Origin of the sequence: Micromonospora thermarum, from assembly GCF_012034245.1 — a bacterium.
Lineage (GTDB): Bacteria > Actinomycetota > Actinomycetes > Mycobacteriales > Micromonosporaceae > Micromonospora > Micromonospora thermarum.
Window position 1 is genome coordinate 111,224 of the sequence record NZ_JAATEO010000001.1, and the last position, 114,048, is coordinate 225,271.

At 71.0% G+C, this 114,048-nt stretch carries 99 protein-coding genes, 2 tRNA genes and 3 pseudogenes; 56 read left to right on the plus strand and 48 right to left on the minus strand.

Going from position 1 to position 114,048, the window contains the following annotated elements; translation table 11 throughout:
• Nucleotides 1-16 precede the first annotated feature (16 nt).
• The 5 genes from HCJ94_RS00600 to HCJ94_RS00620 all read left to right on the plus strand — a co-directional run bounded on the left by HCJ94_RS00600 (nucleotide 17) and on the right by HCJ94_RS00620 (nucleotide 5,589).
• Nucleotides 17-2,530, plus strand: coding sequence for a putative bifunctional diguanylate cyclase/phosphodiesterase (locus HCJ94_RS00600; RefSeq protein ID WP_167998966.1), 2,514 nt, complete (start codon nucleotides 17-19; stop codon nucleotides 2,528-2,530).
• A 46-nt stretch (nucleotides 2,531-2,576) separates the two neighbouring features.
• Entirely contained in the window at nucleotides 2,577-3,953 is a 1,377-nt protein-coding gene (locus HCJ94_RS00605) for a glycosyltransferase 87 family protein (RefSeq protein WP_167998967.1), read from the plus strand.
• Nucleotides 3,954-3,956: 3 nt separating this feature from the next.
• A complete protein-coding gene (locus HCJ94_RS00610) occupies nucleotides 3,957-4,589 on the plus strand; it encodes a phosphoribosyltransferase (protein ID WP_167998968.1) in 633 nt (210 codons plus the stop codon).
• A 19-nt stretch (nucleotides 4,590-4,608) separates the two neighbouring features.
• Entirely contained in the window at nucleotides 4,609-5,025 is a 417-nt protein-coding gene (locus HCJ94_RS00615; protein ID WP_167998969.1) for a TFIIB-type zinc ribbon-containing protein, read from the plus strand.
• Between the two features lie 93 nt (nucleotides 5,026-5,118).
• A complete protein-coding gene (locus HCJ94_RS00620; RefSeq protein ID WP_167998970.1) occupies nucleotides 5,119-5,589 on the plus strand; it encodes a maleylpyruvate isomerase N-terminal domain-containing protein in 471 nt (156 codons plus the stop codon).
• Here HCJ94_RS00620 and HCJ94_RS00625 read toward each other — a convergent pair.
• Nucleotides 5,573-5,899 carry a hypothetical protein gene (locus HCJ94_RS00625; protein WP_167998971.1) on the minus strand — a complete coding sequence of 109 codons (327 nt, stop codon included), beginning with the start codon at nucleotides 5,897-5,899 and terminating at the stop codon, nucleotides 5,573-5,575. The two genes, HCJ94_RS00620 and HCJ94_RS00625, sit on opposite strands and share 17 nt — an antisense overlap.
• 162 nt (nucleotides 5,900-6,061) lie before the next feature.
• A complete protein-coding gene (gene dnaB / locus HCJ94_RS00630; RefSeq protein WP_373684174.1) occupies nucleotides 6,062-8,818 on the minus strand; it encodes a replicative DNA helicase in 2,757 nt (918 codons plus the stop codon).
• A gap of 397 nt (nucleotides 8,819-9,215) precedes the next feature.
• Between dnaB and HCJ94_RS00635 the strand changes: the two genes are divergently transcribed.
• A complete protein-coding gene (locus tag HCJ94_RS00635; protein ID WP_167998972.1) occupies nucleotides 9,216-10,742 on the plus strand; it encodes a hypothetical protein in 1,527 nt (508 codons plus the stop codon).
• 251 nt (nucleotides 10,743-10,993) lie between these two features.
• Here the strand turns inward: HCJ94_RS00635 and rplI are convergent, their stop codons facing one another.
• From rplI to rpsF, 4 genes are all read right to left on the minus strand, one after another.
• Nucleotides 10,994-11,440 (minus strand): 50S ribosomal protein L9, encoded by a 447-nt coding sequence (gene rplI / locus HCJ94_RS00640; protein ID WP_167998973.1) that lies wholly within the window; start codon nucleotides 11,438-11,440, stop codon nucleotides 10,994-10,996.
• Between the two features lie 14 nt (nucleotides 11,441-11,454).
• The gene (gene rpsR, locus HCJ94_RS00645) at nucleotides 11,455-11,694 is read right to left on the minus strand and encodes a 30S ribosomal protein S18 (RefSeq protein ID WP_007073789.1); all 240 of its coding nucleotides are present in this window, start codon (nucleotides 11,692-11,694) and stop codon (nucleotides 11,455-11,457) included.
• A gap of 41 nt (nucleotides 11,695-11,735) precedes the next feature.
• Entirely contained in the window at nucleotides 11,736-12,263 is a 528-nt protein-coding gene (locus HCJ94_RS00650) for a single-stranded DNA-binding protein (protein WP_176731587.1), read from the minus strand.
• A gap of 81 nt (nucleotides 12,264-12,344) precedes the next feature.
• Nucleotides 12,345-12,635 carry a 30S ribosomal protein S6 gene (rpsF, locus tag HCJ94_RS00655; protein WP_076468436.1) on the minus strand — a complete coding sequence of 97 codons (291 nt, stop codon included), beginning with the start codon at nucleotides 12,633-12,635 and terminating at the stop codon, nucleotides 12,345-12,347.
• A 616-nt stretch (nucleotides 12,636-13,251) separates the two neighbouring features.
• On the opposite strand from rpsF, the gene HCJ94_RS00660 reads away from it, so the two are divergent.
• Both HCJ94_RS00660 and HCJ94_RS00665 read left to right on the plus strand, forming a co-directional pair.
• Nucleotides 13,252-14,043, plus strand: a complete 792-nt coding sequence (locus HCJ94_RS00660) for a deoxyribonuclease IV (RefSeq protein WP_167998974.1) — start codon at nucleotides 13,252-13,254, stop codon at nucleotides 14,041-14,043.
• The gene (locus tag HCJ94_RS00665; protein WP_167998975.1) at nucleotides 14,040-16,232 is read left to right on the plus strand and encodes a hypothetical protein; all 2,193 of its coding nucleotides are present in this window, start codon (nucleotides 14,040-14,042) and stop codon (nucleotides 16,230-16,232) included. Before HCJ94_RS00660 ends, HCJ94_RS00665 begins: the two co-directional genes overlap by 4 nt.
• A gap of 18 nt (nucleotides 16,233-16,250) precedes the next feature.
• Here the strand turns inward: HCJ94_RS00665 and HCJ94_RS00670 are convergent, their stop codons facing one another.
• Entirely contained in the window at nucleotides 16,251-17,753 is a 1,503-nt protein-coding gene (locus HCJ94_RS00670) for a glycosyltransferase family 87 protein (protein ID WP_167998976.1), read from the minus strand.
• Nucleotides 17,754-17,877: 124 nt separating this feature from the next.
• On the minus strand, nucleotides 17,878-20,181 hold the full coding sequence (locus HCJ94_RS00675; RefSeq protein WP_240943762.1) for a transglycosylase domain-containing protein: 2,304 nt from the start codon (nucleotides 20,179-20,181) through the stop codon (nucleotides 17,878-17,880).
• On the opposite strand from HCJ94_RS00675, the gene HCJ94_RS29805 reads away from it, so the two are divergent.
• Complete coding sequence (locus tag HCJ94_RS29805; RefSeq protein WP_240943719.1) at nucleotides 20,150-20,851, plus strand: hypothetical protein; 702 nt, start codon at nucleotides 20,150-20,152, stop codon at nucleotides 20,849-20,851. The two genes, HCJ94_RS00675 and HCJ94_RS29805, sit on opposite strands and share 32 nt — an antisense overlap.
• Before the next feature lie 141 nt (nucleotides 20,852-20,992).
• Here HCJ94_RS29805 and HCJ94_RS00680 read toward each other — a convergent pair whose 3' ends face one another.
• Nucleotides 20,993-21,448, minus strand: coding sequence for a DUF5318 domain-containing protein (locus tag HCJ94_RS00680; protein WP_167998978.1), 456 nt, complete (start codon nucleotides 21,446-21,448; stop codon nucleotides 20,993-20,995).
• 174 nt (nucleotides 21,449-21,622) lie between these two features.
• Here HCJ94_RS00680 and HCJ94_RS00685 point away from each other — a divergent pair, with 174 nt between their 5' ends.
• Nucleotides 21,623-22,261 carry a PadR family transcriptional regulator gene (locus HCJ94_RS00685; protein WP_167998979.1) on the plus strand — a complete coding sequence of 213 codons (639 nt, stop codon included), beginning with the start codon at nucleotides 21,623-21,625 and terminating at the stop codon, nucleotides 22,259-22,261.
• A 23-nt stretch (nucleotides 22,262-22,284) separates the two neighbouring features.
• The gene (locus tag HCJ94_RS00690) at nucleotides 22,285-23,364 is read left to right on the plus strand and encodes an inositol-3-phosphate synthase (RefSeq protein ID WP_167998980.1); all 1,080 of its coding nucleotides are present in this window, start codon (nucleotides 22,285-22,287) and stop codon (nucleotides 23,362-23,364) included.
• A 70-nt stretch (nucleotides 23,365-23,434) separates the two neighbouring features.
• Here HCJ94_RS00690 and HCJ94_RS00695 read toward each other — a convergent pair whose 3' ends face one another.
• On the minus strand, nucleotides 23,435-23,917 hold the full coding sequence (locus tag HCJ94_RS00695; RefSeq protein WP_167998981.1) for a methylated-DNA--[protein]-cysteine S-methyltransferase: 483 nt from the start codon (nucleotides 23,915-23,917) through the stop codon (nucleotides 23,435-23,437).
• Between the two features lie 34 nt (nucleotides 23,918-23,951).
• Nucleotides 23,952-24,356 (minus strand): hypothetical protein, encoded by a 405-nt coding sequence (locus tag HCJ94_RS00700; protein ID WP_167998982.1) that lies wholly within the window; start codon nucleotides 24,354-24,356, stop codon nucleotides 23,952-23,954.
• A 280-nt stretch (nucleotides 24,357-24,636) separates the two neighbouring features.
• Here HCJ94_RS00700 and HCJ94_RS00705 point away from each other — a divergent pair, with 280 nt between their 5' ends.
• The 3 genes from HCJ94_RS00705 (at nucleotide 24,637) to HCJ94_RS00715 (ending at nucleotide 27,906) form a co-directional block, all read left to right on the plus strand.
• Nucleotides 24,637-25,767, plus strand: a complete 1,131-nt coding sequence (locus HCJ94_RS00705; RefSeq protein ID WP_167998983.1) for a TolB family protein — start codon at nucleotides 24,637-24,639, stop codon at nucleotides 25,765-25,767.
• A 13-nt stretch (nucleotides 25,768-25,780) separates the two neighbouring features.
• Nucleotides 25,781-26,323 carry an NfeD C-terminal domain-containing protein gene (locus tag HCJ94_RS00710; protein ID WP_167998984.1) on the plus strand — a complete coding sequence of 181 codons (543 nt, stop codon included), beginning with the start codon at nucleotides 25,781-25,783 and terminating at the stop codon, nucleotides 26,321-26,323.
• 71 nt (nucleotides 26,324-26,394) lie between these two features.
• Nucleotides 26,395-27,906, plus strand: a complete 1,512-nt coding sequence (locus HCJ94_RS00715; RefSeq protein ID WP_167998985.1) for a flotillin family protein — start codon at nucleotides 26,395-26,397, stop codon at nucleotides 27,904-27,906.
• Nucleotides 27,907-27,948: 42 nt separating this feature from the next.
• Here HCJ94_RS00715 and HCJ94_RS00720 read toward each other — a convergent pair whose 3' ends face one another.
• The gene (locus HCJ94_RS00720; protein ID WP_167998986.1) at nucleotides 27,949-29,412 is read right to left on the minus strand and encodes a CCA tRNA nucleotidyltransferase; all 1,464 of its coding nucleotides are present in this window, start codon (nucleotides 29,410-29,412) and stop codon (nucleotides 27,949-27,951) included.
• A 124-nt stretch (nucleotides 29,413-29,536) separates the two neighbouring features.
• Here HCJ94_RS00720 and murJ point away from each other — a divergent pair, with 124 nt between their 5' ends.
• The 7 genes from murJ (at nucleotide 29,537) to HCJ94_RS00755 (ending at nucleotide 38,062) form a co-directional block, all read left to right on the plus strand.
• Nucleotides 29,537-31,279, plus strand: a complete 1,743-nt coding sequence (murJ, locus tag HCJ94_RS00725; RefSeq protein WP_167998987.1) for a murein biosynthesis integral membrane protein MurJ — start codon at nucleotides 29,537-29,539, stop codon at nucleotides 31,277-31,279.
• Between the two features lie 470 nt (nucleotides 31,280-31,749).
• Nucleotides 31,750-33,363, plus strand: a complete 1,614-nt coding sequence (locus tag HCJ94_RS00730; protein WP_167998988.1) for a protein kinase family protein — start codon at nucleotides 31,750-31,752, stop codon at nucleotides 33,361-33,363.
• Between the two features lie 43 nt (nucleotides 33,364-33,406).
• Nucleotides 33,407-34,165, plus strand: a complete 759-nt coding sequence (sigM, locus tag HCJ94_RS00735) for an RNA polymerase sigma factor SigM (RefSeq protein ID WP_167998989.1) — start codon at nucleotides 33,407-33,409, stop codon at nucleotides 34,163-34,165.
• Entirely contained in the window at nucleotides 34,162-35,097 is a 936-nt protein-coding gene (locus tag HCJ94_RS00740; protein WP_167998990.1) for an RsmA family anti-sigma factor, read from the plus strand. The genes sigM and HCJ94_RS00740 overlap by 4 nt, the downstream gene beginning before the upstream one ends.
• A gap of 181 nt (nucleotides 35,098-35,278) precedes the next feature.
• Nucleotides 35,279-36,232, plus strand: a complete 954-nt coding sequence (gene trxB / locus HCJ94_RS00745) for a thioredoxin-disulfide reductase (protein WP_167998991.1) — start codon at nucleotides 35,279-35,281, stop codon at nucleotides 36,230-36,232.
• 30 nt (nucleotides 36,233-36,262) lie between these two features.
• On the plus strand, nucleotides 36,263-36,586 hold the full coding sequence (gene trxA / locus HCJ94_RS00750) for a thioredoxin (RefSeq protein WP_167998992.1): 324 nt from the start codon (nucleotides 36,263-36,265) through the stop codon (nucleotides 36,584-36,586).
• 312 nt (nucleotides 36,587-36,898) lie between these two features.
• Nucleotides 36,899-38,062, plus strand: coding sequence for an N-acetylmuramoyl-L-alanine amidase (locus HCJ94_RS00755; protein ID WP_167998993.1), 1,164 nt, complete (start codon nucleotides 36,899-36,901; stop codon nucleotides 38,060-38,062).
• A 106-nt stretch (nucleotides 38,063-38,168) separates the two neighbouring features.
• Here HCJ94_RS00755 and HCJ94_RS00760 read toward each other — a convergent pair whose 3' ends face one another.
• Complete coding sequence (locus HCJ94_RS00760; protein ID WP_167998994.1) at nucleotides 38,169-38,834, minus strand: GNAT family N-acetyltransferase; 666 nt, start codon at nucleotides 38,832-38,834, stop codon at nucleotides 38,169-38,171.
• A 294-nt stretch (nucleotides 38,835-39,128) separates the two neighbouring features.
• Here HCJ94_RS00760 and HCJ94_RS00765 point away from each other — a divergent pair, with 294 nt between their 5' ends.
• On the plus strand, nucleotides 39,129-40,442 hold the full coding sequence (locus HCJ94_RS00765) for an aminotransferase-like domain-containing protein (RefSeq protein WP_167998995.1): 1,314 nt from the start codon (nucleotides 39,129-39,131) through the stop codon (nucleotides 40,440-40,442).
• A 7-nt stretch (nucleotides 40,443-40,449) separates the two neighbouring features.
• A complete protein-coding gene (locus tag HCJ94_RS00770) occupies nucleotides 40,450-41,430 on the plus strand; it encodes a D-alanine--D-alanine ligase family protein (protein WP_167998996.1) in 981 nt (326 codons plus the stop codon).
• Nucleotides 41,431-41,520: 90 nt separating this feature from the next.
• Here the strand turns inward: HCJ94_RS00770 and HCJ94_RS29810 are convergent, their stop codons facing one another.
• From HCJ94_RS29810 to rpmH, 9 genes are all read right to left on the minus strand, one after another.
• Nucleotides 41,521-42,408: a hypothetical protein gene (locus HCJ94_RS29810; protein WP_240943763.1), complete on the minus strand. Its 888-nt coding sequence runs from the start codon at nucleotides 42,406-42,408 to the stop codon at nucleotides 41,521-41,523.
• An 838-nt stretch (nucleotides 42,409-43,246) separates the two neighbouring features.
• Nucleotides 43,247-44,239 (minus strand): ParB/RepB/Spo0J family partition protein, encoded by a 993-nt coding sequence (locus HCJ94_RS00780; RefSeq protein WP_167998997.1) that lies wholly within the window; start codon nucleotides 44,237-44,239, stop codon nucleotides 43,247-43,249.
• 27 nt (nucleotides 44,240-44,266) lie between these two features.
• Nucleotides 44,267-45,286 carry a ParA family protein gene (locus tag HCJ94_RS00785; protein ID WP_373684175.1) on the minus strand — a complete coding sequence of 340 codons (1,020 nt, stop codon included), beginning with the start codon at nucleotides 45,284-45,286 and terminating at the stop codon, nucleotides 44,267-44,269.
• A 768-nt stretch (nucleotides 45,287-46,054) separates the two neighbouring features.
• Entirely contained in the window at nucleotides 46,055-46,759 is a 705-nt protein-coding gene (gene rsmG / locus HCJ94_RS00790; RefSeq protein ID WP_205800478.1) for a 16S rRNA (guanine(527)-N(7))-methyltransferase RsmG, read from the minus strand.
• Between the two features lie 112 nt (nucleotides 46,760-46,871).
• Entirely contained in the window at nucleotides 46,872-47,462 is a 591-nt protein-coding gene (locus tag HCJ94_RS00795) for a Jag family protein (protein ID WP_167998999.1), read from the minus strand.
• 213 nt (nucleotides 47,463-47,675) lie between these two features.
• A complete protein-coding gene (gene yidC / locus HCJ94_RS00800) occupies nucleotides 47,676-48,662 on the minus strand; it encodes a membrane protein insertase YidC (RefSeq protein WP_167999000.1) in 987 nt (328 codons plus the stop codon).
• 4 nt (nucleotides 48,663-48,666) lie between these two features.
• Nucleotides 48,667-48,954 (minus strand): membrane protein insertion efficiency factor YidD, encoded by a 288-nt coding sequence (yidD, locus tag HCJ94_RS00805; RefSeq protein WP_155329603.1) that lies wholly within the window; start codon nucleotides 48,952-48,954, stop codon nucleotides 48,667-48,669.
• Nucleotides 48,951-49,358, minus strand: coding sequence for a ribonuclease P protein component (gene rnpA / locus HCJ94_RS00810; RefSeq protein ID WP_167999001.1), 408 nt, complete (start codon nucleotides 49,356-49,358; stop codon nucleotides 48,951-48,953). Before rnpA ends, yidD begins: the two co-directional genes overlap by 4 nt.
• 36 nt (nucleotides 49,359-49,394) lie before the next feature.
• Nucleotides 49,395-49,532, minus strand: a complete 138-nt coding sequence (gene rpmH / locus HCJ94_RS00815) for a 50S ribosomal protein L34 (RefSeq protein WP_155329601.1) — start codon at nucleotides 49,530-49,532, stop codon at nucleotides 49,395-49,397.
• Between the two features lie 798 nt (nucleotides 49,533-50,330).
• Here rpmH and dnaA point away from each other — a divergent pair.
• The 5 genes from dnaA to HCJ94_RS00840 all read left to right on the plus strand — a co-directional run bounded on the left by dnaA (nucleotide 50,331) and on the right by HCJ94_RS00840 (nucleotide 56,972).
• On the plus strand, nucleotides 50,331-52,130 hold the full coding sequence (dnaA, locus tag HCJ94_RS00820) for a chromosomal replication initiator protein DnaA (protein WP_167999002.1): 1,800 nt from the start codon (nucleotides 50,331-50,333) through the stop codon (nucleotides 52,128-52,130).
• Between the two features lie 764 nt (nucleotides 52,131-52,894).
• Nucleotides 52,895-54,028 (plus strand): DNA polymerase III subunit beta, encoded by a 1,134-nt coding sequence (gene dnaN / locus HCJ94_RS00825; protein ID WP_167999003.1) that lies wholly within the window; start codon nucleotides 52,895-52,897, stop codon nucleotides 54,026-54,028.
• 41 nt (nucleotides 54,029-54,069) lie between these two features.
• Nucleotides 54,070-54,942, plus strand: coding sequence for a phosphogluconate dehydrogenase (NAD(+)-dependent, decarboxylating) (gene gnd / locus HCJ94_RS00830; protein WP_167999004.1), 873 nt, complete (start codon nucleotides 54,070-54,072; stop codon nucleotides 54,940-54,942).
• A 16-nt stretch (nucleotides 54,943-54,958) separates the two neighbouring features.
• Nucleotides 54,959-56,092, plus strand: coding sequence for a DNA replication/repair protein RecF (gene recF, locus HCJ94_RS00835; protein ID WP_167999005.1), 1,134 nt, complete (start codon nucleotides 54,959-54,961; stop codon nucleotides 56,090-56,092).
• A 250-nt stretch (nucleotides 56,093-56,342) separates the two neighbouring features.
• The gene (locus HCJ94_RS00840; RefSeq protein WP_373684176.1) at nucleotides 56,343-56,972 is read left to right on the plus strand and encodes a DciA family protein; all 630 of its coding nucleotides are present in this window, start codon (nucleotides 56,343-56,345) and stop codon (nucleotides 56,970-56,972) included.
• A gap of 3 nt (nucleotides 56,973-56,975) precedes the next feature.
• On the opposite strand, the gene HCJ94_RS00845 is transcribed toward HCJ94_RS00840, so the two are convergent.
• Both HCJ94_RS00845 and HCJ94_RS00855 read right to left on the minus strand, forming a co-directional pair.
• Nucleotides 56,976-57,122, minus strand: coding sequence for a hypothetical protein (locus HCJ94_RS00845; RefSeq protein ID WP_167998867.1), 147 nt, complete (start codon nucleotides 57,120-57,122; stop codon nucleotides 56,976-56,978).
• Nucleotides 57,123-57,208: 86 nt separating this feature from the next.
• Complete coding sequence (locus HCJ94_RS00855) at nucleotides 57,209-57,763, minus strand: hypothetical protein (RefSeq protein WP_155329594.1); 555 nt, start codon at nucleotides 57,761-57,763, stop codon at nucleotides 57,209-57,211.
• Between the two features lie 502 nt (nucleotides 57,764-58,265).
• Here HCJ94_RS00855 and gyrB point away from each other — a divergent pair.
• From gyrB to HCJ94_RS29820, 7 genes are all read left to right on the plus strand, one after another.
• Entirely contained in the window at nucleotides 58,266-60,212 is a 1,947-nt protein-coding gene (gene gyrB / locus HCJ94_RS00860) for a DNA topoisomerase (ATP-hydrolyzing) subunit B (protein WP_167999006.1), read from the plus strand.
• Nucleotides 60,213-60,343: 131 nt separating this feature from the next.
• Nucleotides 60,344-64,123, plus strand: coding sequence for an intein-containing DNA gyrase subunit A (gyrA, locus tag HCJ94_RS00865; protein WP_167999007.1), 3,780 nt, complete (start codon nucleotides 60,344-60,346; stop codon nucleotides 64,121-64,123).
• A 4-nt stretch (nucleotides 64,124-64,127) separates the two neighbouring features.
• A complete protein-coding gene (locus HCJ94_RS00870) occupies nucleotides 64,128-65,060 on the plus strand; it encodes a DUF3566 domain-containing protein (protein ID WP_167999008.1) in 933 nt (310 codons plus the stop codon).
• Nucleotides 65,061-65,335: 275 nt separating this feature from the next.
• Nucleotides 65,336-65,412: transfer RNA gene (locus tag HCJ94_RS00875), tRNA-Ile, on the plus strand.
• Between the two features lie 42 nt (nucleotides 65,413-65,454).
• The gene (locus HCJ94_RS29815) at nucleotides 65,455-65,583 is read left to right on the plus strand and encodes a DLW-39 family protein (RefSeq protein WP_240943722.1); all 129 of its coding nucleotides are present in this window, start codon (nucleotides 65,455-65,457) and stop codon (nucleotides 65,581-65,583) included.
• Nucleotides 65,584-65,626: 43 nt separating this feature from the next.
• Nucleotides 65,627-65,699: transfer RNA gene (locus HCJ94_RS00880), tRNA-Ala, on the plus strand.
• A 118-nt stretch (nucleotides 65,700-65,817) separates the two neighbouring features.
• On the plus strand, nucleotides 65,818-66,255 hold the full coding sequence (locus HCJ94_RS29820; protein WP_240943723.1) for a hypothetical protein: 438 nt from the start codon (nucleotides 65,818-65,820) through the stop codon (nucleotides 66,253-66,255).
• An 18-nt stretch (nucleotides 66,256-66,273) separates the two neighbouring features.
• Here HCJ94_RS29820 and HCJ94_RS29825 read toward each other — a convergent pair.
• The 3 genes and pseudogenes from HCJ94_RS29825 to HCJ94_RS00895 form a co-directional block, all read right to left on the minus strand.
• A pseudogene (locus HCJ94_RS29825) lies at nucleotides 66,274-67,311 on the minus strand (recombinase family protein); the annotation flags it as partial.
• A 74-nt stretch (nucleotides 67,312-67,385) separates the two neighbouring features.
• The gene (locus HCJ94_RS00890) at nucleotides 67,386-67,634 is read right to left on the minus strand and encodes a hypothetical protein (RefSeq protein WP_167999009.1); all 249 of its coding nucleotides are present in this window, start codon (nucleotides 67,632-67,634) and stop codon (nucleotides 67,386-67,388) included.
• Nucleotides 67,635-68,053: 419 nt separating this feature from the next.
• Nucleotides 68,054-68,929 carry a replication-relaxation family protein gene (locus HCJ94_RS00895; protein WP_167999010.1) on the minus strand — a complete coding sequence of 292 codons (876 nt, stop codon included), beginning with the start codon at nucleotides 68,927-68,929 and terminating at the stop codon, nucleotides 68,054-68,056.
• Between the two features lie 405 nt (nucleotides 68,930-69,334).
• Between HCJ94_RS00895 and HCJ94_RS00900 the strand changes: the two genes are divergently transcribed.
• A complete protein-coding gene (locus HCJ94_RS00900) occupies nucleotides 69,335-70,948 on the plus strand; it encodes a hypothetical protein (RefSeq protein ID WP_167999011.1) in 1,614 nt (537 codons plus the stop codon).
• A 53-nt stretch (nucleotides 70,949-71,001) separates the two neighbouring features.
• Here the strand turns inward: HCJ94_RS00900 and HCJ94_RS00905 are convergent, their stop codons facing one another.
• The 6 genes from HCJ94_RS00905 to HCJ94_RS00930 are packed head-to-tail and all read right to left on the minus strand — an operon-like array spanning nucleotide 71,002 to nucleotide 75,805.
• The gene (locus HCJ94_RS00905; protein WP_167999012.1) at nucleotides 71,002-71,664 is read right to left on the minus strand and encodes a nucleoside/nucleotide kinase family protein; all 663 of its coding nucleotides are present in this window, start codon (nucleotides 71,662-71,664) and stop codon (nucleotides 71,002-71,004) included.
• Nucleotides 71,661-72,854 (minus strand): NUDIX domain-containing protein, encoded by a 1,194-nt coding sequence (locus tag HCJ94_RS00910; protein WP_167999013.1) that lies wholly within the window; start codon nucleotides 72,852-72,854, stop codon nucleotides 71,661-71,663. The genes HCJ94_RS00905 and HCJ94_RS00910 overlap by 4 nt, the downstream gene beginning before the upstream one ends.
• Nucleotides 72,851-73,414 (minus strand): hypothetical protein, encoded by a 564-nt coding sequence (locus HCJ94_RS00915; protein WP_205800414.1) that lies wholly within the window; start codon nucleotides 73,412-73,414, stop codon nucleotides 72,851-72,853. Before HCJ94_RS00915 ends, HCJ94_RS00910 begins: the two co-directional genes overlap by 4 nt.
• Complete coding sequence (locus tag HCJ94_RS29830) at nucleotides 73,414-74,337, minus strand: hypothetical protein (protein ID WP_240943725.1); 924 nt, start codon at nucleotides 74,335-74,337, stop codon at nucleotides 73,414-73,416. The genes HCJ94_RS00915 and HCJ94_RS29830 overlap by 1 nt, the downstream gene beginning before the upstream one ends.
• Nucleotides 74,337-75,137: a class I SAM-dependent methyltransferase gene (locus HCJ94_RS00925; protein ID WP_167999014.1), complete on the minus strand. Its 801-nt coding sequence runs from the start codon at nucleotides 75,135-75,137 to the stop codon at nucleotides 74,337-74,339. Before HCJ94_RS00925 ends, HCJ94_RS29830 begins: the two co-directional genes overlap by 1 nt.
• Nucleotides 75,134-75,805, minus strand: coding sequence for an SDR family NAD(P)-dependent oxidoreductase (locus HCJ94_RS00930; protein ID WP_309227096.1), 672 nt, complete (start codon nucleotides 75,803-75,805; stop codon nucleotides 75,134-75,136). Before HCJ94_RS00930 ends, HCJ94_RS00925 begins: the two co-directional genes overlap by 4 nt.
• Nucleotides 75,806-76,107: 302 nt before the next feature.
• On the opposite strand from HCJ94_RS00930, the gene HCJ94_RS00935 reads away from it, so the two are divergent.
• Nucleotides 76,108-77,493 carry a helix-turn-helix domain-containing protein gene (locus HCJ94_RS00935; protein ID WP_167999016.1) on the plus strand — a complete coding sequence of 462 codons (1,386 nt, stop codon included), beginning with the start codon at nucleotides 76,108-76,110 and terminating at the stop codon, nucleotides 77,491-77,493.
• Here HCJ94_RS00935 and HCJ94_RS31025 read toward each other — a convergent pair.
• Nucleotides 77,466-78,654: pseudogene (locus tag HCJ94_RS31025) on the minus strand (alpha/beta hydrolase family protein). The gene HCJ94_RS00935 and the pseudogene HCJ94_RS31025 overlap by 28 nt on opposite strands.
• Nucleotides 78,655-79,659: 1,005 nt before the next feature.
• Between HCJ94_RS31025 and HCJ94_RS00945 the strand changes: the two are divergent.
• From HCJ94_RS00945 to HCJ94_RS00980, 8 genes are all read left to right on the plus strand, one after another.
• Nucleotides 79,660-81,066 carry an APC family permease gene (locus HCJ94_RS00945; RefSeq protein ID WP_167999018.1) on the plus strand — a complete coding sequence of 469 codons (1,407 nt, stop codon included), beginning with the start codon at nucleotides 79,660-79,662 and terminating at the stop codon, nucleotides 81,064-81,066.
• A 5-nt stretch (nucleotides 81,067-81,071) separates the two neighbouring features.
• Nucleotides 81,072-82,076 carry an acetamidase/formamidase family protein gene (locus HCJ94_RS00950; RefSeq protein ID WP_205800487.1) on the plus strand — a complete coding sequence of 335 codons (1,005 nt, stop codon included), beginning with the start codon at nucleotides 81,072-81,074 and terminating at the stop codon, nucleotides 82,074-82,076.
• 12 nt (nucleotides 82,077-82,088) lie between these two features.
• Nucleotides 82,089-82,769, plus strand: a complete 681-nt coding sequence (locus HCJ94_RS00955) for a GOLPH3/VPS74 family protein (RefSeq protein ID WP_167999020.1) — start codon at nucleotides 82,089-82,091, stop codon at nucleotides 82,767-82,769.
• A gap of 26 nt (nucleotides 82,770-82,795) precedes the next feature.
• Nucleotides 82,796-83,464: a GNAT family N-acetyltransferase gene (locus HCJ94_RS00960; protein ID WP_167999021.1), complete on the plus strand. Its 669-nt coding sequence runs from the start codon at nucleotides 82,796-82,798 to the stop codon at nucleotides 83,462-83,464.
• Nucleotides 83,465-83,622: 158 nt separating this feature from the next.
• Entirely contained in the window at nucleotides 83,623-84,792 is a 1,170-nt protein-coding gene (locus HCJ94_RS00965) for a hypothetical protein (protein ID WP_167999022.1), read from the plus strand.
• 154 nt (nucleotides 84,793-84,946) lie between these two features.
• Nucleotides 84,947-85,675, plus strand: coding sequence for an AfsR/SARP family transcriptional regulator (locus HCJ94_RS00970; protein ID WP_240943727.1), 729 nt, complete (start codon nucleotides 84,947-84,949; stop codon nucleotides 85,673-85,675).
• A 490-nt stretch (nucleotides 85,676-86,165) separates the two neighbouring features.
• A complete protein-coding gene (locus HCJ94_RS00975; protein ID WP_167999023.1) occupies nucleotides 86,166-87,878 on the plus strand; it encodes a DUF262 domain-containing protein in 1,713 nt (570 codons plus the stop codon).
• A gap of 10 nt (nucleotides 87,879-87,888) precedes the next feature.
• Nucleotides 87,889-88,557 carry a JAB domain-containing protein gene (locus HCJ94_RS00980; protein ID WP_167999024.1) on the plus strand — a complete coding sequence of 223 codons (669 nt, stop codon included), beginning with the start codon at nucleotides 87,889-87,891 and terminating at the stop codon, nucleotides 88,555-88,557.
• A 7-nt stretch (nucleotides 88,558-88,564) separates the two neighbouring features.
• Here HCJ94_RS00980 and HCJ94_RS00985 read toward each other — a convergent pair whose 3' ends face one another.
• The 8 genes from HCJ94_RS00985 to HCJ94_RS01015 form a co-directional block, all read right to left on the minus strand.
• Complete coding sequence (locus HCJ94_RS00985; RefSeq protein WP_167999025.1) at nucleotides 88,565-89,710, minus strand: restriction endonuclease subunit S; 1,146 nt, start codon at nucleotides 89,708-89,710, stop codon at nucleotides 88,565-88,567.
• Nucleotides 89,707-91,206 (minus strand): class I SAM-dependent DNA methyltransferase, encoded by a 1,500-nt coding sequence (locus HCJ94_RS00990; RefSeq protein WP_167999026.1) that lies wholly within the window; start codon nucleotides 91,204-91,206, stop codon nucleotides 89,707-89,709. The genes HCJ94_RS00985 and HCJ94_RS00990 overlap by 4 nt, the downstream gene beginning before the upstream one ends.
• Nucleotides 91,184-91,600: a nucleotidyl transferase AbiEii/AbiGii toxin family protein gene (locus HCJ94_RS29485; protein ID WP_240943729.1), complete on the minus strand. Its 417-nt coding sequence runs from the start codon at nucleotides 91,598-91,600 to the stop codon at nucleotides 91,184-91,186. Before HCJ94_RS29485 ends, HCJ94_RS00990 begins: the two co-directional genes overlap by 23 nt.
• Nucleotides 91,519-92,103: a nucleotidyl transferase AbiEii/AbiGii toxin family protein gene (locus HCJ94_RS29490; RefSeq protein ID WP_205800415.1), complete on the minus strand. Its 585-nt coding sequence runs from the start codon at nucleotides 92,101-92,103 to the stop codon at nucleotides 91,519-91,521. Before HCJ94_RS29490 ends, HCJ94_RS29485 begins: the two co-directional genes overlap by 82 nt.
• A complete protein-coding gene (locus HCJ94_RS01000; RefSeq protein ID WP_167999027.1) occupies nucleotides 92,100-92,699 on the minus strand; it encodes a type IV toxin-antitoxin system AbiEi family antitoxin domain-containing protein in 600 nt (199 codons plus the stop codon). The genes HCJ94_RS29490 and HCJ94_RS01000 overlap by 4 nt, the downstream gene beginning before the upstream one ends.
• A gap of 79 nt (nucleotides 92,700-92,778) precedes the next feature.
• Nucleotides 92,779-95,244, minus strand: coding sequence for an EcoAI/FtnUII family type I restriction enzme subunit R (hsdR, locus tag HCJ94_RS01005; protein WP_167999028.1), 2,466 nt, complete (start codon nucleotides 95,242-95,244; stop codon nucleotides 92,779-92,781).
• Between the two features lie 226 nt (nucleotides 95,245-95,470).
• Nucleotides 95,471-96,256, minus strand: a complete 786-nt coding sequence (locus HCJ94_RS01010) for a DUF2637 domain-containing protein (protein WP_167999029.1) — start codon at nucleotides 96,254-96,256, stop codon at nucleotides 95,471-95,473.
• A complete protein-coding gene (locus HCJ94_RS01015) occupies nucleotides 96,253-96,645 on the minus strand; it encodes a hypothetical protein (RefSeq protein WP_167999030.1) in 393 nt (130 codons plus the stop codon). Before HCJ94_RS01015 ends, HCJ94_RS01010 begins: the two co-directional genes overlap by 4 nt.
• Nucleotides 96,646-97,074: 429 nt before the next feature.
• Here HCJ94_RS01015 and HCJ94_RS01020 point away from each other — a divergent pair, with 429 nt between their 5' ends.
• The 3 genes from HCJ94_RS01020 (at nucleotide 97,075) to HCJ94_RS01030 (ending at nucleotide 99,918) form a co-directional block, all read left to right on the plus strand.
• Nucleotides 97,075-98,298 carry a hypothetical protein gene (locus tag HCJ94_RS01020; RefSeq protein ID WP_167999031.1) on the plus strand — a complete coding sequence of 408 codons (1,224 nt, stop codon included), beginning with the start codon at nucleotides 97,075-97,077 and terminating at the stop codon, nucleotides 98,296-98,298.
• A gap of 154 nt (nucleotides 98,299-98,452) precedes the next feature.
• Entirely contained in the window at nucleotides 98,453-99,424 is a 972-nt protein-coding gene (locus HCJ94_RS01025; RefSeq protein ID WP_167999170.1) for an L-threonylcarbamoyladenylate synthase, read from the plus strand.
• 74 nt (nucleotides 99,425-99,498) lie between these two features.
• Complete coding sequence (locus HCJ94_RS01030) at nucleotides 99,499-99,918, plus strand: CBS domain-containing protein (RefSeq protein ID WP_167999032.1); 420 nt, start codon at nucleotides 99,499-99,501, stop codon at nucleotides 99,916-99,918.
• A 328-nt stretch (nucleotides 99,919-100,246) separates the two neighbouring features.
• Here the strand turns inward: HCJ94_RS01030 and HCJ94_RS01040 are convergent, their stop codons facing one another.
• Entirely contained in the window at nucleotides 100,247-104,845 is a 4,599-nt protein-coding gene (locus HCJ94_RS01040; RefSeq protein WP_240943730.1) for a cation-translocating P-type ATPase, read from the minus strand.
• Nucleotides 104,846-105,005: 160 nt separating this feature from the next.
• Here HCJ94_RS01040 and HCJ94_RS01045 point away from each other — a divergent pair.
• The 6 genes and pseudogenes from HCJ94_RS01045 (at nucleotide 105,006) to HCJ94_RS01075 (ending at nucleotide 109,488) form a co-directional block, all read left to right on the plus strand.
• Nucleotides 105,006-105,322: pseudogene (locus tag HCJ94_RS01045) on the plus strand (hypothetical protein).
• 222 nt (nucleotides 105,323-105,544) lie between these two features.
• Nucleotides 105,545-106,924: an MFS transporter gene (locus HCJ94_RS01050; protein WP_167999034.1), complete on the plus strand. Its 1,380-nt coding sequence runs from the start codon at nucleotides 105,545-105,547 to the stop codon at nucleotides 106,922-106,924.
• Nucleotides 106,925-107,045: 121 nt separating this feature from the next.
• Nucleotides 107,046-107,687: a GAP family protein gene (locus HCJ94_RS01055; protein ID WP_167999035.1), complete on the plus strand. Its 642-nt coding sequence runs from the start codon at nucleotides 107,046-107,048 to the stop codon at nucleotides 107,685-107,687.
• Between the two features lie 79 nt (nucleotides 107,688-107,766).
• Entirely contained in the window at nucleotides 107,767-108,549 is a 783-nt protein-coding gene (locus HCJ94_RS01060; protein ID WP_167999036.1) for an SDR family oxidoreductase, read from the plus strand.
• Between the two features lie 37 nt (nucleotides 108,550-108,586).
• Nucleotides 108,587-108,781 (plus strand): hypothetical protein, encoded by a 195-nt coding sequence (locus HCJ94_RS01065; RefSeq protein WP_167999037.1) that lies wholly within the window; start codon nucleotides 108,587-108,589, stop codon nucleotides 108,779-108,781.
• 158 nt (nucleotides 108,782-108,939) lie between these two features.
• On the plus strand, nucleotides 108,940-109,488 hold the full coding sequence (locus tag HCJ94_RS01075) for a YbaK/EbsC family protein (RefSeq protein ID WP_167999171.1): 549 nt from the start codon (nucleotides 108,940-108,942) through the stop codon (nucleotides 109,486-109,488).
• Between the two features lie 66 nt (nucleotides 109,489-109,554).
• On the opposite strand, the gene HCJ94_RS01080 is transcribed toward HCJ94_RS01075, so the two are convergent.
• The 5 genes from HCJ94_RS01080 to HCJ94_RS01100 all read right to left on the minus strand — a co-directional run bounded on the left by HCJ94_RS01080 (nucleotide 109,555) and on the right by HCJ94_RS01100 (nucleotide 113,472).
• Complete coding sequence (locus HCJ94_RS01080) at nucleotides 109,555-110,199, minus strand: DsbA family oxidoreductase (RefSeq protein ID WP_167999038.1); 645 nt, start codon at nucleotides 110,197-110,199, stop codon at nucleotides 109,555-109,557.
• 20 nt (nucleotides 110,200-110,219) lie between these two features.
• Entirely contained in the window at nucleotides 110,220-110,648 is a 429-nt protein-coding gene (locus tag HCJ94_RS01085) for a SufE family protein (RefSeq protein ID WP_167999039.1), read from the minus strand.
• A gap of 90 nt (nucleotides 110,649-110,738) precedes the next feature.
• Complete coding sequence (locus HCJ94_RS01090) at nucleotides 110,739-111,164, minus strand: CBS domain-containing protein (protein WP_167999040.1); 426 nt, start codon at nucleotides 111,162-111,164, stop codon at nucleotides 110,739-110,741.
• Between the two features lie 57 nt (nucleotides 111,165-111,221).
• Nucleotides 111,222-112,976, minus strand: coding sequence for a proline--tRNA ligase (locus HCJ94_RS01095; protein ID WP_167999041.1), 1,755 nt, complete (start codon nucleotides 112,974-112,976; stop codon nucleotides 111,222-111,224).
• Nucleotides 112,977-113,040: 64 nt separating this feature from the next.
• The gene (locus HCJ94_RS01100; protein ID WP_167999172.1) at nucleotides 113,041-113,472 is read right to left on the minus strand and encodes an RloB family protein; all 432 of its coding nucleotides are present in this window, start codon (nucleotides 113,470-113,472) and stop codon (nucleotides 113,041-113,043) included.
• 2 nt (nucleotides 113,473-113,474) lie between these two features.
• On the opposite strand from HCJ94_RS01100, the gene HCJ94_RS01105 reads away from it, so the two are divergent.
• Together HCJ94_RS01105 and HCJ94_RS01110 are read left to right on the plus strand one after the other, a co-directional pair.
• Nucleotides 113,475-113,825 (plus strand): hypothetical protein, encoded by a 351-nt coding sequence (locus tag HCJ94_RS01105; protein ID WP_167999042.1) that lies wholly within the window; start codon nucleotides 113,475-113,477, stop codon nucleotides 113,823-113,825.
• Nucleotides 113,826-113,858: 33 nt separating this feature from the next.
• Nucleotides 113,859-114,005 (plus strand): hypothetical protein, encoded by a 147-nt coding sequence (locus tag HCJ94_RS01110; RefSeq protein WP_167999043.1) that lies wholly within the window; start codon nucleotides 113,859-113,861, stop codon nucleotides 114,003-114,005.
• The last annotated feature ends 43 nt before the right edge of the window (nucleotides 114,006-114,048 follow it).

The following is a 114,048-nucleotide window of genomic DNA, read 5'->3' on the forward strand; positions in this document are numbered from 1 at the left end:
GAGACGTCGGAGCGCGGTGCACCCAGGTACGAGGGACCAGGCGGAGACCGGCAAGCGGCTTACAACGCTTGTCGGTCTCATCGTGACCGTGGCGGCCGCCATCGTCCTCGCCGCACTCGTGGACATCGTCCAGCGGCCGCCGCGGACCATCGCGACCGGAGCCACCACCGCAACGATCACCTTCATGATCGCTGTGGGCACGATGGTCAAGGCGCGAGTACGAATCCGATCGACGTTGCACTCCATCACATGGAACGACGTTGCCATCATCATCGGTGTCGCCGTGGCCCCGCTGTCATGGGTACTGATCGGCACGGTCGTGGGCGTGGCGACAGCATCGATCGCGATGCGCCTACCCACGATCAAGATCGCCTTCAGTGTCGGCAAGAACGTCCTTGTCGCCGCCTCTGCGGGGTGGACCCTCGGCCTCCTCGAATGGCAATGGGCCCCGGCCGGTCCGGCCGGATTCTTCGGGCCGATCGCGATCGCCTTCCTCGTTGCGACCCTGCTTGATGAAATCGTCACCATCCCGGTGATCGCGATCGCCTCTCGCACCCAGATCCGTCAACAATTCGTTAACAACTGGGACCTCCGGGTTTCAGGTGCAATTGTCCGTCTGGTAGTTGCGATAGGCACGCTTCTCACCTTGCAGGCCGACGCACGGTTCCTGCTCGCCGTGCCTCCCCTCGTGCTCAGCCTCCACCTCGCCTACTCCACGCGGATCAACACCCGCACCGAGCAGCAGGCGTGGCAGCGGCTCGCCCGCACCACCGACGCGCTCAACGTCGTCGACCTCGACCAGGTCCTCACCACCGCCGTCACGCAGGCCGCCGAGCTGTTCAGCGCCGACGAGGTGGAGATCGAGCTGCGCGAGGGCGACCGCACCGTACGCGGCGGGGCCGGCACGATCACGTACGACGGGCCGGCCGCCGAGCCGACGGCGGTCGACGGCACCGTGCTGACCACCTCGCTGGAGGGTCACGACCGGGCCGCCGACGTCGGGATCCTGCGGCTGCGGTTCCGCGGCCCGGTGCAGCTCTCCGAACGCGAGCAGTACACCCTGCGCACCTTCGCGTCGGCGCTGTGCACGGCGGTGCGCAACGCGCAGGCGTACGCGGAACTGGCCCGGGTCGCCGACGAGCACGCGTACGCCGCCACGCACGACGCGCTGACCGGCCTGGCGAACCGCCGGCACCTGCTCGACCAGGGCACCGAGCAGCTCAGCAGCCGGCACGCCGAAGGGGTGACCGCCCTCGTCCTGATCGATCTGAACCACTTCAAGGAGGTCAACGACACGCTCGGGCACGCCGCCGGGGACCAGGTGCTCGTGCAGGTCGCCGAACGCCTGAGCGGCGCCGCCCAGCCCACCGACCTGGTGGCGAGGCTGGGCGGCGACGAGTTCGCCGTACTCCTGCGGGGGCTGCCGGCTCCGGCGGTGGCCGCGCACCGCGCCGAGGCCCTGCTCGCCACGTTGCACGAGCCGTTCGACCTCGACGGCATGCGGATCAGCGTCGAGGCGAGCGGCGGCATCGCCGCCGCTCCCGCCACCGGCGGCATGGCCGAGCTGCTGCGCCGCGCGGACGTCGCGATGTATCAGGCGAAGCGGGCCGGCCAGCGGATCTCCACGTACGCGCCGAACCGGGACACGGCCGACGTCGCCCGGCTCACCCTCGGCGGGGACCTGCCCCGCGCCGTGGCCGACCAGGAGTTCACCGTCAACTTCCAGCCCATCGTCGACCTCGGCACCGGCGCGGTGACCGGCGCGGAGGCGCTGGCCCGGTGGCACCACCCGACCCACGGCATGATCGACCCGCTGCGCTTCCTCGAGGCCGTGGAGCGCTCCGGCCTGCTGCCCGCGTTCGCCGAGGCGATCCTCGACCAGGCGCTCGTCGCCGCGGCGACCTGGCGGGACGCCGGGTTCGACGTGCCGGTCGCGGTCAACGTGTCACCCCGCAGCCTCCTCGACGCCCGCTTCCCCGGCTCGGTGACGGCCCGCCTGCGCGCCCACGACCTGCCGCCCGACCGCCTGGTGCTGGAACTCACCGAGACGCTCACCCTCAGCCAGCTCGACGTCGTCGACCGCGTGCTCAGCCGCCTCCGCGACGAGGGCGTCCGGCTGGCCCTCGACGACTTCGGCACCGGTTACTCGTCCCTCTCGCTGCTCTCCCGCATCCCCGTCCACGAACTCAAGATCGACCGCAGCTTCGTGACCGAGATGGAGAGCTCCGTCGAAGCCGCCGCGGTCATCCGCTCCACGCTTGATCTCGGGCGCAGCCTCGACCTCACCGTGATCGCCGAGGGCGTGGAGAACGAACCGCAGCGCCGCGCCCTGTGGGAGCTGGGCTGCTCGGGTGGCCAGGGCCACCTCTTCGCCCGGCCGATGCCCGCCGGCACGCTGCTGGCCGCACTGCGGCGCGGCTCCGGCGGCCGCCCCGGCCTGCTCGCGCCGCCGCTGCACGACGCCGGTGCCGTCGTACGCCTCCCCGCCAGTCGCCGGTCCGCCACCCGCGGCCGCAACCAGCCGGCCTAGGACAGGCCCTAACCCACCGACCGCGCGGTCTGCCAGACTGGCCCGCGTGACCGTCGCCGCCCCGACCGTCCGCCGCCGCGGCTGGCGCGCCCTCGACACCGCCGGCGACGGCCTCGCCCTCGACCTGACCCTGTACGCCGCTTCGGCGGTGTTCGCCGCGGTCACCGCGCTGACCTCCACGCTGCTCCCGCACCGGGCCTGGGGCACGGTCGCCGCCGCCGGGTACCTGCTCGCCGGCCTCGCCGTCACCGCTCAGCTCCTGATCCGGCGCCGCCACCCCACCTCCCCGCTGACCGGCCTCTCCGCCCGCTCGGCGGTCACCGCGTTCGCCTGGGCCACCACCACCCTGCTCCCGGTGCTCCTCCAGAGCACCGAGCGGGCCGGCGGGCGTACCGACCGGGCACAGGAGGAGGTGATCGTCGTCGAGGAGTCCGGGCGCCGCCTAGTCGACACCGGCACCCCCTACCTCGGGCACGACGCCATCGCCGCCCTGCCGCCCGGTGAACAGTTGCTCGGCTACACCCCGTACCAGCCGGGCATGGCCCTCTTCGGCCTGCCACGCGCCGCCGTCGACGCGGCGTGGACCGACGCCCGGGTGTGGTTCGCGCTCGCCACCGCCGGGGCGCTCGCGCTCGCCGTGCGTGCCCTCCGGCGACGCGGCACCCCCGGTACGCCGGGCGGACGCGACGCGGCGGTGCTGCGCGCGGTCCAGGCCGCCACCGTGCTGCCGGTCTGCGCGCTCACCCTCGCCACCGGCGGTGACGACCTTCCCGTCCTCGCGCTCTGCCTGCTCGCCCTCGCGTTCGCCGCCGCCGACCGGCCGGGCCGAGCCGGCGTGGCCGTCGGTCTGGCCGGCGCGCTCAAGCTCTTCGCGTGGCCCGTCGCCCTGGTCCTGATCATCTGGGGGACGACCCGGCGGGCCGGGTGGCGCGTCACCGCCGGCGCCGTCGGCCTGCCGGTCGCCGCCCTCCTGCCCGTGCTGCTCGTCGACCGCGACGCGCTGGTGGAGAACGTCCTCCGCTTCCCACTCGGCCACGGTCTGGTCACGAGCCCCGCACAGTCGCCCTTCCCCGGCCACCTCGTCGCCACCGCACTGCCGGCCGGCCGGGCGATCGCCGTCGTGCTCCTGCTCGCGGCCGGGCTGGCGATCGCCGTCCGGCTCGGCCGCCGCCCGCCCCGCACGGCCACCGACGTCGCGCTCGTCTGCGGGTACGGGCTGCTCGCCGCGATCCTGCTCATGCCCTCCACCCGGTTCGGCTACCTGCTCTACCCGCTGGCCTTCCTGGTCTGGGCACCCGCGCTCGCCCCGCCCCGCCCGGTCGACGCGGCCGACGCGGCCGGTTCGGTCCCCGCTGTGGGCTCGGCGGGACCGGCGAGATCGGCCAACCAGCGGGCGGAGGACGCCGACACGGCGTACACCTGAGGAATGACCACCTACCGAGACCGGGCCGAGGCGGGACGGATGCTCGCCGACCGGCTCTCCGCCCTCGTCGGCGACCCGGACGTCATCGTCCTCGGCCTGGTACGCGGCGGCGTGCCCGTGGCCGAGGTGATCGCCCAGCGGCTCGGCGCCCCCCTCGACGTCCTCGTCGTCCGCAAGCTCGGCATGCCCTGGGCCCGGGAGGTCGCCTTCGGCGCCCTCGGCCCCGGTGGGGTGCAGGTGCTCAACGACATCGTCGCGAGCCGGCTCAGCCCCGAGGACATCGCCGAGGTCCGCCAGCGAGAGCAGGCCGAGCTGGAGCGGCGCGAGCGCCTCTACCGCGCCGGCCGTCCACCGCTGGACCTCACCGGCCGCACCGCCGTGATCGTCGACGACGGGCTCGCCACCGGGGCCACCGCCCGCGCCGCCGTCCAGGTCGTCCGCCACCTCGGCGGCCGCCGGGTCATCGTGGCCGTGCCGGTCGGCTCGCAGGAGGCGTACGAGATGCTCTCCGCCGAGGCCGACCAGATCGTCTGCCCGCAGCACCCGGCGGAGTTCATGGCGGTCAGCGCCTACTACGACGACTTCCACGAGGTCTCCGACGACGAGGTCATCGACGCGCTGAAGGCGACCGCGTGAGTCGACCAGGTACGGTCGGGTGATGAGCCTCACCTGTCCCAAGTGTCACGGAGAAATGCGCCAGTACGAGCGCAGCGGCGTCGTCATCGACCAGTGCGGCGAGTGCCGGGGAATCTTCCTCGACCGCGGCGAACTGGAGAAGCTGTTCGAGGCGGAGGCCAACTGGAACCGCCAGCACGGCGCGCCCGCCCCCGCCCAGCCCGGACAGCCCGCCCACCAGCAGGGCGGCTACCCGCCGCCGCCCCCGCCGCCGCCCGCCCCGGCTCCCCACCAGCCCGGCTACGGCGCGGTACCGCCACCGCCCCCGCCCGCCCACGGCTACCCGCCGGCCCCCGCTCCCGCGTACGGCGGCCACGGGCAGCAGCAGCACTACGGCTACCACGGTCACTACCGGCGGAAGAAGCACAAGAGCTTCCTCGACGAGATGTTCGGCTGAGCCGGACGAAGGGCTTCACACGGGTGTGAGGACGGGAAACCGCCCTTCCTCGCACCCGTGCGCGGCCGCGCGGCCCATGCGACGCTGCGTCCCATGACGTCCCACCGGCAGCAGCACATCGCGCTGGCGCAGGCGTACGACGCGATCACCCGGGTCGTCGCCGACCTCGACGACGCCGACCTGCAACTGCCCACCCGCTGCCGGGGATGGCTCGTCGCCGACCTGCTCCTGCACCTCGTCGGTGACGCCCAGCGCGCCCTCGTCGCGCTCGCCAGCCCCGTCGACGGCCCACCCGACGTGGACGACGTCAGCTACTGGCGCTCGTTCCCGCCGGCCGACGACGGCGCCCGGCACGCCTGGTGGATCCGCCGCTCCGCCGCCGCGTTCGACCGCCCCCGCGGCATCGTCCGGCTCTGGGCGGACACGGCACCCGCCGCCGTCCACGCCGCCGGAGCCGCCGCCCGCGTCGTCACATGTCCCACCCAGCTCCGGCCCGATCCGCCACTGCCGCCTTTGACTCCCGGAGCCGGGAGAACTCATCGCGGTGCTACTCACGCAACCTGACAGCAGTGATGATCCTTTCGGCGGTCTCGGCCTTACGCGAGAGAGCGACGGTGGCATCCGCGTACAGCAGCGCGACGATTCTCTCCGCCGGACCACATGTCGTCCCGACGGTGAATATCGACTTGTGTGGTCGTACCGAGAGACCCACGATCCCCCGGGTACGCAGGAAGCCGAGGAACGCCTCAAGGACACGGCGCTGGCCCACCAGCCGGAACTGAGGCATGGTGGCGGCGATTGACCGCGGTCTGCGGTAGATGCCGATTGAACCGTCCCCGTCGACCACACCTCGCCAGAAGTCACGCGACGCCACCAGTCGAGCGTCGATCGGCCCCTGATACCGGCCCAACGCGGCCCCGAACCGCTTCCCGGGAGATGCCATAGGACTGCGCGATGCTGCTGAGACTTTCGCCAGCCAGGGCCCGATCGACAGCCGCAGTTCGCTCTGCCGTCGACAACCGCCCACCTGTCTGCCTCACACGATCGCCATGTCGACGAAGCGCGACAGGTGAAGCTGGGCTGCGACCGTCACCGTGTCGGTCGGCCCATTCCGATGCTTGGCAATTATGAAATCCGCCTCCCCGGCGCGCGGCGACTCCTTGTCGTAGTAGTCGTCACGGTGGAGAAGAATGACAACGTCGGCATCTTGCTCAATTGATCCCGATTCGCGCAAATCGGACAATTGCGGGCGCTTGTCGGTGCGCTGCTCCGGGCCACGGTTCAGCTGGCTGACCGCGATGACCGGGCACTCGACCTCCTTGGCCAGCAGCTTGAGGCCACGCGACAGGTCGGCCACCTCCTGCTGCCGGCTCTCGGTGCGCTTCGGCGACGTCATCAGCTGGAGATAGTCGACGACGATGAGCTTCAGGTCGTGCTTCTGCTTGAGCCGGCGGGCCTTGGCCCGGATCTCCATCAGGTTCATGCTCGGCGTGTCGTCGACAAAGAGCGGCGCCTCGCTGATCTCGCCCATGCACCGGGCGAGCTTCGTCCAGTCGTCGTCGGAGAGCTGGCCACTGCGCAGCACGTGCAGTGGCACCCGGGCCTCGGCCGACAGGAGCCGCATGACGATCTCGACCTTGCTCATTTCCAGGGAGAAGATCGCCGACGCCTGGTTGGCACGGATCGCTGCGTTGCGGGCGAAGTCCATGCTCGCCGTGCTGTTGTGCGTGGGGATCATGGCTCGGCCAGCCAGGTACAGGTGGTCGGGGTTGTCGACCGTCACGCAGCGCACCGGCACGCTGGGCACTGGCCGAACATCGACGATGAACCGGCTGTCGGTGCGCGCCGTACTGCTGGCGCGGCGGCGGCTCGTGTGCAGGTCGCGCTTCCGGGTGAGCCGGAAGACCTCCTCGTGCGGCGTGAAGTTCAGGTTGTAGGCCGTCGATGTCTCGGAAGTACGCCCACGCACGGGCTTTCGCGAGATCGAACACCGGTACCCGAGGCTGACCACCAGCTCATGGACGTCCTCGGCCAACACGCGGGACGTCGTCGTGTACTCGACGTTGCCCGTCGAGGTGACCGTGCCGTCGGTGTCGAGCAGCCCGGCGAGCAGCGCGCGGCGCTGCTGCTCGCTGGCGCGCAGGTACTCCTGCGGGATGTGCTTGTTGTTGAGTGCCCCCAAGGCGCGCAGTGATCCGGACAGCGAACGGGGGCGGTGGTGGCAGACCGGGCAGCCGCCGCGCCCACCGCAACTGCCGCAGGGATTGGGCAGGATCGTGTAGAGCATGGGGTGACTCGTGGACCGGCGCGACACGAAGCCGTCGTCCCGGATGTGTTCGAGGATCTCCGGATCCGCCGTCGTGATGCGGCTTCCGGCGCTGTGGCCGTCGCCGAGCCAGGCGCCGAGGGTGTACGGCGGGACGGGCAGGTCGCGGCCGGGAAGCTGGAGGGGCTTGGCATTCCTCACGGCGTGGTTCAGCCGCCGGTCGGCGGTCGGGGTGCGCAAGGTGGCGCGGATCTGCTCGGTGGTCACGACGTCGGTCCGGTCGGCGGCGGCCATCGCCTCCCGCCAACGATCGACGCGATGGAGCAGCGCCCCGTACAACTCCCGGTCCGGGTAGGCGCGAGCGGACCGCCCCCGCCCGGCGCCAGGCCCACCGCGCCGTGTGCTGTGCCGGAGGTTCCTCGCCACGCGCTGTGCGGTGTGCGCGAACTCCGCGCCGACCGAGTCGACGAGCTCGGCGACGGTGAGAGTCTGGCCATCGCTGACCGCGTGATGCGCCTCGCGCAGGCCCTCGATGGCGCGCGGCGACCAGTGGAACTGGCGGGGAGCGGCGGCAGAGCGTCGACCAGCCCGGGTGGTCGTCTTCCAGAGGTGCTCGGCGTCGGCGACGATGACGCTGCCGTCGGAGAACTCCACCTCGTAGCACGGGCGGTCATGCCGAACCTCGAACGCGGCCGTCACCCTCGTCGGCCGCCCCTCGGCGTCCAGCAGGTGGTCGCCGACCTTGACCTCGCCCATGGTGGTCCAGCCGTCCGGCGTCGGCAGGGGGGTGTCGAGGGCGAGCGCCTTTCCGAGGCCCGGCCGGCCGGCCACGATGATGAGCTGCCCGGGATGCAGGCCGTTGAGGAGTCGGTCCAGATCGGTGAAGCCGGTGGGCACGCCGGTCATGACGCCGCCCTGGGCACCGACCGCCTCGATCTCGTCGAGGGTGGGCTGGAGCATGTCGGCGAGGACGGCGAAGTCCTCGCTGACCCGCCGCTCGGTGACGTCGTACACGGCCTGCTGGGCGAGGTCGACGATGTCGTCGACGTCGCGGCTGCCGCCGGCAGCGGTGCCGTAGCCGAGCTGGACGATGCGGGTGCCGGCCTCGACGAGCCGGCGGAGCACGGCGCGCTCGCTGACGATGCGCGCGTAGTACGCGGCGTTGGCGGCGGTGGGCACGCTGGCGATCAGGGTGTGCAGGTACGGCGCGCCGCCGATGCGGACCAGGTCGCCGGAGTCGGCGAGTGCCGCCGCCACGGTGATCGAGTCGGCGGGCTCGCCCCGGCCGTAGATCTCCAGGATGGTGTCGAAGATGGTGGCGTGGATCGGCCGGTAGAAGTCGTTGCTCTTGAGGATCTCGACGACGTCGGCGATGGCGTCCTTGGAGAGCAGCATGCCGCCCAGCACGCACTGCTCGGCGGCGATGTCCTGCGGTGGTGCCTTCTCGAACTGGCCGTCGCGCTGCGCCGGCGCGGGCGGCTGCCCTCCGGAGCGCGGGTCCGCCCGCATGTCGTCGGTGACCGACACGCTCCCCCCTCCACGCCGTCGAATCGTCGTCCCAGCTCTACCGCCGAGGTACGACAACTTGCCGGCCTGCCGTGCGATCGGGGGTCATCGTGCGGTGGGCCGGGTGGCAACCATACGGAACCCGGGGTGAGCCGCTCAACAAGGCCGGTGGACGAGTCTCGGGACAACCTGTGGACGCCGGTGGACGAGCATGTGCGCAGCGTGTGCACAGGCTGTGGACAACGTTTGGGGAATTCGATCCCGGTACGACTGTGAGCTGGGGAAACGCCGTCCCCACCCTGTGGAGGACAAAATCTCGGCCAGACTCCGGCCTCATTTGTCCCGTACTATCTCCACCATCGGCTACACCTGGACAACGACTATTGCGCTTTCGGTTGAGAAGGGTCACGCTCCGGCCGTGAGTTACCGGGACTGGGGACGCGGAGAGGATGTTCCGCGCGGGCGACGCCCGACCGCCCGCTGGGGCGATCCCGCCGACCCACCGGTCGCCCCCTACGCCTCCGGCTCCGGCGACTACCGCACCCCGAGCCGACGACGCGCGATCGAGCGCGGCCAGCAGGAGCCGGTCGACGCGTACCTGCCCCGCTGGGCCCTGGAGTCGGGCGTCCAACGTGCCGACGGCGGCGGGCGGCACGCGGCGCCGGACGACGACGATGACGGGTACGAGCTGGACGCTCCCCGCTCGTCGGGGGGTCGGCGGGCCACCGAGCCGACGAGCGGTTGGCGCCGCGTCGCCGAGACGAGCTGGCGGGAGACGCCGGCGATCGGCGCCGCGCCGGACTCCGACCACACCCGGGAGTGGACCTTCGACCGTCCGCAGGAGCAGGGGTACGTGGGGAGCCGGCGGGCGGAGGACGAGCCGGTGTCCGACGTGGGCCCGCAGACGCGGCCGAGGCGCGCGGCGTCCCGCCGCCCTCAGGTGGTGTGGTCGGGCATCGACGAGACGGAGGAGCCGGCCGAGGCGGGGCCGGCGTGGTCCGCGGAGCGGCCGGGCCGGCGGAGCCGCCGGTCGGCCACGCCGCCGGCGGTGGATCCCTGGGATCGGGAGGCGCGGCGCGCGCCGGAGCTGGAGGAATCGTCGTACCGGCCCGCCGTCGACCCGTGGGACGCGTCCGGCGTGCACGCGTGGCAGCCGGCCGACGAGGTCGACCGCTGGGGGCGCGCCGACGCCCCGGGCCGGTGGCAGCAGCCGGACGACACCGCCCAGTGGCAGCAGCCGGACAGCACCGGCCAGTGGGACCGGTACGCCGAGCCGCGATGGGACCGGACGGAGGTGCCCCGCTCGGACGGCGGCACCGGTGGTTGGTCGTGGGCGCGGGACGACCGGGAGGAGGGTTTCTGGTCGGGCACCCGGCTGGCCGGGGACGACCCCCGGTGGATGGACGCCCCGCCGTCGGCTCCCCGCTCGCCGGTCGTCTCGTACACGGCTCCCCGTCCGCGCACCGCACCACGGCGGCGGGTCGAGCCTCCGCCGGCCGCTCCCGCGTCCACGATGGCGGCGGTACGGCGCCGGATCGAGACGGTGGGCACGGGCCCGTGGCCCCGTCGTCTCGAGGACGACCTGCTCGACCCGGATCCGGGTGGGCCGCTTCGGCCGCTGCTCTACACGGCGGCGTGCTATCTCCTGCCAGCCCTGGTGATCTTCGTGTGGCTGTTGACGCTGGACGGCTCGGCCCCGCCGGGTTGTGTCACGGACATCAGCGGCAACGGGTGCGATTCGCCGCGGTCGCGGGCGCTCGGTTCGCTCGTGGAGGCCATGCCGCGGTTGGGGTTGGCGTTGGCCAGCAGTCTCGTCGTGGCGTTGCTGCTGCGCCGGGTCGGGACGACCTGGCGTGCGGCCACCGTGGCGTTGGCGGCCGCGGTCGTCGGCGGGGGTCTGTCGACCGTGATGATCAGCGCGATCACCGGCCAGCCGATCGGCTGACGGCGGCCGTCCGGCCCACACCATGCGTCTCGGCCCGCCCGGCCGCGGGGCACCGACACGTTCGGCCGACCGTCACGTGCAGCCAGCGGGCACGACGTTGTCCCGCTCGATCACCCGCCCGGCCGGGGGCAGGACGCGGTGACGCTCGATCTGCGCGGGGCACAGGCCGCCGGGCCCGGCCGGCTCAGGCCCGGGAACGGACAGGGCCCGCACCTTTCGGTGCGGGCCCTGTCGTGGTGCTGGTGAGGGTGTCAGCCCTGGACAACCGTGAGGTTGAACGTGGCGGTCACCTCGGGGTGCAGCTTGATCTTCACCGGGTAGGAGCCGGTCGACTTGATGTGACCGGGCAGCTCCAGCCGGCGGCGGTCGAGCGTCGGGCCACCGGCGGCCTTGACGGCGTCGACGACCTCGGTCGGGGTGACCGAGCCGAAGAGCCGACCGCCGTCGCCGGCGCGGGCCTTCAGGTTGACCTTCAGGCCCTCCAGCTGGCCCTTGACCTCGTTGGCGTGGCCGAGGTCGCGGATCTCACGGGCCGACCGGGCCCGCTTGATGAGCGTGACCTGCTTCTCCGCGCCCTTGGTCCAGGCGATCGCGAAGCCCTGCGGCAGCAGGTAGTTACGGCCGTAGCCGTCCTTGACCTCCACGATGTCGCCCGGGGTGCCGAGGCCGGACACCTCCTGAGTGAGGATGATCTTCATGTCCGTGCCTCCTCTCAGCGGGCCGTCGCCGTGTACGGCAGGAGCGCCATCTCACGGGCGTTCTTGACCGCACGGGCGATCTGTCGCTGCTGCTGCGAGGTCACGCCGGTCACCCGCCGAGCGCGGATCTTGCCGCGGTCGGAGATGAACTTGCGCAGCAGCGCGGTGTCCTTGTAATCGATGTACGTGATCCCGTCCTTGTCGAGCGGGTTCACCTTCTTCTTCGGCTTGCGAAGTGCAGCGGCCTTGGCCATTGCTCGTGCTCCTGGTTTGCGATCGCGGGCGCTCGGCGCCATCAGAACGGGGGCTCCTCGTCGAAGTTTCCGCCACCCGAACCACCGCGCGAGGGTGCCGGAGCGGCCGAGGCCCAGGGGTCGTCGAAGTTGCCTCCGCCGCCCTGGCCACCACCGCCACCGAAGCCGCCGCCACCGCCGCCGGAGCGGGACATCTTCTGCACCTTCGCCGTGGCGTAGCGCAGCGACGGGCCGATCTCATCGACCTCGAGCTCGATGACGGTGCGCTTCTCGCCCTCACGGGTCTCGTAGGACCGCTGGCGCAGCCGGCCGGACACGATCACGCGGGCGCCGCGCTGCAGCGACTCCGCGACGTGCTCGGCGGCCTGCCGCCAGACGGTGCACGAGAGGAACAACGGCTCGCCGTCCTTCCACTCACCGGACGCCTTGTCCATGAACCGGGGCGTCGAGGCGACCCGGAACTTGGCGACCGCCGCACCGGAGGGGGTGAATCGCAACTCGGGGTCATCGGTCAGGTTGCCGATGACCGTGATGGTGGTGTCTCCTGCCATGACCATCTCCTCGCGCACTCATCGTCTCGCCGTACAGGCTCTCAGAGCCGTCCGACAATGCCGACGAGGCTGATCCGGGGGTGCCGGGTAGGGATGCGACTAGCGCATCTCCGGCCGGATGACCTTGGTGCGCAGCACCGACTCGTTGAGTCGCAGCTGACGGTCCAGCTCAGCCACCGCGGCAGGCGTCGCCTGCAGGTCGATGACGGCGTAGATGCCCTCGGCCTTCTTGTTGATCTCGTACGCGAGGCGCCGGCGGCCCCACACGTCGGTCTTCTCCACCGAGCCACCCGCGGTCCGGATCACGTTCAGGTACGTGTCGAGCGACGGGGCGACGGTGCGCTCCTCGAGGCTGGGGTCGAGGATCACCATGATCTCGTAATGACGCAAGACGTGCTCACCTCCTGTGGGCTAAGCGGCCACGGTCCTTCCGTGGCAGGAGGTCGTGCGTCGTGGCCCGCGCCGGACCGGGGGAACCCGACCGGACGCGGACAACCGGACCAGGATACCCGGTCCCGACGATCATGCCCGGAGTGGTGGAACGGCACTCCCGGGCACGCGCCGACGGGGGGCCGACCCTGACGTCGATGTCGAGGTCGGCCCCCCGTGACGGAGGCCGCGGGGCGTCCCGTCCGCATTCCTTGGGTGGGACCTGGGGAGGAACGACCACACCGATGAGGTTGGACCGGAGACGCCCCGCGGAGCTTCATCATGTTGTTACCCGACGTTATACCGGGTCGCGCGCCTTGTCGGAAAAATCGGCAAATCACAGACAATTTTCTTGTGTCGCGATTTCGGGTTCCAGAGCGGTCCCCGCCGCGCCGGGCCGCGCGGCGGGGTGCCCCTGCATCGAGGTGGCCGCACGGCCCGCACAGCTCCGGCGTTCGCCGGCCCGCGACGGACCGTCCGTCCCACTCCCCTCAACGACTGCTCACCCGTCCGGTGACGCCCGGCGCCGGCACCGCCGGCACCCCGGCTGTCAGCGACTCGACGTAGGCTCCCCTCCATGCGTATCGGAGCCCACGTCGATTCGACCGATCCACTGGCGGAGGCGACCGCCAGAGGGGCCGAGGCCGTGCAGTTCTTCCTCTCCGACCCGCAGGGGTGGAAGGCACCGAAACCCCGGGAGGACGCGGAGCGGCTCCGGAGCGCCGAGGTCGACCTCTACGTGCACGCGCCGTACGTCGTCAACGTCGCGACGCTGAACAACCGCATCCGCATCCCCAGCCGCAAGCTGCTGCTCGCGCACGCCCAGTCGGCCGCGGCCATCGGCGCCCGGGGGCTCATCGTGCACGGCGGCCACGTCAACGCGGGCGACGACATCACCGTCGGCTTCGACAACTGGCGCAAGACCTTCGCGTACGCGGCCGACTCGGGCGGCTTCGGCGTGCCGGTGCTGATCGAGAACACGGCCGGGGGCGAGAACGCCTGCGCCCGACGGCTCGACGCGCTCGCCCGGCTCTGGGACGCAATCGGCGATCACGAGGTCGGCTTCTGCCTGGACACCTGCCACGCCCACGCGGGCGGCGAGGAGCTGCTCGGGCTGGTCGACCGGGTCAAGGCCATCACCGGGCGCATCGACCTGGTCCACGCCAACAACTCCAAGGGCGCCTTCAACTCCGGTCAGGACCGGCACGACAACCTGGACGGCGGCACGATCGACCCGGAGCTGGTGGTCGCGGTGATCCGCGCGGCCGGCGCCCCGGTGGTCGTGGAGACGCCGGGCGGTATCGACGGCCAGGCCGCCGACATCGCGTTCCTGCGGGACCGGCTCGGCGCGGAGGCTCCGGCCGCATGAGCCCCGAGAAGTCCGGCGGCTCGCGCCAGCCCCGCCCCGACGCGGTCAGCGAAGCCACCAGCTCGGGCGGCGACGCCCCGAACCCCACGGACGACCCGGCCGGCGCGACGACGCCCACGAGCCGGGCCGCTGACACGGTCAGCTCCACGAAGAGGCCGGTTGGCGCCGACAGGCCCACGGGCAAGCCGGGGGCCGGCGCCACCGGCACGGACAATCCGGGAGCCGGAACGGCAGGCACGGACGAGCCCACGGAAAAGCCGGGGACCGGCACGGACAAGGCCACCGACAAGTCGGCCGGTGGGAAGACCGGCACGGACGAGTCCGCCGGGACGGCCGGCAGCGACAAGCCGGCCAAGGGTGGCGCCGGAAACGCGGCGACCGGCAAGGACGCCGGGACCAGCGGCACGGACGAGCGGGATCCGTTCGCCTCCTTCGCGCCCGCGCCGGAGCCGGTGCCGACCCGCGCTCGACGCGTGGGCCGCGCCATCGGCCGGGTGCTGGTGCACGAGTGGACGCTCGCCGTCCTCGGCTCGCTCGTCCTGGCCGTGCTCATGACCTGGCCCACGCTGAAGTACCCGCGCTACACACTGCCGCAGGACACCTGGGACCCGAGCCTCCAGTCCTGGCAGATGGCGTGGTCCGGCCACGCGCTGCTGACCGACCCGGGCCGGTTGTGGCACTCCAACGCGTTCTTCCCGGAGCGGTGGAGCTTCGCCTTCTCCGACACGCTGCTGGGGTACGCGCCGGCCGGGATGATCGGCGTCGGCCCGGAGGCTGCCGTCCTCCGCTACAACCTCCTGTTCGTGCTGGCCCACGCGCTCGCCACGTCCGGGGCGTACGCGCTGGCCCGGCAGTTGGGGGCCGGTCGGATCGGTTCGGCGGTGGCCGGCGTGAGCTTCGCGTACGCGCCGTGGCTCCTGGCCCAGGCCGGGCACCTGCACGTCATCTCCAACGGCGGCATCCCGCTGGCGCTGGCCATGCTGGCACGGGGGCACGGGTGGTCGTTGCGCCACGGCTACCGCCCCGAGAAGCGCCGGGTGGGCTGGGTGTACGCGGGCTGGCTGGTCGCCGCGTGGCAGCTGAGCCTCGGCTTCGGCATCGGGCTGCCGTTCGGGTACGTCCTCGGCGGGATCGTGCTGGTCGCGGCCGTGACCTGGTTCCTGCGGCGCTGGGTGGTCCGCCCGGTGAAGCGTCCCTTCGGGCACCGGCTGCTCACCGCCGACGTGGTCGGCGGGCTGGCCTTCGCCGGTGTCGGCGTGCTGCTGGCCACCCCGTACTTCCAGGTGGCCGACCTGCACCCGCAGGCGGAACGGACCATCGGCGACATCGCCCTCTTCTCGCCGCCCGCGACCGGCTTCCTCACCGCGCCCGGCGAATCGCGGATCTGGGGCGACCTGCACGACGGGGCACGGGCGACGCTGCCGTGGCACCCGGAGATGACGCTGCTGCCGGGCTACGTGCTCTACGCGCTCGCCCTGGGCGGCCTCTTCTTCTCGGTCTGGCGCCTCCGGCACCGGCTCCTGCTGTTCGCGGGTGTGCTGGTCAGCATGGTGCTCGCGATGGGCACGGAGTTCTTCGGCGGCCGGTTCACGTACGTGCCGCTCTTCGAGCACCTGCCCGGGTGGAACGGGCTGCGTACGCCCGGGCGGCTGATGCTCTGGGCGACGTTGCTCCTCGGTCTGCTCGCCGCCGGCGCGGTCAGCGCCTTCGCCGCCCGCGTCCGCGACATCTCCGCCGAGCGGATCCCGTCCTGGCCGAGCCCGTGGTTGCGGATCGCCACGCTGCTCCCACTGCTGCTGGTGACCGTCGAAGGGTTGAACCGCACCCCGCACCCCGTGGTGCCGGTCCAGCCGGCGGCGATGCGCACGGTCGACGGTCCACTGCTGGTACTGCCCAGCAGCCAGAACCACGACCAGCCGGTGATGCTCTGGTCCACCACCCACTTCCAGGACATCGTCAACGGCGGGAGCGGGTTCACCCCGACCCTGCTGGACGACGTCCGGCGGGTGACGCTCTCGTTTCCCGACCAGACCAGCATCGAGTACCTGCGCACGCTCGGCGTCCGCAACGTGCTGATCGTGCGCGACCAGGTGGCCGGCACGCCGTGGGAGGTCAGCATCGACGCGCCCGTCGACGGCCTCGGCATCACCCGCGACGAGATCGGGGACGTCGTCGTGTACCGGCTGTGAGCCGCCCCCGTCCCCGGGTCAGGTCGTGGCCGGCGCGGGGGTCGGGTCGACGGTCGAACCCGGCGGGTGGTGTCTTCGGAGCCAGGGCGCGTCGGGTGCGCCGTCGATGACGCCGGCGTCCGGGTCGTCGGCGTACGTGCTGCGCACCGCGTCCTGCTCGGGTCGGAGGATCTCCCGCACGATCAGCACGCACAGGATCACCACGGTGGTCAGGCGCAGTGTCGCGGCCAGCACGAACACGCCCTCCGGGAAGACCGGCCGCCCGGTCGACGCGCCGAGCAGTTCACCGTAGAAGGCCGCGAAGTAGGCGACCTCGGCGAGCTGCCAGGCGAGGAACGCGCCCCACTTCGGCCGGGCGAGCACCGCGAGCGGCAGCAGCCAGAGCACGAACTGCTGCGACCACACCTTGCTGAAGATGAGGAACGCGGCGACCACCAGGAACGCGAGCTGGGCGAGGCGCGGCCGGCGCGGCGCCGCCAGCGCCAGCACGGCCACGCCGACGCAGGCCAGGATGAACAGCGCGTACGACAGGTTGTTGAGCACGGGGATGTTCGCGTTCAGCCATTCGAACGGCCCCGTGCCGCCGGAGCCGCCGACCTTCCCGTCGAGGTAGCGGCCGATGTACCAGAGGGTGCCCCAGTCGATCGGCCGTTCGGTGTTGAGTTCGAGGAACCGGCCCCAGTTCTTCGGGTAGAGCAGCGCGGTGGGCAGGTTCACCACGAGCAGCGCCAGGGCGCCCGCGCCGATGGCGGTGAAGGCGGCCCGCAGGCGACTGCCACGGATCGCGAGCAGCAGGATGGGCCAGAAGAGGAACAGTGGCCAGAGCTTCGCCGCGCCGCCCAGACCGAGCAGCAGGCCGGCCAGGGCGGGCCGGCGGCGGGCCCAGGCGAGCAGGCCGAACGCGGCGAGACCGATGGCGAGGAAGTCCCAGTTGACGGTGGCGGTGAGCAGCAGCGCGGGGGCGAGCGCGAAGAGCGCCGCGTCCCAGGGACGGCGGCGGCGCAGGGCGAGGAGTACGGCCGCCGTGGCCACCGCCAGCGCACCGAGCACCAGGGCATTCGCGTTGTAGAACCACATGCCCTGGTTGAGGCCGGGGTCGTCCCTGCCGAGGGCGTGCACCGGCAGGCCGAGGGCGCCCATGAAGTAGCCGGTGAGGACCGGATATTCCACCGGGTGGTCCCGGTAGGGCACCTTGCCCTCGTTGAGCCCTTCGGCGTAGTAGAGCGCCAGCACGTCGGTGTAGCAGAACCGGGTGTACTGGACGTTGTTCGTCCAGGCACCGTCCTGGCAGGGCGACTTCTGCACCCAGTGCAGGGCCAGCGTGAGGCACACCAGGGCCAGGACGATCCGTGCGGCCGTCCAGAAGTGACGGTCCCGTCCGACCGGCCGGTCCAGCGCGACGGCGTGGTCGCCCAGGGGGCCGCCGATCAGGCCGGAGACACCGCGGACGAACCCGTCGGAGCGGGACGGGTGGTCCGGGACACCGGCGTCGTCGATGCCACGCGTCGACTTCGTGCTCATGACCGTGCATCCTGCCGTACGCCGGGGGTCCGCGTCCCGCCCTGAGACGACATGTCGTGGCCCCGCAACGACGACGCCGCAGGTGAGCGGAGCGATGCTCCGCTCACCTGCGGCGTTCCGCCGGTCAGTCCCGCCGTGGTGTCAGGGTCGGCAGGATGGCCTCCCGGTCACCGTCACCGTCGGTCGGCGGTGGTGGCGGCTCAGCCGGGTCCTGCGGACCGCCAGGGCCGTTGTTGCCGCCGTTGTTGCCGCCGTTGTTGCCACCGCCGGGCGGGCAGAACAGGTCGAGCGGCCCACAGTTCGGCTGCTGCGGCTCGGGCGGAGGCGGTGGCGCACCGTTGCCGGAGTTCGGGTCACCGACGTTGGCCGCCGGCGGGAACTCCAGCTTCTCCTTGCCGTCGAGCGCCTTCTCCATGACCTTCTCCCAGATTTCCGCTGGGAGATTGGAGCCGGTGACCTTGTCGCCGTTCTTCAGCTTGATGGGCTTCCGATCCTTGACGTTGCCGACCCAGACGGCGGTGGCGAGTTGCGGCGTGTAGCCGATCGTCCACGCGTCGCCGTTCTCCAGGGTGCCGGGCTTCTGCTCCCAGGTGCCGGTCTTGGCGGCCGCCTGGCGGCCGCCCTCCAGTCGGTTGTCGATCCGGCCCGGGTAGTCCTTGAGGACGCTGGTGACGTCCGCGACAACGTCCGGCTTGATGGCATCGACGGACTTGACCTTGCCTTCGTCGGCGACCGTGTCCCACTTGCCGGTCTGCTGGTTCCGCTTCTGCACCGAGAAGAGGAAGTGGGCCTTGACGTACTTGCCCTGGTTGGCGAACGTCGCCACGCCGTTGGCGTGGTCCAGCACGGTGACCGGGTACTGGCCGTAGGCGACCACGTGGAAGAACGGCGCCGGGGCGACCTGCCTCGTGTCCTTCACCTTGGTCAGGTCGACCGCCTCGGACGGGTTGGTGTTCCACATCGTGGTGATGCCGGCCCGCTTGGCCACGTCGACGATCTTTTCCGGCCCGATGTCCTCGCTGACGTAGTAGAACGGCACGTTCAGCGACTTCAGGGTCGACTCGCGCAGGGTGCAGGAGTCCGACCCGTCCTTGCACGTGGGGTTGTCGCTGCCGGCGTTGCTGACCTTGAACTCGGTGCCCTCCGGCGTGAAGGCCTTGCCCTTCCACCGCGAGTCCAGCGACTTGCCGTTCTCCAGCGCCGCCGCCAGCGTGTAGATCTTGAAGCTCGAGCCCGGCGGGTGACCGCCGGAGAGATTGCCCTTGCTGTCGATGTTCTTGCCGGCGTAGTCGGTGCCGGTGCCGTTGTCGCCGCCGTAGTAGGCGCGGACCCGGCCGGTGCTCGGTTCGATGGAGACCACCGCGGCCATCAGGTTCGACGGCTGACCGTCGAGTTCCGAGCCCTTGGTCTTGCGCTGCGCCGTCTCCACCGCCGCCGTCTGGACCTTGGTGTCGATCGTCGTGCGGATCCGGTACCCACCGGACATCAGCGCGTCCGAGCAGGTCGGCTTTCTGGCGGTGACCTGGTCCTCGCGGTCGACGCAGACGCCCTTGTCGCGCATCTCCGCCTTGACGTAGTTGATCACGTTGCCGTACGGCGTGTTGATGCCGTAGTCCAGCCCGGCGCCGGCCTTCTTCGGGTCGGCCAGGCACCCGGGGGAGGCCTTCCCCTTCGGGCAGTTCTTGGGGTACTCCGCCTCGGTGGGTGCCGGCTTCCGTCCGGCGGCGTTGAGCCAGCCCTCCTGGATCATGCCCTGGATCACGTAGTTCCAGCGCTGCTTGGCCTCCACCGGGTTGACCGCCGGGTCGTATCCCTTGTGCGTTTCGCTGGCCACCGGCTGCTTGATGAGGGCCGCGAGCACCGCGCCCTCGGCCACGGTCAGGTCCTTGGCCGACTTGCTGAAGTAGGTCTTCGCCGCCGCCTCGATGCCGTACGCGCCCCGGCCGAAGTAGATCACGTTCAGGTAGTGCTGCATGATCGTCGGCTTGTCGTAGCGCTCGGTCAGCTTGGAGGCGAGGATCGCCTCCTTCACCTTCCGGGCGTACGTGTCGTCCTTCAGGTTGTCGTAGGCGTTGCGGGCGTACTGCTGGGTGATCGTCGAGGCGCCCTGCTTGTCACCGCCGGTGAAGTTGTTCCATGCGGCCCGGGCGATGCCCTTGTAGTCGACACCCGAGTGCTTGTAGAAGTTGCGGTCCTCGGCGGCGGCGACGGCATCCTGCACGTGCTGCGGGATGTCCTTGATGGTGACCAGCGTGCGGTTCTCCGTGCCGAGCTTCGCGATCAGGGTCTTGTTGTCGAACGCGTACAGCTCGGTCGCCTGCGGCGGCGTGGTGTCCTCGGGGAGGACCACGTTGGTGGAGTAGTAGGTGAAGCCGACCACGCCCAGACCGGCCAGCATGATGAACACCGCGAACGCGGCGATCAGCATGTTCACCCGTTTCCGCTTCTTCGCCCGGGCGATGGCGTCCGGATCACCGGGACCGCGACCACCGCGACCGAACCCGCCCGGCCCCCCGGGGACGCCCGGCCCGCCGGGGACCGGCGAGACGCCCGCCCGTGCGACCGAGGCGCGGCCCCCGACCGCCGCCGACCCGACCCGGGCCCGCCCCGCGGACCCGACACCGACGGACGCGGCACCCACCGCGGCGGCACCGACGGTTGCCCGCCCCGCCGACCCGCCCGGCGCCGGGGAGACCGGCACCGACGCACGACCGGGCGCCGGCGACACCGGCACCGACGCACGACCGGGCGCCGGCGACACCGGCACCGACGCACGACCGGCCCGGCCGACCGAGGCCGAACCGGAGGCACCGCGCGGCGGAACGGACGCCGAGCCACCGACGGAGGCCCGACCGCCGGAGGCGGCGCCACGGGGGGACACCGAGGCGCGGCCCGCGGATGCCGTACCGTCCGGTGCGGCCGACCGGCCGCGCGCCTCACCGCCCGAGCGGTACGCGTCGTCGGCCTGCCCGTGGTCGCCGTGCTGGCCCGGAATCCGGGCCCGCCCGTGCGGGGAACTGGGATCGCCGTACGAGTTCATTCCTCACACCCTGCCGGTCGCGGTGGAGCGCCGCTGCGCCACCACCGGTTTGCCGTGAGATGGGACACCCGCCAACGGCGCACGGTCGCGTGCCCGACGGCCGGTGTCACTTGCGAATCAATCGGGCCAATCAGACCAACGAGCCGTCGGTCGTCCCGGGCGTGCACGCGCTGGCCCGAGTCAGCCGATCGAGCTGGAATCACTGTTGCGCCTCTCGCCTCCGTCGCCCGGTCCGGGCGCCCGCGGCGGCCGCGCCGCCCACCGCGCCCTGCTCCGGCCCTCCCTCGGCCAGCCCGTCCCGCCCGAGCAGGTACTGCTCGACGAGATGGTTCCAGTCACAGCCGAGGCACACCTCTACCACGAAGACCTGGAACTCACGCAGTGTCATCGCCAGCACGGGCAACTCCGCCAGTGTGCGGGCCTGGCCGGCGGACTGCTTGAGTTCGTCCCCGTAAATGTAGTGGACGTGGGTCAGATTCTCGCTCCGGCAGATCGGACACCGTTCGTCGGTCGGCTCACCGTGGAACCGAGCCGCGTTCTTCAGGTACGGCGAGGCGTCGCAGACGTCGTACGTGCCGACCCGGCCGGCCAGGAGCTCACGCAGCACCGCCCGCTTCTGAAGCGAGTAGTCGACGACCTGGCGCTGCGTACGCATGCGGAGAAGGGTACGCGGTCCGGCGCGACGGGGCGACCATGGTGACAAAGCGTGACCACAGCACCGCGGAACGGGGGTTTGCCCTGGCCATGGTGATCCGCTAGCGTGCGATGTATCGGTCCGATACATCGCAGCGGTTAGCACTTCGTGCACAGGGTAAAGGGAGGGTGGCCGATGCTCGAACTCGCCATCCTCGGCCTGCTGCAGGAAGCTCCCATGCACGGCTACGAGCTGCGCAAGGAGCTGACCGCGAAACTCGGTGCCATCCGGGCGGCGATCAGCTACGGCTCGCTCTACCCGACCCTGCGCCGGTTGCAGGCGGCGGGCTGGATCACCGAGGCCGCCGAGACACCCGCCACTGCCGAGGAGGTTCCCGCGCTGACCAGCCGACGAGGTCGGGTGGTCTACAAAATCACCGCGGAGGGCAAGGAACGCTTCGCCCAACTCATCGCACAGGCCGGGCCCGAGACGTACGACGACACGGGTTTCGGCGTGCACTTCGCGTTCTTCGCCCGGACCGACCAGGCGACCCGACTGCGCATCCTGGAGGGTCGCCGACGCAAGATCGAGGAACGTCGCGAGGGACTCCGCGACGTGCTCGGCCGCGCCGCCGAGCGCCTCGACGCGTACACCCTGGAGCTGCAACGCCACGGCCTGGAGGCCTGTGAGCGTGAGGTCCGCTGGCTGGAGGAGCTCATCGCCAACGAGCGCTCCGGCCGTGCCCCGACGGTCCCGGACACCGGGACGGCCGGCGGTCGACGAGAAGACACCAGCCCGCCTCCGCCTGGAGAGTCCAGGAAAGAGCGGCCGTGATGAAGAAGAAGGAGGCAGACGCTATGGGCTCCGTCCGCGTCGCCATCGTCGGTGTGGGTAACTGCGCCTCGTCCCTCGTACAGGGCGTGGAGTACTACCGGAACGCCGATCCGAACGACCGCGTCCCGGGTCTCATGCACGTCACCTTCGGCGACTACCACGTCTCGGACGTGAAGTTCGTCGCGGCGTTCGACGTGGACGCCAAGAAGGTGGGCATGGATCTCGCGGAGGCGATCGTCGCCAGCGAGAACAACACCATCAAGCTGTGCGACGTGCCGCCGACCGGCGTCACCGTGCAGCGCGGCCCGACCTTCGACGGTCTCGGCCAGTACTACCGCGAGATCATCGAGGAGTCGGACGTCGAGCCCGTCGACGTGGCCCAGGCGCTGCGGGACGCGCAGGTCGACGTGGTGGTGTCCTACCTGCCGGTGGGCTCCGAGCAGGCCGACAAGTTCTACGCCCAGGCCGCCATCGACGCCGGTTGCGCGTTCGTCAACGCCCTGCCGGTGTTCATCGCCTCCGACCCCGAGTGGGCGAAGAAGTTCGAGGACGCGGGCCTGCCGATCGTCGGTGACGACATCAAGAGCCAGGTCGGCGCCACGATCGTGCACCGCGCCCTGGCGAAGCTCTTCGAGGACCGCGGCGTCGAGCTGCTGCGCACGTACCAGCTCAACTTCGGCGGCAACATGGACTTCATGAACATGCTGGAGCGCAACCGCCTGGTCTCGAAGAAGATCTCGAAAACCCAGTCGGTGACCTCCCAGGTGCCGCACGAGATGGCGAAGAGCGACGTGCACATCGGCCCGTCGGACCACGTGCCGTGGCTGGACGACCGCAAGTGGGCGTACATCCGCCTGGAGGGCCGCTCCTTCGGTGACACCCCGCTGAACGCCGAGCTGAAGCTCGAGGTGTGGGACTCGCCGAACTCGGCCGGCGTCATCATCGACGCGGTCCGCGCCGCGAAGATCGCGCTGGACCGCAAGATCGGTGGCCCGATCCTGTCGGCGTCCTCCTACTTCATGAAGTCCCCCCCGGTGCAGTACGCCGACCACGACGCGCACGCCGCCGTCGAGGCGTTCATCGCCGGCGAGGTCGAGCGCTGACGCGCTGACACGCAACGAACGGCGAGGGCCGGGTCCGTGCGGACCCGGCCCTCGCCGTTTGTCACCAGGGTCAACCCGACCAGGCGTGCCGGAGCGCGACGCCCGCCTCCAGTTCGAGCAGCGTCACCTTGCGGTCGAGCCCACCGCCGAAGCCGACCAGCTTCCCGCCCGCCCCGACGATCCGGTGGCAGGGCACGATGACCGGGATCGGGTTGCGGTTGCAGGCCACCCCGACCGCCCGCGCCGCCGACGGATCGCCGAGTCGCCGGGCCACCTCGCCGTAGGTGAGCGTCCCCCCGTACGGAATGCCCGTCATCTCCCGCCACACCGCCCGCTCGAACTCCGAGCCACGGGGAATCCGCACCGGCACGGTGAACGCGGTCAACTCGCCGGCGAAGTAGGCCCGCAACTCCGCGACGGCCCGCTCGGCCGCCCCGTCGCCCGGGTCGGCGTCGGCTGCGGGCACCCGCCCGAAGTGCGTCCCGCACACGGACGCCCCGTCGGTGGCCACGGAGAACTCGCCGATCGGCGAGTCGAGCACGGTCCAGCGCATCCACCCATTGTCCCCGCCGGTACGACACCCGGCCTCAGAGGAGGTTCACGCCCAGCAGCAGGGTGCCCGCGACCAGGCTCGCCCCACCGGCGACGGTGAGCCAGACGAGCCTGTTGGGCTTGGTGTCCCCCGGACGGACCACCGAGAGGAAGAAGCCGAGCGGCATGAGGATCGGCGCGGCGACGAAGAGCGTACGGATCAGCGTGCGGGTGCCGTCCGACGCGTCGGCCTGGTCGATATACGGCAGCGCGACGAGGGCGAAGAGGACCAGCACCCCGGCGTGCGCGTGCCCGGCGGTCCAGAGGCCCCGGCGCACCGGGTTGTCCAGGTAGCCGGCCTTGCGCCGGGCGAGGTGCAGGAGCAGGGTCAGGCCGCCGTACGCGATGGTCACGACGGTGAGCAGCAGGATGCCGGCGGTGGTCAGGGTCGCCGAGGACATGGGGACACCTCCATCTAGTCAATGTAAAGATGAGGTCCGCACCCAATCTTGTCAACAGCTAGATTGCGGTGTCGGGCAAACTTCGGACGGCCACCGGCGTCGGAGTATCGGAGGGTGGCGGGTGTCCGAAGGCATCGACGGCGAGTTCACCGCGTTCGTCAACGAGCGGGGCGACGTACTGCTTGGCTGCTCCTGCGGAACGCGCTGCTGGCGCTGCCGCCCCGGCAGCGCGCGGTGCTGACACGCCCGCCCTCAACGGGCACCTCACCGAGGAGGTGCGATGAACGGACCGGCCGAACAGGCACTGCGTACCGCCGTCCGGGAGCTCGCGGACGAGGCCCGTACGGTGCCCGGCCTCGCCGAGCGGGCGCGGGCCCGGGGCCGGCGGCTGCGGCGTCGGCGGCAACTGGCCGCCACCGGCGGCGCGCTGGCGGCGCTGGTCGCCCTGGCCGTTCCCTTCGTGTGGCTCCGGCCGTCCGACCCCGGGCCCGGTCCGGCGGCCTGGGGTCCGCCGTCCGCCCCGGCGGAATCCACCGGCTCCGTCGTTCCGGCACCCACCGGCGACTGGACGGCGAGTCCCCTCACGCTTCCCGGCGACTGGCTGCTGGTCGGCACCACGTCGACCGGTGAGTCGACCGGTGACCCGGTCGAACGGGGCTACGCGCTGGACCGCACCGGCGGCCGGTACATCGGCTCGGACCGGTACGACGAGGTCTGGGCCGCGCCCCGCGGTGGCGTCGCCGCCGTGGTGGACCACGACCGGCGGACCGAGCTGGGGCTGCTCGACCTGGCGAGCGGCGAGGTCCGCTGGGTGCGCACCGGCGGCCGCATCATGACGCCGCACTGGTCACCCGACGGGCGTCGGCTGGCCCTGACCCTCATGGACAAGGACAGCGGGGACCTCTCCCTCGGCGTGCTGGGCGCCACCGGCGGGTGGCGGACCTTCCCGGTGGACGACCAGGAGTACCTCTGCACCGACCAGTGCTTCTTCACCTGGACCCGGGACGGCCGGGAGGTCGCGCTCCAGCAGACCGATCCGACCGCACCCCGCTCCGAGTCGGAGCCGCACGCCCGCCGGGGCGTGCAGTTCTTCTCCCCCGAGAACGGTCGGCCCACCCGGCTCGTGCCGGTCAAGGGTGACCCCGCCGGCCCCTGGTCGTGGTCGCCGAACGGACGGCAGGTCGTGGTGAAGGGCCGGCAGGGGCCGCAGATCGTCGAGGTGACCACGGGACGGGTGATCGGGCCGGCACCGGACGCGGACGTCGCCTGGGGAGCCGACGACCGGTTGCTGTACCGGGACCGGCGGACGGGGGAGATGGTGCTGGCCGACCTGGACGGGCGCGAACTCGCCCGGCAGGCCCTGCCGGAGGCGCTGGGGCTCGACATGGTCCTTCTGGTGGCGCCCCGCTGACCGGACGGAGTCGATGTTGCGGGCCGTCGATACCGTGCGGGACGTGGCCACGGGGACACTGATCTTCCTCATCGTCGGCGCCATCGGCGTCGCGGTGCTGGTGCTCGCGCTGCTCGGCGGCGAGCTGCTCCACTTCGGTCAGCCGGACTTCGACGGGCCGGTGTCGACCGAGACGGTCGCCGGGTTCGCCGGCGCGTTCGGCTTCGGCGGCGCCATCGTCAACGAGCTGCTCGGCGCGCGTACTCCCGGCATGGTGGCGCTGGCGGTGGCCGGCGGCGTCCTCGCCGCCGTGCCCACCGCGTGGGTCGCGTCCCGCCTGGGGCGGGCGGCCCGCGACATGCCCACCGATCCCACGCCGACCCGCGCCCACCTGGTCGGCGCGCTCGGCCTGGTCGTCACGCCGGTGCCCGCCGACGGGTACGGCGAGGTCCGGGTGCGCGTCGCCGGCACGCCGGTGAAGTTCAACGCCCGGGCCGACCGGCCGATCCCGGCGGGTGCCCAGATCTTCGTGGTCGAGGCACTCAGCGACACCAGCGTGCACGTCGAGACCTACTGACGCGTCGAGCCCACCGGCGCGTCGAGCCCGATCGACGCGCCGGGATCCACCCACGCCAGAAAGGCCCACCCATGCCTCTCGTCATCGCCATAGCCGGCGCCGCGGTCCTCTTCCTCGTCCTCGTTCTCTTCGTGCTGTCCCGGATCAAGGTCGCCGGGCCCAACGAGGCATTCATCGTCACCGGCCGCAAGGGCCGCACCACCCAGACCGCCGACGGCGGCCGGTCGACCGACATGTCCGGGCAGAAGGTGGTGCTCGGCGCCTCGGTCTTCGTGCTGCCGGTGGTGCAGAAGCTCCAGTCGCTCGACCTGTCCAGCCGCCGGATCGACGTCGGCATCCGGGGCGCGGTGAGCAAGCAGGGCATCCGCGCCGACCTACACGGGGTGGCGATCGTCAAGGTCGGCGGCACCGAGGACTCGATCCGGGCCGCCGCCCAGCGCTTCCTGCACCAGCAGGACGAGATCGACAACTTCACCCGGGAGGTGCTGGCCGGCGCGCTGCGCTCCATCGTCGGCCGGCTCACCATCGAGGAGGTCATCCGGGACCGGGCGGCGTTCGCCAGCGCGGTGGCGGAGGAGGCCGAGCACTCGATGACCAACCAGGGGCTGGTGCTGGACACCTTCCAGCTCCAGGACATCCTGGCCGAGGGGTCGTACCTGCAGGACCTGGGCCGGCCCGAGGCCGCCCGGGTGCTCAAGGACGCGGCGATCGCCGAGGCCCGGGCCCGGCAGCAGGCCGAGCAGGAACGGCTGCTCGCCGAGGAGGCGATCGCCGAGGCCAACCGGAACCTGGCCCTCAAGCAGGCCGCCATCCAGGCCGAGATCGACGCCGCGAAGGCGAAGTCGGCGGCGGCCGGGCCGCTCGCGCAGGCCGAGCGGGACCAGGCGATCCTCTCCGAGCAGCAGAAGGTGGCCGAGCGCAACGCCGAGCTCAAGCAGCGCCAGCTCGACACCGAGGTGCGCAAGCCGGCCGACGCGGCCCGGTACAAGGTCGAGCAGGAGGCCGAGGCCGCCCGCAACGCCGCCGTGCTCCAGGCGGACGCGCAGCGCCAGGCGGTCATCGCCGCAGCCCAGGCCGCCGCCGAGCAGTCGCGGCTCACCGGTGAGGGTGAGCGCGCCCGGCGCGCCGCGCTCGCCGAGGCGAACGCGATCGAGGGCGCCAAGGAGGGTGAGGCCGAGCAGCGCCGGCGCTCCGCGATCGCCGAGGCGGTCGAGCGGGAGGGTCAGGCCGAGGCCGCGGCCATCCTGGCCCGGGGGCAGGCCGAGGCCGACGCGATGGCGCGCAAGGCGGAGGCGTTCGCCGCGTACGGGGAGGCGGCCGTCCTGGACCTGCTGGTCAAGGTGCTGCCGCAGGTCGTCGAGGCGGCCAGCGCGCCGATCGGCGCGATCGACAAGATGACCGTCATCTCGACCGACGGGGCGTCGTCGCTCACGAAGTCCGTCGCCGGCAACGTCGCGCAGGGACTCCAGCTCGGCAGCGACCTCACCGGCATCGACCTGGCCGGTCTGCTCGGTCGGCTGGCCGCGTCGACCGGCTCGGAGCCGAACGGCAAGCCGGCCGTCGAGAGCGCCGAGACCCGCTGAGCCCGGGAGGCCGGGGCGCGGCCCCACCGGCGGCGTCCCGGCCTACTCGACGACCCCCTGCTCGCGGGCCCAGCGCAACAGTTCCGCCTCGGCCTCGTCCCGCTCCAGCGGGCCACGCTCCAGCCGCAGGTCCTTGAGGTGCTTCCAGGCGCGCCCGACGACCGGCCCCGGCGGTACGCCGAGCAGCTCCATGATCGCGTTCCCGTCCAGGTCCGGGCGGACCCGGGCCAGGTCCTCCTCGGCCGCGATCCGGGCGATCCGCTCCTCCAGCGCGTCGTAGTCGGCGGCGAGCTGCGCCGCCTTGCGCCGGTTGCGGGTGGTGCAGTCGGAGCGGGTCAGCTTGTGCAGCCGGGGCAGCAGGTCCCCAGCGTCGGCGACGTACCGGCGCACCGCCGAGTCGGTCCACTCGCCGCGCCCGTACCCGTAGAAGCGCAGGTGCAGCGCGACCAGCGCGGTGACCTTGGCGGTCACGTCCTTGGGGTAGCGCAGGGCCTTCATCCGCGCCTTCGTCAGCCGGGCGCCCACGACCTCGTGGTGGTGGAAGCTGACCCGGCCGTCCGGGCCGACCGACTTCGTGGCCGGCTTGCCGACGTCGTGCATGAGCGCGGCCATCCGGAGGATGAAGTCGCAGCCCTCGTCCTCGTGCGAGACGGCGTTGCTCACCACGGTCAACGTGTGCTCGTAGACGTCCTTGTGCTGGGCGTGCTCGTCGATCTCCAGCTTGAGCCCGGTCAGCTCGGGCAGGAAGCGCTCGGCCAGGCCGGTGTCCACCAGCAGCCGCAGGCCGGTGATCGGGTCGGCGCCGCAGAGCAGCTTGGTGAACTCGTCCCGGATCCGCTCGGCGGTGATCCGGTCCAGGTCGGCGGCCATCCGGGTCATCGCCTCGCGCACGTCCGGGTGCACCGCGAACCGCAGCTGCGCGGCGAACCGGGCCGCCCGCAGCATCCGCAGCGGGTCGTCACGGAACGACTCCTCCGGCGACGCCGGCGTACGGACGATCTTCGCGGCGAGATCGTCCAGCCCGCCGTACGGGTCGGTGAACCGGTGGTCGGGCAGGCTCACCGCCATCGCGTTGATGGTGAAGTCCCGGCGCTTCAGATCCTCGATGAGGCTGGTGCCGTACTGCACCACCGGGTTCCGGCTGACCTGGTCGTACACCTCGGCCCGGTACGTCGTGATCTCCAGCAGCAGGCCGTCGCGCTGGACGCCGATGGTGCCGAACTCGCGACCGGTCTCCCAGATGGACTCGGCCCAGCCGCGCACGATCCGCAACGTCTCGTCAGGGAGGGCGTCGGTGCAGAAGTCGAGGTCGTTGCCGAGCCGGCCGAGCAGGGCGTCCCGGACCGAGCCGCCCACCAGGTGCAGCTCGTGCCCGGCCTTCGCGAACCGGCGACCCAGCTCGTCGGCGACCGGGGAGACCCGGAGCAGTTCGGCGACGGCGTTGCGCTGCGCGGCGGTGAGCTCGCGGCGGTCGGCGGCGTACGGTGCGGAGGCGGCGTCGGACATGGGATGGCCAGCCTATCGGGCCGGGTGGGCATCCCGTCCGCCGGGCGCGGGTAACGACGGACGGTTGACTAGGGTCTGTGGCGAAGCCCCGGCGCGAGCCGGCGTACCCCTGGAGGCGACAACGATGAGCGGCCGGCTCTACCGCAGCGCGAACGCCGCGCAGGGTGGCGGCGGCCGGCCGCCGGGCGACGACGCCACCTTCATCTCCGCCGAACCGCTGAACCAGCCCGGCGTCGAGGCCGCCGCGCCGCCGCAGGAGGTGGTGGCGGAGACCAGCGCCGCCGCGAACAGCGCGGTGATGGCCATCGGCAGCCTGGTCAGCCGGGGTACGGGCTTCCTCCGCACCCTGGCGATCACCGCGGCTCTCGGCTCGGCCGTCGGTGACGCGTACACCACCGCGCAGATCCTCCCCGGGATGGTCTACGAGTTCCTGCTCGGGGGGATTCTCACCAGCGTCCTTATCCCGGTGCTGGTACGCCGACGGAAGTTCGACGCGGACGGTGGTCAGGCGTACACCCAGCGGCTGCTGACCCTCGCGGTGCTGACCCTCGGTGCGGCGGCCGTGCTCGCGGTCGCCCTCGCACCGGTCCTGACCTGGCTGTACGCGTCCGACCAGTCGAGCCAGGACTACCGCGAACTGGTCACCACGTGGGCCCGCCTGATGCTGCCGATGATCTTCTTCACCGGCCTCAGCGCCCTGATCAGCGCGGTGCTCAACACGCGGGGCCATTTCGCGGCCCCGATGTGGGCCCCGATCCTCAACAACATCGTGGTGATCGCGACCGCGGGCCTCTACATCGCCATCTTCACCACCGATCGCCTGGCACCCGACGACATGACCACGGGCCGCATCCTGCTGATCGGCGGCGGCACGCTGCTCGGCGTGGCGGTGCAGGCAGTGGGTCTGCTCCCGGCCCTGCGCAAGGTGGGCTTCCGCTGGCGGTTCCGATTCGACTTCGGTGCCCTCGGCCTCGGTGAGCTCGCCCGGCTCGGCGGCTGGATGTTCTGCTACGTCGCCGTCAGTCAGGTCGGGTTGATCGTGGTGTTCAACCTGCTCAGCCGCACCAGCGGCACCGCCGCCGGGCCACTGATCTACAACAACGTGTTCCTGCTGCTGATGATGGCGCACGGGATCATCGCCGTCTCGATCATCACCGCCCTGATGCCGCGGATGAGCGCCGCCGCGGCCGACGGCCGGTACGGCGACCTGGCCGCCGACCTGTCCCGCGGGACCCGCACGGTGTCGGCGGTGCTCGCGCCGATCGCCGTCTGCTACGCGGTGCTGGCCACGCCGATCGCCTTCACCCTCTTCCGGTACGGCGCCTTCGACGCCGAGAACGCCAAGGCCACCGCCCCGGTCCTGGTGTACGCCGCCGTCGCGCTGGTGCCGTTCGCGGTCAGCCAGTTGTTCACGTTCGCGTTCTACGCCCTGCCGGACACGCGTACCCCGGCGCTGGTCAACATCCCGGTCGTCGTGCTGCGGGCGCTGGTACAGATCGGCCTCTTCGTGGCCTTCTCGGCCAGCTTCGCCGCGTCCGGGATGATGATCGGCAACGCCGTGTCCTACCTGGCCGCCGCCGTGGCCTCCGCCTGGCTGCTCCGTCCCCGCGTCGGCCGGATCGGGCTCAGCGCCATCCTGAACACGCTGGGCCGCGTGTCGGTCGCCGCCATCGGCGCGGCGCTCGTCGGCCTCCTCGTGGTGGCCCTGCTTCCTGGCGACGACACGCCGACGCGCTTCGAGGCGATCATGCAGCTGGTGATCGGGGGCGCCGTCATCGGCGGCACGTACCTCGGGCTCGCGATGCTGCTCCGGATCGGCGAGATCACCGAGGTGGTCGGCATGGTCCGGCGGCGGCTCGGTCGCTGAGCGTCTCCACCCGGCGCCTCCGGGTGCCCCGGGCTCTCAGGAACGGATAGACCGCACGCTGAGTGAACGAGGATCACCAGCCTGGGGATGCGGCTGTGGATAACTCTGTGATTCACCGCTCAGTGACCGGATCGGCCTGTGGATAACCAGCCGGACGGCTGAGCATGGCGCCGGGTCACGGGGGAACTCCGGTCCGCGTCGACGCGGTCCGCCACTCCACGTCCGGCCCCTTCGGCGACTACTTGCGGTCAACCTCTAGATTGGCTAGTACATGTGCCAGCAACGTGGCTGACATCGGTCGTAACCGGACGAGTCCCCCGACCGACGGCAGTCTCCACCGGTGCGGCGGGAAGATGACATGTCGAGGAGCGGGCCATCACGGGTAAGGTCGCTCTCGACGGGTACGGCAGGCGCAGGCGCTCACGCCGACGCCGGTCGGCCGGTTCCGGGAAAGCAGAGCGGAAGCCACAATGCCCAGCAGCACGGGTCCATCGATCGACACGATCACCGAGGGAGGACGGGTGACCCAGGTCGGCGAGGGTCAGGAGGCGGACGAGAGCGCTCCGCCGGTCATGACCTTCGGTGCTCCGACGGCCGGTGAGATCCTCGCCGAGCGGTACGAACTCGTCGAGCACATCAACAACGACAGCGCGGGCCGTCTGGTCTGGCGCGGGGTCGACGTCGTGCTGCGCCGCCCCGTCGCGGTGGTGCTGCGCTACCCGGGTGGCGACTCCGCCACCGAGATGCTCCAGGCCGCTGTCGCGGCCAGCCGGGTCATCCACCCCAACCTCGTCGGCGTCTACGACGCGATCGACGAGGCCGACCGGGCGTACGTGGTCCGTGAGTGGGTCGACGGGCAGTCCCTGCGCGAGCTGGTCACCGAGGAGCCGCTGGATCCCGCCCGCGCCACCGCCGTCGGCAACGCCGTGGCCAGCGCCCTCGCCGCCGTGCACGCCACCGGGATGGTGCACGGCAACGTCCACCCCGGCACCGTCATGATCAGTGACGACGGCCGGGTGGTCCTCGCCGACGCGCGCACGGACGGGGACGACAGCCAGGAGAGCGACGTCCGGGCGGTCGGCGGTGTCCTCTACTTCGCCCTCACCGGCTACTGGCCGCACACCGAGGTCCCGCTGCGCGGGGCCACCGCCGGCCACGGTCGCGCCGCGATCCCGGACGCCGTCCGCGACGCCGGTGGCGCCATCGCCGCACCGCGGCAGGTCCGGGCCGGCGTCCCGGCGTACCTGGACGACCTCACGATGGACCTGCTGGACGCCGAGATCGCGCCCCCGCCGTCGGATGTGCTCGCGGCGGAGCTGGCCCGGCTGGACGTCCCGGCCGACGAGCACTTCCTGGACAACACCGGCCCGCTACGCTTCGCCGCCGAGGCCGAGGACGAGCCGTCCCCGCTGGCCGCCGCGGGTGGGCGCAAGGTCGCCATCGGCATCGCCGGCCTGCTCGCCGTCGCCCTGGTGGGCCTGCTGGTGGGCATCAGCGCACTGGGTGGCGGTGACGACCGGGACCGGCGACCCGACGCCGCCAGCGCCCCGACCGCCAGCGCCCCGGTTGGAGAAGCGACCCCGGTCCCCGCCGTTGTCGGCCCGCTCACGATCCGCGACGCGAAGATCATCGACCCGGACAGTCGGGACCGCCAGGAGGTCCGGGACGCCGAGAAGGTGTTCGACACGAAGCTGGATGAGGGCTGGGAGACCCAGACCTACCGGGATCACGCGAACTTCGGCAACTTCAAGCGCGGCATGGGCATCTGGATCGACCTCGGCGAGCCCCGCAGCGTCAAGTCGCTGAAGGTGGAACTCTCGGCGCGGGGTGCATCGGCCCAGCTCTACACCGGGGCCAAGGAACACCCCTCGTCGGACGCGGGAGACGAGGCGCTCTACAAGGAGTACGTCACCAAAAAGAACGCGATCGGCGAGCCGTTGGAGAACGGTGACACCACCATGACCTTCAACGCCTTCGACCCGAACGCGAAATACCGCTACCTGCTGTTCTGGCTCACCGAGCTGCCGCCGAGCGACGGTGGTTACAAGATCGGTGTCCAGGAGATCACGGTTCAGGGGTCGTGAGCCGGCGGCCACGCACCGGGCACCGCCTCCGCCGGACGTGGTGATGGAGGCACGCGGGACGGCCGGACCCTTGGCGGGCGACGGAGGCACGGCATCCGCCCCGACACCGTCCGACGTCGACCTGCTGCACGCGCACGTCGCGGGCGACCGGGACGCCTTCGCCGAGCTGTTCCACCGGCACCGGGACCGCCTCTGGGCGGTCGCGCTGCGCACGCTCGGCGACCGCGAGGAGGCCGCTGACGCCCTCCAGGACGCGCTGCTCTCCGCACACCGCGCCGCCGACCGGTTCCGGGGTGACTCGGCGGTGACCACCTGGCTCCACCGGATCGTGGTCAACGCCTGCCTCGACCGCATCCGGCGCCGGCAGGCGCATCCGACGGTGCCGCTGCCCGACGGCGTCCGCGATGCCGAGGGTGGGACCGGGGCTGTCGAGCCCGCCGCCCCCGCACCGGATCACGACACCGCCCTGGTGGTACGGCAGGCGCTGGCGACGTTGCCGGCCGAGCAGCGCGCCGCGCTGGTCCTGGTCGACGTGCAGGGCTACCCGGTCGCCGAGGTCGCCCGCATCCTCGGGGTGGCCGAGGGGACGGTGAAGAGCCGGTGCGCCCGCGGACGGGCCCGCCTGGCGACGGTCCTCGGTCATCTCCGCCCCGGGCCGGGCACCGGCTCCGCCCCGGCCGGCGACCCGGTTCGTGCCGGCGGGAACGTGCCGACCGTCACCCGGGGGAACCCAGAGGCGCCCGGGGGCGTCCGATCGGGGTCGGGGCGGTCCCGGCGCGACACCAACCAGGAGGACTCGTGACGACCGGGGGGTTCCGGGAGGTCGACCACGACCTGCTCGCCGACTACGTCGGCGGGGCGCTGGACGGCGCCCCGGACGAGATGGTCGTGGCGCGGCTGGTCGAGGAGGACCCGGCCTGGGCCGAGGCGTACGCCCGGCTCGCCCCGGCGGTCGCGGAGGTGCGCGCCGACCTGCTGGCCTGGGGCGGTGCGGCCGAGGCGATGCCCGCCGACGTCACCGACCGGATCGCCGCGGCCCTCGCCGCCGAGGTCGCGCCGTCCGGTACGGGACACGCCGCTCCGGTCGTGCCCAGCCAGCCGCACGGCGGCTCGCGGCGCCCTGGCGGCGTACCCCGGTCGGGAGTGTCCGTGACGACCGGGCCGGGCCGGCGGCGCCGGCGCTGGGCGCGGATCGGCGCCCCGGTCGCGCTCGCCGCGGTGGCGGTGACCGCCGCCGGGCTGCTCGGCCTCGACCAGCTCGGGAGCGGGAACGGTCACGACAGCGCGGTCACCGGTACGGCTCGCGACGAGGCGGCACCGGCCGCCGCCCAGCCGTTCCGTACGGCCGGCCCGCCCCTGCACACCGGCGCGGACTACACGCCGGAAGGGCTGGGCGCGCTGGCCGCCTCCGTGCGGGCGCAGCAGTTCTCCAGTCCGGGCAAGGCATCGCAGCCCGGCATGGACACGGAGGGCGGCCGGGTGGCCGGTCCCATCGGGCTCGACCGGCTCGAGGACCCGGCGGCGCTCGCCGCCTGCCTCACCGAGATCGGCAACGAGCACGGGAACGGGGCGCTCGTGGTCGACCTGGTCGACTACGCGCGCTTCCAGGGCCGGCCGGCGCTGGTCGTCCGGTTCACCGACGCGTCCGGAGCCCGCTGGGCCTGGGTCAGCGGGCCGGAGTGCGGCGTGCCCGGGTCCGCCTCGGACGCCCGCTACCGGGCGCGGGTAGGGTGAAACCACGGTCGTAGGGTTTCGCCCGGCGACGTGACGTGACCCACCGGATGACCGGCTCGGGAATCCCCGGTTCGTACGATGACGTTCTGCACATCAGCTGCCGGTACCGGCTGAGGTTGCCGGCACCGGATCGGCATCGGTGCGCGCCGATGGCGAACACACACACAATCGGGAGACGGCAGTGGACGAGGTCCGCAACCTGATCATCATCGGCTCCGGGCCGGCCGGCTACACGGCGGCGGTCTACGCCGCGCGCGCCAACCTCAAGCCGCTGGTCATCGAGGGCGTTCAGTCCGGCGGTGCGCTGATGACGACCACCGAGGTGGAGAACTTCCCCGGTTTCGCCGACGGCATCCTCGGCCCCGAGCTGATGGACAACATGCGCAAGCAGGCCGAGCGGTTCGGCGCGGAGTTCCTGACCGACGACGTCACCCGCGTCGAGCTCAAGGACACCGGCGAGATCGGCTCGGACGCGGTCAGCACCGTCTGGGTGGGCGAGACCGCCTACCGGGCCAGGGCCGTCATCCTCGCCACCGGCTCCGCCTGGCGCCCGCTGGGCGTGCCCGGCGAGCAGGAGTACCTCGGCCACGGCGTCTCCTCCTGCGCCACCTGTGACGGCTTCTTCTTCCGCAACCAGCACATCGTCGTCGTCGGCGGAGGTGACTCGGCGATGGAGGAGGCCAGCTTCCTGACCCGGTTCGCCGAGTCGGTGACGATCATCCACCGTCGCGACACGTTCCGCGCCAGCAAGATCATGGCGCAGCGCGCGATGGGCAACGACAAGATCAAGGTCGAGTGGAACACGGTCGTCGAGGAGATCCTGGGCGCCGACGGCAAGGTCTCCGGCGTCCGCCTCCGCAACGTGCACACCGGCGAGACCAAGGTGCTCGACGTGACCGGCGTCTTCGTGGCCATCGGCCACGATCCCCGCAGCGAACTCTTCCGTGGCCAGGTGGACCTGGACGGCGAGGGGTACGTGAAGGTCCAGGCGCCCAGCACCCGGACCAGCATCCCGGGCGTCTTCGCCGCCGGTGACCTGGTCGACCACACCTACCGGCAGGCGATCACCGCCGCCGGCACGGGCTGCGCCGCCGCCCTGGACGCCGAGCGCTTCATCGCCACGATCCAGGGCTGAACAACCGAAACAATCCCGAGGAGGGTCGTAGTGGGAGCAACCAAGTCGGTCACCGACGCCAGTTTCGCCACCGACGTGCTGGAGTCCGACAAGCCGGTTCTGGTGGACTTCTGGGCCGAGTGGTGCGGGCCGTGCCGGAAGGTGTCGCCGCTGCTCGAGGAGATCGCCGGCGAGATGGGTGACCAGGTCACCATCGTCAAGCTCAACATCGACGAGAACCCGGAGACCGCCCGCACGTACCGCGTCATGTCGGTGCCGACCCTCACCGTGTTCAAGAACGGCGAGCCGGTGCAGTCGATCGCCGGCGCCAAGCCGAAGGGCGAGCTGGTCAAGCTCATCCAGTCGGCGCTCTGACCTGCACTGACGCCTCCGACCCCGCACCCGGCAGCACACGGGTGCGGGGTCGACGTCTTTTCCCGGCCCGCACACCTCCGGCCCGGCGAGCGCATAACCTCAACCCAGAGGCTGTCGGGAAACCCCGGGGCGAGCGAGGCGGAGTCCAGCCGGGGATCCGGCGAGGCGGAGGTCGTCCGGATCCCGGTGTCTATCCGGACCGGCCTCCGACACCGCCGGTCGTCGGCTGGGCCCGCCGCAGCCGCTGGGGGGGTTCCCGACAGCCTCTCAGGGCCGCCCGGCCAGCCAGCGTCCGTGCAGAGGGGGTCGAGCGTGCGTCCGATCCGATCTGGTGACCGTGGACCAGCGGTCACGGAGATCCGTACCGTGCTGGCCACCCTCGACCTGCTCTCGCCCTCGGTACCGGATGCCGACGAGTTCGACGCACACACCGAACGGGCCGTGCGGGCGTTCCAGCAGTCCCGTGGTCTGAGCGTGGACGGTCGGGTCGGCGCCGAGACGTGGCGGGCCCTGGACGCCGCCCGTTGGCGGCTCGGCGCCCGCACCCTCTACCACGCGGTGCCCGAACCGCTCACCGGCGAGGACGTCCGGTCGCTCCAGGAACGGCTGCTCGAGATGGGGTACGACGTGGGCCGGGCGGACGCGATCTACGGCGTACGGACCTCGCGGGCCGTCGCCCAGTTCCAGCGGGAGGTGGGGCTGCCCCCGGACGGCACCTGCGGACCGCACACCATGAACGCCCTGCGCCGGCTCGGCCGCAAGGTCGTCGGCGGGCGGCCGCAGTGGCTGCGTGAGTCCGACGCGATCCGGCAGTCCGGGCCCACCCTGGTCGGGCGCACCATCGTCGTCGACCCCGGCCACGGCGGCACCGACCCCGGTGTGGTGGTGCCCGACGGTGCGCTGCGCTGGACCGAGGCGGACCTGGTCCACGACCTCGCCAGCCGGCTGGAGGGGCGGCTCGCGGCGGCCGGAGTGCGGGTGCAGCTCACCCGCGGGCCGGCGCTGCGGGAGTGCCTGCCCGACGTCGACCGGGCACACCTGGCCAACTCGCTCGGCGCCGACGTGTTCATCTCGCTCCACCTCGACGGGCACGCCAACCCGGCCGCCGAGGGTGTGGCGACGTACCACTACGGCACCGACAACGGGGTGACCTCGGCGACCGGGGAGCGGCTGGCGGGTCTCGTGCAGCGGGAGATCGTCGCGCGGACCGGGCTGCGGGACTGCCGCACCCACGCCAAGGCGTGGGACCTGCTGCGGCTCACCCGGATGCCGGCGGTCCGCGTCGAGGTGGGCTACCTGACCTCGCCCACCGACCGGGCCCAGCTGGTCGACCCGCGCTTCCGGGACCGGGTGGTGGAGGCGATCGTCGCCGCCGTGCAGCGGATGTACTACCCGGTCGAACGGGACGTCCCGACCGGGTCGATCGACGTGAGCGAGCTGCGGGCCGTGGTGGCCGCCGGGACGGTGGTCGACTGACCGGCCCCGCGGTCGCTGCCGCTCGGCCGGCGACCGCCGCTCGCCCCGGCCTTCACCTCCGGGGCCGCCGTGGCGCCTCGGGCCGCCGCGGCCCCGGAGGCGGCCGTCAGCGGGCCGTGGAGCGGGTCGCCGGGGCCGGGCGGACCGGCCTCAGCAGCGTCTCCGGGCTCATCGAGCCCAGCAGCTTCTCCAACGCGTACTCGACGTCGGACTTCCAGCTCAGCGCCGTACGCAGCTCCAGCCGCAGGCGGGGGAAGCGCGGGTGCGGGCGGACCGTCTTGAAGCCCACCGAGAGGAAGAAGTCGGCGGGCGCCACGCAGGCCCGCGTCGGGTCGTCGGCGTCACCGAACTTCGCGTCGCCGAACGCCTCGATCGCCTTGATGCCGCGCTTGGTGAGATCCCGGGCGACGCCCTGGACGAGCATCCGGCCGAGCCCGCCACCGGCGAAGGCGGGCACCACGTTCGCCGTCATGAGCAGCGCCGCGTCGGCCGAGACCGGTGAGGTGGGAAAGGCCATCGAGCGCGGCACGTACGCCGGCGGCGCGTACATCACGAAGCCGGCCGGCATGCCGTCGACGTACACCAGCTTGCCGCAGGAGCCCCACTCCAGCAGCGTCTGGGAGACCCACGCCTCCTTCTCCAGGCCCGGGTCGCCGGCGGCGCACGCCCGGTCCGCGGAGACCGGATCGAGCTCCCAGTAGACGCACTGGCGGCACGGGCGGGGCAGGTCCTCCAGGGTGTCGAGGGTCAAGCTGACCAGACGTCGCGACATTGGCGCATCCCCACATTAGGCTCGGAGGTGAGACTGGCACGGAACGACACCGCCGCCTTCCCTGCCCCCGACGAGCGATCGTACGCCGCCGACGAACGTCACGGGAGGGGACGCGCAAACGGTCACCGGGGGGAGTGACGGGCCGTCCGGGATGTGGACCTGGCCGTCCGGCCGGCGACGCACCTGGTGGGTGGCGGCTAGGATCGGCATCCGGCGCCCCGAGTCGCCATGGTCGCCGGAGTCCCGGGTACGCCCGGGGCGGGGAGGCACCCGAGCACGCATCGAGGTGATGGCATGACCGGCACGACGCTCGACGACTACACCGACCGGTACGCCCGGCGGGTCCGCGGCATGACGGCCTCGGAGATCCGGGCCCTCTTCGCGGTGGCCAGCCGGCCGGAGGTGGTCTCGCTCGCCGGTGGTGCCCCCTACATCGCCGCCCTGCCGCTGGACGCGGTCGGCGACATGCTCGGCCGGCTCGGCGCCGACCACGGGGTCACCACCCTCCAGTACGGCATCGGCCAGGGCACCCTCGAGCTGCGCGAGCGGATCTGCGAGGTGATGGCGCTCTCCGGCATCGACGCGGCGTGCGGCGCCTCCCCGGAGGACGTGGTCGTCACCGTCGGCGGGCAGCAGGCGCTGGACCTGGTCGCCCGTCTCTTCCTCGACCCGGGCGACGTGGTGCTCGCCGAGGGTCCGACGTACGTCGGGGCACTCGGGGTGTTCCAGGCCGCCCAGGCACAGGTCGTGCACGTCCCCATGGACGACGACGGGCTGATTCCGGAGGCACTGGAGGCGGCCATCGCCGAGCAGGCGCGGGCCGGACGCCGGGTGAAGTTCCTCTACACCATCCCCACCTACCAGAACCCGACCGGCGTGACGCTGACCGAGCAGCGGCGCGAGCGGGTGCTCGACATCTGCGAGCGCGCCGGCCTGCTGGTGGTCGAGGACGACCCGTACGGCCAGCTCGGCTTCGAGGGTGACGCCCCCGCGCCGCTGCGCGCCCGCCGCCGGGAGGGCGTCTTCTACCTGAGCACGTTCTCCAAGACCTTCGCCCCGGGCCTGCGCGTGGGCTGGATCCTCGCGCCGCACGCCGTCCGCGACAAGCTGGTGATCGCCAGCGAGGCGCAGATCCTCTGCCCCAGCGGCTACGCCCAGGCGGCCGTGTCGACGTACCTCGGCACGATGCCGTGGCGCGAGCAGCTGAAGGTCTACCGGGAGGTCTACCGCGAGCGGCGGGACGCGATGCTCGACGCCCTCGCGGACCTGATGCCCGCCGGCACGACGTGGACCCGCCCCGGCGGCGGTCTCTTCGTGTGGGCCACGCTGCCCGACGGGCTCGACTCGAAGGCGATGATGCCGCGCGCCATCGCCGCCCGGGTCGCGTACGTGCCGGGCACCGGCTTCTACGCCGACGGCACCGGCACGGGCCACATGCGGCTCAACTTCTCCTTCCCGCCGCCAGAGCGGATCCGCGAGGGCGTCCGGCGGCTGGCCGGCGTCATGGAGCAGGACATCGCCATGCGCCGGGTGTTCGGCGCGGTCGGCCGTCCGGGATCGCGGCGTGGCCAGGCCGGTTCGGACACCCCGGGACCTGACTTGGCATGATTCCGGCATGCGAACGACCGCTGCCGACTCCTCCGTCGTGACCGACCTGCGCGTGCTGGTGCTCGCCGGCGGGCTCTCCTACGAGCGGGACGTCTCGCTCCGCTCCGGCCGCCGCGTGCTGGACGCCCTGCGCGCCGTCGGTATGGACGCCGAACTGCGCGACGCCGACGTCGCCCTGCTGCCGTCCCTCACCGCCGACCCGCCGGACGCCGTGGTGATCGCCCTGCACGGTGCCACGGGCGAGGACGGCTCGCTCCGGGGCGTGCTGGACCTCTGCGACATCCCCTACGTCGGATGCGACGCGCGCGCCTCCCGGCTCGCCTGGGACAAGCCGTCGGCGAAGGCGGTGCTCCGGGAGGCGGGCATTCCCACGCCGGACTGGGTGGCGCTTCCGCACGACCGTTTCTCCGAGCTGGGTGCGGTCGCCGTGCTGGACCGCATCGTCGACCGGTTGGGCCTGCCGCTGATGGTGAAGCCCGCCCAGGGCGGTTCCGGTCTGGGCGCAGCCGTGGTCCGCGACGCCGCATCCCTGCCGGCCGCGATGGTGGGTTGTTTCGCGTACGACTCGACCGCGCTGGTGGAGCGGTACGTGCCCGGCATGGACGTGGCCGTCTCCGTGGTCGACCTGGGCGACGGCCCGCAGGCCCTGCCGGCCGTGGAGATCGTCCCGCGCAACGGCGTGTACGACTACGCCGCCCGGTACACCGCCGGCCGCACCACCTGGCACAGTCCGGCACGGCTGGCGTCCGAGGTGACCGGTGCGGTCGCCGAGGTGGCCATCGCCGCCCACACCGCCCTCGGGCTGCGTGACCTCAGCCGGGTGGACCTGATCGTCGACGAGGCCGGACAGCCGCACGTCCTGGAGGTGAACGTCTCTCCGGGCATGACCGAGACCTCGCTGCTGCCGCTCGCGGTGCAGGCGGCCGGCCTCGACTTCGGCCGGGTGCTCGGCACCCTGGTGTCCCGCGCCGCCGCCCGCCGCGACTGACCCCCGGTCGGCCCGCTCGCTCCGGAGCCGCCGCAGATCCTGGAAATCCCTTTCTCGGAAGGAGGGGTCCGGGGTCTGCGGCGGCTCCGGTCAGTCGCGGGGCGTGGTGAGCGCGGTGGCGGGGGCCGCCAGATCGCCGGACGGGGTGCCACCGCCGGAGCGGTCCAGAGCGGCGGTCCCGGCGGTTGCGTCGGTGACGGTCGGCCCAGTGGTGGCGGGCGCGTCATCCGTCCCAGCGGTGGTGGTGCTCCCGACCGGGCCGGCCGTGTGGGCCGCGCTGTCCGTGGCGGCCGTCCGGTCCGTGGGGGCAGAAGACCCGACCGTGAGGCCGTCCGTCGCCCTGGCTTCGGCTCCGCCGGCGGTGGGCGCGTTCGGTCCGTCAGTCGACGGGCCGGCGGCGGTCGAGCCACCGACCGTCGACGGGCCGGCGATGCTCCCGGGCGACGGGGCATCCGAGCTCTCGGCCGCCGAAGCGTCGGTCGCGGTGGTCGGCGGGGCGGTGGTACGGCCGGACGGCTCGCCGGTCGACGGGATCGGAGTTTCCTCGACCGAGCCCATCACCGAGGTGCCCCCCTCCTCGGCCGGCGTGGTGGTCGCCACCGGCGCGCTGAAGCTCGACGGCGCCTGCCACTGGATGCGGGGCGGCTCGGCCAGCGGGCGCCCGCCGAACTCCGCCAGCCACGCGGCGACCAGGGCGAGATTCTCCCGCCACGTCGGCTCGGAGATCGGCGGCAGGATCGAGTCCCACAGCGGAAGGAACGTCCCGCGGAGCTGGAGCTGGCCGTACGGGCGGGCGAGGAACCACATGTGCAGGTGCGCGGAGCCGTCGCCCCAGCGGTTGACGTGCACCCGGGCCACACCGTCCAGCGAGCGGATGGCCCGTTCGAGCCGGACCGTCATCACGCCGAGTTCGGCAGCGAGCAGGTTCGGCAGATCACCGAGGTCGAGATGGGATCGGGATTCGAGGATCAGCACCATCGGGAGGCCGGTGGGCCGGTCCATGGCGCGGACCCGCCATCGCTCGCCCACCCAGATGTAGGCCTCGTCGGGGGCGTTGCAGGCGGTGCACTCCCGGTGCCCCTCGCCCCTGCGGGGCGGCTCGACCGGGACCGGATCATCGAGTTGCTTGACGCGGAGGTCGCCCTCGAAGGGGAAGGACGGCCATTCCGCGAAGTCCGGAAGTGAGGGAGGGGTGTCGTGCACGACGCTGACCCTAGCCGGTTCCGCGACCGCTGTCCCTCCCTGTTCCGCACCCAATCCTGGCCGGCTCTTCCGGCCCCCGAACCGGTCCGTCGGCGAGATATCCACAGGGTGGTCAGGTGCCGACCACAGGCCGTCATCCACAGGTCAGCGCGGGATTTCACGCGCTGTTTCACGTGAAACGGGGGCAGCCTGTGGACAACCGCTGTGGACAACGGCGGCCCTTCCGCGACGACCGACGCACCTCGGTTTCACGTGAAACGACAGGCCTCACGGACGCGGGAACGTGGACGACCCTGGGCACCGAACCCCGGCCACCGATCGCTCTCCTGGCCGCCCTCGTGTTGCCCGACTCGGGGAGACCTGCCTACGCCGTGGCCGCGACCCGTGACGGCCCGCGCCCGCCGACGCGTCGGTCATCGCCGCCCTACTGCGTCCGGACCGGTATCCGCCTGGCGGCGATCCCGGAGGTGCTGGAGGCGCACGCCGCCGCCGTCGGCCGCATGGCCGAGACGGCGGGGCGACGATACGGGCCCGGTTGATGGTGCCCGGTAGAAACGACTCGGCCGCGTGGTCACCCGGTCGGGACCACGCGGCCGAATGCGGCGTACCGGTGTCAGGCCTCGGGCTCCTCCCGGTCGACCCCGATGATGCCGACGATCCGCTCCAGGTCGTCGACGGTGGCAAACTCGATCGTGATCTTTCCCTTGCTGCGGCCGATGTCGACCTTCACGCGCGTGTCGAAGCGGTCGGAGAGCCGGTCCGCGAGATCGGACAACGCCGGTGCGTGCGGCTTCGGGCGGCGCTTGGCCGACTCCTTGCGGCCGGTGTTCTCGCTGAGCGACAGCGCGACGATCTCCTCGGTGGCCCGCACCGACAGGCCCTCCGCGACGATCCGCAGGGCGAGCTGCTCCTGTGCCTCCGCGTCGTCGAGGCTCAGCAGCGCCCGGGCGTGCCCGGCGGAGAGCACCCCGGCGGCGACCCGGCGCTGCACCTGAGCCGGGAGGTTCAGCAGCCGGATCGTGTTGGAGATCTGGGGTCGGCTCCGCCCGATCCGTCGGGCCAGCTCCTCGTGCGTGGCGCCGAACTCGTCCAGCAACTGCTGATATGCGGCCGCCTCTTCCAGCGGGTTCAGGTTGGCCCGGTGGATGTTCTCCAGGAGCGCGTCCCGGAGCATCGCGTCGTCCCGGGTGTCCCGGACGATCGCGGGGATGTTGTCCCGGCCGACCGCCTGCGCCGCACGCCAGCGCCGCTCGCCCATGACGAGTTCGAACTTCTCGCCGTCGAGCTGGCGGACGACGATCGGCTGCAGGAAGCCGACCTCCTGGATGGAGACCTTCAGCTCCTCCAAGGCGTCCTCGTCGAAGACCTGCCGTGGCTGTTTCGGGTTCGGCACGATCGCGTCGACGGGGATCTCAGCGAACCGGGCCCCCGGCACCGGGCTCAGCGCCGGCTCGTTCGGCCGGACGGCCGGCGGAGGTGCCACGTCGGTCACAGCCGGATCGCCGGCGTTCGGATCGAACGCACCGGTCGCCGCGGTCGCCGCCGGTCCAGTGGGGATGAGCGCGCCCAACCCTCGGCCCAGACCGCCCCGAGGACGGTTCTTCATGCCACGCCTCCCGGCGACTCGTACCCACTACGCATTGCGGCTCACCGGCGCCACGGCGCCCCGCTCAGCGATCTCCTGGGCGGCCTCAAAGTAACTCGTGGCCCCCCGCGATCCGGGATCGTAGGTCATCACCGACTGGCCGTAGCTGGGTGCCTCCGAGACCCGGACGTTGCGCGGGATGACCGCCTGGAGCACCTTGTCGCCGAAGTGGTTCCGCACGTCCTGCTCCACCGCGTCCGCCAGCCGGGTACGCCGGTCGTACATGGTGAGGAGGATCGTGGAGACCTCCAGGCGCGGGTTGAGGTGCTGACGGACCAGGTTGATGTTGTTGATCAGCTGGTTCAGCCCCTCCAGCGCGTAGTACTCGCACTGGATCGGGATGAGGACCTCCTGCGCGGCCACCAGGGCGTTGACCGTCAGCAGGCCCAGCGACGGCGGGCAGTCGATGAAGATGTAGTCGAAGTGGCCGGGGTACCCGGCGATGGCCCGCTGCAGCCGGGACTCGCGAGCCACCACGGAGACCAGCTCGATCTCGGCGCCGGCGAGGTCGATAGTCGCCGGGACGCACCACAGGTTGGGGATGCCCTCGACCGCCTGGGCGACGTCCTCCAGCGGCACGCTGTTGATGAGGCAGTCGTAGACGTCCGGCACCCCGGTGTGATGCGGGACGTTCAGCCCGGTCGAGGCGTTGCCCTGCGGGTCGAGGTCCACCACCAGCACCCGGTTACCGTGCAGGGCCAGTGCCACCGCCAGGTTCACCGTCGTGGTGGTCTTCCCCACGCCGCCCTTCTGGTTCGCGACGCACATCACCCGGGTCCGCTCCGGACGAGGCATGGTCACCTCACCGCTCGGATTCAGGATCTGCACGGCCCGCATCGCTTCCATCGCCAACGGTGGGTCATCCTCTTCGCGCGTCGGGGTTTCACGTGAAACGTACGTGGCGTCGTCCTCGTCATGCCCGTACGGCACGGCCGGACTCGCCGTCGTGTCGGTCACCCGACCGGCGTCCGCCACCGACGCGGGCGCGGGCTGCTGGGGGACGGCCACCTCGAAGCGCGTCGGGGCGGCAGCGTTGCCCCGAGCCGCAGTGGCCCGATCAGCCGCTGGCGCCTTGCCGACCCGCGACTCGTCAGGGGCCGGCCGGGCGGCCGGCAAATCCGGCGGTACGGGTCGGGCGACGCCGGTCGCCGGCGGGTCGCGCTGTACGACCGGCTCCCAGTCCGGCGGCCGGTGGGACGGGCCTACCGACGCGCCGCGCGCCGCCCAGCCCGGGTAGTCGGTTTCACGTGAAACAGAGTCGCCCGCTGACCCGGTCACGCGTGGATCGTCGTACCTGCCGTCGTCATGCACCTGTCATCCCTGCCCGCTTCGGATGGTCGGTCCGCACCCCGTCAACGGGCCGCACCTGCGCTCTCGCTCGGAGCTGCGACCCGGCGGAAGCGGTCGGGACCCGGTGAACGTCCGTCGCCGCCCGCTCCACATTATCGACGCGCGGCCAGCCTACGGCTCGCGGGCACAACCGGTCCACGTCGGGTTCGCATCCCGCCCACCCGTATCGGTTCAACGACGCAGACGCCGGGCAGGAAAGCCGGATCGGCGGATCCGGCACGAGGAGAGACCCCGACACGCGCGGAGGGGCCCGAGTCGGCGGGGCACGGGGAGTCCGCACTGGTCAGCACGGGAAGCCGGACAGCGCGGGTAGGCCCGCGCCGCCCGGAGAACGCGCGGGTCGAGCCGGGGCGCGCGGCGCAGCCCGGCTTGCGCGGCCGGGACAGCGCGGGGGCGGCCGGGACAGCGCGGGGCGCGGCGGGAGAGTCAGCGGCGGCGGCCGCCGCGTGAGCGCTTCGGGGACTTCGGTCGCGCCGGTCCCACCACCCACTCACGCACGATCTCGACCACCGTCGTCGGGGGATCGATCACGCCTTCGCCACAACGGTGGACCTCGGGCGTACCGCCGCCGAGCCGGCTCACGGTCGCCGCGTGCTCGGCGATCTCCTCGGCGGCCGACGCGCCCTTGAGAGCGATCAGCCGGCCGCCCGGCACGGCCAGCGGCAGGCACCACGTCGAGAGGCGGTCCAGCGGCGCGACGGCGCGCGCGGTGACCACGTCGCCGGCGAGGGGTTCCGTCCCCGCAGCGCCCGCGGCCGCCTCCTCGGCCCGCCCCCGGAACACCCGGACCGTCCGGCCGAGCCCGAGGTGTTCCACCGCCTCGACGAGGAAGGCGGTGCGGCGGGCGAGGGGCTCGATCAGGGTGACGGTCAGGTCCGGCCGTGCGACGGCCAGCACCAGGCCGGGGAGCCCCGCGCCGGATCCGACGTCGAGCACGGCCGCGCCCGACGGGATGCGCTCCGCGACGGCCGCGCAGTTGAGCAGGTGCCGGTCCCAGATCCGGGGCGCCTCGCGCGGCCCGATCAGACCCCGGATCACCCCGTCGGTCACGAGCAGTTCGGCGTACGCGGCGGCCAGGTCGAGCCGGTCGCCGAAGAGGGCACGCGCGGCACCGGCCAACTCCGGCGGCAACGTGGCGTCGGTCGGGTCCGGCGCAGGGCGGGAGCCGACAGGGGACGGCCCGGGTGGCGTACCACCCGGGCCGGACGCGGCACCCGCCGCGGTGTCGTCGTGGGTCACCCGGTCAGTCCGCCAGCCGGACGATGATGCGCCGGTTCGGCTCGACGCCCTCGGACTCGCTCTCCACACCGCTCATGGCGTTGACAACGTCGTGGACGCACTTGCGCTCGAACGCGGACATCGGCTCCAGGCGCACGGGCTCGCCGTGCTCCTTCACCTTCTCCACCGCGTTCTTCGCCACGGCGGCGAGTTCCTTGCGGCGGCTGGCGCGGTAGCCGCCGACGTCGAGCAGCAGCCGGCTGGGGGTGCCGGTCTGCCGGAAGACGGCGAGCCGGGTCAGCTCCTGGAGCGCCTCCAGGGTGGCGCCGCGCTGGCCGACCAGGTTCTGCAGGCGGGCGCCGACCACCTCGACCACCGGACGCCCGCCGGAGACGAGCTCGTCGATATCCCCGTCGTAGTCGAGGATGTCGAGCAGGCCCTCGACGTAGTCCGCGGCGATCTCGCTCTGGCGGAACAGGTCGCTCTCGGCGGCGGCCTTCTTCTCCTTGCCCCCGGCGGCCGCCTCGTCGGTCTCGTCCGCGTCGGGCGCGGCGGTGGGCTCGGTTCCCTCCGCGTCCACGGACTCGTCGGCGCTGGGGATGCTGGTGTCGGTCACGGTGTCATCTCCGTACTCGCTCGGCCGGACCGTCGGTCCGCTGGTCTCCCGAAGGCCGGCGGGAGGTCGCCGATGCCCGCGGGCACGTCTGTACGGGCAGTTTCGCCCGTCGCCGCGTCACGCGCGGCTCTTTGCGCACCGGCGCCGGCCGTACGGCGGCGGCACGGTGCGGAACGGGCCGCCGCCGGTGTCCCGGACGGCGGCCCGGACGGCTCAGCCTTGCCGCTTGGCGGGGCGCCCCTTCTTCGGGTTGACCGGCTTGGCGCCGGGCTTCGGGCCGGCCACCTTCGGCGCGGCCGGCTTGGTCGGCGCCGGCGGGGCGGCCTTACGGCCGAACAGCCCACCGGTCTTCGCCGGCTGCACCGGGTTACGCGCACCCGAGGTGCCCGACTTGGCGGCGGTGACGCTCGGCGGCGGCGGGAACTTGCGCAGCACCCACTGCTGCTGGGCGAGCGTGAAGAGGTTGTTCGTGACCCAGTAGATGATCACGCCGATCGGGAAGATCGCGCCGGAGACGAGCAGCGACAGCGGGATGCCGTAGAGCATCAGCTTCTGGATCATCCGCTGCTGCGGGTCCTCCGCCCAGCCGGTCTTGAGGATCATCTGGCGGCTGGTCAGGTAGGTGGTGCCCATCATGACCAGCACCAGGACGCCGGCCATGACCTTGACGGTGGTGCCGTTGGCGCCCAGGAGGGCCAGTTCCTCGGTGGTCGACCCGAACTTGCCGGCGATCGGCGCGGTGAACAGCTTCGCCGCCGACGCGCTCTGGAACTGGTCGACCGACCAGCCGTAGAGGGTCTTGAGGTCGTTGCCCGGGCTGAGGCGGCGCAGCACGTGGAAGAGGCCGAGGAAGACCGGGATCTGGAGGAACATCGGAAGGCAGCCCATCAGCGGGTTGGCCTTTTCCTTCCGGTAGAGCTCCATCATCTCCCGCTGGAGCGTCTCCCGGTCACCCTTGTGCTTCTCCTGCAGCGCCTTGACCTGCGGCTGGAGCGCCTGCATGGCCCGCTGGGACTTGATCTGCTTCACGAAGACCGGGAAGAGGATCACCCGGACGGTGACCACCAGGAAGATGATGGCGAGGATCCAGGCCCAGTTGGTGCCGAGCACCGCGCCGTCCGGTACCCCGATGGCGTCCCAGGCCCGATGCCAGACCAGCAGGATCCACGAGATCGCGTAGTAGATCCAGTCGAGACTCAATTTGTCAGGCTCCAGTCACATCGGCACGGCGGCGACCGCCCGGCTCCGGCACCGGGTCGAATCCACCTGGGTGGAAGGGGTGGCAGCGCAACAACCGCCGGACCGTCAGGCCGGCTCCCCGGAACGCGCCGTGGCGGCTGACCGCCTCGAGGGCGTACGCGCTGCACGACGGGTAGAACCGACAACGGGCCGGCAGAGCCGGACTTATCCACCGACGGTACGCGATGATGGGCCCGACCAGCACGCGGGCACCGGGTGACGTCGGCCGTGGCGCGTCCTGCCCCGTACTCACCGGGACCGCCGCCCCCGCGGGGCGCGCGCAGCCGCGATCGCCGCGTCGAGGTCGGCGCCGAGCCGCTGGTACGACGCGTCGGCCGCCGCTGGCAGGGCGCGTACCACGAGGGTGCTGCCTGCCGGCAGGTCGGCGAGCCGCTCGCGGACCAGGTGCCGCAACCGGCGGCGGACCCGGTTGCGGACGACGGCGTTCCCGACCGCCTTGGACACGACGAAGCCGGCGCGGGCGGGTGCGGGAGTTTCCTCCGCACCGGTCCGCGCCGGCTCCGGCGAGGTTGCGGCCGTCGGGGTGACCGGCAGGCTCAGGTGAACGACGACGGCACCGCGTCCGACGCGCCGGCCACCGCGGACCGCTGCGGCGAAGTCAGTGCTGCGCCGCAGTCGCTGCGCGGCGGCCAGCACGACTGCCCACGTCCTGCGGATCGGGCCCGGTCGGCGTCAGGCCGCCAGGCGGGCGCGACCCTTGGCGCGACGGGTCGAGAGGATGGCACGGCCGGCACGGGTGCGCATGCGCAGCCGGAAGCCGTGGGTCTTGGCGCGCCGGCGATTGTTCGGCTGGTAGGTGCGCTTGCTCACGTCAGGCTCTCCGTTGTCGTGCCCCCGGGCGAGGGGATCGCCGGGGGTCGTGTCATTGTCCGGGTCACCTCGACGGTGACCTCCGATCGGCGCTGCCCGGCGACGCGGGACCTCGACGGTGCGGGGAAACGACCGCGGGCAGCGAGCACCCATCACCCTAGCAGAGGGCGAGAGAGCAGCCGCTCCAGCCTACGCAGGGGCGCAACGACCGTCAAACACTCCCACCTGCGGTGACACCCACCACGCCGGGCGACCGAAGCGGCGCTTTTCACGGATGCCGCCAACGGTGGCCGCGCGTCGGCGGTTGATGGCGCGCGGACATCGCTGTTACCGTGCCCGATTGCGGTAAGAGGCTGTCGGGAAACCCCGGGGCGAGCGAGGCGAAGGCCAGACGGCGATCCGGCAAGGCGGAGATTGGCGCGGATACCGGTGTGGTGTCCGGACCGGCCTCCGACGCCGGCGGCCGTCGGCTGGGCCCGCCCCAGCCGCTACGGGGTTTCCCGACGGCCTCTAGGCGTCGACGGGTGCGGTCGCCGCCGGCAGGCAAGACCGGACAGGGCGGTGGATCGTTCGGCACGGTGTACCCGCTTCAGCGCCCGTACAGCAGGGGGGCAGGTCCGACCCGCGTCCGGCGGGCGGCCACAATCGCACGTACACAGGCTGTGGATAACTTGTGGACGAGGATCGGTCGGCCGTCCGGGTGAGGGTGTTCCACCCGCTCGAACGCGGCGGGCCCGGGACGGCCGACGGGGAGAACGGCGGCGTCCGGGGGAGCAGAGGCGAGGGGGTGGCACGACGGTGGCCGGTACGACCGACCTTGCCGCGGTGTGGACGGCGACGACCGACGAACTCGCCGACGAGATCATCTCCGCGCAGCAGCGGGCGTACCTGCGGCTGACCCGGCTCCGGGCGATCGTCGAGGACACCGCACTGCTCTCCGTCCCGGACGCCTTCACCCGGGACGTGATCGAGTCGCGCCTGCGCCCGGCGATCACCGAGGCGCTCACCCGCCGGCTGGGCCGGCCGATCCAGGTCGCGGTCACCGTACGCGTGCCGGAGGACGGCTCCGGTCGCCCCGCGGGCACCGTCTACCGCAGCACCCCTGAACCGGAGCCGGGCGAGGCGTACGGCAGCGGGCCGGACGGCCTGGTGCCGGAGGACGACGCCGGCCGGCAGCTCCCGCTGATCCCCGAGCAGGCCCAACCCGAACGGCGCGTCGAGGAGCCGGCCGGACCGCCGCCCCCCGTCGCCGAACGCGTCCCCCCGATGGGCCGGGACGCGCAGGAGCCGTTGTTCGGCGACGTCTTCGCCGAACCGCCCCGGCCCGACCCTCCGGTCCGCCGCCCGGAGCGACGCGGCTTCGACGAGCAGGCGGCCCGGCTCGACCCGGCGGTGGACGGCCGCGCCTTCGACGCCCGGTACCGCGAGGACGGGGTGTCGCCGCGGGACCAGCACGTGATCCGGTCCCTCCCGCGGGACCTCGGCACCGACAGCGGCCCGGGGCGGGTGGACCACCACCGGCCTGGCGGCCGGGAGGACCGGCGCCTGCCGGCACCCGCCGACAGCGGCGGCAACCGGCTCAACCCGAAGTACATGTTCGAGACGTTCGTCATCGGCTCGTCGAACCGGTTCGCGCACGCCGCGTCCGTGGCGGTGGCCGAGTCGCCGGCGAAGGCGTACAACCCGCTGTTCATCTACGGCAGCTCGGGGCTGGGCAAGACCCACCTGCTGCACGCCATCGGGCACTACGCCACGACGCTGGGCAACGCCCGCTCGGTCCGGTACGTCTCGACCGAGGAGTTCACCAACGACTTCATCAACTCGCTGCGGGACGACAAGACCAGCGCGTTCCAGCGTCGCTACCGGGACGTGGACATCCTCCTGATCGACGACATCCAGTTCCTGGAGAACCGGGAGCGGACGCAGGAGGAGTTCTTCCACACCTTCAACACGCTGCACAACGCCAACAAGCAGATCGTGATCACCTCCGACCGGTCGCCGAAGCAGCTGGCGACCCTGGAGGACCGGCTGCGGACGCGGTTCGAGTGGGGCCTGCTCGCCGACATCCAGCCGCCGGACCTGGAGACCCGGATCGCCATCCTGCAGAAGAAGGCGGCCCAGGAGCGGCTCTTCGCCCCGCCGGACGTGCTGGAGTTCATCGCCTCGCGGGTGTCGAACTCGATCCGCGAGCTGGAGGGCGCGCTGATCCGGGTGACCGCGTTCGCCAGCCTCACCCGCTCGTCGGTCGAGCTGTCGCTGGCCGAGGAGGTGCTGCGGGACTTCATCCCGGACGGCGCCGGTCCGGAGATCACCGCCGACCAGATCATGGTCTCCACCGCCGACTACTTCGGGGTGAGCCTGGAGGACCTGCGCGGGCACTCCCGCTCGCGGGTCCTCGTCAACGCCCGCCAAGTGGCCATGTACCTGTGCCGGGAGCTGACCGACCTGTCGCTGCCCCGGATCGGGCAGGCCTTCGGCGGCCGGGACCACACCACAGTCATGCACGCCGACCGGAAGATCCGGCAGCAGATGGCCGAACGCCGCTCGCTCTACAACCAGATCGCCGAGCTGACCAACCGGATCAAGCAGACCACCTGACGCCTGCCCGCCCCGTACCGAGGCACCCGGCCGGACCACCGGCCGGGTGTTTCCGTCTCGTCCACCGCCCGGGGTTGACCCTCGACATGGTGGAGACCACAGCATGGGGGCCGTGACCGTTCACGCCCCGGCTCGTTGTCCACAGCTTGTTATCCACCGCCGGTGGACAACTACCGTCCGCCCGCCACCCGGTTACCCACAGGTTGTGGAGAAACCCTGGGGACGACGCTGTGGACGCCTGGGGACAAGGTCGTCGTTGTCCACCGCGGACGGTGCCCCTGTGGGCAAGCTGTTGAAGGTTCTGGGGATGACGTCGATCGAGACGCGTCCCGTGATCCACAGGACTGGGGAGAAAGTCGGTGGATTACCGGTGGACAACCGGTGGACAACGGTGGACAGGCTGGGGGCAGCCGACGCCTGTGGATCGCGACACGGGTTGTACCCCTGGTTCTCCACAGCGAAACCACCGGTGGATAACCTGTCTGACCTGCGCGGACGACGGTTCTCCACAGTTTGCACAGGTGCGATGAAGACGACTAGTTAGATCTTCTAAGACAACAAAAACCAATCATCACCGTTGGACTTTCTGTGGATCGGGCCGGAGGCCGCCGTCGGCGGCTCGCCGGCACCGGGACGGCACGGGGTCGGGCGCACAGCCGATGCCCATGCGCCCTAAGGTGCGATGGGTACCCGCACGCTCAGGCGGGTCGGTAGGCAGCGGTCGGCATGAGAGAGTTGTCGCTGACGTCGACGCGGAGGCATTGATGAAGTTCCGAGTGGAGCGCGACGCGCTCGCCGAGGCCGTGGCCTGGACCGCGAAGAGCCTGCCCAACCGGCCGTCCGTGCCGGTGCTCGCCGGCGTGATGCTGCGCGTCACCGACGGCAACCTGCAGGTGTCGGGTTTCGACTACGAGGTCTCCAGCCAGGTGACCGTCGAGGTGCAGGGTGACGCCGACGGCGCCGCCCTGGTCTCCGGCCGGCTCCTCGCCGAGATCACCAAGGCGCTGCCGGCCAAGCCGGTCGACATCGCCGCCGTGGGTGCCCACCTCGAGCTGGTCTGCGGCAGCGCCCGGTTCACGCTGCCCACCATGCCGGTGGAGGACTATCCCGCCCTGCCGGAGATGCCGGAGAGCGCGGGCACGGTCGACGCGGCCGCGTTCGCCGCCGCCGTCGCCCAGGTCGCCATCGCCGCCGGCCGGGACGAGACGCTGCCGATGATGACCGGCGTGCGCATCGAGCTCTCCGGCCGCACCCTGTCGATGCTCGCCACCGACCGCTACCGGCTCGCGCTGCGCGAGATGGAGTGGAACCCGGACGACCCCGAGATCAGCCTCAACGCGCTCGTGCCGGCCCGGACCCTGCACGACACCGCGAAGGCCCTCGGCCCGCTCGGCGGCCAGGTGACGATGGCGCTGTCCCAGGGCGCTGCCGGGGAGGGCATGATCGGCTTCGCCGGCGGCACCCGCCGCACCACCAGCCGCCTGCTCGACGGCGCCAACTACCCGCCGGTGCGCTCGCTCTTCCCCGCGAGCCACAACGCGCAGGCCCAGGTGCCGGTCAGCACTCTCATCGAGGTGGTCAAGCGCGTCGCGCTGGTCGCCGAGCGCACCACGCCGGTGCTGCTGAGCTTCAGCGCCGACGGGCTGGTCGTCGAGGCCGGCGGCACCGAGGAGGCGCGTGCCAGCGAGGCCATGGAGGCCACCTTCACCGGCGACCCGCTGACCATCGGCTTCAACCCGCAGTACCTGATCGACGGCCTCGCGAACCTGGGGGCCCAGTTCGCCGTGCTCTCGTTCGTCGACGCCTTCAAGCCGGCGGTGATTTCGCCCGCCGGCGAGGATGGCGAGGTTCTCCCCGGGTACCGGTACCTCATCATGCCGATCCGCGTCTCCCGCTGATCGCACCCGAGTAGAACCACGACGCACGGAGGTAGGGACAGATGCAGCTCGGCCTGGTAGGGCTCGGCCGGATGGGCGGCAACATGCGCGAGCGGTTGCGCGCGGCCGGCCACGAGGTGGTCGGCTTCGACCACAACGCGGAGCTGAGCGACGTCGCGAGCCTGGCGGAGCTGGCGGAGAAGCTGGAGGCTCCCCGCGCCGTCTGGGTCATGGTCCCCGCCGGCGTCACCGACGCCACCATCGACGAGCTGGCCGACGTCCTCGGCGCGGGCGACATCATCATCGACGGCGGGAACTCGCGGTTCAGCGACGACGCTCCCCGCGCCGAGCGTCTCAACGACCGCGGCATCGGGTACATCGACGTCGGCGTCTCCGGCGGCGTGTGGGGCCGGCAGAACGGGTACGCCCTCATGGTGGGCGGTGCCCAGGAGCACGTCGAGCGGCTCATGCCGATCTTCGAGGCCCTCAAGCCGGCCGGTGAGTTCGGCTTCGTGCACGCCGGGCCGGTCGGCGCCGGGCACTACGCCAAGATGGTGCACAACGGCATCGAGTACGGGCTCATGCACGCCTACGCCGAGGGCTACGAGCTGCTGACCGCGTCCGAGCTGGTGACCAACGTCCCCGGCGTGTTCAAGTCGTGGCGTGAGGGCACCGTCGTCCGTTCCTGGCTGCTCGACCTGCTCGACCGCGCCCTCGACGAGGACCCGGAACTCGCCGAGCTGAGCGGTTACACCGAGGACACCGGCGAGGGCCGGTGGACCGTGGACGAGGCGGTCCGGCTCGCCGTCCCGCTGAACGTCATCACCGCCTCGCTCTTCGCCCGGTTCGCATCCCGACAGGACGACTCGCCCGCCATGAAGGCCGTCGCCGCGCTGCGCCAGCAGTTCGGCGGGCACGCCGTCCGCAAGCGCTGACGCCCGTCCACAGCCTGTGTACGTCCGCCGGCTCGAACTGGTCGACTTCCGCTCGTACGAGCGGGTCGGCGTCGACCTCGAACCGGGGGCGAACGTCCTCGTCGGCCCCAACGGCGTCGGCAAGACCAACCTCGTCGAGGCGCTCGGCTACGTGGCGACCCTGGACTCGCACCGGGTCGCCACGGACGTCCCCCTCGTCCGCATGGGCGCCACCTCGGCGATCATCCGCTGCGCCGTCGTGCACGAGGGGCGCGAGTTGCTGGTGGAGCTGGAGATCGTGCCGGGAAAGGCCAACCGCGCCCGGCTCGGCCGGTCGCCGGCCCGCCGCTCCCGCGACGTGCTCGGCGCCCTGCGCCTGGTGCTCTTCGCCCCGGAGGACCTGGAACTCGTCCGGGGCGATCCGGCCGAGCGCCGCCGCTACCTCGACGACCTGCTGGTGCTCCGCCAACCCCGGTACGCCGGGGTTCGTGCCGACTACGAGCGCGTGGTCAAGCAACGCAACGCCCTGCTGCGCACCGCGTACCTCGCCCGCAAGACCGGCGGCTCCCGGGGCGGGGACCTGTCCACCCTCGCGGTCTGGGACACGCACCTCGCGCGGCACGGCGCCGAGCTGCTCGCCGGCCGTCTCGAACTGGTCGCCGCGCTGACCCCGCACGTCACCAAGGCGTACGACGCGGTGGCCGCCGGCAAGGGCGCCGCGGGCATCGCGTACCGGCCGTCGGTGGAGCTGACCGAGCCGACCACCGACCGGGCCAGCCTGGCCGACGCGCTGACCGCCGCGCTCGCCGAGTCCCGGTCCGCCGAGATCGAACGGGGCACGACCCTGGTCGGCCCGCACCGCGACGACCTCGCGCTGACGCTCGGCCCGCTGCCGGCCAAGGGGTACGCGAGCCACGGCGAGTCGTGGTCGTACGCGCTGGCGCTCCGGCTGGCCGGATACGACCTGCTGCGTGCCGACGGCATCGAGCCGGTGCTCGTGCTCGACGACGTCTTCGCGGAGCTGGACACCGGCCGGCGGGAACGCCTCGCCGACCTGGTCGGCGGCGCGAGCCAGCTGCTGGTGACGTGCGCGGTGGACGACGACGTACCCGCGCGACTGCGCGGCGCCCGGTACGCCGTCGGCGAGGGGACGGTGCACCGTGTCAGATGAGTCGCAGCCGGGCACAGCCGGCCCGGCACCGAGCCGCGCCGCCCCGACCGGGGCGGGCGGTGCGCGTACTCCCTCGGGAGCCGGCGGCCGAGGCGGCCGGGCGGGCCGACCGGCCGGAAGCGGCGCGGACGCCGGGCGGACCTCCGACGGCGGGCGGACCTCCGACGGCGGGCGGCCCGGTCTCCGGCCGGGATCGGACACGGACCGGCCGGCCGGTGGCGACGCTCCGTCTGGCGCGGACGGGAAGCGGGTGCCCGACGGAGGGCGCCGGACCCGCGCGGCCGGACCCGCTGGGGAGGCCGCGCAGGCGACGGACCCCGCCGGTGCGACCGCGGGCGGCGGCGAGACCGGAACCGCGGACCTGCCGCCCGGGGCATCGGGGCCGCAGCTCGCGCGGGCGGTGCTCGACGCGGCGAAGGCCCGCCGGGAAACGGCGGCGAAGACCCGGCGGCGGAGCCCGGGCGGCGGCGGTGACGGCGGTGGAGAGCGGCGGCTGCGCGGTTACTCCGGGCCCGGGCCGGACCCGCGCGACCCGCAGCCGCTGGGCGTGGTCCTGGACCGGCTGGTGAAGGCCCGGGGCTGGCAGCAGCCGGCGGCCGAGGCGACCGTCTTCGGGGCCTGGGAGCGGGTGGTCGGGCCGGAGGTGGCCCAACACAGCCGGCCGGTGAAGCTGGAGGACGGCGAGCTGACCGTCGAGGCCCGGTCCACGGCGTGGGCAACCCAGCTCCGGCTGCTCGCGGGCTCACTGCTCCAGCAGATCGCCCGTGAGGTCGGCCACAACGTGGTGCGCAAGCTGCACATCCACGGGCCGGCCGCGCCGTCCTGGTCGCGCGGCCCGCGCCGGGTGCGGGGTCGCGGACCCCGCGACACGTACGGGTGACGGTCAGTTTCCGCGCCGGGCCTCCCGCTCGGCGCGCTTGCGCTCCCGCTGCTCGCGGCTCCACTGCTTGCGCCGCTCCAGATCCTGCTTCCACCCCCCGCGATCGTCGAGCGGCTCGGGCTGCCGCTGGCGGACCTGCGGCACCTGCACTCGGTGCTGACGAGCGTGATCGCGGCCGCCAACCGCGCCGTGACCGCCGGCCCCGGCCCGGCCGACGGCGGCGTGGACCGACCGCCTCAGGCGTCGGCGTAGACCGCGAACCCCCGGTCGGCGCAGCGGCGGTAGAACGCGGCGAGCACGCTCAGCTCGGCGCAGGTGAAGGTCCACTGCGGCGGGTCGCCGTTCTCGTCCCGCAGCCGGTCGAGCCGGCTGTCCAGCCAGCGCAACTGCTGCTCGGCCAGGCGTCCGTCGCCCAGCAGCGAGCGCAGCACCTCGCTGACCGACTCGAACGTGACCGCCTCGCCGACCGGGCGGTGGCGGGCCACGAACTTCTCCACCCCGTCGGCGATCCACGAGCAGCCGTCCGGATCGATCACCGGATCCTCGTCCTCGGCCGAATTCTCTGTGGCGTACAGCACATTCTCCAGCCCGAGGATCAGGTCGACCAGCTCGGTGTACGCGGTCGCCCGCACCGTGCCGGTCTTCGCGATCAGCTCGGCGAGCGCCGCCGTTGGTGCCGAGATGCGTGGCATGTCCACGATTTCGCCGAAGTCGACGAACTCGGCCGGTGCGACCGGGTCGTAGAAGCGGCCGGTCCGCGGCCAGTGCACCGCGACGTTGTCCAGCCCCATCTGGCGTCACCTCTCAAGCCCGTGTCCGTTCGAACGGGTCGATCGTCCGGTTCCCGCCCCCAAAGATCAAGCCGCTGTTCGTAGCGGCGCGGGACACGCCGGGCGCGGGACCGCCGGACGGCCGGTGCGGGCCGTCGATAGGGGCGGCGCGTGTAGGGGGAGTCGCGGACGGCGAAGTTCGGCCCGCTACGGAGGTCTGAGACGGCCCGCGGGGGTGCCGAGTGGTGGTTCTGTCGCTCGCGCACAGTAAGATTGACGCTGAGACGAAGACCCGGTGCGGAGCGACGAGACACGGGGCCGGTGCGGGCCCCGCGATCATCGTCCCACGTCGGGTCGAGCCGATCGCGATCCGCGGGCAACCGCGGCGACCGGCGCGTTCGACCCGCAGCCCGGATGAGTCCCCGGCGCGCCGGTCCGCGTGCCGACGTCGCGTCCTGTCCGCCGAACCCCGCGCCCGGCGCGCGCCAACCGGCGCACGCACGGCGCGAGAAAGTGGCCGAGGGTGGCAGCGCAGGACAAGCAGGAGTACGGCGCCGAGTCGATCACCGTCCTCGAAGGGCTGGAGGCGGTCCGGAAGCGCCCCGGTATGTACATCGGTTCCACCGGTGAACGTGGCCTCCACCACCTGGTGTGGGAGGTCGTCGACAACGCGGTGGACGAGGCGCTGGCCGGGCACTGCGACACCATCGACGTCGTGCTGCTCGCCGACGGCGGGGTCCGGGTCACCGACAACGGCCGTGGCTTCCCGGTCGACCTCCACCCGAAGCTCAAGAAGCCGGGTGTCGAGGTCGCGCTGACCGTGCTGCACGCCGGCGGCAAGTTCGACGGCAAGGCGTACGCGGTCTCCGGCGGTCTGCACGGCGTCGGCGTCTCCGTCGTGAACGCCCTCTCCACCCGGATGGCCGTCGAGATCCAGAAGGACGGCCACTTCTGGCGCCAGTCGTACACCAACTCCAAGCCGACCCCGCTGGAGAAGGGCGAGCCGACCAACGCCACCGGCTCCGCCGTCTCCTTCTGGCCCGACCCGGCGGTCTTCGAGACCGTCGAGTTCGACTTCCAGACCATCTACCGGCGCCTCCAGGAGATGGCCTTCCTCAACCGCGGCCTCACCATCCACCTCCTCGACGAGCGGGTCGCGGAGGGCGAGGAGGGCAAGCAGCGGGAGGTCACCTTCTGCTACAAGGGCGGCATCGCCGACTTCGTCCGGCACCTCAACGCCTCCAAGAACCCGATCCACAAGACGGTGGTCGAGTTCGGCGCCGAGGAGGAGGGCATGTCGGTCGAGATCGCCATGCAGTGGAACGAGTCGTACGGCGAGTCGGTCTACACCTTCGCAAACACGATCAACACCCACGAGGGCGGCACCCACGAGGAGGGCTTCCGGGCCGCGCTGACCAGCGTCGTCAACCGCTACGGCGCCGACAAGAAGCTGCTCAAGGGCGACGAGAAGCTCTCCGGTGAGGACATCCGCGAGGGCCTCGCCGCGATCATCTCGGTCAAGCTGGCCAACCCGCAGTTCGAGGGCCAGACCAAGACCAAGCTCGGCAACACCCCGGTCAAGAGCTTCGTGCAGCGCGTCTGCAACGAGTGGCTGGTCGACTGGCTGGACCGCAACCCGGCCGAGGCGAAGATCATCATCCAGAAGGCGTCGCAGGCGGCCCGCGCCCGCATCGCCGCGCAGCAGGCCCGCAAGCTGGCCCGGCGCAAGTCGCTGCTGGAATCCGGGTCGATGCCTGGCAAGCTGGCCGACTGCCAGTCCACCGACCCGCGCGAGTCCGAGGTCTTCATCGTCGAGGGTGACTCCGCCGGCGGCTCGGCGAAGCAGGGTCGCGACCCGCGTACGCAGGCGATCCTGCCGATCCGCGGAAAGATCCTCAACGTCGAGAAGGCCCGCATCGACCGGGTCCTCAAGAACAACGAGGTCCAGGCGCTGATCACCGCGCTCGGCACCGGCATCCACGACGACTTCGACATCGAGAAGCTGCGCTACCACAAGATCGTGCTGATGGCCGACGCCGACGTCGACGGTCAGCACATCCAGACGCTGCTGCTCACCCTGCTGTTCCGCTTCATGCGGCCGCTGGTCGAGCTGGGCCACGTCTACCTGGCCGCGCCGCCGCTCTACAAGATCAAGTGGAACAAGAAGGGCGACGACGCCCAGTACGCGTACTCCGACCGGGAGCGCGACGGGCTGATCGCCCTGCGCCAGCAGAAGAAGCCCAACGCCAAGCCGGACGACATCCAGCGGTTCAAGGGTCTCGGCGAGATGAACTATCCCGAGCTGTGGGAGACCACGATGAACCCGGCCACGCGTACGCTGCGTCAGGTGACGCTCGACGACGCGGCAACCGCCGACGAGCTGTTCAGCGTGTTGATGGGTGAGGACGTCGAGGCGCGTCGCTCGTTCATCCAGCGCAACGCCAAGGACGTGCGGTTCCTGGACATCTGACGTCCGCTCCGGCCCGGCCGGTCATCCACCGGCCGGGCCTGCGGGTCCACAGAGTTATCCACAGCCTGGCCGGTTTCCACAGCTGTTATCCACAGCACGAAAACGACTCTGAGTCTGATAAGGGTTAACAAGTGACCGATACCCCCGAGTCCACACCGAACGAGCCCGAGGTCCCCGAGACCGTCGGTGCCGTCGTCGCGCACGACCGCATCGAGCCGGTCGGGCTCGAGGTCGAGATGCAGCGCTCCTACCTCGACTACGCGATGAGCGTCATCGTCGGGCGCGCGCTGCCGGACGTCCGGGACGGGCTCAAGCCGGTCCACCGCAAGATCCTGTACGCGATGTTCGACTCGGGGTATCGGCCCGACCGCGGCTACGTGAAGTGCTCCCGTGTGGTCGGCGACGTAATGGGTCAGTTTCACCCGCACGGCGACTCGCCGATCTACGACGCGCTGGTCCGGATGGCGCAGCCCTGGTCGCTGCGCTACCCGCTGGTCGACGGCAACGGCAACTTCGGCTCGCCCGGAAACGACCCGGCCGCGGCGATGCGTTATTGTCTGACCGGAGATGCCCGTATTCGTACCGCTGACGGATCGGTGCGGATCGACCAGGTCGTCGCCGACGCCGCGCCGAGCAGCGAGACCGACATCGAGCTCAAGGTCCGCGACCGCAACGGCGACCTGGTCCGCGCCTCGAAGTTCTTCCACTCGGGCGAGCACCCGACGCTGCGGCTGCGCACCCGCGAGGGGTACGAGCTGACCGGCACCCACAACCACCCGGTGCTCTGCCTGGTGGACGTGGCCGGCGTGCCGACCCTGCTGTGGAAGCTGCTCGCCGAGATCGCTCCCGGCGACCGGGTGGTGCTCCAGCGCAGCGTGCCGGACGAGATCGGCTACCCGATGCTGGAGCACGTCGAGGCGGCCGTCCTGGCGGGCGCCTTCGTGAGCGAAGGCTGGGTGTCCGAGAGGCGGGCCGGCTTCAACAATGTCGATCGCGACTTCTTCGTCCGGGTGTTGGCCGCCTACGACCTCGCGGTCGGCGGCCCCCGGTACGTCAGCGAGCGTGTGATCGCCTCGGGCAGCACGCTGCACGAGCTGGACGTCCAGGACGTCACCGCGCTGCGGGGAAGCATCCTCGGCGAGCTGGTCGGGGCGCGCAGCGCCGGCAAGTTCGTGCCGGAGTTCGTCTGGCGCGGGCCGGCCGCGATCAAGCGGGCCTTCCTGCAGGCGCTCTTCGAGGGTGACGGCTCGTCCTCGCTGCTGCCGCGCCACACCATCCAGATCTCGTACTCCACCCGTAGCGAGCGGCTCGCCCGCGAACTCCAGCAGCTTCTGCTGGAGTTCGGCGTGGTCAGCAAGCAGTGCCGCTACGACAACGGTGAGATCAAGGTCGTCGTGACCAACCGCCGGGACGCGCGGATCTTCGCCGCGCACGTCGGCTTCCTCGGCCGCAAGCAGGCCAAGCTGGAGTCGGAGCTGGCCGCCGTCCCGGCGAGCAGCAGCGCGCTCTCCAGCGACCATGTGCCGCTGGTCGGCGACTTCATCCGCGAGCACGGCGCGACCCGCTGGACCGAGCGGGACTGGCTGCGTCGGCACAACGTCGACCGGGTGGAGCGCTGGGAGCGGGACCGGGACGAGATCGCGGCCCGGATCACCGAGGCCGAGGTGCTCGACGTGGTCGAGCCGCTGGTCGACGGCCGCTTCTACTACGCCGAGGTGATCGGCGTCGCCGACGCGGGCGTGCAGCCGGTCTACAGCATCCGGGTGGACACCGAGGACCACTCCTTCGTCTCCGACGGCTTCGTCAGCCACAACACCGAGTGCAAGCTCGACCCGCTCGCCATGGAAATGATGCGGGACATCGACGAAGACACCGTCGACATGCAGGACAACTACGACGGTCGGGCCAAGGAGCCCACCATCCTGCCGTCCCGGATCCCGAACCTGCTGATCAACGGCTCCGAGGGCATCGCCGTCGGTATGGCCACCAAGATTCCGCCGCACAACCTGCGGGAGATCGGCGCGGCTGTCCAGTGGTGCCTGGAGAACCCGGAGGCCGACGAGGCCACCACCCTGGAAGCACTCCTGGAGATCGTCAAGGGGCCGGACTTCCCGACCCACGGCCTGATCGTCGGCCAGGCCGGCATCCAGGACGCGTACCGGACCGGCCGCGGCTCGATCCGCATGCGCGCGGTGGTGGAGGTCGAGGAAGACAAGCGGGGCCGGCCGGCGCTGGTGGTCAGCGAGCTGCCGTACCAGGTGAACCCGGACAACCTGGCCGAGCGGATCGCCGAGCTGATCAAGGAGGGCAAGCTCGCCGGCATCGCCGACATCCGGGACGAGTCCTCCGGGCGTACGGGCATGCGGATCGTGCTCGTCCTCAAGCGCGACGCGGTCGCCAAGGTGGTGCTGAACAACCTCTACAAGCACACACAGCTCCAGGAGACCTTCGGCGCCAACATGCTGGCGCTGGTCGACGGCGTGCCGCGCACGCTCAACCTGGCCCAGTTCATCCGCTACTACGTCGAGCACCAGATCGAGGTCATCCGCCGGCGGACGGCGTTCCGGCTGCGCAAGGCCGAGGAGCGGGCGCACATCCTGCGTGGTCTGGCCAAGGCGCTGGACGCGCTCGACGAGGTGATCGCCCTGATCCGGCGCTCGCCGACGGTCGACGACGCCCGGCAGGGCCTGATCCGGCTGCTGGACATCGACGAGGTCCAGGCGACCGCGATCCTCGACATGCAGCTGCGCCGGCTGGCCGCCCTGGAGCGGCAGCGGATCCTCGACGACCTGGCCAAGCTGGAGCTGGAGATCGCCGACCTCAAGGACATCCTCGCCAAGCCGGAGCGGCAGCGGAGGATCGTCTCGGAGGAGCTGGGCGAGATCGTCGCGAAGTGGGGCGACGAGCGGCGTACGCAGATCATCCCGTTCGACGGCGAGGTCTCGATGGAGGACCTCATCGCCCGCGAGGACGTGGTGGTCACGATCACCCGGACCGGGTACGCGAAGCGCACCAAGGTCGACGCGTACCGCTCGCAGCGGCGGGGCGGCAAGGGTGTCAGCGGGGCGTCCCTGCGTCAGGACGACATCGTCAGCCACTTCTTCGTGTGCTCGACGCACGACTGGATCCTGTTCTTCACCAACAAGGGGCGTGTCTACCGGGCCAAGGCGTACGAGCTTCCGGAAGCCAGTAGGGTGGCCAAGGGCCAGCACGTGGCCAACCTGCTCGCCTTCCAACCGGACGAGCAGATCGCACAGATCATCGAGATTCCGAACTACCAGGTGGCGCCCTACCTGGTACTGGCCACGAAGAACGGCCTGGTGAAGAAGACGAAGCTCGAGGAGTTCGACTCCCCTCGGTCCGGCGGCATCATCGCGATCAACCTGCGTGATGAGGACGAGTTGGTCGGGGCTGCGCTCGTCGCTCCCACCGAGGATCTGCTGCTGGTCTCCAAGAACGCGCAGGCGATCCGCTTCAACGCCTCGGACGAGGCGCTGCGGCCGATGGGCCGGGCGACGTCGGGTGTGATCGGGATGCGGTTCAGCGAGGACGACGTGCTGCTCGCCATGGAGGTCGTCCGCGAGGGCATGGACGTCCTGGTGGCCACGAACGGGGGCTACGCGAAACGCACCCCGATCGAGGAATACCCGGTGCAGGGCCGGGGAGGTAAGGGCGTGCTGACTGCGAAGATCACCGAGCGGCGCGGTGGTCTGGTCGGCGCTGTGGTGATCGACCCGGACGACGAGCTGTTCGCGATCACCAGTAACGGTGGTGTCATCCGGACTCCGGTGAAGCCTGTACGCCGTACGCGTGATCGGAACACAATGGGGGTCAAGCTGATGGACCTCCCGGATGGCGTGACTATCGTGGCGATTGCTCGCAATGCCGACGAGCCTGACGAACAGGACTAGTTGAATGACGGAGACACAGGCGAAGTCGGGGAACACGGGGACCTCGGCCAACCCGGTCGACGAGGAGGCCGCCAAGAGCGGCGCACCAGCGACCGGCCGCGCGGCCGTGGGTCGGGCGACCGTCCCCGCCGACGCGCCTGCCCCGAAGTTCACAAGGGCTCCCGGCATGGTGCCGCCGCCGGACAAGCCCGGCGAGGAGCCGGAGGCCACGGACAAGCCGGAGAAGCCGGCCGAGGCGACGAAGGTCGACGCCCCGAGCGCAGCCGGGACCGCGACGTCGACCGCGGCGCGGCCGGCGACGACCCAGCCGATCGCCGTCGGCGCCGGGCTGGGCACGGCGACCGGCACGACCGCCGCGACCGGCACGCAGCCCCGGGTCACGGGAAACACCGGCACCCAGCCGCGGGTGACCGGGACGGCCCGCCCGCAGGCGGACGGCCGCCCGGGTGCCCGCCCGCAGGGCGGGGGCCTTCCGCCGGGCATCAGCGGCGCGGCGGCCGTGGGGGCCGCACGCGTGGGCGAGGCGGTACGCGCAGCGCGTACCTCGGTCACGTCGGCCGCCTCCCGCGGACCGCGCCGGGCTCGCCTGAACCTGAAGCGGATCGACCCGTGGTCGGTGATGAAGTTCGCCTTCGCGGTGTCGGTGGTGCTCTTCATCGTCGTGGTGGTCGCGACCTCGGTGCTGTACCTGGCGCTGGACGCGATGGGCGTGTTCGCCAGCGTCAACGACAGCCTGACCGACCTGGTCAGCGCCGGTGGCGGCCAGAGCGCCAGCGGGTTCCAGATCACCGCCCGGGGCGTGATCCTGAGCTCGGCGCTGATCGGCCTGGTCAACGTGGTGCTGTTCACGGCGCTGGCCACGCTCGGTGCGTTCATCTACAACGTGTGCGCCGACCTGGTGGGCGGCATCGAGCTGACGCTCGCCGAGCGCGACTGAGAGACGACCGGACCGCCGGGGTGCCGCCGCGTGCGGGCCCCGGCGTCCCGTTGTCCGGCCCGCGGCGGCCTGATCCACTCGGCTTGCGGCAACCCGCGGTGTCCCACGCCCCGGACACCGCAGGAAGCGGCGTGTCGTGGGGGACGCCCTCCCGGAAAGTCGGTGGGCGGGCCGGCCGGGGCTCGGGTAGGTTCAGGGGCGGCGAGGCCAGCCGGCCAGGCCACCCCGATTTGGGGGCGGCCCGGCCGATGGGTTAACCTTGCTCGTCGCTACGCGGGGCTATAGCTCAGTCGGTTAGAGCGCAGAGCTGATAACTCTGAGGTCGCTGGTTCGATTCCAGCTAGCCCCACCAGAGATCGTCCGACGGCACTGTCGAGCGTGAGGGGTCGCCCCAATGTTCAAGAAGCTGCTGATCCTGGTCGGTGTCGTCGGTGTGGCGGCCGTGGTGGCCAAGAAGGTGAAGGCCTCCAACGACGAGCGCGCCCTGTGGCACGAGGCGACCACCGCGCCCGACCTGCGCTGAGCGCGTCTCTCTCCTGCCAGCACCAGGCGGCTTCGACCGCCCCGGGGCCCTAGCTCAACTGGCAGAGCACTGCCTTTGCAAGGCAGGGGTTAGGGGTTCGAGTCCCCTGGGCTCCACCGACCGCACCATTGTGCGAACCGGTGGTTCTTCTGAAATGCCCCCGTCCGTTCCGGGCGGGGGCATTGTCGTGTCGGTGGGGATCTTGAACACGGGTACGACTCCCTGGTCGGTGAGTTGGACTTCGGCGATGAGGGCTTCGATCGCGGCCTTGCGTTCGGTGGCGGTGCCGCTGGCCATGATGGTGCTGAGGTGGTCGCGGATCCGGGCGACGGTGCCGGGCGGCGGGGGCGCGGGCTGCGACGTCAGGCTGGCGTCGAGTTCGGTGCGCCGGGCTTGGAGTTGGGCGAGCCGTTGGCGGAGTTCGCGGATGCGGGGGCCGGCGGTGGCGTCGTCCATGGTGCCGTTCTCGAACGCCGTGTGATATCGAGCGATGGCGGCTTCGGTGCTGGTGATTTGGCTGGCGAGGGCGGCGAGTTCGGCGCGCCGGTCGTCGCGGGTGCTGTCGCGTTGGGCTTGGGCGCGTTCGATCATGGCGGTGAGGACGGGTTCGGCGGTGGTGTAGAAGTCGTGCAGAGCCTTGAGGATCATCTGGTCGAGGTCGTCGGCGGGTAGCCGGGGTGCGGTGCAGGTGGCGTGTTTGCCGTAGCGGGTGCGGGTGAAGCAGGTGTAGTAGCGGTAGCGGCGGGTGCGGCCGTTGGCGGACGTGCCGATGTAGCGTTGTCCGCACTGTGGACATGTCAGTAGGCCGGTGAGGTAGTAGTCCGAGTCGGACATGGCCCGCTGGGTTTGGACGTCACCGCGCGCTGCGGCGATGTCCTGGGCGCGGCGGAAGGTGTCCCGGTCGATGAGCGGTTCGTGGGCGTCGGGGACGAGGACGTCACGGTAGGCGATGTCCCCGACGTAGGCGGGGTTGTCCAGGATCCGGTTGATGGCGTGTCCGGACCATTTCTTGCCGGTGCGGTTCGGGACACCGCGGGCGTTCAAGTCGGTGGCGATGGCGCGGGTGCCGAGTCGGTCGCGGGTGTAGAGGTGGAAGATGTCGCGGAGGATGGGTGCCTCGTCGGCGTGGGGGACGAGGCGCTGGGTGTCGCGGTCGACTTGGTAGCCGTAGGGGCGGGTGCCGCCGGCCCATTGGCCTTTGCTGGCTTTCGCGGTCATGCCACTTTTCACTCGGTCGATGATGATGTTGCGTTCGAATTCGGCGAACACGGCGAGGAGTTGCAGCATCATGCGGCCGAACGGGCCGCCGGTGTCGATGGGTTCGGTGGCGGAGGAGAATCGCACGTTCGCGGCTTCGAGAGTTCCGATGAGGTCGAGGAGGTCGGCGACGCTGCGGCTGAATCGGTCGAGTCGGTAGACGAGCAGGACGTCGTACATGCCGGCTTTCGCCGCGTCGAGTGCTTTCTTCAGGCCTGGCCGGTCGGTGGTGGCGCCGGAGGCGTCGTCTTCGAATTCGCAGACGATGACCCAGCCGGGGTGGCTTTTCACGTACTTCTGCAGGGCGGCGCGTTGGGCGAGTAGGGAGAACGGTTGGTGTTCGTCGTCGGTGGAGCGGCGGACGTAGATGCACACCCGGCACGGCCCGGCCGGGGTGTCCGGCTGGGTGGGGGTGTGGGCGCGTCGGCCGCGCCGCTTGGGTGGGCTGGTGGGGGTGGGCTTGCCTGTCATCAGGCGGATCCTCCGTGCGGGGTTGGGTGTGGGCGGCCCGGGTGGGTGGGCCGCCCACGCGTCGGGCGGGGGGTTCAGGCGGCGAGGTCGGGGTGCTCGCGCCGGAAGTGGTTGAGCAGGACGGCGAGTGCTTCGGCGGCGTTGTCGAGGTCCTCGGCGGTCATGGGAATGGTGTCGACGCGCGCGATACGCATCGGAATCGTCGTTTCCTTTCCGCCGGTCGAGGTGTTTTTCGCACCGCCGCAATGTGTGGCGGTACCGGGATGCGGGTCGTCAGGATAGCTCCGGACGGTGTTTTCGTCGCGGTGGGGCGCGGTGGCCACGGTCCTCCGAAAAGCGTGTGAAGCTGCTGGGGTCGGAGTCCTTCGTTCATGCGGTTTCCTCTCTTGCGCGGGATCGCGCGATCGATCCGATTGATGCGGGAAATCTGTTTGATGCCATTGGCCTCCTGGCGTGATGGGGCGCGGATGATAGCTCTGCGGGCTGTCACCAGGAAGGGATCGGAACTGTCAGCGGCTCACAAAACTCACCAGGGGCGCCGGAGAGCGGCTGACAGTCGCCGAGCCTTGCGCATCACGGCGAGCGGCGAGGTACCGTCCGCGCCCTCACCTTCTCCGTCTGGTGCGGTGCCGTCACCGCCCGCCCGACCACGGGCCGCCTCGCAGGACGGGTAGACGGCCCCTGTTCCCGCCCGTGTGGGGCACGTAGCCGCGCAACCGGGGCGGTCGGCACTGTGACCCGCTCAGGCGGCCCGTGGTGTGCCGCTGCCTGCGGCGGGGAGGTCGGCCAGGCGCACCGGCGCCCGGTCGGAGCGGTATTGCCACCACACCGCGTCGGCAGGATTGATGCCGGTGACCTCGGCGTGTACGGCGGTGGCCACCGGGTACCTGATCCCGGCGGCGGTGAGTTCCTGGTGCAGGTGCCGCTCCCGTGCCGGAGACGGCAGCCAGAACAGCACCGGCCAGATCCGGCCGGTGACGTGGGCGAGTTCCCGGTAGCCGTGGAGTTTGTCGACCAGCCGGGACAGCGGCCGTTCGGTGCCGAGGTCGTACTCCAGGAAGAACGGCACCCTCCGGTCGCCCTCGACCCAGATGCCGTGCCCGTCCGGCCGCGACCTCGACTCGTAGACCCGGACCGAGACGTCATCGCCGGGCTCGGCGAAGGCACCCATCTTCTGGCAGCGCGCCGACGGCCACCAGCGCACCAACTCGCTGCCGAGGTGGGTACGGGCGTGGCCGGCGAGGGCGGTGAAGAAGCCGTTGACCCCCAGCAGGTGCGGCAAGTTCGCCCGCCTCGTCAAGTGCCAACGCCGCCTGCGGGCCTGGTCCTTACGCGGCAGATCCTCACCGCGCTGCGCGGCGACGACCTCGACACCGAGCTGCGCCAGGACGTAGTGGTACGGGTAGGAGCCGCCGTCAGGCTTCTGCGGCCGGAACCGGTCCATCACCCCCAACTTGTTCGTCAGGGCACGCAGGCGTTCCTGCGCGTAGTCAACCGACGGGAACAGGGCGTGGGCGATCTGGAAGGAGGTGAGCACCCCATGGTCGGCCAGCCAGCCGAGCAGCACGAGATCGCGGTCGGTGAGCTGGGCCTGCACCCGAAGCAGCGGATCAGGCATACGCCACCATCCCAGGGGGGAGAGACCCATTCGGAGGGTCAGTCGCATCACGACAGACGACGCTGACAGCGGCCCTGACCTGGGCTGTGAGCCGAGCCAAAGGGTCCGTTCGGGGGTCCTGTTGAAGCGGGACGCCAAGTGGGAGACCCAGCAGGACCCGCAACGGGAGGTCAAGCCCGCCTCTGTCAGCGGGAGACTTCGAGGATGCGGTAGCCGCCAGCGGCGGCGGCGAGAATCGATGCGTGAACAGGATGTACTCCAAGGTGAGGAGGGGTCGTTTGGTGAGCTCGGACGGGACCGGCGTAGCGGACGCCACGGGGGTGAGCAGATGGATCCGGCGCGAACCACGGCCAGGCGCCACTACGTGGGGTCCGCCTGCGTCCAGGCGAAGGTGGGTGTCGTTGCTTGCGGATCGGCTCGTGGCCGTCGAAGGTCGAAGGCGTGCAGAGATGGGATCCGCTGAAGGAACATCAACTGCTCTTGCTGCGGCGAATCGGCGACGGGGACGACCTCAGCGGCCCCGACGGCGTCGACCAGCGCCACTCGGCCCGGGCGCTGCAGAGCCGTCGGCTCGTCGACGTCAGCCGCCGAGGTGGCGTGTGGCGCGCTCAAATCACCGACGCCGGCCAGTTCTACCTCGACAACGGCATCCACCCCGACCACCCCGACCGCCTCTTGAACGGCACGACGACACCCCGCCAGCGCGTCCGGACCACCGTCACCGCCAAGCAAGATGCGTCGGCCCCTGCCCAGTCGCGAGCCGGCGAGGCCACCACGGCAGCTGGCTCGACGCGGTCCCCAGCCGCCGCGACGGTCGAGCAGGCCCGGCAACTCGTCGAGCGCCTTCAAGCCGAAGGTGGAACGGTGCGAGTCGAGAGCCCCGATTCCGACGAACGCGCCCGGTATCGGCGGGTTATCCACGCCGCCAAGCAGCACGGCCTCGTACCTGCCGGGTTCCACCTCAAGCACACCGGTCGCGCCGCCGGAGACCTGATCATCCGGCTGTCCAACGACGACGACCCGGACGCGACGGACTGGAATCGGATCCGACTTAACACCCGCCGCGTCACCACCGATCCCGATCTCGTGTTCGCCGCTTTGGAGAAGAACCCGGCCGGGTTGGAAGTCACGGAGGCATCCGTCCCCAGGGCGCTGGACCTGATCCGCGGCCTCGCTGCCGAAGCCCGACGACGAGGCCACCGGGTCGGGGTGAACACCAAAACCAAGAACCCGTCGGTCTACCTCCAAATCGACAAGACCCGTCGCAGGGTCAGGCTGATCGAGGAGTACGACGACGTCCCCCACGTCCCCACCGCCGAGGAGGCCCGGCAGTTGCGGCGCAGCCGGTGGATGGTGCTGCCCAAGACCGACCGGGTCGCCTCAGGCCGTCTGCGGATGGAGATCGCCCGCGCCGGCTGGGACAAGAAGGACACCTGGACCGACGACAAGCGCACCACCCTGGAGAAACGCCTCCCCCGCATCATCCGTGACGTCGAAGCCGGCATCGCTGCCGACGAGGAAGCCAAACAGGCCGCCCAACGGGCCCACGACGAATACGTCGCTGAGCAAGAAAGGAAGCGGGCAGAAGAGCGCCGCCGCTGGCAGATCGCCCTCGACGAGGCCCGCCCCCAAGCCACCGAACTCCTGCGCAAGAAGGCGTTCCGGCGGGCCTACGACTCCTGGATCTCCGCCAACGAGATCCGCGCCTTCTGCGACGCCCTCGAAACCGCGCCCGACGAACCAGCCGACTCGGACAACCGCACCCGATGGATCGACTGGGCACGAGCCGTAGCCGACCGCCTCGACCCCACCCGCGGCGAACGAACCCTCGCCGACATCGACTTCGACATCGAACCCAAGCCCGGCGACCTGCGGCCTTTCATAGGCGATTGGAGCCCAATTGAGCCCCGTCGCGAATACCGCTCTGAACGCGACCAGCAGGCCATCGACACTACTCGGCTCCAAGCCGACACCTGGCACCACGGTATGCGCGGACGGGCCACCTGGTGGCGCAAATAGCCGCAGCTGTTCCGCTAGCTCAACCAACCTGCCAGAGCCACCCGCCGTGTTGATCAATGAGTCACGAAGGGAGAAGAAGGATTGTCCTTCCTGGTTGCTCCCACGCGCAGGGATTCGATGGCTGCCGCACAGTTGACTTCGATCGGGCTCGAAGCGTCTAGTCGTTGCATCGGCAGGCCTGGCCAGTCGTCGGTGGTGTGCATTTCGGTGGCAAAAGATCGCAAATATTTCAAGTATCCGGGCGTTACGGTTTGAGACGACTCGAGGCGCTGCAGGGCGACCTTGAGCGCGTTCTCGCCTTCCCCGAGTTCGATTGCCATGCACGGTTGGACGGCGTTGAGTGCTTGGACCGAGACGGCCAGACGTTTCCGGAGGGGTTCGAGTGCCGCATGCCGTTCGCGGGCGTGGGCACGGGCAGATGCGTAGACGGTTTTCGGGCCCCGATCAACCAGGTACACGCGGTCTTGTCCGCGGCTCATGTCGCGGAGGTCGTCGAGACGGTCAATCATTGCCCTGATGAGCGCCTCGGCAACGTCCTTGCCTGTGGTGTTGAGGACCCAGGTGGCGAACTGTTCTGGGGCGGCGATCGTGGGGAGGTAACGCCACAGTGGGCTGGAGACGGCTGCTTCGGCGCCACTGCGGTTCAGGGCGGCGGCAAGGTGTCTGATGAGGGTGCTCTTCCCGCTGCCATCGATCCCGTCGACGAAGATGATCATAAGGATGCCGACTCTTCGATCATGCTCCTCGCGGCCACGAGCGCACCTGGCACCCGGGCGGCTAGCCGCTCGGCCTGCTCTTTGTCGTCTGCGCCTGCGCGGCGGTAGGCGTCGTAGTCCCGGAGGAGCGATCCGAGCTCGCTGTCGGGCCATTCCCGCAGGGCCTCGATCACGTCGGGAAGCCGCAGGCCTACCTCTGGCGCTCGGCGTGTGACGAGCAGCCGCCCGGCGCTCGACAGGACGGACAACACCCGGCGTGCGGTGTCATCGCGTTCCGTTCTTGGGTGGTGGTTCGCGGCCAGACGAGCGACGGCGAACTCGTGGAGTACGGCAAGGTCACCAGCGAGGTCGGTTATTTCTGGAGCGGCGGTGGGGGTAGAGGCGGCACCTGCGATCACGGCGGTGTCGAGCCCTACGCGGCGTAGCACCGTCCGCATCTTCATGTCGTACAGCGGGCCGAGGCGACGGGCGTCGCCCCCGTGGCCGTCAGCGAGGTGCAGTGACACTCGAAGACCGTGGCGTTGGGCCGCTTCACTGACAATCTCGTGGAGCGCCGTGGCGGCGGCCGACGTCGGGGGCAGGTTCCAGGCGATGAAGTCGACGTCGCTCCAGCCCTCCACGAAGTCTCCCCGCGCGGCGGATCCACACAGCCCGACCCCGGCAAGCGGGTGTCCGGCGATGGCGGCCTGGGCCTCTGCCGCCACCTGGTTGACCAGGCTGCTGAGCTTCCGGCTGATCGGCAGAGGGTGAGCGGCACGCCAGGTGATGACGGCAAGGGCGTGATCCAGCATCTGCTGGAACTGGGGATGGCTGGCGGCCTGCCGGGCGGCGGAAGCCTCGAGCCAGCGGGCCTGGACGAAGCCTTCGTCTCGGGCTGGCGTCGTGGCGGTGGTCGCCGTGGTGAAGAGGAACCAGTCGACGGTCTTCGCCGCTGGTGTGCCGTCGTTGTCGGTGAAGGTGTAGGCCTCCTGACCGAGGTACGCGCCGTAGTGCGTGTCGGTCAGGCCGGCCTCCTCAGCAACCTCCCTCTTGGCTGCGTGAAACGGTGACTCACCCGGCTCCAGGCGGCCCTTCGGGGCGACGGTCTGTCGTTCACCGTTCTTGCGGACCTGATCGAGGAGCAGGATGGCAGGAGAGCTGAGGTCGTCGGTCGCGACGACGGCACCGGCGGAGGCGTATCGACGAGTCATGGCTGGATGCCTCCCGAGGATGTCTGGATGGTCTGGAAGGCTTCGCGTAGGCGAGCCCTGAAGGTGATGATGTCGGCAGTGTTGTCGACCCAATGATCGGCAATGGCGCGCCAGGCCGGGATCTGTTCGTGGACGCGTTTCCGCTCGTCCTTGCGTCGGATGATGCGTTGGGCCTCGTCGGCGGTCAGCCCTCGGGTCTGCGCCAGGCGCCTGATGCGGACGAGTTCTGGTGCGGTGATGAAGATGATCGCGCATGGCGCTGGCCATGTTCGCTTCACGGTTGTGGCCAGGGCGGCATCGATGAAGCTCTCGACTGCCAAGGGCGTCTCGCCGTCGTCGGGCAGTTCGAGGAGTTTCGAGACGAACTCGTCGTACCCGAAGTCTTCCCGGGTTTCCATTCCCTCGTGGTAGGCCTGTCGTCCTGAGGTGAGTCGTACGAGGACCGTCCTGATCTTGACGCGGCGGGCGCCGAGGGCGGCCAGATACTCGCCCGCGCTCGACTTTCCGGCCTCGCTGGTGCCGGCGAGGAGGAGTATCGGAGGCGTGGCCGGCTGCCGCATCACGATGTTCCTCCGATCCGACGGATCACCGCGGTAACGCTGGTGGGCAGATCATCTGGGTTGCCGATGCCGACGCGTATGACCGGTACAGCGGCCAGTGCGTCGAGCACCTTCTCCCCGGAGTTGAATGCGGGAAGGCTGCTGCTGATGGTGACCTCGTCAGCCGAGGAGAAGATCGAGACGTGGTCCAGAGTCGGTTCGCGTAGCTTCGCCTCGTGGTCGTTCACCGCGGCGCGCAGCATGTCCCGGGCCGCGAGAGCTGGCGCCTGACACAGCTCCCCGGGGGCAAGGCCATGATCCGGAATAGCGATGAGGCTCAGTGGCAGCGGGCGGTGTCCGTCCGTGGTTGGGGTGGGAAGATCCACCGGGTAGAGCAGCCGCTCGGTGGTGTGGGGTGCCAGCAGCGGCGCCATGTCGGCGCGCACGTGCCAGGGCAGGGTGGGCATCGGCACCACGCAGGGCTGGCCGCCGGGGAAGTTCGTGAAGGCGAACTCGTCGACCAGCAGGCTGCCCCCGCGAGCGGCGACGCCCAGCGCGAGGGACGTCTTGCCCTGCCCACGTCCGCCGTCCAGCACCGCTATCGCGGACCGTCCGCCGTCGGCGGTCACCGCACTCCCATGCAGGAGCGCCAGGTCTCCGTCCCCCATGACGGCCATGGATCGTGCCGCGGCCTGGAGCACCCCGATCGCCAGCGTGGCGGGATCGCCAGCCAGGTCCGCAGCCAGTTCCAGTAGGACCTCACCTCTGCCAACGTCGACGGCAAGCCGCGTCTGGCGCCCACCACGTACCTGCATGACCTGCCCGGTCGGTATGGTCGGCAGCTCCGTGCCAGCGAGTCGGGCGACGAAGCGCCGCAGGCAGCGTGGTGCCGACTCAGCGATCTGAATCTCCAGCGCACGGTTGCCGACTCTCAACAGACTCATCACCGCTCCCCGGGTTTACGGAGGACGAGCCACATCGAGTACCGACGGTGTCTGCCGCGCACCGGAGGTGCCGGGGTCGACACGACACCCTCCTCCGATGTCACGGTCGCGTGCTGCCGAATGCCGCATGCCGCCGTGAGGGCGTACAACTCGTGGGCGGTGGTGAGGTGGGCGTAGCCGGGCGCCGCTCCGCTGGCCTTGTTGGCGAGGTAGATGATGTCGCGCGCGGGAAGCGGCCGTGAGCCGGTCCGGCGCTGCCCCCGCCACCGCGCGGCGCGCGCGGCCAGGTCCAGCAGGTTGGCGACACGGACAAGCCCGAACCGGCCGGCGTAGTGCCAGTTGAACGTCTCCACCAGGACAGTGCCTCCCGGAGCGCACACCCGCCACATCTCGTGCAGGGTCTCCACCCGCTCGGCCTCGGTGGCCAGGGCGTTGAAGGAGAAGCGGAGGCACCACACCTGGTCGAAGCTGTCCGCCGGTAGCGGCAAAGCGTGCATGCTGCCGTGGACGAAGGTACCGTTCGGACATGCGACCCGGGCCGCGGCCAGGGCCGCCTCGTTGATGTCGACGCCGACGATGTCGCCGCCGAGTGCGGTTATCGCCCGGGTGACGCGACCGGCGCCGCACCCCACATCGAGGATCCGCGCCCCCACGCCGAGCCGGCGGTAGAGGGTCTCCTCACAGGGGCGCAGCGGTGCGGTGTCGTAAAACGAGGTCTCACCCGCGTAGTGGACCTGGTTCAGCGCGCGGATCATGGCCGCGTAGTCGATCTCGGTGATACCGCCGTGGGTAGTCGTCATCGCAGTCCCAGTCCTCCGTCGACGTGCAGCGTGCTGCCGGTGATGTACGACGCCCTCGGCGACAGCAGGAAGGTGATCGCGTCCGCCACCTCTTCCGGTTCACCGCAGCGCCTGAGAAGACAGCGGTGGCCGGCGGCCTTGTCGGGGGTCATCTGAGTGGCGATCGCACCCGGCACGACCGTGTTGACGCGGATGCCTCGATCGGCCAGCTGCGCGGCGGTCACCCGGGTGAGCGCCTCCACGCCGCCTTTGGCGACCGCGTACCCGAGTCGCTCCGGGTGCCCGTAGTGGGCGTTGACCGAACTGACGTTGACGATGGCGGCAGGAGCGGCGGCGTACGCGACGAACTCGCGGATCACCAGGAAAGCGGAGCTCAGATTGACTGCGAGCATCCGCTCCCACTCCGCGGCGTCCGCATCGAGGATCGAGGTCCGCTCTACCGCTCCCGCGCAGTTCACCAGCCCACCCACCGATCCCGGCTTGACGTGATCGGCGAAGAACGACTGCACCTGCTGCTCGTCCGCGACGTCAACGTCGTGCCAGGAAGGGCCCTGGTCCCCGCGCGGAACGTCCGCGGGCACATGAATATCCAATCCGTACACCGGAAGGCCCCTGCTCATGGCCGCCCGCACGGTGGCGAGACCGATACCCCGCCCGGCACCCGTCACGATCAGGGCGGATGGAACTGTCTCGTGCTCCACTGGCACCTCCCAGGGTCGTGAAGAACCAGGGCGGATCCGACGAGTGGTCGCGCCCTGATGTCCTTACACTCGCCCTCAGAGTCGCTGTCGTGAATGCCGAGCATGCGGACGAAGTGGTTGTCCGCATACCGCACGTCTCATGGCCGGCGGTTCGTTCAGGCTGTTCCCGGCGTTCCTGGTTGCGCCGCGCTGAACACTGAGTGACCCTATCTGCGCGATGTCCACGCTGCTCAATGCCATCGGTCGCGAGCAGCCCGAAAGGCGGTGCCATGGGCCAGACCCCGCGGGCGCTCCAGCCATCCCTGTCCGAGCGCCACTTCTTCGGCGCCGAACTGCGTCGGCTGCGCGAACGCGCCAACCTCTCGCAGGCGCGGCTCGGCATCATGATCCGTTTCAGTGCCGATCTGGTGCGTCGCGTGGAGACGGCCGACCGGTTCCCGTCCCGGGAGTTTGTCGAGGCCTGCGACAAGGCACTGGCGACCGGGGGCGCCCTGATGCGCCTGCTACCGCTGCTCGACAGGAACCGGACCAGCGACGGCAAGCCGACCGCCACCTCGCCAGCCGGCGGTGGCCTCAGCAGCGTGCTGTCCGATCGTCCGGCGGAGACGTCGGGGCTGGCCGAGATGGTCGCTCGGGTTCCGTTCCAACCCGGTGTCCTCGATCGCGCCGCCCTGGACTGGCTGAACGCTGCGGCGGGACCCCGGCTGCCCGTGGCCGGACGACCTGGCTCGTCTGACCAGGTTGACGAAGAGGATCTTCACTCGGCGGAGACCGCTCTGGCGATGTTCCGGCAGTTGGACCACACCCACGGCGCCGGACGAGTCCACGCCCAGGTGCAGCGGTACGTCGAAGGCGAACTGAACCGGCTGCTGGCGAACACCCCAACCTCCGAGGCGGTCGGCCGGCACCTCTACACGCTGGCGGCGGGATTCTTCGAGCTCTGCGGGTACCAGGCGGTCGACACCGGCGCACATGGCCTCGCCCAGCGCCGCTACCTACGCGCTCTGCGGCTGACGGAAGCCGCCGACGACCGCCTGTATGGCAGCTACCTGCTCGCCGTGAACATCGGCCACCTCGCGCTGCACTGCGGGCACCCCGAGCCGGCACGCAGGATGGCGCTGACGGCGGTGAGAGGAAGCGAGACCCAGGCGACGCCCGCTGTGGCCGCCGCGCTGCACGCGGTGGTGGCCCGTACGCACGCCCGCCTCGGACGCGAAGGCGACTGCCTGAACCACCTCGACATCGCGGAGAGGCAACTGGCCCGCAGCAAGCCCGAGGCCGAGCCGGCGTGGATCCGGTACTTCGACGCGGCGTACCTCGCCGACGAGATCGCGCACTGCTTCCACGACCTGGGCCGACCGCGGCAAACCCAACGGCACCTGGGCGACGCCCTCACCGCGCTGAGCCCCACCCACGTCCGGCGACTCGCCATCGACACCGCGCTCCTGGCCTCGTCGCTGGCCGCCGCCGGCCGCATCGACGAAGCCTGCGCCACCGCACGCGAGGCAGTCGACCACGCCGCACGAACCACCTCACACCGCTGCCTGCAGCGCATCGTCGAGGTACAGGCCGACCTCGAGCCCTACCGGTGTGAGACGGAGGTCCGCGAATTCGGCGAGTACGTGCGTCACCGACTACCGCTGGCGGCTGTGTAACCCCTGCTGACCGTTGGCCGCACCCGCCATCACCGAACGGTAGTGAGCGAGCTCCGCCTCCAGCGCGGCACCCGCTCGACGGGATGTCGCCACATAGTGGCCGACATCAGGAACGAGTAACACCTCGGGCGCCGAACCGAGCAACGTCAACTCCTCGGCGAGTTCGCGTACGTCCTCGACCACGGCTACCTCGTCGGCGGTGCCGTGAATGAGCAGCACCGGCCGCTGGACAGCGGCGGCACGGACGCGGCCGGCCCCACCTCGCAGCCGCATCGCGTGCGCCCGCTGGAACCGGGGCACCGTCTGCGCCCACCGGTCAGGATCCACGATCGCCGACACGGCGGTGGCGGCGGCGAACGGGCCGTCTTGCGCCACGGCGTGCAACGCGGTGTATCCGCCGGCGCTGGCACCCCGGATGAACACCTGCCCCGGCGCCGCCCGCCCGGTCGACAGCAGGTGAACCGCCACCGCCGCGCAGTCATCGACGTCGTCCAGACCCCACCGGCCGTAGAGCGATTCCCGGAACGCCCGGCCGTACCCGGTGCTACCCAGGTAGTCGACATCAACGACGGCGAACCCGCGACTGGTGAAGAACTGCGCCTGCCAGTCCAGGCGCAACAGGCAGGAGGCGGTAGGCCCAGGATGCGCCCGAACGATCACCGGTGCCCGCCAGTCGGCAGCCGAGCCCGTCGGCGGATACACGAGGGCAAGCACCTCCCGATCACTCGCCACTCGAACGCGTAGCTGCGTCGGCGTCGATACTCGAGCCCCGTCGAGTCCGGCGTGCTCCGGCCTGGCAAGCACCTCGACCTGGGGATCGGCATCAGCCAGGTCGATCAGCGCGACCTGCGGGGCTGCGGTCGGTGATGATCCGATCAACGCCACCGTCGTCCCTCGAACGGCCAGGTACGGCTTGATCGACGTGTACGGGAGGTCGACCGGGCGGACAGCGCCGTCGGAATCGATGACGACAAGGCGGTGTCGCGGCCCCTCCTGCACCGCCACGACGATCCGGCCGTCGTCGAGGAAACCGTACGACGCGTAACCCAGCTCCCATGGCTCCGCGGCGCACTCACCCGCGATCGGTGCCACCGCCTCCACCTCGAGGCCGTCCCACCGGTAGAGGTTCCACCAGCCACTGCGGTCCGACACGAAGTACAACGCGCCGTCGGGTCCCCACCGCGGCTCAACCGCAGACTCATCCGGACCACCGGCCAGTCTCACTGCGCCCTCGACGGAACCACGCGGCGAGTAGGAGGCCACCCACACCTCACAGGCATCCCAGGGCATGTCGCGCTCGCTCCACGCGGTCCAGGCCAACCAACCCGGACCCGGCCGAGGCGCGGCGAGGAACCCCCGGGACGAGGCAAGAGTCCGCACCTGCGGAGCACCGGTGAGCGACACCGCTACGAGTTCGTCACCCTGCTCCGACTCCCGCACAGCCAGCAACTCGCCGTCACCGATCGTCAGGTCACCGAAGGATCCATGGCTGACCAGGTCGAGTCCCTCGCCGTGACGACGGCTCCGATAGAGGCCATCGCCGCCGGCGCACCACAACGTCCCGTCGGTGACAGCGAACGAACCGCCTCCGTACGCGTGAACTCCACTGGCGATATCGAAGCCCGACGGACTGACATCACGCGTGCCCTCGCCCGGCCGCCAACCTGTCACCGTCGTACCCCCGCCGGCATCGGGGCGAGTCTCCAACCAGTACAGGCCGTCATCACCGGTACGCAGCTGGTCATAACTCACCGAGGCGCGGACGGCGTCGTCCACCGCCACTTCAGTGATCCTGTCCGCCAGCCTCACGCGTCCTCCTCGAACAACCTCCACGCGCGACCGGACGACGGCGGGCTCGTCAACCGGTCGCCGGGGCACCGGCGAAGCCAGCGGCGAGTCTCGGTCCGTCGGGCCGGCGCGAGCGCCCAGACGTGGCCGACTCTACGCCCGAGTGCCTCGGAACTACCGCTGGATGTCTCCTCGTAAGCGGCCCGCCAACCCGTTGTTCTCGCCGGGGCAACGTCGATGCGGACAACAGTTCTTGTCCGCATCTTCGGTATCGACCATGCCATTCGAATCGAGCCATCATTCGCAGCGGTAAGGCCATTCACGGGGGGCGCAGCAATGAATGTTGCGTCCCGATGACGACGTCGATGAAAGGGTCCGATGCAACTACAGGAGGAATTGGCGCGCTACGGCTATCGCCAAGAGTTGGCCCGGAAGCTTCGGTTCCGGGACCTGGTCGCGTACGGGCTGGTGTACATGGTGCCGATCGCGCCGATGGCGATCTTCGGCAGCGTGTACGCCGGCTCGGGCGGCATGGTGGCTCTGGCGTACGCGGTCGGTGTTGTGGCGTTGGTGTTCACCGCGTTCTCGTACGCGCAGATGGTGAAGGCGTTCCCGATGTCGGGCAGCGTCTACAACTACGCGGGCCGGGGCGTCAGCCCGCCGGTCGGTTTCCTGGCCGGCTGGGTGATCCTGCTCGACTACGTGCTGGTGCCGGGGCTGCTGTATCTGGTGGCGTCGGTGGCGATGCACGCCACGGTCCCGGCGGTGCCGGTGTGGCTGTGGCTGCTCGGGTTCGTCGTGGTCAACACGATCGTCAACTCGGTCGGCATCCGGATGACCGCGATGGTCACCCGAGTGATGCTGGTCGGTGAGCTGATCGTCCTGGCGATCTTCCTGGTTGTCGCGGGCTGGGTCCTCGCGACCGGAAAGGGCAGGTTCAGCTGGGAGGCGTTCTACAACTCCGAGACCTTCACCTGGTCCCTCGTCGCGGGGGCGGTGTCGATCGCGGTGTTGTCGTTCCTGGGCTTTGACGGGATCAGCATGTTGGCCGAGGAGGCCAAGGGCGGCTCCCGGCAGGTCGGCCGGGCGATGGCCGCCGTCCTGGTCCTGGCCGGGGTGTTGTTCATCGCGCAGACGTGGCTGGCCGCGATGCTTGTCCCCGACTCCGGCACGCTTCTCGCGCAGGGGGATCCGGACGGCACCGCGTTCTACGACGCCGCCGCTGTGGCCGGCGGGGGCTGGCTAGCGACCCTGTGCGCGGTGGCGACGGCCATCGCCTGGGGCCTGCCGAACTCGATGGTCGCGCAGGTCGCCACGTCCCGGCTGCTCTATGCGATGGCCCGGGACCGGCAACTGCCCGGTTTCCTGGCGAAGGTGTCGATCCGTCGCAGCGTTCCGATCAACGCCACGCTGCTCACCGGCGTCGTGTCTGTGGTGCTCGGCCTGTACATGGCCACCCGCGCGGACGGGATCACCCTGCTGTCATCGCTGATCAATTTCGGGGCGATGGTCGCGTTTCTGGTTCTGCACGTCTCGGTGGTCGTGCATCACCTGATCCGTCGGCGCAGCGGCAACTGGTGGGCGCACCTGTTCATGCCTAGCCTCGGGTTCGCGGTCCTCGCCTTCGTCGTGGTGAACGCCAACATCGCCGCCCAGCGCCTCGGCCTGGCCTGGCTCGCTCTCGGGGTCGTCGTTCTCGCTGGCCTGTATCTGTCTGGCCGCCGGCCGGTGCTGTCCGGCTTCGCGCCCGCGCAGGTGCCGGCTCGTGACGTGGAGCGGGTGTGATCGGTATGGACATGATCACCTACCGGCCCGCCCGCGACGAGCTGGCCTACACCTTCGGCGGCCGGATGCCGGTGGCTCACGTCCGCTCCGGCGATGTGCTGCAGGTGTTCACCGAGGACTGTTTCGGCGGCCTCGTCCGCGGGCCGGCGGACCTGCCGTCGCAGGTGTGCCGGATGCCGTACCTGAACCCGGTGTCCGGGCCGTTCTTCGTCGAGGACGCCGAGCCCGGCGACACCCTCGCCATCCACCTTGCCGCCATCACACCCGCCCGCGACTGGGGAGTGTCGTCGACGTTCCCGCACTTCGGGGCGCTGACCTCCACCTCGCACACCGCGACCTTGCAGCCGCCCTTGGAAGAGCGGGTGTGGGTGTACGACATCGACCGGCAGGCCGGGGCGGTCCGCTTCCACGCCACGGGCAGCGATCACTCCGTCGACCTGCCGTTGGAGCCGATGATCGGCACGATCGGTGTCGCTCCCGGCGGATTCGAGGCCCGCTCCACGATCGTCCCGGATACCCATGGCGGGAACCTCGACACCCCCGAGCTGCGCGCCGGGACCACCCTTTACCTGGGCGTGAACGTGCATGGGGCGATGTTCGCCCTCGGCGACGGGCATGCCCGCCAGGGCGAGGGGGAGGCCTGCGGGGTCGGGGTGGAAATCGCCACGACCACCACCGTGATCATCGAGGTCATCAAGGGCGTCCCGACGGTATGGCCACGGCTGGAGACCGACCGGGAGATCATGTCGGTCGGCTGCGCCCGGCCCCTTGAGGACGCCTACCGGATCGCCCACCGCGATCTGGTCGGCTGGACCAGCACGCTCACCGGCTTGGAGGAACTCGACGCCTACCAGCTGATCTCGCAGGCGGGGCGGGCGCCGATCGGCAACGTGTGCGACCCGAACTACACCATCCTCGCCGCCGTCGACAAGGCACTGCTTCCCGACTCGGCCGCCGCCTACGGCGAGGTGCACGCCCGGTTGCGGCAACGTTCGGTCGGGCTGCGATAGGGAGGCGGTGCGATGACCGCGTCAATCCCGCGACTGCCGCTGCGTGACGAGCTATTCCTGCTCGGCCACAACGACGACACCGGCCTGCCTCACATCCACCGGCAGTCGTTGGCGCTGGGTATGGCCGGAGCGGTCCTGATCGACCTGTTCCTGGCCGGGCGGATTGTCCTTGACCGGAACGACGATGCCCGCCCGGCCGGCGAGCAGCGGATCCGGCTGCACATCGATCGGCCCGTCGGCGACCTGATCGCCGACACCGCCATCGCCTCCGTCCGCCACGCCAGGTTCGCCCCGACCCTGCGGGGATGGCTGTCATGGTTCGCCGCCGACCTGTACGAACGCACCCGCGCCGGCCTGCACGCCGGCGGGATCCTGCATCGCACCAGCCGCCGCCGGCTCGGTGGGCTCGCCCGCACCGAGGTCTACCTCGTCACCGACAGCAAGTGGGTGGTCGTGGCGCGGTCCCGGCTGAGGTACCTCGCCGCCGGTCGGGAGCAGCCGGACAACCACACCGCCGCGCTCGCCGGCCTCGTCGCCGTCCTCGGCCTGACCACCCACCTGTACCTCCACGACACCAACACCGTCACCGGCCAGCTGCGGACGATCGCCGAACAGCACCACCGGCCGGTACGCGACATCACCGCCGCCGTCGACGCCGCGGTCGGTGACCTCGCTACCGCCGCCTACCGCTAATCGCTCACGACAAGGAGACCGACCTGATGGACGCCGCTGTGCGTATCCGGGCCGCCCGCTGGGCCGACAAAGACCCCGTCGCGACGCTGATCGCCGCCGCCCTGCACCCCACCCCGCTCGCCGCATGGCTCGTACCCGACCCCGCGCTGCGGCGCCGGGTGCTGACCGAAGTCCTCGCGATCTGGGTGGAACACGCCATGTTCTACGGCGACAGCCACGTCACCGACGACCTGATGGCCGCCACCGTCGGGTTCCACCGCTACCGGCCCATCCCACCACCGGCCAACTACCGCCACCGGCTCACCGACGCCGCCGGCCCCCACGCCGACCGCTTCGACCTGCTCGACACCCTGCTGTCCGAGCCTCGGCCCAGCGAGCCGCACTACCACCTGGCGTTCCTCGCCGTGCACCCCGACGCCCGAGGCACGGGACGGGCGACGGCGATACTCACCCACCACCGACGCCGACTCGACCGCATCGATCTGCCCTCCTGGACCGACACCACCACCGACGCCCACACCCTGTACACCCGCCACGGCTACACCCCCCGACCGCCGATCCCTCTGCCCGACGGGCCGGCCCTGCAGCCCATGCGCCGCAACCCCGACCGCCGCCTCGACACCTGGCCCAGCAGCCTCGCCCGCCCCGCCGCACCCCTCCCAGATCACTCCCTACCCACCACGGGACGACAGTGAGATCCCGACAGCGGTAGGTGGCCCCGAACGAGTTCAGTGCGCCCGCAGTCCGCCCGGCGGCGTGTGGTGCCGTAGCACGGTAGGTGACCGCCGGCTTCCCGCCCGTGGTCGCGACCTAACCTCCGCCCTGACGTCTCTGATCGAGGAACGACGAGCCGATGGCTTTCCCTCGCAAGTGCTCCCACGACTTCATCGACGCCGCTGTCCAACAGGTGGCCGCCCTACGCGACAGCGGGCACCGCGGTCCGATCTCCGCCGTAGCCCGTGAACTCAACATCGACCGGCGGCTCGTACAGGAATGGGTCAGCAAGACCCGAACACCCAGCGCCGCGCCAGCGCCACCGCCTGCACACCAGTCCGCCGAGGATCCGGCGCCGGTCCTCCTGCCAGCCGACCTCATGCTCTGCCGCACCTGCGAACAGCCCATGACCAGCACCCCCGACGGCAACCGGCTCGTCTATCAATGCCCCGGCGACTGCCGGCGGCACGGACTCGACGCCGCAGCGGTCGCCGACACCGTCGGCCAAGCGATCCTGCACCACACACCCAACATCGTCACCGCCCCCGATCACCCCAAGAGCACTAACCTCGCCGCCGCCCACGCCAGCCGGGTCATCGCCCGCGTCACCGCCGGCCCCACCACCACGGATCTGCGTTTCACCTGGCGTACCGCCCTCGCCCCCACGCCCGGCCAAGAAGGTCCCGCCCTCGCCGAACGGCTACGATCCGCCCGCGCCCTCACCGCCACCGACCCGGTGCGCGCCCGAGAAACCCTGCGCGACGCCCTCACCGGCGTCGACCCAGCCACCACCACCGCCGACCCCACACTCGCCGACGCCGCCCACCTGTACGCCGAACTGCTAATCCGCCTCGGCAACCCCGTCGCCGCGATCCGCTGGGCCACCTACACCCACCACAGCCACGCCCACCTGCGCGGACCCTCCGCCCGGCCGACTCTCGCCGCCGCCCACACCCTCGCCACCGCCCACCGGCAGGCCGGACACCACCAGCGCGCCTACCACGTGTACCGGCACCTCGCCGACCAACTCATCACCACCGCCGGACCCGACGCGCACCCCACCCTCGCCACCCAGGCCACCCTCGCCCTCGTCCTGCGCGACCTCGGCCACTGCGCCGCCGCCCGACGCCTACTCGCCGACACCATCACCGCCCACCGCCGCACCCACCCCCACCACCCCGCCACCGCCCGCATGCTCCACCACCTGCACCAGATGCGGCAGCAATGCGCAGAGCGCGGACACGACCACCCCGACATCGAGACCCACACCGCAGAAGAGACAGCAGCAGCACAGCCCGGCGGCAGCTGACATCCCCGTGGCGCGCCGTCGGTCACGTCCCTGACCGCCGAGCGGCCGGCACGAATTCGGCAGGGCCACGACAAGCCGACAGCGGCTGTACCGTGTCGACCATGAGCAACGAGCCCTCGCACGCGATGTCGAGGGCGGTCACTGACACCCAGCCATGAACGACTCCCGAGCCGGGGACTCACCCGCGATCACCCCAGCGGTCGGCGACAGCGCTGACCCACCGGGCGCCCGTGCCCCCAGCGATCCCCTCGGCCAGCAGGCCGATGTCGAAGCAAACCGGGTCCAGGTCCGGGTACTCGGCCCACCGACCATCCTCGGCGTCCCCGACGGGCAGCACGTCCGCCCCCAGGCCATGGAGTTCCTCGTCTACCTCATCGTCCGAGGAGGCTCCGCCTACCAGCACGAGATCCTCGGCGACCTCCTGCCCGAACCCCCGCACCGCCTCGCGACGCAGCGCCTGCACACCTACACGTACAACCTGCGCCAGGTCTTCCGCTCCACTGGTGGGCAGAGCACGTATCTGCATCTGCGGCGACACCGCTACACCCTCATCCGCGACGCCTTCGACGTCGACCTGTGGACCATGCGCGACGCCCTCACCGCCGCGCACCGCGCCACCGCCCCGACAACCAGCGCCGCCGCTCTACGGCGCGCGGTCACCGTCTACCGCGGGCCCCTCGCCGCCGGCACCGGATACCTGTGGCTCGCACGGCACCAACAAGCCGTCGCCAATGAGTACGTGACCGCAGCCGCAGCCCTCGCCGAGGCACTCGCCGACCGCCCCGCCGAAGCCAAGGCCGTCCTCGATCTCGCCGCCCGCCACCACCCGGACCATGAACTCCTCGTCGCGACTGCTGCGACGATCCGTGATCGGTTGACCTGACCGCCATCCCACCCGGTGCTGCTGTCGCAATGACCCGACCAGAAGTTCCCCGCACACTGAAACCGGCTCCTGTCAGATTCTGCGAACTCCTCAATTTCGCGATCTTGACAGATTCGGCCGAAAGGCCGATAAGCAAAAGTGCCGATATACCCTCAAAACGGTCATCGTGGATCCGCTCTGCCGAGGCGGCTCTCAGGCCTGCTACCCCTGCCCGAAGCTGCACCGGCCCCGCGACCAACCGGCTATACGGTCGCTCGGGCCTCGTCACACAGGCGAGGGCAGCGCCGAGATGAGATCGGTCTCGGCCTGCTCCGCGATCGCCCCGCCTCAACGAGAGCCGAACGAGCCTCAGTAAGCCCTCTCGCAAGTTCAGCGATGAGATCAATGGATCTTAGGCCTCGCGAACGATGCAGGCGGGCTCAGATGTCAGTCCGTCTCTATAGGATTCGGTCGAACGTTCCTCCGGCGAGACGCACAGGAGGCAAGGCCCGTGACCACGCCCGTCCGCAGGCGCCAGTCAGCGAGTCCCGAACCGACCATCGTGCCGATGGCCCGCTTGGCAGACCGGGTACTTTCCGGCGAAATCGTGCTGCCGAAGTACCAGCGAGCGTTCGTGTGGGGGCCGCATCAGATTCTCGAGCTTCTCGACTCGGTGCTCCGTAACTACCCCATCGGCAGCCTGCTGCTATGGGAGACCACCGAGCAACTGGCAAGCGAGGAGACGGTCGCCGGCCTTGTCGTGGAGCCGCCTCGCCCGAACCGGCCAATTCGATACATCTTGGACGGTCAACAGCGGCTCGCCAGCGTGATCGGCGCTCTGCATGGCGGTGCCGGTGTCTGGGACATCCTCTACGACCTGCAGGAGGACCGGTTCTTCCACCGCACGCCGGAGACACCTACTGCGGCGCACCTGGTGCCCATGCAGGCGGTGAGCGAGGCAAGTTCCCTGTTCGGGCAAGTGGCAGAGCTTCCCGTTGGGCTGCGCGATCGCGCCGCGCGTTTGTACGAGCAGTTCGCCAATTACCTCGTGCCGGTGGTGACCCTGAACCACGTATCGGCGGAGGAGTCGGCTCGGGTATTCGTGCGGATCAACAGCACCGGAACGACGATGAATATCGTTGATGTGGCGAGAGCTGGCACATGGAGCCCGGACTTCGACCTCAAGGACGAGATCGAGTCCTTGCTGCAGGTCTTGGACGCGAAGGACTACGGGCGGGTCGACACGAAGACGATGCTTCGCACGATCGCGGTCGCGGCTGGCTTCGGGTTTTCCGCGAAGGACATCTACCGCCTCCGGGAGTTGGACAAGCCCCGGTTGCGGGAGGCCGTCGGGACGGTAGCGAAGGCCGCCGAGCGGGCCGTCGACTTCCTCAGCACGCAGATCCGCACTCCAAACGCGGAAGCCTTGCCCTACTACAACCAGTTCGCCGTGCTCGTGGAGGTGTTCCGGCAACTGCCGAAGCCCTCCTCGCCGCAGTACGGCGCACTGCGGCGTTGGTTCTGGTTGACGGCTAGCGGCGAGTACTTCAAGGGCTGGAGCGAGACACAGATGGGTCTTGACCTGCAGGCGATCACCGCATTCGCCCAGGGTCATGCCGCAGAGATCGACACGGTCGCGGCCCTGCCGCGTAGCGCCCTGTGGCGCCGCAGCGCCTTCTCCAGACGGAACGCCCCGAGCAAACTCCTCGCCCTGATCCTGGCGTACGAGGACCCGCTGGACCTGCTCAGCGGGCAGCGGATCGATGTCGGCAAGGCCCTTTCGTGGCAGAACGACAAGGAGTTCCACCACTTCTTCCCGAGGGCGTTCCTGCGCTCACACGGCATCGGCGGCACCCGAGCCAACGTCTGCGGGAATCTGGTCATGCTCTCGTCGGTCAGCAACATCTGGGTGTCCGACCGTCCCCCGTCCCGATATCTGCGGGACTTGGCCGACCTCGATGGCGAAGAGGCGCTGCTGCAGCGACTGCGGAGCTGCCTGGTGGAGGAGGAGGCGTACCAGGCGGCGCTGCGCGACGACTACGACACGTTCCTTCGCGTACGGTCCGAGACGCTGCATCGGCGGCTGATGCAACTGATTGGCCCCGCAGCCGAGTCGCCGAACAGCGGTGGCGCCGGACCTTTGTCAGGAGCGGACGAGACCGGTCTGGGCTTCGAAGATGACCTACTGAGCGACGAACCGGTCGACCGCGATTCGGCGGACTGAGGAATCCTTGATGCGTATCGCCGATCTGCCGGTTGCCGACCGGCCACGAGAACGACTCCTGAGCCGGGGCGCGGAGGCGCTCTCCGACCGTGAGCTGCTGGCCCTGCTGTTGGGATCCGGAGCGGAGGGGTGCGACGCCGTCGAGCTGGCCGGACAGCTCATCGCCCGCCACGGCGGCCTGTACGAGCTCTCCCGGGCGGACGCACACGAGCTGGCGGTTGGCTTGCCCGGCATCGGGCCGGCGAAGGCGGCCCGGGTGGCTGCGGCGTTCCAACTCGCGCGACGTGCGGCACCGGTCGACCGTGGAGGCCGGCAGCGGATACGCGGATCTGCTGACCTCGCTGCGCTCGCGGCGCCGCTGCTTACCGGCCTGCGGCACGAGCGCGTCGTGGTCATCATTTGTGACAGCGCCGGCGTGGTGCTACGGACCGCGATACTCACCGAGGGTGTGGCAGACCGGTCCCTACTGCCGGTCCGAGACGTCCTGGCCCTGGTGCTGGCAGCCGGCGGTACGGCATTCGGGGTGGCCCACAACCACCCGACCGGGCGAGTGGAGCCCAGTGAGCCCGACCGCCTCGCCACCGCCCGACTGGCGGCCGGAGCGGAGGCGGTCAGCCTCAAGTTCCTCGACCACGTGGTGGTCACCGACCACGAGTGGCGCCGCGTGGCTCACGGCTGATGACCGGCTACAGACGACCAGAGAATGCGGCCTCAAGAAGAGCTGGGCGGAGAGCAGAGAGGCTTCGCTGTTCGTATGCGGTCTCTAGGCGGGCGCTTAGAGCATCGAGCGTGGACGCGATCCGGTCCTGCACGCGGCGCGAGGGAAGCGGAAGTTCTATCGCCTCAAACCCTTTGATCCCGAGGGTACGGTTCCTGTCAGCCCCGCCCGGGGATTTCGCACAAATCTGAGCAAGACCTGGACGACTCAAGAAGTAGTGACGTAGGTAGCTGACGTTTGCTCGGTCGTCAACAGGCAGATAGAAGAGGAAGCGGTTCGATGCCACATATCCGGCCTCCGTTTCGCCAGTTACACCAATTGCCCCTTCCCACGCCTTAATGTTGCTTAGGGCGAGTGCGTCTTGCGGGAATCTGAAGTACCGCAGCTTGCTCAGTTCGTCCCCGCGGGTCGGCGCGTAACGGATTATCCCTTTCCCGAAGGAGCGCATGCCGATGGCCTTGTACAGCCAGTCGGGTTTGATTTCGACCTCGCTACGCGTCAGAGTGACGATGTTGCCAACCCGAACGAGTGACGTGTCCTCACTGAGTGCGGAATGAATCAGCGACTCCCGCAGGCTGCCCTGCAGATTCAACATCCGCGCGCGCAAGGCTTCGACCGCGCCCAGGCACACGAGAGACGCATTGAGCTTGTCGGCGATACGGCGCTGCTCATCGTATCCAGGGAGGGGGACTGTTACCCGTTCCAAGGCGTTTGGCGAGAGCGTCTGGTTGCGGGCAACAGTTCCGGTAGAGGCGGAGCGGATCAGTGCCCGGCCCGCCGAGGTTTGGAAATAGTAGTTCAGATACCGAATGTCGACATCGCCAATCGCCTGGTAGCTAAGAAATCGTGCCGATCCGACGAACCCCTTCTCACTATCCGTGGAGACGCCGATCGCACCTTCCCAGGCCATGATGTTGCTGACTATCAGCCGATCGGGGTTGACTTCGTAGTACTTTAGCTTACTTAGCTCACTTCCACTGCAGGGATCGCGGTGGAAGATTCCGTTTCCGAATGACCTGATGCCGATCTGTCGGTATTCTGCGTCAAGATCGATATCAACAGGAATGCGCTCTAGCGCGAGAACGTCGCCCAGTCGCACCTCGCGTCCAATCATCGCAACTCCAACGTTTCTTTGCGCAGTTTTCCTAGAAGATCCAGGATTTCCTTCTCAGTTTTGATGAGCTCATCCACCAATTCCTCGGGCGTGCGGTGTATCAGGTCGTCTTCCGCGTGCGGGTTTGCGATGTCGAGGTTGTAGCCGGACTTTTCGATATCGGCTGAGGTAACCTGCCAGGCGTGAGGTCCTTCCTTGCGGCCCTCGCGCTTCTCACCGCCCCACCACCGCACGCACGGCTCGAATTCTTCGACCCGCATGGGCTTAGTCTTGGTGTAGCCGCGGCGGCCGTCTGGCAGAGGGATCTCGTAAAACCACACTTCCCGCGTCGGTTGGCCCTTTTCGAAAAACAGCAGGTTCGACGGGATCTGGGTGTACGGCGCGAAGACACCCTGGGGTAGGCGGACGATCGTGTGGAGGTTGCACTCCTTCATCAGCTTCTTCTTGATCCGGGCGCCGATGCTGTTCTCGCCGGTCGCGAAGAGGCTGCCGTTCGGTAGGACGATCGCGCATCGACCGCCCTGCTTCAACTGGTCCAGGATCGCGTGGAGAAACAGCCACGACGTCTCCTGGGTCTGGTAACCCTTGGGGAACCTTTCGACGACGGACCGTTCTTCCTCGCCGCCGAAGGGCGGATTGGTCAGTACCACGTCGACCCGATCCGCCGCTGTCGCGTCGCGCATCCGCAGGAGTGCGTTGTCCCGGACCAGACGTGGTGCGTCGATGCCGTGCAGGAGCAGGTTCATGCTGGCCAGCAGGTAGGGCAGCGGCTTCTTCTCGATGCCTCGAAGGTTCGCCTGTAGTTGCCGGCGTTGGGTGTCCGTCTCGACGAGCTGGATGAGTTCCTCGTAGGCCTGCACCAGGAAGCCTCCCGTGCCGCAGGCCGGATCCAGGATTGATTCCCCGAGTTTGAGGAAGGACTGCTGCACCATGAAACGGTTCACCGGACGCGGGGTGTAGAACTCGCCGGAGTCACCGGCGGCATCGCGCATCTCCTTGAGGATCGACTCGTAGACGAACGCCATGGTGTGGATGTCGTCGGAGGAGTCGAAGTGGATCTCATCGACGAGGTTCACCAGGTCGCGCAGCAAGGTGCCGGACTGCATGCGGTTGGTGACGTCCCGGAAGATGGTGGACAGAACGTTCCGCGGATCGTCGGCATGGCCCGCGGCGCCCTTCAGGCCGGCAAGGTAAGGAATGAGCTCCTGGTCGACGAACTTTTTCAGTTCTGCGCCGCTGAAGTCGGGGTTTGTGGCCCAGTCCTGCCATCGGTGCGGCTTCTCAATGGCGGGACGGTAGTCGGGGTCCAGCATCGGCCCGGCCTGTTCGACGCGCTGGTCGAACGCCTTGAGGAACAGTAGCCAGGACAGTTGGGGCAGCCGGTCGAGGTCGCCGTTGAGCCCGGCATCCTTGCGCATGGTGTCGCGGGCTGACTTGATGATGGACGCGAGCCGCGCCCGCGAGGTTGTGGCCTTAGCGGTCTTCGTGGGTGCCATTCCAGTCTTTCTGCTCCGGGTGGGTATTGCCGCTAGCCAGCGCCGTGGACCAGAAGCTGCGCACCAGGTCCATTGCGACATCGAGCCGAAGCGGCGTCGCGGTCAGGCCGTCGGCCAGTTCGGGATAGGTCTCGGTCCAGGCCGGCGGCGGATCGGCAAGCACCTCCGGGACCGGGTGCGTCGCCCGTACGGCGAAGACGTGCCGCACGGCGTCAGCCAGGGCTTCGTCGGCCGTCAGCCCGGTCTCGATCAACAGCACTAGGTCCACGAGATCCTTGACGCGGGTGTTCGGACGATCGCCGTAGTCGCGGGTCAAGGCGTGAATCTTCTCAGCGAAATGTTGGCGGCGGTCGACAGCCTCGATGTCCCGGTGCGGCGTTCCGGCGAATGCCAACGTGTTGGGCAGGGACAGGCGCTCGGTGCGGCTGATCTCCCCCCGCGCGCAACCACGTCAATGCGCACAGTGGCGAAGGTTTTTCCCGCCAGCCGGCTTTCGATGGAGAAGCGCCAGCCGCCGCGGCCGGCGGTGTCCGCCCTCAGCGGGACGGCAGGAGAAACCTGGAAAAGAAATCCGTCGCCGTCCTCGTCCCGGGAGAGCGCGTCGATGAGGAGATCTCGTACGGTCTGGCCGTCAAGGTCTGGATCACCGTCCGGGCAAGCCGCGAGGTCCATGTCTTTGGTGGCGCGTGCCCTGCTGCGCAGCCGGAACTCCAGGGCTGTCCCGCCCTTGAGGATCCAGCCGGCCGCTGGGTCGGCGGAGAGGCGCGCGGCAACACGGTCGAAGACGACCAGGCGACGGCGCCGGGCCAGATCGGTGCCAGTGTCGTTTGCCTCCTGCATCAGCCGTGCCTCCAGGGCACGGCGCAGCGCCCTGGCGCTGCCGTACCGCCCGATCACGTCACCTCCCGCAGCGCTCGCTCGACACCGAGTTCCGCCCGGGCGCCGAACTGCTGGGCGGCGTGAAGAAGGCTCCGGCGGGTCGTCAGTCCTCGATCGAGGGCCTCGGCCACGGCGGAATCCAGCACGTCTTGATCCAACCGGGCGGCGGCGCATTCGACGATTGCGCGGACCGGGGTGGTAACGCGGTAACCGTCTCGCTCTTCGATCTCGTCACTGGCGAGGTCGGCGTGGTGGAGGACCACCGCGCTGTCCTTTTGGCGAAAGCCGGACGGGACGGTGAGGTGGATCTCGGAGGGGTTTGCCGTGCCTAGGTCGTGAACCGACAACGCGGTGGTGTGCGACACGGTGGCGCGGCCTCTGCTCCACAGGGCCCAGCGCACCAGGTGGTCGTCCTCGCTGCCGGGCAGAGAGTCGAACTCCCGGAAGCGGTAGATGCCCCGGTCGACGAGGATCCAGTTGCCCCGCTGGGCATGGTAGTGCTGCGCCTGGTACGAATACCCCGCCTCGCGTGCCTGCGCTGCGGTGAAGAAGCCTCGTTGCCCGCTGGCGATGCGCCAGAGCGTCGCCCTGGTGTCGGTACGGTCGCGGAGCACCGGGTCACCCTAGCACGGCACAATACTAAAAGATATTTTTAGTTCTGTGTCGCACGCGTGTTGGAGCTAAAGTTCAGTGCTAGGAAGCCTCCAGAAGGCGCTTACTCAGGTCATCGATGGCCTCATGGAGCAACTCCGCCCCACCGAACCGGTTCGCCAGTTCGACCACCGAGCCCATGTCGGTGAACGGGCGGACCGCGAGGGTTTCCGGCTTGAGCTGTGGCGAGCCGTGCTCGGCGAATTTCAGCAGCATCTCGTCCAACACCTGCCGGGCCTGTGGCTGGAAAGCGTTCAGGAAATCCCGGTGCTCGTGCAGGAAGCGGTACAGCCGTTCCTCGCGGCTGACCAGGGGCAGCCCCCATGCCACGTTGAGGAGCAGGTCGATCGGGTCGACATCCGGGCTGCCGAACTCCGCGGGCAGTTCCTCGGCGTCGATGTCGGCCCGTTGCAGGATGGTCATGAGCTCACGTCTGGTCTTGGCGACGGCCCAGCGACCGCGCAGTTTGTCCGGAGCCAGGTCCAGTTCCAGGACGCGGTCGTGGACCCACTGCTGGATGGTCACCAGTCTCATCGTCCGGCCGTCCGTGTCCAGTTGGTAGCGCCGCTCGCCCCACTTGTAGACCTGGACGCCGTTTACCACATAGCGCCTGCCGCGGGACCGGATGCGGTCGACCTCGTCGGGGTCGTCCACCGCTGCGTCTGACCGCTGCGTGTCGAGGGTGCCGCCGTCTGCCTGCGTGTACTCGGCCTCCGGCTCGGCCACGGTCTCCGGATCGGCCACACTGCCATCGGGTGCTTCGGGTTGGCTTTTTAGCAGATGTCCCTGTTCGTCGGCGGTGTCACGGACGACGCGCAGCGGCGGGCCGTCGAATCCCGGGTCGTTGAACAGCCGGGTGGCCTCGACGAAGTCGATGATGTCGAAGGAGCCCTTGCCGATCTCCGGGCACAGGCGGGTGCCGCGACCGATGGTCTGCTTGAACTCCGGCATCGAGCCGATCCGGCGAAACAGCACGATGTTGCGGACGGCTGGCAGGTCGATGCCGGTGTTGAGCAGCTTGGACGTCACTGCGATCACCGGTTCGTCGGAGTCGTCCTTGCGGAACTCGTCCAGCCATGCCCTGCCGTGCGGGCCGTCGGCGTCGGTGATGCGCACGACGTACTCGCGATGCGAGCGCACCTCCTCGGAGGCCGCGTTGAACAAGGCGGCGCGCATGCGTGCGGCATGGTCGTTGTTCTCGCAAAACACGATGGTCTTACCCTGCTTGCCGTCCTCCGCGGTCGAGCGCAGGTAGTCGACCACGTACTGGGCGGCTGCCTCCGTACGCTCCAGAATGACCATGACCCGCTCGAAGTCCTTGGGGCCGTAGATTCCTTCCGGGATCTCGTTGCCGAACCGGTCCAGCTGTCCCGGCACGGTCTGGTAGCCCTCCATGTCCACGTTGAGCCGCACCCGCCGCACCCGGTAGGGAGCGAGGTAGCCGTCCTCGATGCCGTCGGCCAGCGAGTAGGTGTAGACGGGGTCGCCGAAGTAGTCGAGGGTATCCGCGTCCTTCCTGTTGATCGGGGTGGCGGTCAGGCCGATCTGCGTCGCGGGGGCGAAGTGTTCCAACACGCGGCGCCACTGCGAGTTGTCCCTGGCGCTGCCCCGGTGGCACTCGTCCACGATGACAAGGTCGAAGTAGTTCGGCTGGTAGCGGCGGAACAACTCCTCCTCGTCACCCTTCTCTAGTGCCTGGTACAGGGCGAAGTAGATCTTGCGGCCCCGGACGGGTTCGCCGCTGATCTTGTGTACGTCGTCTGGGCCGAAGACCGGTAGAAAGTACCTGTCCTTGGGGTCGTCGACGAGCATCGAGCGGTCGGACAGATACAGCACCCGGGGTTTCCGTCCCTCGCCCCACCCGGATCGATTCAGCTTGGCGACGATCTGGAGCGCCACCATGGTCTTCCCGGTTCCGGTGGCCAGCACCAGCAGGATGCGCTTCTGGCCGCGAACGATGGCCGCGAGCGTACGGGCCACCGCCACCCGCTGGTAGTAGCGTGGGCGTTTGGCGGTGTTGTCCGAGTTCCGCAGGGTGTGATCGTAGGGCGCCTTCAGTAGTTCCCGCCCGATGTCGGAGTCTGCCTGCAGGTCGGCGAGGTAGCGGGCCCACAGCTCGTCTGGGGATGGAAACTGGTCGACGTCGCGGATGGCCGGAGCGGCGCCGCTGTAGTCGATCTCCACGATCTGCCGGCCGTTGGTGGCGTACGCGAAGGAGAGCCCCAGCTTCGCGGCGTACCGGCGGGCCTGCTCCACGCCGTTGTTGGCGTCGATGCGCCACCGTTTGGCCTCTACGACAGCGACGGGGACGTCCGGCGCATACTCCAAGACGTAGTCGGCGATCAGGGGATCATCCTGGGCGTGCCGCTTGGGTGTCGGCGTCAGGCGCCCCTCGTTGATCCGGAACTGCGGTCGGATTTGCTCGCTCGTCCATCCGGAAGCCTCAAGGGCGGGTATGACGAACGCCCGGCACGTCTCGTCCTCGCTCATCCCGTAGATCGCTGTCACCGTACGTACGGTAATAGCATTCACAGCTTCCTGTCTTCAGGCCATGAGGGTGACGATCAAGATCGCAAAGGATGAAATTTCCGACGAGGCGGATCTTTCGGCCAGTTTGTCGATCATCACTACGGTCGGGGTCATCACTACGGTCGGGGCCGGCAGCGTTGGGCGATGGGACGAACGCCGAGCCGGGAGAAGCCCCATGTCGTGCCTCCCATGCGAACATCCGGCCTCATGACGACGGCGTCACTGGACCATGGACCTCCCGCGAATTGGTTCCTTCGGACGGTGGGCGCTGGCCGGTATCGGAGGCAAGGATTCGGCGGACGTGACGTGGTGACACGCCGGCAGCCGAGGCGACCTCGATCAGGCTCGCGTCGGGGCGTTCGGCACGTAGCCGGGCCACGATGTCCGCAGTCCGCTCGCCAGCGGCTTGAGGCCGATTCGAGGACGGGCCGGCGGTTCTTCGTGCCGGTACTGCCGCAGCCCGGCCAGGCGCGGATTCGTCCGAGGCCAGATCCGGCTCGCTCGCTTCCGGTTGGCTAATCTTCAATGGGCTCGATGCCGCGTGGTCGACGTCGGCGACTACTCGTTGCCCAAGGCCATGGCCGGTCTCGCCGGACGGATCATCCGGGCGCGTCATGGACTGTGGGGCAGGTTTAGACTTGGTGAGCATCTCGACGACCAGCAGCAGTGCTACCGCCGGCCACGCCGCCACGATCCGTGCCCCGAGGCTGGGCTGGGCGGCGGCGATGTTCGCCGCCACGCTGGCCGCCACCCCGACCGCGAACGCAGTCCGGGCCGACCAGCGCACCTTCTGACCGGCGCGTTTGTCCTCGACCATGGCCGCAGATGCGACGACGAGCATCCCGTCGACAGACAGTGGCAGTACGTAGGCGACTTCGGGACGCTCACCGAACCTCAACGCCACGGCGACCATATGGCTCCAGGACGACCAGGCAGCAATTCCAGCTACGGCCACCGTGCTCACGTCTCGGGCGATCCGGGTCGGCGTCATCGGTTCACCCCCGGACCCAGCCGTCGCTCGATTGCCTGGACCTCGGCGGGGTCCACGGATGGGCGTCCCCCGATGTCCAGCCGCATCTGGACATCGGCCCATCGCTGCCACCGTCGGACGACTTCGCTGGCTCCGAGGCCGGTTGCGTCGGCGATGTCCGTCAGGTCCGCACCCGCCCGCAGGGCCGCGTGGATCATCGAGGGCTGCCAGCGAGTCCACCAGGACACCACGGCGGCGGACAACGCCAGCTCCGCCAAGGCGTCATCGCGACCGGATGTCGCCGTCCGAGCGACGGCACAGTCATGAAGATCGAGCAGGAGCTTGAACGGGTTGATCTTTTCGGCATCGGCGAACCGCACCGGCGGTTCAACCGGTCGGGTCGGGGTCATCGGGCATCACCCGACACCCGTGAGCTGGGCAAATTCAGTGGTAGCGGGTCACCGGCGATGGTGGCGGTGTGGTTCGCATGGTGGTACCTCCGGCCCACCACATCCTCAGGCCTGGTCATGGCCTGTCTTCATCCTCGATCACTTCCTCCGCATCGAGGATCATCTCTGGTCGTCAGCGGATCGTCAGCGCCACAGCCAACGTCGAGCGCGCCCGCTCTGGGCCAACTCTTCGAAGACGGGTGCAACCCGGAGTAGCTGTCGCGCGTGGATCGGAAGACCGCCTAGAGCCGTCAGCCCAGCGCGTCGCTGCTCTCACGGTTGCGGCTTCGCCCGCGTGCCGGGCCGGCGGCGGAGCGGTGGGAGATTGTACGGTGACGACGCGGCGACTCTCCGTCGCCGAAGCTCATGAAGGGCATTCCCATGCGGTGGTTGCGGATCGCAGTCTCGGCGTTCGTCTTCGCGGCGGGCGGCACCCTCGTCGCCGCCCCTGCGGCGGTCGCCGCCGCGGACACGGCACCTCCCGTCCTGGCGGGCATCACCGTCTCGCCCGACGCGGTCTCCGTCGCCGGTCTCGACCTCGTCCCGGTGACCGTGACCGCTTACCTGACCGACGAGACCGGTGTCGAAAAGGCCTCCGACATGGGCGGCGGCAACATGCCCTTCGTCGCCCTGAAGCGCGTCGCCGGTGGCACCGCGTCGACCCAGTACGCCGAGCTGTCGCTCACCTCCGGCACGCCACAGGACGGCAGGTGGACCGCGACCATCCAGGTGCCCTCCACCTGGAACGGTCAGTGGGAGATCAGCAAGCTCGTCGCCGTGGACGCGGCCTTCAACAGGCTCGACATCGACCCGCCCGAGACACCGGACAACACGCTCGACGTCACGGGCACCCACCTTCCGGCGGTGACCATGCGGTTCGTGCCCGACCCGCTGGTCGGCGACGGCCCGCTGACCGTCGAGGGTCGGTTCTACTACGAGGACACCGGCGAGGGCATCCCCAACCAGCCGATCTTCTTCGGCCACGACAACCTGTGCGTCGAGTACTCGGCGGAGCCCAACGGCACCACCAACGCCGACGGCACCTTCTCGAAGGTGTATCCGAAGGGCGACGGCTACCTGCAGTGCGTCGGCATCCTGCGCCCGTCCAACGTCGACTTCACGCCGGCCTTCATCGTCGTCGCGTCCCGGCACCCCCGGGTCAAGCCCGTCGTGACCGCGACCGCGAGCAGGACGACCGTCGTGACCGGCACCAAGGTGACGTTCACCGGCACGGTCAAGCCGACCAGCGGTGTCAACGTCGAACTCCAGCAACTGCACGGCTCGACGTGGCGGAAGGTCGGCAGCACGTTCCTCGACGATCGGGGCGGCTTCACGTTCGACGTCACGCCCAAGGCCGTGGGCACGCACCGCTACCGCGCAATCGTCCCGAACGACGAGCCCGAACTGGTCGGCGTGTCGGAGACCGTCGTGCTGCGGGTGACGGCACCGGGTGCCGGTGGGCAGCCGGGCGCGGGCGCGGGAGGTTCCGACGGTGGCCTGCCGATCACCGGGCCGGCGGTGGGGCCGATGGTCGGCGGCGCGGCGGCGCTTCTCCTCGCCGGCGCCGGACTGATGCTCATCGGACGGCGACGTCGGGTGCTGGCCCGGGGCTAGGGCCTCGGCTCGACCGAGGACCTCGACACCCGCCCTGGCCGTTCGAGCACCGGGTTCCGCCAGGCACGCACATCCCGGCCACGGACCGCGGTCACAGTTCTGCGCGGCCGCCCGCAGGTCGTGCACCGCAGCAGGTTAGCGTCGGAGCGTGAGCATCGGATCCCCGCGCCTCCTTCCCGCCGACAGCGGCCTCGCCGAGGCGGCGTCCGTCCTGCGTACCGGTGGGTTGGTGGCCTTTCCCACCGAGACCGTGTACGGGCTGGGCGCGAACGCGCTGGACGCGCGGGCGGCGGCGCGGATCTTCGAGGCCAAGGCGCGGCCGAGCTTCGACCCGCTCATCACGCACCTGGCCGAGGCGGCGGAGCTGGAGAAGCTGGTGGGCGTGGTGCCGGCGGCGGTCGCGGCGCTCGCCGAGCGGTTCTGGCCGGGGCCGCTGACGCTCATCGTGGACCGGCCGCCGGCGATCCCGCCGATCGTCACGTCGGGGCTGGAGACGATGGCGGTGCGGGTGCCGGATCACGACGCCGCGCGGGCGTTGATCGCGGCGGCCGGGGTGCCGGTGGCGGCGCCGAGCGCCAACCGCTTCGGGCAGTTGAGCCCGACCCGGGCCGAGCACGTCGTACGCGGCCTGGGGGCCGCCGTCGACGTGGTGCTCGACGGCGGGCCGACCCGCTGCGGGATCGAGTCGACGATCGTGGACGCGCGGGGGGACCGGCCGGTGGTGCTGCGGCTCGGTGCGCTGCCGGTGGAGGCGCTGGAGGAGGCGGTCGGGCCGGTGGTCGTCCGCCCGGGCAGTTCGGGGCAGCCGGTGGCACCCGGCACGCTCGCGGCGCACTACGCCCCGCGTACCCCGTTGCGGGTGGTCTCGGGAGCGGAGCCGGCGGCCGGCGACGGAGCCCGGCGGGGCTTCCTGGCGTTCCGGAACCGGCCGGCGGGTGACTGGGCGGCGGTGGAGGTCCTCTCCGCCGGCGGCGACCTGACGGAGGCGGCGGCCCGGCTGTTCGACGCGCTGCACCGGCTGGACGCCACCGGCGTCTCCGAGATCGTCGCCGAGCCGGTGCCCGACGTGGGCGTCGGCCGGGCGATCAACGACCGGCTGCGCCGGGCCGCCGCCACCTGGCGGTGAACGTCGGCGCATGGGCCGCAACCGTGGGGGTAGGAGTAACGGCAACAACCCCCCGGAAGTGAGGTGTCATATCCATGCCGACCGCACGCGAGATCATGACCAACGACGTGACCTGCGTCCGTGAGCAGGACGACCTCCGGACGGCGGCGAAGCAGATGGCCCAGCTGGGTGTCGGTTCGCTGCCGATCTGCGGGGACGACAACCGGCTCAAGGGCATGCTGACCGACCGCGACATCGTGGTGAAGGTGCTCGCCGAGGGCCGCGACCCGGCCAACGTCACCGCCGGTGAGCTGGCCCAGGGTAAGGCCGTGACCATCGGCGCCGACGACGACGCGGCGGAGATCCTGCGGACGATGAGCCAGTACAAGGTGCGCCGGCTGCCGGTGATCGACGGGCACGAGCTCGTCGGCATCGTGGCCGTCGCCGACGTGGCCCGGTCCCTGCCGGAGCGCCCGGTCGGTGATCTCATCGAGGCCATCTCCGAGCGCAGTTGACCGTCCCGACGAGTTCGACCGCCGCCTCCGGCTCCCGCCGGGGGCGGCGGTCGTCGCTCCCGGCGGGCGACCCGGTCGAAGTGGTCCCCGTGCAGGTGCGACAGGGACCACGGCGTCCAGGGCGGGCAGTTGGGCGATCTCCAGCGCCGGGTCGGTCCGGCGGCGTGACCACAGGCCCTTGCCCAGGTACGCCCGCTGCCCCCGGTGCAGGAAGTTCGGATCGGTGAGCAGGGTGAACCCACCGATCCGCAGCACCGTGGTGGCGGTACCGATGAACGTCACGTCCGCGTTCTCGCTCACGTGACACCCCTACCCCTGATCGCTCGTCTCACGCGCCCCGGGCCGACGCGGGACGCTCCGCGGTCGACCCGTCCGGAACCTGCTCGCCGGCGGTCGCGCCGTCGGGGCCATGCTGCCCGTCGGGCCCGGGATGTCCGCCGGTCGGCCACCGGCGCAGCCGGTGCAGCAGGTCGGCGTCCGGTAGCAGCGGCAGGCGGTGCAGCAGGTCGGTGGTGGCTCGCGGTGGGGCCGGCAGCCGCTCCACCAGCCGGGCCACGGCATTGTTGGCGAGGGTGGCGCCGACCGCGGAGCCCGTCGCGATCGTCCAGCCGATCGGCCCGAGCGGGGTGCAGCCGAAGAACTGGCTGAGGCCGGGGGTCTGCACGACCAGCACGAGCACGCCCACCGAGCCGGCCGTGGAGATCAGGACGCCGGGGGTGGTGCCGCCGGCGAGCAGGGTCTGGCCGAGCTGCGTGCCGACCAGCGACACCAGGGCGACGGTGCCGGCCCGGCGGGGTGAACCGGCCGCCCACCGGGCCAGCGCCCAGCCGGCGGTGGCGCCGAGCGCGGTGGAGGTGGCGCGGACCCCGATCTCCCGGTCCAGGGTGGTGCCGAGGGAGGTGTCCGGCCCCTCGCGCAGCAGGGCCTCGCTGTGCTCGGGGCGCGGCGGGCGGACCGCGATGGCCAGCGCGGGGGCCAGGTCGGTGAGCAGGTTGACGAGCAGCAGTTGGCGGCCGTTGAGGGCGGACCGGCCGTCGGCGGCGGCGGTGACGATGCTGAACGCGATCTCCCCCAGGTTGCCGCCGACGAGGATGCTCAGCGCGTGCCGGACCGACGACCACATGGCCCGTCCCTCGGTGAGCGTGGCGATGATGGTCTCCAGCCGGTCGTCCATGACGACGAGGTCGGCGGCGGCCCGGGCGGCCGGGGTGCCGCGCTGGCCGAGCGCGATGCCGACGTCGGCGAGGCGGATGGCGGGGGCGTCGTTCGCGCCGTCACCGGTCATCGCCACGCACCGGCCGCAGGCCTGCAACGCCTGGATGATCCGTACCTTGTGGGCGGGGGTGCACCGGGCGACCACGTCGGTGGTGACCAGACGGGCGGCCAGCTCCTCGTCGTCCAGGTCGTCGAGTTCCGCGGCGGTGACCACCCGCTGGCCGTCGCCGGCGCTGATCACCGACGCGATCGCCTCGGCGGTGGCGGGGTGGTCGCCGGTGATCATCACCGTGTGCACGCCGGCCCTGCGGATGCTGGCCACGGCCGGCGCGGCGCTGGCCCGGATCCCGTCGCCCAGCGCGAGCATGCCGACGAAGGTCAGGTCCCGGACGTCGTCGTCGGTGACGCTCTCGTCGTCCACGGCCCGTTCGGCGATGGCGAGGATCCGTTGCCCGGAGCCGGCGTGGCGGATCAGCTCGTGCTGCACCGCCGAACGGTTCGCCTCGTCCATCGGCACCACACCGGCCTCGGTGCGCCGGCTCACGCAGCGGGGCAGCACGGTCTCGGGTGCGCCCTTGAGGCTGAGCAGCAGGCCGCCGTCGCAGGCGCCGACGGTCGCGTGGTAGCCGCGGGACGGCTCGAACGGCAACCCTCCGACGGGGTGCCAGGCCGCCGCCCCGGTCTGCTCCACCGCGCCGGCCTGGCGCGCCGCCCGGCGTACCGCGCGGTCGGTCTGCTCCGGGAGCTGCTCCGGATCCTCGGCGTCCGGGGTGGCGCGCAGCGCGACCGCGAGGACCGTGTGCAGGTGGTCGTCGAGCTGGTCGACCGGGGCGTACCGGTCGCCGTCCCCGACGCCGGACAGCACCAGCCGACCCTCGGTCAACGTGCCGGTCTTGTCGAAGCAGAGGACGTCGACCCGACCCAGCGCCTCGATCGTGCGCGGGTTGCGGACCAGGGCACCGTGCTCGGCCAGCCGCCGGGCCGCGGCGAGCTGCGCGGCGCTGACGAGGAACGGCAACCCCTCGGGCACCGACGCGACCGCCAGGTTCGCGGCGGTCGCGGCCGTGGCCGCCAGGGGTACGCCCCGCGCCACGCCGGCCCCGGCGACGGCGATCGCCGAGCCCAGTGCGAGCGGTACGGATTTGCTGGTCAGCCCGCCGAGTCGCGCCTCGACACCGCCGCTGGGCGGGGCGTGCCGGGCCATCGCCATGCTGCGCCCGGCCTCGGTGTCGGCGCCGGTGGCGACGACGACCGCCCGGCCCTGCCCGGCGGCGACGGTGGTGCCCTCGTACACCATGGAGCGCCGCTCGGCGACGGCGGCCGCGGCGACCGGCTGGTCGGTCTTGCCCACCGGCAGCGACTCGCCGGTGAGCGACGACTCGTCGGCCTCCAGCCCGACCGCCTCGATGACCCGGCAGTCGGCGGGTACGGCGTCGCCCGGTTCGAGGACGATCACGTCGCCGGGGACCAGCTCGTCGGCGGGCACCACGCGGTCGGTGCCGTCCCGCCGGACCCGGGCGGTGACCGCCGAGCGGGACAGCAGCTCGGCGAGGGAGCGCTCGGTGTTGCGCTCGTGCACCGCGCCGATCAGGGCCGACCCGCCGACCACGCCGCCGACCAGGGCGGCGTCGACGAGCGAGCCGAAGGAGGCGGACAGCACGGCCCCGGCGGCGAGGACCGGGGTGAGCGGGTTGGCCAACTCGTCGAGGAACGCCCGGAGCAGGGTGGACGGGGCACGGCCGTCGGGTCCGGTGCCGTTCCGTCGTCGGGCGGCCTCGGCCGACTCCAGACCGTCGGTGGTGCTGTGGAGCTGGCCGAGGACCGTGTCCACCGGCATCAGGTGCCAGGGCACCGCCCTGCGCGGTGGGGGCGCGTCGGCCGGGTTGGGCAGGTGGTGGGCGCGCCACACGCCGTTGGCGAACGCCAGGGCGGCGCTACCGTTCACCGCCGCCAGGGTCCGGCCGGGGAGCTGTTCGCGGTCGGCGGTGAACGCGGACAGGGCGCCGAGTCCGGTGCCGGCGAGCGCGAGCCGGATGTTCTGCGCGGTCATCCGCCGCGCCACGCCGGCCGCCTCCACCACCAGCGCGGACACCCGCGGGTCGGTGCCGACCAGCAGGTGCGCGCCCCACGGCGGCAACTCCTCGTCGGCGGCCATGCCGAGGCCGCAGTCGGCGGCGCCGAGCGCCGCGCCGTCACCCGAGACCAGCATCACGACTGCGCCGTCCTGTTGCAGCTGTCGTACCGTCCCGGCGAGCTGGTCACCGCCGGGCAGGACGGCGTCGGCGAAGTCGTACCGCTCGGGGTTGTCTCCGGCGACGACCAGCCGCAGCCCCGCCCGCCGGGCGGCTTCCGGCAGGATGTCCACGCCCGGCGCCGGCTCCGTCTCGACCCGCAGCACCGCGACGAGCCGGTCGGCGCGCGCCAGGCCGAGCACCCGTCCGCCCGCCGCCCGTAGCCGCTCGCTCTCCGGGGTGTTGCCCGGGTCGGTCGCGCCGAGCGCGTCCACGGGACCGATCCGCCAGCCGTCGGCCTCCCGGCACGCGTCGGGCTCGTCCGCGTCGAAGAGTGCGAACGCCCGCGAGGCCACCTCGCCCGGGTCGGCGTCGCCGAGGGGGGCCAGGTCGGCGAGCAGCCCCCGGTCGGAGCCGAGCACGGCGGCGTCCAGGACGAGCGTGTCGATCCGGTCGAGGTCCCGCAGCACGCTGCGGTCCATGGCGATGACGCCCCGCCGCGCCAGCAGGTTGCCGAGCTGGGCGGCGTACCCCTCGCGGCCGGAGCCGGGGGCTTTCGGCAGTGCGGAGAGGCCAAGCGCCGCGGCCCGCTTGCGGCCGACCAGCGGGGTGGCCGCCGCTGCGGCGACCGCGCCGGTGGGGATCATCCACTTCACGTACGTCTCGACCGGACCGTCCGGCTTCGGCCGGGGCCGTTCGGTCGGCAGCGTACGGGCGACGGCCCGCTCCGGAGAGCCGGTCAGCCGTGGTTCGGCCTTCGCCCAGGTGGCGAGTTGGGCCCGGGCCTCCCCCCACTGCACGATGCGCTGGGCACCGTCGAGCACGATGCCGGTCCAGCCGCCGGTCAGGCCCTGCACGACCGCCTCGGCCAGCGGGAAGAGCAGGTCGGCGCGGGGGTCGGCGCGCAGTCCCCGGTCGGCGAGGGCGTGCAGTTTCGGGTGCAGGTCGACCGCGCCGAGCAGGCCGGCGACCTCGGCCGGGACGGGAGTGAACGGCAGGATCCGGGTCGCGGCCGAGATGGTCAGGCCGAGCGCGTCGGACGCGAGCGCGCCGAGCGTACGGGGGGTGCGTGGCCCCTCCTCGGGCGGATGCGGGGGCGGGATCTCCGGATCGGGCTCGTGGGGGCAGGTGCGTTCGGCGCGGTCGACGGTCGCGATCAGGTCGCGCAGCTTCGGCTCGGGCGACTCGACGGCGACGATCACCCGACCGGACGGCGCGTTCACCCGTGCCCAGGCCACGCCGGGCATCTCCTCCAGCGCCCTCTCGACCTGCCGGGCGAGGACGTCCCCGCCGTCCTGGCAGACGCCGTGCACCTCGATGTGGTGCCGTCCGGGACGGGACCAGACCCGGCGGCGGGTCAGGCCGGCAACGCGGGCGAGCCGGACGGCGGCCGACCCGAGGTTGCGGGACACGTCCCCCACCGCCTGCGACACGGCGGCCGGTGGAAGCAGTCGGCCGGCGACCCGGCCCAGCGGCGTCATCGAGGCGTACGACCGGACAGGTGCCGGCCCGACCCCCCGGTGCTGCTGCTCCCGCCGTACTCCATCTCGCCTCCCATGCCTGCTCCTCCGGCGGCCTGGCTTCCCGGCCGTCCGTCCGTTATGCCCCGGCGAGCAGCAAAGTTTCCCTGGCCGCGCGGGTGTGGACGGGCGGGTCGGTGGAATCCGGGTGCCGTCGCCGTCTTTGTGGAGGTCGGGATGAGCACGCTGACGCGGGAGCTCAGCGGGGGGCGTGAGACGGTCCGGGCGTTCAGCCGCCGGGTGGAGGTCCCGATGCTGGGGGAGGTGGCCGTGCCACCACCGGACAAGCTGGCGTACTACGCGGGTCTGGGGGTGCTGGCCGCGCTCCAGGTCATCGAGTGGCCGCTGGCGCTGGTCATCACCGCCGGTCACCTGCTGGCGGACCAGCACCTGTCCGGGCTGGCCAAGGGGCTGGGTGAGGCGTTGGAGGCCGCGTAGGGCGTCCCCACGGCACAGCCCGGTCCGCGCGTCACCGCATCGCCGCCCGGCTCGCCGCGGGTCGCGCCGGACGTCGGGAGGCGGCCCGGGCGACACGCGTCACGCTTGACCTCAACCGCGGTTGAGGTCGCACGCTGGGCGGGTGCTGATCGAGTGGCGGTGGCCCGGCGAGGGCCGTGACCTGTGGTGGATGCCGGTGACCCGTGTGATCTGGGGTTCCCGGTGACCGCCACGGTGGCGACCCCGGCCCCGCCCGCGCCGGCCGGTGGGCTGTTCGCGCCGCGCCTGCGGGCGATGACGGTGGGCGTCGTGGCGCTGGTCTCCCTGCTGGCGTTCGAGGCGCTGGCGGTCGGCACCGCCATGCCGACCGTCGCGCGCAGCCTCGACGGCATCGCCCTGTACGGCATCGCCTTCGGCGGCCCCTTCGCGGCGGGGGTGCTCGCCATGGTGCTGTCCGGGCTGTGGTCGGACATGCGCGGGCCAGGCGGCCCGGTGTGGCACGGCCTCGGGTGGTTCGTGGCGGGCCTGGTGGTGGCCGGGAGCGCCACCTCCATGGAGGTCCTGGTGGTCGGCCGGGTGGTGCAGGGGTTCGGGTCCGGCCTGCTGTCCGTGGCGCTGTACGTGGTCGTCGGGCGCGTGTATCCGGAGCGGCTGCACCGGCGGATCTTCGCCGCGTTCGCGGCGGCGTGGGTGGTGCCGTCCCTGGTCGGCCCGGCCGTTGCGGGCCTGGTGGTCGAGAATCTCGGCTGGCGGTGGGTCTTCCTGGCGGTGCCGGCCGTGGCGGTGCCGGTGGGCCTGCTGATCCGTCCGGGTCTGCGGGCGATCGGCGCGGTAACGGAGGCGGGTCGTCCGGCCGGTGCGCTGACCCGGCTCGGCTGGGCCGGCGCGGCGGCGGTGAGCGCCGCACTGTTGCACGTCGGGGGGCAGCAGCGCGGGATCACCGCCGTCACGCTGGTGGGGGCGGCGCTGGCCGGGCTCCTGGTGAGCGCGCCCCGGCTGCTGCCGGCGGGGTTCCTCCGGGCCGGCCGGGGCCTGCCCACCGTGATCGGGCTGCGCGGGCTGGCATCCGCCGCGTTCGTCGCCGCCGAGGTGGTGATCCCGCTGATGCTCGCGCGTGAGCGGGGTCTGTCGCCCACCGCCGCCGGGCTGGTCCTCACCGTGGGCGCGCTCGCCTGGTCGGGCGGCTCGTGGTTGCAGGGGCGGATGCCGGCGCCCCGCTCCCGCACGACGTTGCCGACGGTCGGCCTCGTCTGCATCACCCTCGGCACCGCCGTGGTGACGTCCGCCCTGGTGCCGGCCGCGCCGGTGTGGGTCGCCGTCCTCGGGTGGGCGGGGGCGGGGTTGGGGATGGGGCTGCTCTACCCGTCGCTGTCGGTGCTCACGCTGGAGTTGTCCGCCCCCGGCGAGCAGGGGCGCAACAGCTCGTCCCTGCAACTGGGGGACTCGCTCTTCGCGGCGACCGTCCTGGCCCTGACCGGTGCGGTGCTCGCCGCGAGCGCGGAACCCGGTCCGGGCAGCTACGCCGGCACCCTGGCGGTCGCCTCCGGGCTGGCGCTGCTCGGCGCTCTGCTGGCCCACCGGGTGGTGCCGGCGGCCGGGTGACGGGTCGCGCCCGCCACGGCGCCGACCGGGCTCGGGAGATCCGCTCGTCGGGATGCCGGAAGACCGCGACGTCAGGGGAATCACCCCGGCGAGGGGGCTCCGCCCGAGAGGATGACGGGCGATGGAGTTCCTCGGCACCTTCCCGATGGCCGTCGTGATGGTCGCCGGGACCCCGCTGGTCGCGGCGGTGTTCCTCGCCTCGGCCGAGCGGCCACGCGCCGCGTCGCTGGGGTACCTGGCCGGGGCAGCCGTCGTGGTCGCCAGCGGCACGACGCTGAGCTGGCTGGCCACCCGGACGGTCAAGGTCAATCTGACCGCGGGCGGCGCCGACCGCCGGACGATCGAGACCGGGATCGACTGGTTCGTCGTCGCGGTGCTGGTCGTGCTGGCGGTGGTGGTGTTCGTCCGGCGGCACCGCAGTGGCCCGCCGTCCTGGATCGCACGGTTGCAGCGGGCCGGCCCGGCGTACGCGGCCCGGCTGGCGGCGCTGCTCCTGGGTGCGATGCCGACGGACGCCCTCACCATGCTCAGCGCGGGAGCGAGCACCGCCCGGCACCACCTGCCCTGGTGGCACCTGCTCCCGTTCGTCCTGCTCACCGTGCTGCTGTTGGCGGTGCCGCTGCTGGTGCTGCTCCTGCTCGGCCGGCGGGCGGCGGCGGTGCTGCCAAGGATGCGGGATTGGGCGACCCGGCACTCCTGGCTGATCAGCGAGGTGGTGATCGCGCTGTTCCTGGCGCTGACGGTGCGGGACGCGCTGCGGTGAGCCGGCTCTCACCGGGTCACGTGCCGCCGTCCGGCGCCGTCGACTCGTGCGGGACGGTCTGGAGACGGAGGAGGACGGCATGCGGGTTCTGGTGACCGGCGCGGGTGGACGGTTGGGGCGGGTCGTGGTGCCCCGGCTGCGCGAGGAGGGCTGGACCGTACGGGCGACGAGCCGGCACGCGCGCGACGAGCCGACGGTCGAGTGGGTGACGGTGGACCTGGCGACCGGGGAGGGGTTGCGGCCGGCGGTTGCCGGCGTGGACGCGGTCCTGCACCTGGCGTCCACGCCGAAGGGGCGGCAGACCCACCGGGTCGACGTGCTCGGCACCCGCCGGCTGGTCGTCGCCGCCGGTGAGGCCGGCGTCCGCCACCTGGTCTACGTGTCGATCGTCGGCGTGGACCGGGTGCCGATCCCGTACTACCGGCACAAGCGGGATGCCGAGCAGGTGGTGGCCGCGGGTGAGGTCCCGTGGACGGTGCTGCGGGCCACCCAGTTCGGTGGGTTCCTCGACGAGGCGCTGCGTGCCGCGAGCCGGCTCGGGCCGGTGATCGGGGACCCGGCGGTGGTCGCCCAGCCGGTCGACCCTCGCGACGTCGCTGAGCGGCTCGTGCAGCGGCTCACCGCGGGCCCGCTGCGGAGGATCGAGGAGTACGGAGGTCCGCAGGTGCTCCGGTTCGACGAGGCGGTCCGGGCGTGGAACGCCGCCCGGGGCACCCGTCGGCCGCTGTTGCCGGTGCGCGTACCCGGTCGGCTGGGCCGGGAACTGCGTGCGGGTGGGCTGGTCACCGGGGCGACCCCGCGGGGCATCCGGACCTGGTCGGAGTACCTGAGTGACACGTACGGGGGAACCGCCGGGAAGTGAACGTTCGAGCCGTTCACGTCCGGCCTACGGTGACGCCATGTTTGCCATGGTGACCACCGTGATCCTGTACGTCGGCGGGTTCGTCTTCCTCTACGGGGTGATCCGACTCGCCATCCGGCACGCGTTGGAGGAGATCGAGGTGCGCCGGATCCAGGCCGAGCGCGCTCAGGATCTGGCCGCCCACCGGGACCGGACCCTGCTCCGCGAGAACGGCTTCCTCACCGGCAGTTGAGGTGCAAGGAAGGGGCCCTTCTCAGCGCCTGCGGTAGAGCGCCTTCCCCGGCACCGCCGGCACCGCCGGCACCGCCGGCACCGCCGGCACCGCCGGTACCGCCGGTACCGCCGGTCGCCGGGCGCCGCGCGCGGCCGGGTGCGAGGATCGCACCCGTGATGGGGACGTTGAAGACCGAGCCTGCCCGTACCCGCCCCGACCTGCTCGCCGCGCCGGTGGCCGCCGCCCTCGCGCAGTGGCCGGCCGACGCGCCGGTGGACGTCGACCACGTGCTGGTGGCGCCGATCGACGCCGACCTGGCCGACACGGCGGCGTTCTGCGACGCGTACGACGTGGGCCTCGACGCGTCGGCCAACTGCGTGGTGGTGGCCGGCAAGCGCGAGGGCCTCGTCCGTTACGCGGCCTGCGTCGTGCTCGCCACCACCCGGGCCGACGTGAACGGTGTGGCCCGCCGGGCGCTCGACGTACGCAAGGCGAGCTTCGCCCCGATGGCCGACGCGGTCGAGCTGACCGGCATGGAGTACGGCGGCATCACGCCCATCGGCCTGCCCCCGGAATGGCCGATCCTGGTCGACGCACGGGTGATCGCCACCCCGCACGTGATCATCGGCTCCGGCGTACGGCACAGCAAGATCGCGCTGCCCGGCCCGGCGCTCGGCGCGCTGCCGAACGCCCGCGTGCTCGACGACCTGGCCCGACCCGCCTGACCGGCGGCGGCGCGGCGCCGGTCGGGGACGATCATCGATGCCGTTGCACGTGAAACATGATGATCATCAATTGGGGGAGGATTCGCCGGCCTCGCGGCGGCGGACCTCCTCCAGCGCGCCGACCAGGGTCTCCGGCTCCTGCGCGCCGGTGACGGCGTACTTCCCGGCCAGCACGAAGGTCGGGACGCTCGTGACGCCGAGCTGCCGCGCGGCGGCCAACTCGTCACGGACCTCGGCGACCCGCTCGTCGGAGTCGAGGAAGGCGCGCGCCTCGGCCGTGTCCAGACCGACCTCGCCGGCGAGCGCGGCTAGCGCGTCCCGCGATCCGACGTCGACGCCGTCGGTGAAGTGCGCCCGGTAGAGGGCGTCGACCATCTCACCGGCCCGACCCCGCTCGGTGGCCCAGGCGATCAGCCGGTGCGCGTCGAACGTGTTCGCGGCCACGGCCCGGTCGAAGTTCAGCGTGAGACCCGCCCCCACGGCGACCCCGGTGACCTGGGCGGCCATCTGCTCCGCCCGGGCGCGCCCACCGAACTTGTCCCCGAGCGCGTCGATCAGCGGACGGGGCTCCGGCACCGGCGTCGGGTCGAGCTGGAAGGGCCGGTAGCGGACCGTCACGTCACCGTCGTACGACGCGAGGGCCTGCTCCAGCCGGCGCTTGCCGATGTAGCACCAGGGGCACACCACGTCGGCGTAGATCTCGATCTCCATGCCCGGTGACAACTCCCCGGTCAGCTGATCTGTTCCCGGACCTGGCGCTTCAGCCGGGCCAGGATCGCCGTGCCGCCGCGTACGCGCAGCGGGCTGATCGCCTGGGCCAGTCCCATCCGCTGGTACAGGTCGTCGGGGACGGCCAGCACCTCCGCCGGTGTGGCGCCGGCGAGCCCCTCGGCGAGGATGCCGGCGAACGCGCGGGTGGTGGGCGCCTCGGGCGGGCAGTCGAAGAGCGTCTCCACGGTGCCGTCCGGGGTCACCCGGGCGCGCAGGAAGAACGCCGTCTGGCACTCCGGGACCTGCTCCATGCCCTCCCGGTCCGTGTGATCGGGGGGCAGGGGCGGGATGACGTCGGCGTACTCCAGCAGCATCTCCAGCACGACGTCGCGGGGCGCGGCGGCGAACTCGTCGACGATCTCGGCCAGCCGGGTCGGCATCTCGGGCATCCCGCCAGGCTACCGCCGGCGACTGCGCAGGACGGCGGGTGTTAAGAAGGGGCCCCTCCTCTACCAGAGGTGTTAAGAAGGGGCCCTTCCTTACACCGTCGGGGCCTGCTCGCTGATCTGGCTGAGGGCGGACTGGGGGTCGAGCTGCATGGCCAGGTCGCCGAGGGAGATGATGCCGACCAGCTTCCGCTCGCTGTCGCAGACCAGCACCCGCCGGACGCCCCGTTCCCGCATGAGTGCCGCCGCCTCGCCCGCGGTGCAGTTCTGCTCGATCATCACCACCTCGCGGGTGATGATCGAGCCGATCGTCGTGACGGCCGGGTCGGCGCGCTCGGCGACGGCTCGCACCACGATGTCGCGGTCGGTGAGCATGCCGGCGAGGGTGGCCCCCTCGGTGACGACCACGTCACCGATGTCGGCCTCCTTCATCACCTTCGCCGCCTCGTCCAGGGTGGTCTCCGCCGGCAGGTAGATGACCTGCTTCGTCATCACGTCGCTGACCTTGTAACCGGTCATGGGAGCCCTCCAGTAACGATCCGCCCGATCGGGGTGCGGTACCCCGTGACGCCTCGACTACACCACACGTACGTGATCGACGAGTCGTTCGACGAGACCGTCCAGCGGCAGCTCGGTGCGCTCACCGGTGGCCCGGTCGCGCAGTTCGGCGTACCCGTCGGCGAGACGGCGGCCGACCACGACGGTGCGCGGGATGCCGACCAGCTCCGCGTCGGTGAACTTCACCCCGGCCGAGACGTGCGTGCGGTCGTCGACCAGCACGCGCAGGCCGGCGGCGGCGAGGCGTCCGCCGAGGTCGAGCGCCGCCTCCAGCTGCGGGCCCTTTCCGGCCGCCACCACGTGTACGTCGCATGGCGCGATCGCCGCCGGCCAGACGAGACCGCGCTCGTCGTGGTGCTGTTCGGCGATCGCCGCCACCGCCCGGGACACCCCGATGCCGTAGCAGCCCATCGTGGGCCGGACCGGCTTGCCCTCCGGCCCGAGCCCGTCCACCGCGAACGCGTCCGTGTAGCGGCGGCCGAGCTGGAAGATGTGCCCGATCTCGATGCCCCGGCGCAGGGTCAACTCCCCGGTGCCGCAGGCCGGGCACGGGTCGCCCGGCCGGACCTCGGCCGCCTCGATCGTGCCGTCCGGCACGAAGTCCCGCCCGCAGACGACGTTCGTGGCGTGCCGGCCCGGCTCGTTCGCGCCGGTCAGCCAGGCGGTGCCGGGCACCACGCGGGGGTCCACCAGGCATCGGACGCCGAGCTTCGCCATGACCTGCGGCCCGATGTAGCCGCGGACCAGCTCCGGGTGGTCGTCCCAGGCGTCGAACACCGCGACGGTGGCCGGTGCGAGCGCCGCGTCGACGCGCTTGAGGTCCACCTCCCGGTCGCCGGGCACCCCGATGACCAGCAGCTCCGCCTCGTCGGCACCCGGCCGGCGGACGGTGAGGACGACGTTCTTGAGGGTGTCGGCGGCCGTCCAGTCGTCCCGACCGGCGAGGCGGCGGGCGTTGGCCAGGTCGACCAGGCTGGCGATCGTCGGCGTCTCCGGCGTGTCGTGCACCTCCGTCGCCGGCTGCGCGTCCGGGTCGCCGGCCGGCGGGGCGGGCGTGGTGACCGCCTCGGTGTTCGCGGCGTAGTCGCACGCCGTGCAGCCCACGTACGTGTCCTCGCCGACCTCCGCGGCGGCCAGGAACTCCTCCGAGGCCGAGCCGCCCATCCCGCCCGACATCGCGTGCACCACCGTGTACTCCAGGCCGAGCCGGTCGAAGACCTTCCGGTACGCGGCGCGGTGCCGGTCGTACGCCGCCCGCAGCCCCGCCTCGTCCAGGTCGAACGAGTACGCGTCCTTCATCAGGAACTCACGCCCGCGCAGCAGGCCGGCCCGGGGCCGGGCCTCGTCGCGGAACTTCGTCTGCACCTGGAACAGCGTCACCGGGAAGTCCCGGTACGACGTGAACAGGTCCTTCACCAGCAGCGCCGCCAACTCCTCGTGGGTGGGGGCGAGCAGGTGCTCGGCGCCCCGCCGGTCGGCGAGGGTGAAGATGTCGTCGCCGTACTCCGTCCACCGCCCGCTGGTCCGGTACGGCTCGGCCGGCAGCAGCGCCGGGAAGTGGGCCTCCTGGTCACCGATCGCGACCATCTCCGACCGGATCACCTCGGTGACCCGGTCGAGGACGAGCTTGCCCAGCGGCAGCCAGGTGTAACCGCCCGGGGCGGCGCGGCGGATGTAGCCGGCGCGGAGCAGCAGTCGGTGGCTCGGCACCTCCGCGTCCGCCGGGTCCTCGCGCAGGGTCCGGAGCAGCAGGGTCGACATCCGTAGCAGCATTGCCGCAGCGTACGACCAGTTTTGCGAGGATCGCGATCCAATTGCCCGGAACGTGTGACCTGGGTCAGCGATCCTTGAGGTCGGGCTCGATGGCCAGGAGTAATTCGTAGAAGGTCGAGGAGGGGTTGTCCTTGGGAAAGGACGTCTGATTCCTGGCGTGTCGATGGCTGAGGGCGGCAGCCCGGCGTGCCGCGATCCTACGCAACTCTACGTAGCGTGCTCCGTCGATCCGCTTACCCGATCGACCGTCAAGCCTGCGACTTCGCCGCTCTGCTTCGACAGTGGTCAGGAAGGCGGTCTGCTCCTCGAAATGAAGAGTGAGCCACAGTTCGAAGCAGGGATTCGAGATCGCGAGCCTGATGTTGTGCACCGTCGCCAGCCGGATCGCCTCCGCCAGGCGGGGATGGTTCTGGGGCCATTCAACGTCGAATACACACCAGCACTCGTCGACCTCGTCGTCCTCACTGCGCGCCGCGGCACGCTGAACAAGCGTGATCGGTGCTCCCTGTTTGGGACCGGTACAGCTCCTTCGACCTCACCAGTCTCTCGTCCGACGGATCCCGGATCGCGCTGCTGCGGCAGGGACGGGACGAGACCCACGGTGACGTGGCCCGCGATCTGTTGGTCAACGTGGTGCTCGACACCCGGAGCGGAGAAGCTGTCGACCTGCCGCTCGACGGACGGAAGCTGCGCCAGGCGTACTTCCAGGTGGACGGGAGCCTGGTCGCCCGGGTCGTCGACGGCGACGGGTTCGCCCTGGTGCTGATCAGCGCCGACGGGCGGAAGATCAGCGAGACCGCCGAGCCGGCCCAGTTCAAGAACATGCAGATCCTGGCCGTCACCAACTGACCAACCGCTCTGCTGAAGGAGCCGCCGCGTCCCGTGACGCGGCGGCTCCGCCACGCCTCCATCGACGACTTCGCCCGGCCCGACCTGTTCGAGTCCGACGACGAGTTGGACGACTGTCTCGCCGACCTGTACGCGTCCCGCCGACAGCGCCGCGTGAGCCTGGTCGTCGACGTCTCGTAGCTGCCCAGCGCCAACGCGCCGCAAGGTCTCGGAAGATTTCGGC

What these genes read in the sequence shown, in the direction of transcription:
- HCJ94_RS00610 (WP_167998968.1), top strand. Translation starts at nt 3,957, where the DNA reads ATGACCACCTACCGAGACCGGGCCGAGGCGGGACGGATGCTCGCCGAC.
- HCJ94_RS00620 (WP_167998970.1), top strand. Translation starts at nt 5,119, where the DNA reads ATGACGTCCCACCGGCAGCAGCACATCGCGCTGGCGCAGGCGTACGAC.
- rplI (WP_167998973.1), bottom strand. Translation starts at nt 11,440, where the DNA reads ATGAAGATCATCCTCACTCAGGAGGTGTCCGGCCTCGGCACCCCGGGC.
- rpsR (WP_007073789.1), bottom strand. Translation starts at nt 11,694, where the DNA reads ATGGCCAAGGCCGCTGCACTTCGCAAGCCGAAGAAGAAGGTGAACCCG.
- HCJ94_RS00660 (WP_167998974.1), top strand. Translation starts at nt 13,252, where the DNA reads ATGCGTATCGGAGCCCACGTCGATTCGACCGATCCACTGGCGGAGGCG.
- HCJ94_RS00665 (WP_167998975.1), top strand. Translation starts at nt 14,040, where the DNA reads ATGAGCCCCGAGAAGTCCGGCGGCTCGCGCCAGCCCCGCCCCGACGCG.
- HCJ94_RS00670 (WP_167998976.1), bottom strand. Translation starts at nt 17,753, where the DNA reads ATGAGCACGAAGTCGACGCGTGGCATCGACGACGCCGGTGTCCCGGAC.
- HCJ94_RS29805 (WP_240943719.1), top strand. Translation starts at nt 20,150, where the DNA reads ATGATGAACACCGCGAACGCGGCGATCAGCATGTTCACCCGTTTCCGC.
- HCJ94_RS00675 (WP_240943762.1), bottom strand. Translation starts at nt 20,181, where the DNA reads ATGCTGATCGCCGCGTTCGCGGTGTTCATCATGCTGGCCGGTCTGGGC.
- HCJ94_RS00680 (WP_167998978.1), bottom strand. Translation starts at nt 21,448, where the DNA reads ATGCGTACGCAGCGCCAGGTCGTCGACTACTCGCTTCAGAAGCGGGCG.
- HCJ94_RS00685 (WP_167998979.1), top strand. Translation starts at nt 21,623, where the DNA reads ATGCTCGAACTCGCCATCCTCGGCCTGCTGCAGGAAGCTCCCATGCAC.
- HCJ94_RS00690 (WP_167998980.1), top strand. Translation starts at nt 22,285, where the DNA reads ATGGGCTCCGTCCGCGTCGCCATCGTCGGTGTGGGTAACTGCGCCTCG.
- HCJ94_RS00695 (WP_167998981.1), bottom strand. Translation starts at nt 23,917, where the DNA reads ATGCGCTGGACCGTGCTCGACTCGCCGATCGGCGAGTTCTCCGTGGCC.
- HCJ94_RS00700 (WP_167998982.1), bottom strand. Translation starts at nt 24,356, where the DNA reads ATGTCCTCGGCGACCCTGACCACCGCCGGCATCCTGCTGCTCACCGTC.
- HCJ94_RS00705 (WP_167998983.1), top strand. Translation starts at nt 24,637, where the DNA reads ATGAACGGACCGGCCGAACAGGCACTGCGTACCGCCGTCCGGGAGCTC.
- HCJ94_RS00710 (WP_167998984.1), top strand. Translation starts at nt 25,781, where the DNA reads ATGTTGCGGGCCGTCGATACCGTGCGGGACGTGGCCACGGGGACACTG.
- HCJ94_RS00715 (WP_167998985.1), top strand. Translation starts at nt 26,395, where the DNA reads ATGCCTCTCGTCATCGCCATAGCCGGCGCCGCGGTCCTCTTCCTCGTC.
- HCJ94_RS00720 (WP_167998986.1), bottom strand. Translation starts at nt 29,412, where the DNA reads ATGTCCGACGCCGCCTCCGCACCGTACGCCGCCGACCGCCGCGAGCTC.
- murJ (WP_167998987.1), top strand. Translation starts at nt 29,537, where the DNA reads ATGAGCGGCCGGCTCTACCGCAGCGCGAACGCCGCGCAGGGTGGCGGC.
- HCJ94_RS00730 (WP_167998988.1), top strand. Translation starts at nt 31,750, where the DNA reads ATGCCCAGCAGCACGGGTCCATCGATCGACACGATCACCGAGGGAGGA.
- sigM (WP_167998989.1), top strand. Translation starts at nt 33,407, where the DNA reads ATGGAGGCACGCGGGACGGCCGGACCCTTGGCGGGCGACGGAGGCACG.
- HCJ94_RS00760 (WP_167998994.1), bottom strand. Translation starts at nt 38,834, where the DNA reads ATGTCGCGACGTCTGGTCAGCTTGACCCTCGACACCCTGGAGGACCTG.
- HCJ94_RS00765 (WP_167998995.1), top strand. Translation starts at nt 39,129, where the DNA reads ATGACCGGCACGACGCTCGACGACTACACCGACCGGTACGCCCGGCGG.
- HCJ94_RS00770 (WP_167998996.1), top strand. Translation starts at nt 40,450, where the DNA reads ATGCGAACGACCGCTGCCGACTCCTCCGTCGTGACCGACCTGCGCGTG.
- HCJ94_RS29810 (WP_240943763.1), bottom strand. Translation starts at nt 42,408, where the DNA reads ATGGTGCTGATCCTCGAATCCCGATCCCATCTCGACCTCGGTGATCTG.
- HCJ94_RS00780 (WP_167998997.1), bottom strand. Translation starts at nt 44,239, where the DNA reads ATGAAGAACCGTCCTCGGGGCGGTCTGGGCCGAGGGTTGGGCGCGCTC.
- dnaN (WP_167999003.1), top strand. Translation starts at nt 52,895, where the DNA reads ATGAAGTTCCGAGTGGAGCGCGACGCGCTCGCCGAGGCCGTGGCCTGG.
- gnd (WP_167999004.1), top strand. Translation starts at nt 54,070, where the DNA reads ATGCAGCTCGGCCTGGTAGGGCTCGGCCGGATGGGCGGCAACATGCGC.
- HCJ94_RS00855 (WP_155329594.1), bottom strand. Translation starts at nt 57,763, where the DNA reads ATGGGGCTGGACAACGTCGCGGTGCACTGGCCGCGGACCGGCCGCTTC.
- HCJ94_RS00870 (WP_167999008.1), top strand. Translation starts at nt 64,128, where the DNA reads ATGACGGAGACACAGGCGAAGTCGGGGAACACGGGGACCTCGGCCAAC.
- HCJ94_RS29815 (WP_240943722.1), top strand. Translation starts at nt 65,455, where the DNA reads ATGTTCAAGAAGCTGCTGATCCTGGTCGGTGTCGTCGGTGTGGCGGCC.
- HCJ94_RS00895 (WP_167999010.1), bottom strand. Translation starts at nt 68,929, where the DNA reads ATGCCTGATCCGCTGCTTCGGGTGCAGGCCCAGCTCACCGACCGCGAT.
- HCJ94_RS00905 (WP_167999012.1), bottom strand. Translation starts at nt 71,664, where the DNA reads ATGATCATCTTCGTCGACGGGATCGATGGCAGCGGGAAGAGCACCCTC.
- HCJ94_RS00910 (WP_167999013.1), bottom strand. Translation starts at nt 72,854, where the DNA reads ATGACTCGTCGATACGCCTCCGCCGGTGCCGTCGTCGCGACCGACGAC.
- HCJ94_RS00915 (WP_205800414.1), bottom strand. Translation starts at nt 73,414, where the DNA reads ATGCGGCAGCCGGCCACGCCTCCGATACTCCTCCTCGCCGGCACCAGC.
- HCJ94_RS29830 (WP_240943725.1), bottom strand. Translation starts at nt 74,337, where the DNA reads ATGAGTCTGTTGAGAGTCGGCAACCGTGCGCTGGAGATTCAGATCGCT.
- HCJ94_RS00925 (WP_167999014.1), bottom strand. Translation starts at nt 75,137, where the DNA reads ATGACGACTACCCACGGCGGTATCACCGAGATCGACTACGCGGCCATG.
- HCJ94_RS00935 (WP_167999016.1), top strand. Translation starts at nt 76,108, where the DNA reads ATGGGCCAGACCCCGCGGGCGCTCCAGCCATCCCTGTCCGAGCGCCAC.
- HCJ94_RS00945 (WP_167999018.1), top strand. Translation starts at nt 79,660, where the DNA reads ATGCAACTACAGGAGGAATTGGCGCGCTACGGCTATCGCCAAGAGTTG.
- HCJ94_RS00950 (WP_205800487.1), top strand. Translation starts at nt 81,072, where the DNA reads ATGGACATGATCACCTACCGGCCCGCCCGCGACGAGCTGGCCTACACC.
- HCJ94_RS00955 (WP_167999020.1), top strand. Translation starts at nt 82,089, where the DNA reads ATGACCGCGTCAATCCCGCGACTGCCGCTGCGTGACGAGCTATTCCTG.
- HCJ94_RS00960 (WP_167999021.1), top strand. Translation starts at nt 82,796, where the DNA reads ATGGACGCCGCTGTGCGTATCCGGGCCGCCCGCTGGGCCGACAAAGAC.
- HCJ94_RS00965 (WP_167999022.1), top strand. Translation starts at nt 83,623, where the DNA reads ATGGCTTTCCCTCGCAAGTGCTCCCACGACTTCATCGACGCCGCTGTC.
- HCJ94_RS00970 (WP_240943727.1), top strand. Translation starts at nt 84,947, where the DNA reads ATGAACGACTCCCGAGCCGGGGACTCACCCGCGATCACCCCAGCGGTC.
- HCJ94_RS00980 (WP_167999024.1), top strand. Translation starts at nt 87,889, where the DNA reads ATGCGTATCGCCGATCTGCCGGTTGCCGACCGGCCACGAGAACGACTC.
- HCJ94_RS00985 (WP_167999025.1), bottom strand. Translation starts at nt 89,710, where the DNA reads ATGATTGGACGCGAGGTGCGACTGGGCGACGTTCTCGCGCTAGAGCGC.
- HCJ94_RS00990 (WP_167999026.1), bottom strand. Translation starts at nt 91,206, where the DNA reads ATGGCACCCACGAAGACCGCTAAGGCCACAACCTCGCGGGCGCGGCTC.
- HCJ94_RS01010 (WP_167999029.1), bottom strand. Translation starts at nt 96,256, where the DNA reads ATGACGCCGACCCGGATCGCCCGAGACGTGAGCACGGTGGCCGTAGCT.
- HCJ94_RS01015 (WP_167999030.1), bottom strand. Translation starts at nt 96,645, where the DNA reads ATGACCCCGACCCGACCGGTTGAACCGCCGGTGCGGTTCGCCGATGCC.
- HCJ94_RS01030 (WP_167999032.1), top strand. Translation starts at nt 99,499, where the DNA reads ATGCCGACCGCACGCGAGATCATGACCAACGACGTGACCTGCGTCCGT.
- HCJ94_RS01040 (WP_240943730.1), bottom strand. Translation starts at nt 104,845, where the DNA reads ATGACGCCGCTGGGCCGGGTCGCCGGCCGACTGCTTCCACCGGCCGCC.
- HCJ94_RS01055 (WP_167999035.1), top strand. Translation starts at nt 107,046, where the DNA reads ATGGAGTTCCTCGGCACCTTCCCGATGGCCGTCGTGATGGTCGCCGGG.
- HCJ94_RS01060 (WP_167999036.1), top strand. Translation starts at nt 107,767, where the DNA reads ATGCGGGTTCTGGTGACCGGCGCGGGTGGACGGTTGGGGCGGGTCGTG.
- HCJ94_RS01065 (WP_167999037.1), top strand. Translation starts at nt 108,587, where the DNA reads ATGTTTGCCATGGTGACCACCGTGATCCTGTACGTCGGCGGGTTCGTC.
- HCJ94_RS01075 (WP_167999171.1), top strand. Translation starts at nt 108,940, where the DNA reads ATGGGGACGTTGAAGACCGAGCCTGCCCGTACCCGCCCCGACCTGCTC.
- HCJ94_RS01080 (WP_167999038.1), bottom strand. Translation starts at nt 110,199, where the DNA reads ATGGAGATCGAGATCTACGCCGACGTGGTGTGCCCCTGGTGCTACATC.
- HCJ94_RS01085 (WP_167999039.1), bottom strand. Translation starts at nt 110,648, where the DNA reads ATGCCCGAGATGCCGACCCGGCTGGCCGAGATCGTCGACGAGTTCGCC.
- HCJ94_RS01090 (WP_167999040.1), bottom strand. Translation starts at nt 111,164, where the DNA reads ATGACCGGTTACAAGGTCAGCGACGTGATGACGAAGCAGGTCATCTAC.
- HCJ94_RS01095 (WP_167999041.1), bottom strand. Translation starts at nt 112,976, where the DNA reads ATGCTGCTACGGATGTCGACCCTGCTGCTCCGGACCCTGCGCGAGGAC.